Raw genomic sequence first — 83,950 nt, 5'->3', positions numbered from 1 at the left:
CATCCAGCACTACATCCACAAGATTAGCAGAATTGATCTCCAAATCATTTAAAAAATTGGTCCTTTCATCAAATTCTGCGAGCCCTTCTTTACGCTGAGTATATGGAGTGACGATTGTTTTAATCTTAGAAATTATATCCTGATTGGTCATTAGTTATTTTTTATATCGTTTAAAGATAGTGACCGCATTTACATCTCCAAAACCAAAACTGGCTTTTGCTACGATATTAATATCAGCATCTATTGTTTTCTTCGGAATACAGGAGTCGTCAATCAAAGCTGTTATATCTGTATGAAGATCTTCGCAGTTTATATTTCCGAATACATATTGATTTTTAATCTGAAGTATACTTGCAACACTTTCAATTGAACCAGAAGCACTCAAACAGTGTCCGGTCATTCCTTTAAGAGAATTAATCTTCGGAAAATTTTCTCCTGAAAGTCCGAGTGCAGAAGTCCAGTTCTTGATTTCTGTAGCGTCTCTGGTAGTAGCTGTGAGATGACCATTGATATAGTCTATATCTTCAGCCTCAATTCTAGAAAAACTGATTGCATTCTTTATACATCTTTGCACTGCTTTACTATTCGCTGCGGTCATACTTCCACCAGCTCTCTGACCGCCACTATTTATAGCTCCACCAAGAACTTCCGCATAAATATTAGCCCCCCTTTTCAAAGCAGAATCTAATGATTCAAGCAGCAAAGCTCCTGCCCCACTACCCGCCACAAAGCCCGAAGCAGTTGCGCTCATAGGTCTGGAAGCTTTTTCTGGATTATCGTTGTACTTACCCGGAAGAATCCTCATCGCGTCAAATCCTCCCCAAACATAAGGGCCATCATCGCCGCAACTTCCAACCAGCATTCTTTCAGCCTTTCCTGAGATTATCCGGTCGTACCCCATGATGATCGCTTCACTTCCTGTAGTACATGCAGAAGAATTTGTGGTTACCTGGTTACCGCAACCAAGCATTCCGCCCAAATAAGCGCTGATACCGCTGGCCATTGTCTGGATCACACTAGTGCTTCCCAATCTTCTGGTTTTTCCGGCATCAATAAGATGAATTGCTTCTCTAAATTTATCTACCCCCAGGATTCCTGTACCAAAAACGATCCCTGAATTCCAGTCAGGTTCCTCTTCCGAAGAAATTGGAAGCATAGCATCTTTCCAGGCATCTACGCCAGCCATCACTCCATAAATGAGTCCGCTGCTATTTAAACCTTTTTGTTGGAGTGGATTGAAATACTTGTTTATCATCTCCTGAGTAACCGGTGGCTTCCCTCCTATCTGGCAGCTGAAATTAAGATCTTTTAAGTCTTGGTAGAATTTAATTCCGCTAGCGCCATTCCTCAAAGCCTGGTCAAATTGATCAATACCTATTGCATTTGGCGCGGCAACCCCCAATCCAGTAATTACAACTCTTTTACTCATGATCCAGATTTTAAGATCATTCCCGAAATTTCACCCCGGCATAAGATATTATCCTGAGTATCTGTCATGATCACCACGCACTTTAATTTATTAAATCTAAAATATTGTTTTTCAGACTTAACAAATACTTTTTCGCCGGGATAAACAGGTTTTATAAAATCTACGTTCGAAGATGTCATTGCAATTCTAGGGGTTCCCAAAGCAGCAGCCTCCTTACTCAACAAGTAGATTCCAAGGGATACCACACCAATTTGTGCCATACATTCAGCCAGGATCGCTCCTGGAGTTACGGGAATTTCCTTAAAATGTCCACGATAAAAATCATGTGATTTATCAAAAAAGTAATTGCCCTCAATGGCATTCTCGCTTATAGAGGTTATTTCGTCTACAAATAGAAAAGGTGCTGAATAAGGTAATTTGGAAACTATATCTATGCTTTTCAAGGACTGGGAATTTACATTAAATGCTCACCGCCGTTAACAGGAATAATACTGCCGGTGATCCAGGAAGCTTCATCTTTACTCAGTAAATAGACCACGTTTGCGACATCATCCGGAACCGTCAATCTTTTGAATGGATTGTGTTTTAAAGCATGTTCCCTTAGCGTTTGATTGCCCGGAATCATTTGGAAAGATCTAGTAACCGTTATACCCGCCTGAATACAATTTGCGCGGACACCTTTTTCCGCAAATTCAAGAGCAATACCTCTGGTTAAGGATTCTAGGGTTACTTTTGCTGCTGAAACTGCAGCATAATTTTTCCATGCCTTTTTGTTTCCTTCACTGGTAAAAGCAATCACACGTGCATCTTTCGCGAAAAGGTCATTTTTATATAGTTCCTGAGTCCAGTCATACAAGCTTAGTGCCATGGCATCTATGGTCAATTGAAAATCAATATTGCTTAGAGTTTGTTCTTCTCCTAACATTGGCTTCAAATTCCCTTTTGCGATACTATGTAGAAGGAGTCTAACCTTACCATGCTTGCCAAGAGATTTCTTGATATTTAGAACGAGTTCATTCCTATTCTCCTTCTGAATTGCATCTGTATTAAAACTACGAAATTCCACACCGGTTTTGCGTATACTTTCAAAGGCGTCTTCGATATCTTCAATATCAGATCTTCGGTCGCGGTGAATTATGATAATATTCATTCCGTGGTTTGCAAGCTTCTTTGCGCTGGCATACCCAAGACCACTGCTACCTCCAAGTATGACCGCCCAATAATCTGTATTTCTGAAGTCTTTTACCATTCTATCAAAATTCGTTGAGCAGAAAAACCAGGTCCAAAACTTAACATCAAACCCTGCTCGCCCTTAGCAATATCTTTATCCAGAAATCTTTCCAGAACATAAAGTACCGTGGCGCTGCTCATATTTCCGAATAATTTCAATACTTCGCGAGTATCGTCAATATTCTTACCTAAGTTACCAAAAAGTTCAGAAACTGTCTGCACTATTTTTTTTCCACCTGGATGAAATATTAAATGATCCACTTTTTCTATAGAAGACCCATGTTTTTTGAGAAAAGGATGAACTATTTGCGGGAAATGCTGAGAAATAGTTTCAGGGACTGCCGGATCAAGAATCATTTGCAGACCTTCATTCTTGAGATCAAAGCCCATCATTTGCGTCGCATCATAGAAATGGTACATTTCTTCTCCAATAATCCTTGGGCTATCCAGACCTTCTTCTGAAGAAAGTAATACACAAGCCGCTCCATCCCCGAAAATTGCGGCACTAACCATATTCGCCATACTTAGATCTGAAAGTTGAAAAGTGGCTGTAGGACTTTCAACCGCAATAACTGCGGCACGTTTTCCGGGATTAGATTTCAAAAAATTGTGAGCATATATCATCCCGGAGATACCTGCCGCACAACCCATTTCGGTAACTGGCAAACGAGTAATATCCTGTTTCAATTTTAATTCATTGATCAAATAAGCATCCAGAGAAGGAATCATGATCCCGGTACAACTTACGGTTATAATATAATCGATACTTTGAGAATCCCAGTTTGCAGCAGCCAGCGATTTTTTCAAAACCTGGCTACCCAGCTTCTTGACCTCTCTAACATAAATACTATTTTTATCCTCGAATGAAGTCATAGTAAAGACTTCCTCAGGATCCATGATCGAATAGCGCCTATCTACGGCTGCTCCTTCAAAAATCTTGACAATCTTTCTACGGAATCTGTTATCCTGATCACCAAGCCAATCTTCTACCAGGGGAATGATATCCCTGGTTTCCCGAAAATATTCCGGTAATTGCTTTTCAACATTGACTATATGTACACCCATTATTCTATTTATTAATGATCCATAGATATCTGAAAGCCCATTTCCACTGAATCGAGTAGGTATCAACTTTAATGGTATTCATATATTTATTAATATCATGTTCCTTAAATCCTCTTAAAATTGAAATTAGACCATCTTTCCTGGCAATTTCATTGTTCACAAATACCGCGCAGAACATTTGAAACAATCTGTAAGCTAATGCTGAACGTTGCAGGTCATTGATGATCACTGCTATATTAGACTGATCGTAGAACTGATGCAAAATTTCCGGAATCTGGGAATCCTTGAAATGATGCAATGTGAGCGTACACATGACCACGTCAAATTTTGAGCTGCGAAATTCTGAGCTAAAAATATTCTGAGTTACAAAATCTAATTCAGGATAATCTGTGGATAAGTATTGTGCTATATCGATGGCAAATGCATTCGCATCTACACCTGTCAATTTTAGTTTCAACTTCTCCATTCTGCCCCAATCTGCTATTTTTCGAAGCATCGCGCCATTACCACAACCCACATCTACGATTGAGATTTCTGTATTTTTATCAAGATCCAGTTGCTTCAGACCAGCAATACTAATTTGATTACCTCCCAGCCAAGAATTGACCTTTTCAAGATCCTCCAGAGTAATTCTCAATTCTTCACCTCTAAAGTCAAAATCGTCCATGATCTCCGGCTCAAGAGATCTTTTTGTTGTATCTATTTCAGACATGCATTTCTTTTCCGTGGGTTAGTTTAATGATCTTCGGAAGTAATCCGGGTACTTTTTGAACAAAACTTTGAGAGAAATTGCTCAGTTTTTGGTGCATTAGTACCTTCTGAAGTATCCTGCCAGTTTTCATTCTTATTCTAAAATTATTTTTCCAGGAATAAGCGTAATTTGATTCTATGCTTTCACGATTCTTAGGATTAAGTTTAAACTCTAATAAGGCTTCCGAAGCCATCTTAGCGCTACGTATGGCCATTGCCATTCCATTACCAGATAATGGATGAATTAAACCTGCAGCGTCCCCGATCATAATAATATGATCCTCGAACAATTCCTTATTATCAAATGAAATTTGTGCGATACTCAAGGGTTTTTCGAAGACCATTACTGAATTCTGAAAAAAATCCTTTAAATACGGATTGCGGCTAAGAACCTTGTTCTCATATGATTTAATGTTACCATATTTCTGGAATGATTCATAAGTAGCCAGATAACAAACATTCACGGTACCAAGATCGGTTTTTGATAGTCCGCAATATCCTCCCTGAAAGTTATGCAATGTAACCAGATCATCAGGAAAATCCTGATTCTCGTAATGCGCTTTAACAGCCATCCAAGCAGATTTTTTATTTATAAAAGATCGCCTCAGGCGCTTATCAAGATTGGACCTCTTGCCATATGCACCTAACACAAATTTGGCTTCGAGAGTCTGACCATCCTTGCAATTAACTAAAAAAATGTCCCCAAAAGATTTACAATTTTCAGCAGTAGTCTGGATAATTTCACCTCCCGCGTCTAAAAATTTCTGATATAATAAATGATCTAGAGTGTATCTGCTTATACCCATTCCTCCAAGATCTAGTTTACATTCCAGCATATTACCCTTCTGGGTGCTAAATTGCATTCTTGAAAGTTCTGGGAGGTGAACACTCCCTAGATCAAGCCCGAGAAATTCTAAGTATGGTTTTACTTCATTAGATAAGTACTCTCCACATACCTTTTGTCCTGGATATGAGTCTTTCTCAATCAAACAAACATTCGCGCCAGAATTCACGAGATGTATCCCCGCAACAAGTCCCGCAAGTCCCCCTCCCAGTATAATAACATCTCTTGAATTCATTCTTTGAATGTACTTATTAATCACAAAAAATCCCGGTATAAACCGGGATCTTTCAGAAATTATTTAAAAATACAATCTTAGTTACCTTCCTGCTGCTCGGCCTGTTCTTTAGCCTCTTCCTTTAATTCATCATTAGCAACTATAGCAAGTTCAACTCTTCTATTCTTTGCTCTTCCATCAGCAGTAGAATTATCATACTTTGGTTGAGTCTCACCATACCATTTGGTAGTAAATCTTCCTTTCTCAATTCCGTTATCTACAAGGAATCCAGTAACTGCTTGTGCTCTGTTTTTAGATAGAGTAAGGTTATAACTATCACTACCTGTATTATCGGTATGACCTTCAACAAGTACATTTGTTTGAGGATATTCTTTAAAAATACCAGCAAGCTTATTCAATGCTTCTTGAGATTTCGCGTTGATGTTATATTTCTCGGTGTCAAAATAAACTCCACTATTCTCATCAAAAGTAACGTTGATCCCTTCACCAACTCTTTCAACTTCAGCTCCAGGAATCTCGTTCTCGATCTTCTTAGCCTGTTCATCCATTCTGTTACCAATAATGGCTCCGGCAGCTCCACCAACTACACCACCAATGATAGATCCAAGAGCAGAGTTCCCATCTCCAGTGTTATTTCCTATAACTCCACCAATTACGGCTCCACCTGCAGTACCTATCACGGCACCTTTTTGTTTATTGTTTGCGTTCTGTACTGCATCACATCCAAATAAAAGTGTGGATGCGAAAAGTATTACGAACATTCTATTAATCACTGTTTTCATAGCTTTCTGTATAATTATTGTTTAGTAAAATTCATTTCAATTGTAAACGGTGAGCCATCAAGACTCACTGTTTGTGACCAGGTCATATTAGTATCAGTTAAACTTTGTAAGTTCAGTCTGAATCCTTCATTTCCCGTTGTAGATTTATAATCTTCATTAGTAGGCTTCAGAAGAAAATCATATATACCCTGAGGGGTATTCTCTTCATCGATAGACCAGATAAACTGGTTTGTTTGCCCGTCACAACCTGTTCCTGAAACTGTATAAGTTCCTCGGTTATTATTGGATACAAAATCCCAGTTGCTGTTTTCAAAACAGGAAGCCTGAGCTTCGTTGAAGAGAGTAACGTTAAACTGACCGGGATTGTTTGGATAGGTTACACTTGTTAGTGTCCACTGACCATCAAAGCTCTTTCTAGCCTCTTTGGCAACTTTACTCGTTCCTCCACAGGAAGCAAGCAGTCCAATTGTTGCAAGTAAAATAAATATCTTTTTCATGTAGAATTTGATTTAAAAGTAAAAATCCAATGTGACAAGGATTGTTCCGAAGCACATTGGATTTATAATGTTATTGTTCGATTATCTTCTGAATAAACGACTTAGTAATGAGATTACCAGAAGTACAAGGAAGATATAGAAAATGATCTTCGCGATATCTGCTGCACCGTCTGCAATTCCTCCAAAACCGAAGATTGCGGCAACGATTGCAATAATCAGAAAAATGACGATTAAACGTACCATAATGTATAGATTTATTGATTAGTTGAATCTAAATTACAGCAGTAGTTAGGCGTCAACAAAAGATTATTAATTATTTAACAGAGAATGTGTTAACTAATCTTAATTATCTCAGTTTAATGATAAAAGCTTGCTAATAATTCAATAATTCCTGCAATTTTGATTTAAAGCGATCCTTTGGTAAGTATTGATTTTCCAGCTCTTTTGCGAACGGGATTGGTGTTTCCAGAGAACCCACTCTATACACTGGGGCATCAAGACTCTCAAAGCATTCTTCAGAGATCATGGCAGCAATTTCTGAAGCAAAACTACCCGTTAGTGAATCTTCTGTTAGCACGATCGCCTTTCCTGTTTTCGTAACAGATTTACAAATTGCTTCCTGGTCAAGCGGTTGTAAACTTCGAAGATCAAGCAGATCTGCAGAATCTATTTTCAATTCATCCAGTATTTTCATGGCCCAATGCACCCCTGCACCATAAGTAATGATAGTAACATTGCTACCCTCTCTTATCAAGGAGGCTTTTCCAAATTCTGTAGTGTAATATCCTTCTGGAACTTCCTGCCTGATACTTCGATAAAGCGCCTTGTGCTCGAAATATAATATGGGATTAGGATCATTAAATGCGGTATTTAACAAACCTTTCGCATCTGCCGGAAATGCAGGATAAATGACTTTTAATCCGGGAATTTTTGTAAACCAGGCTTCGTTTGTCTGGCTATGGAATGGTCCTGCACCTACACTGCCGCCACAAGGCATTCTAATGACCACATCGGCATTCTGGTTCCAGCGATAGTTCACTTTAGCAAGGTAATTCACGATTGGATTGAATCCTGAACTTACAAAATCACTAAATTGCATTTCAACCATAGCTTTCATGCCCTTAATGGATAGACCCATGGCTGCACCCACTATTGCCGACTCACATATTGGCGTATTGCGAATTCTTTCCTTACCATATTTATTAAGTAAACCATCAGTAATCTTAAAAACACCACCGTAATCTGCAATATCCTGTCCCATAAGTACCAGATCGGGATGACGTTCCATAGATCCTGAAACAGATTCAGCAATGGCATCTATAAATCTCAACTCTGAAGTTGTAGATCCAGGCTTAACTTCTTCAAAATTATAATTAGCATACACGTCATTCAATTCAGTGTCCAGATTGGCGGAGACGATTGCTTCAGAATTAGCGATATCGAGATGCTCGTTGATCTCCAGTAAAATTTTTTCTTTCATTTCTGAAATCTGGTCATGGGATATAACTTTATGTTCCAGAAGGTAATTTTCAAAATTGATCACAGGATCTTTTGCCTGCCACTCATCCATTAATTCCTGCGGAACATATTTGGTACCACTGGCTTCCTCATGTCCTCTCATTCTGAAAGTCTTGAATTCCACAAGAACCGGCCTTGGTTCAACCCTCATTCTTTCAGCTATTTCTAAAATTTTCTCATAAACTTCGAGAATGTTGTTACCATCAATTATATGCGCTTCCATCCCGTAGCCAGCACCGCGATCTGCAAGGTCCTTACATCTATACTGTTCTGTAGTTGGAGTTGAGAGTCCGTAACCATTATTCTCGATACAGAACAAAACAGGTAGATCCCAAACAGACGCTATATTCAAAGCTTCATGAAAATCACCTTCGCTGGTACCCCCTTCACCTGTAAACACTGCAGTTACAGATCCTTCATTTTTGAGTTTGCTAGCAAGTGCAATACCATCTGCCACTCCAAGCTGTGGTCCAAGATGAGAGATCATTCCTACTATATTAAATTCCTGTGTACCAAAATGAAAACTCCGATCTCTACCCTTAGTAAAACCAGAGGCTTTCCCCTGCCATTGAGCGAATAAGCGCTTTAATGGAATTTCCCGGGTAGTAAAAACACCGAGATTTCGATGCATAGGTAAAATATACTCATGCTTATATAAAGCTCTGGTAACTCCTACAGAGATCGCCTCCTGCCCAATTCCACTAAACCATTTACTAATTTTACCCTGACGCAGCAAGATCAACATTTTTTCTTCGATCATTCTGGGTTTTAAAATGGCATAATACAGATCTTGCAATGTCTCGGTATCATGAATACTGGATTTGTATTGTATGGTGGTTTGGGAAGTATCTACGGAAGACATAAATTATAATTTGTTCGATAAATGTAAGTAAAATTATAAAGTTGAATGGAGTCTAAAAATCCATGAATTACTTAATTTTACTTAACTTTGTTTGTTACCTAAAATTTTAAAAGCGCTATATGGCAATGAATAATATTCCCAGTGTAGATCTCGCCGATTTTCTTTCGGAAGATCCTAAAAGAAAAGAAAAGTTCGTCAACGAGATTGGTAAAGCTTATGAAGAAATAGGTTTTGTAGCTCTTAAAAATCATTTTTTAAGTGATAATCTGGTTGATAATCTTTACAAAGAAGTAAAATCTTTTTTCGACTTACCGGTTGAAACTAAGAAGAACTATGAGATTGAAGGGCTGGCTGGACAAAGAGGTTACATTTCCTTCGGAAAGGAGCATGCCAAAGGTAAAAAAGAAGGAGATCTAAAGGAGTTCTGGCATTTTGGACAGGAGCCTTCAGAAGATGCGAAACTGTCTGAAGAATATCCTGAAAATGTACAGGTTGAAGAATTACCAGATTTTAATGAAACTGGGATGGAAGCATATAGAATGCTGGAAAAAACTGGTATTTACGTGCTTCGTGCACTTGCTTTATATATTGGATTAGAAGAGCATTATTTTGATCATTGGGCAAGTAATGGAAACAGTATTTTAAGACCAATACATTACCCACCAATCACGGAAGAGCCAAAGGGAGCTGTTAGAGCTGGAGCTCACGGTGACATCAATTTAATTACTCTATTGATGGGAGCATCTACTGGTGGTCTGCAAGTCCTTCGGAAAGATGGTGAATGGATCGATGCCGTTCCACAGGAAGATGAACTAGTGATCAATGTTGGGGATATGCTGGAAAGACATACCAATAACAAACTTCGTTCTACTATTCACCGGGTTACGAATCCGCCAAAAGATCAATGGGGAAAACCTAGATATTCCATTCCTTTCTTTATGCACCCACGAAGTGATATGAGACTAGACTGTCTTGAAGAATGTATCGATGAAGATAACCCAAAACAATATGAAGATATTACTGCAGGAGAATTTTTGCATCAGCGACTTGTAGAGATAGGTCTCTTAAAAAAATAGATAATGGCGAAAAAGAAATTAGGTCTGGAAGATCTGGGAGGTTTCGTATTTTCGACCAATGATGAATTTGATGAAACATCATATACCAACGGAGATTCCCAGGAAGAACTCGCTCCAGAGGATCAGAAATTAGAAGCACATTTCAGTAATAAAGGTAGAGGCGGTAAAACGGTGACTATCATCAAAAATTATCAGGGTCCTGAAGAAGAACTCATCAAGCTCGGGAAATTGCTGAAGAAAAAATGTGGCGTTGGCGGTAGTACCAAGGATGGAGAAATCATCATCCAGGGTGACGATCGTGAAAAAATAATGCAGATCCTGCAAAAAGAAGGATATCAGGTTAAACGTGTTGGAGGTTAATTTCAGCACGTTTTTTATATCTCAAATATGAGCGAAAAGACTTTACATATAGTGAACGGTGATGGTTTAGCCGAACAAATGCAGGAGCTAAACTTACCGGGTGAATTGATCATATGGCGTGAACTTTTATGTGAAGGTCCTACAACAAGGAAGCTTAATGACAAATTCTTCAAAATGCGCAAGAAATTCCTGTTGAAGGCATACGATATCTCTGCGGAAAATTATGAAGAACGTTTTATTTCTGAAGTTGAAAGACTGAAAGCTATGGATGACTATGATAAGGTCTATCTGTGGTTCGAGTATGATCTTTTTTGCCATATTAATATGCTTGCCGCCATTCAGGTTCTTGCGAACAAGAGAATGGATATGCCCGTTTATCTTGTGTGTAGCAAAAAACTCAAAGGTGAGAAGGAGTTTCAACCCTTATGCCAGCTATCAATTTCAGAATTGAAGAACCATTATGAAAACAGCATTGTATTAACTTCTGAAGATATTGGAGTTGCATTGTTGATTTGGGAACTTTATTGTGGTGATGATCCTTTGAAATTAAAAGCACAAATCAAGACCAAGTCCAATTTTGAATATTTATCGAGCTGTATTAGAGCACATATTGAAAGGTTTCCAAATAGTAAGACAGGGATCAACTCGCTTGAGAGAAACATTTTAAAGCTTATAGAATCAAGAGAGATTACCAGTAGAAATCACCTGCTGGGATATGCTCTTCAGCATCAGGGCTATTATGGATATAGCGATAGCCAGATGCAAAGAAAACTGGACAGGCTCTCCCTGTTCTTTTCTGAAAACGAAAATAAAATACAACTTACTGAAAAAGGAATTCAGGTATTAAATGGAAAAAAGAACTTCTATCGTGAACTTTTAAATGAACAGGTTTATGGTGGAGTTCGAAAATTCGATTTCCTTTATGATCCTGAATTGAACAGATTATTAAAACTATAGAATGAGTTTAAAAGCTTCAGAATTGATCCTCAACGAGGACGGTTCCATATATCACCTTGGTTTACTACCACATGAAATCGCAGATACAGTGATCACCGTTGGTGACCCGGCGAGGGTAGAAAGAATTAGTGCTTATTTCGATAAGATCGAGATCACTAGAATGAAACGTGAGTTCTGCACCCATACTGGTCTTCTGGATGGAAAAAGAATCACCGTGATGTCTACAGGAATGGGAACCGATAATATTGATATCGCTTTAACCGAACTGGATGCACTGGCCAATATCGACCTGCAAAAAAAAGAAGTTAAGAACGATCTTAAAGCTTTGGACATTATTAGAATTGGTACCACCGGTTCTATTAGAGAAGATGTCGCATTAGATTCATTTCTGGTAAGTGAACTTGCTATGGGCTTTGATGGTCTTATGCATTTCTATGAAAGTGATAGTTTTCTACAAGCTGCTTATGCTGAAGAATTTGTTAAACAAACGAACTGGTCTTCTAAAAAAGCTTATCCCTACGTAGTCGAGGGAAGTGGCCGCCTCATAGAGAAATTCTCATCCAAGGATACTGTCAAAGGTTTTACTGCCACGAATATTGGTTTTTACGGTCCACAGGGAAGAGTACTTCGCAACTCCATTCCTGAAGCAGATATGAATCAAAATATTGCCGCCTTCAGTTTTAATGGAAGGTCTATTACCAATCTTGAAATGGAAACTTCAGGAATATACGGGATGTCGAAACTACTGGGCCATCATGCAGTTTCTATGAATGCGGTATTAGCGAACAGAGCTACCGGAGAATTTTCAGCAGATCCTAAAAAACTTGTAGATAATCTTATTAAATACTGTCTGGAAAGGATTGTTTCCTAAGTAGCTTATTTAACAATATATTAAAAGCTCTGCAGGGCTTACTTTGTATTTTTGGTTAAACAAAATAATGTCCATGCCGCAACCTAATGAAAACCGTTTTAGACACCGAGATCTAAACTGGTTGAGTTTTAACGAAAGGGTTCTACAAGAGGCTGCAGATAAGATAAATCCTCTTTACGAAAGGATGAAATTCCTGGCAATTTTTTCTTCCAATCTGGATGAGTATTTCCGCGTACGTGTTTCTCAACTCCGCCAAATGAAAAGGGTGAAGAAAAGTATCAGGAAAAAACTAGCCCTCAAACCTTCAAGGATCACTAAACAGATCATAGAAGAAGTTAAAAAGCAACAGAATCAGTTTGGAGATATCTATAAAAAACAGATCATCCCGGAACTTGCGGCGAACAACATATTTTTACTGGAGGCAGATCATTATAATCATAAGCAGAAGGCCTTTGCTGAAGATTATTTTCGAAAGAACATTCAGCAACATTTAGATCCAATGCTTATCAATCTGGATGAAGAGAATGAATTGTTTTTGAAGAATTCTATCCTCTATTTCCTGGTTACTTTTAAAGATGAAAATAAATTAGCCATTGTCAATTTACCGGTAGAAGAATGTGGCCGATTCGTGACCTTTAATGATGAAGCAGAAAAACATCAAATTACTTATTTAGATGAAATTCTAAGACATCAATTGTTTAAAATTTTTCCTGAAAGTGATATTACAGGAATTTATGAAATTAAATTATCCAGAGATGCTGAACTGTATATCGACGATATATATGAAGGCGTACTGGCAGAAAAGATCTATGAATCTTTAAAGCAAAGAACAGATGGGCAGCCTACAAGATTACTTTATGATGCAAGTATGCCAGATCCTGTCCATAGAAAAATCAGGAAACTTCTGAAATTAGGGAAAATCGATATGATGCCTGGAGGCAAATATCATAACTTTAAAGACTTTTTTACTTTCCCTGATCCAAGTGGCAATAAGGATCTTCATTTTAAAAAGCTTCCTCCACTACCCCATAAAACTTTGGAAAAAAGTGATGATTACTTTAAATCCATATTAGAGAAAGATCAGGCGCTGCACTTTCCTTTTATGTCTTTTGATTATGTTGAGAAATTTGTAGAACAGGCCGCTGCAGATGATCAGGTTACTGATATTAGCATTTCTCTTTATCGCGTAGCCGATGAGTCCAAACTGACCAATTCCCTCATGCAAGCTCTGGAGAATGGTAAGAATGTTACTGTTTTTGTTGAAGCCAAAGCGAGATTTGATGAGGAAAACAATATTAGCTGGGGAAGGAAATTTGAAGAAAAAGGCGCTCATGTGATCTATTCTTTTCCGAAGGTGAAAGTGCATTCCAAGATCATGCTGGTAAAAAGGCAGGAGAATGATGAAACTGTACGATATGCTTATATTGGAACCGGAAATTTCAATGCAGAGACTTCTGAAATTTATTGCGATCATGCAATTTTTACAGCAAACAAACTGATCACTAAAGAACTCGATCGCTTGTTCAAGGTGCTGGAAGGTGAACTGATCATCCCGAGAGAAAAGAACCTTTTGATCTCTCCATTTTCTACCAGACAGGAATTCACCAAGTTGATCTACAACGAGATCGAAAATGCCAGAGATGGTAAGAAAGCTAAAATTACCGCCAAGATGAACAGCCTCGAAGATGAGGAAATGATCGAGTTGCTGTATCGGGCAAGCGAAGCGGGTGTGGAGATTAGAATGCTGATACGCGGTTTTACCTGTCTAATTCCAGGAGTTAAAGGCATGAGTGAAAATATTTATATTACGAGTGTAGTTGATCGTTTTCTGGAACATGGTAGAATCTATCTTTTTGAAAACGGGGGTGATGAAAAAATGTTCTATGGGAGTGCAGACTGGATGAGTCGTAATCTTGATCGCAGGATTGAAGTCATCTCTCCAGTGCTGGATGAAGATATTTTTAACGAATTCAAGGACATACTGAATATTCAGTTAAAGGATAATGTGAAAGCTCGTATTCAGGATAAGGAAGAAACGAATACCTACGTTCAGAAGGATGATGATGAAAAAACAGTGCGTTCGCAATATGCGATATATGATTATCTAAAAGAAAAGCATTCAAATGACTAAGATCAAAGTTGGAGGTGTACCGGAGCATTTTAATTTACCCTGGCATCGTTGTATCGAGAAGAACAATTTCGCAGAAGCAGGATTGGATCTGGAATGGAAGGAAGTTCCGGAAGGAACGGGAGCTATGTGTAATTTACTTCGTACAGAGGAAATAGACGTAGCCGTTATACTAACAGAAGGTATAAGTCGCGACATCATAAATGGAAATCAAAGCAAGATCATTCAGAATTATATTGGAAGTCCGCTTATTTGGGGAATTCATGTGGATAGCAAATCTTCCTTTAAAAATATCAACGATCTAAAGGGTACAAAGGCTGCGATTAGCCGTGAAGGAAGTGGTTCACATCTAATGGCCTATGTGAATGCTGAACATGTTGGATGGAATACAGATTCACTCAAGTTCGAAATCGTTCACAATCTGGAGGGTGCTATTGAGGCATTAAAAAAGGATGAAGCACAATACTTTATGTGGGAACATTTCACAACTAAACCTCTTGTAGATAATAATACCTTCAGACTTATTGCCGACTGCCCTACTCCATGGCCATGTTTTGTTATAGCAGCTTCTAAAAAGGCAATCGAGAAAAAACCTGATGAACTTCTAAAAATGCTAGATGTTCTGAATACTGAAACAAGTGATTTTAAAATTCAGAAAAATATAGATGTTGAACTGGCAGAGAGATATGGTCAAAAACTAGAAGATATCAGAAAATGGCTTGATCTTACCCATTGGAGTCAGCAGCAAATTGTCGAGCAGGATCTAACTGAAGTTCAGGATTATTTAAAAAGACTTAAACTTATTTCCGAAAAAGTAGATAATAAGGAATTAATTCATAATTTCAGAGCTATATAATCTACTTCTACAAATGAAATTTTTACTTACCTGCTTGCTTTTAGCAGCTACATCTCTGGGTTTTAGCCAGACCAACGACAGTATTTCCAATGCAAATTCAAGGAAATTAGGAAAACAGGAATTAAGTCTGAATGCTTTTAATCTTGTAGCTTTCGGTATTGTGGATATTACCTATGAACGCATAATATCTGAAAATTCTACCTGGGCGATCGAAGCTTTTTACCATCCAAGTAAAGATGATTATTTTAATGATGCTTATTACAAAGAGCTCTCTCTAACTGGTAAATACAAGCATTTCTTTAGTTCGAAATATGCCCGTGGCTTTTACGTTCATGGTTTCGGAATGTTATCCAACGGTGAATATGAAGATGGGTATTACTACGACGCAGGCATTGATGAGTATATTTATGACAATTATGACTATACCGACTTTGCCATAGGATTCGGTCTGGGTGGAAAATTTGTATCTAAGGGAGGCTTTTTATTAGACCTAAGCGGTGGTATTGGAAGAAATTTATTCAGTGACCAATCTCCAACTATCGTTGGTCAGTTTATGGTCAACCTGGGTTATAGATTCTAATTATAATTATTGAGTACACTTACCAGTTAATTGGATTTTTACCTTTTGATTGTAAATACTCATTGGCTTTGCTAAAATGTTTGTTTCCAAACCAGTATCCTCTGTTCGCGCTCAAAGGTGATGGATGACCACTGGTTAGAATTAGATGCTTCGAACTATCGATTAGCTTGGATTTTTTCTTGGCAAAACCACCCCAAAGCATAAAAACAACATTTTCTTTTCTTTGGGATATGAGCCTGATCACTTCATCTGTAAAAATTTCCCAGCCTTTATTTTGGTGGGAACCGGCCTGATGAGCTCTCACGCTTAAGGTTGCATTCAATAAAAGTACACCTTGATCTGCCCATCTTTCGAGATTTCCGCTGGAAGGCGCAGGCATATTCAAATCAGTCTCGATCTCTTTAAAAATATTGATTAGCGAAGGAGGAATCTGGACATTATCACGAACAGAAAAACACAAACCATTCGCCTGCCCTGCTCCATGATATGGATCCTGACCCAGGATAACTACTCTGGTATTATCGAAAGTCGAATGATCAAAAGCAGCGAAAATCTCACTGCCTGGAGGAAAACATTTATGCTCGGTATATTCCTTTTTTACATATTGGATTAAATTTTTAAAATAATCCTTTTCAAATTCAGCATTCAGAACTTTTTTCCAGCTTTGATCTATTCTTACGTTCATGAGAATTGAGTAACTTTGTAGAACCTCAAATGTAGGGAAAAATTGATATGATAAAAATTAGTTCCAGGAGTCTTGATGATTTGGAATTTCCGGTAGTATGCGCACAGGTTAGCGAACTATGCATTACAGGACAGGGAAAAGATAAGGCTCTTAAGATCCAACCATACCCGAGTTTTCAGAAGACCGTTTTTGGACTCGATCAAACCAACGAATTTATTAAGTCCAAAACCCAGGATGAAGCGATCCCGAATCACGGATTCGATAGTATTCAGCCTGAGCTTCAATTACTGGCTATAGAAGAGTCGGTTCTGGAAATTGGAGGTTTCAAAAAGATTTCTTCATTGAATGAAACGGTGAACAATCATCTGAAATTCTTCAGAAAAAACAAGCATCTCTATCCCGCTTTGTCTGAAACTGTTTCGCATCTGGAATATGACCTAAGTCTTGTAGAAAGGGTCAATTCGGTTATTGATAGGTTTGGAGAAATGAAAGATGATGCTTCCACCTATTTACAACAGTTGCGAAGATCGATCAATGCTGTAAAGGGGCAGATAAATTCAAGTTTTAATTCAGCCTTAACTACTTACAACGGTTATGGCTATCTTGACGAGATCAAAGAAAGTGTTGTGGAAAATGTGCGGGTACTCGCTGTAAAATCTATGTATCGCCGTAAGGTAAAAGGTGGAATTATGGGGAATTCCAAAACCGGCAGTATTGTTTATATTCAGCCGGAAGCTACTCATCGATACACCCGGGAACTTAACAATTTAGAATACGAGGAAAAGGAAGAGATTAAGCGTATTTTGAAAGAACTTACAGAATTCACCAGACCCTATCGTGAAGTTCTGGTAGAGCACCAGGATCTTCTAAGTGAAATGGATGTGATCTCTGCGAAGGCCAAGTACGCATATAAGATCGAGGGAATCTTACCAAAGATCACTAAGGATAGAGAATTATTTCTGAAGGATGCCTACCACCCTCTATTACTTCTGAATAATAAGAAAAAGAACGAAAAGACATATCCACAGAGCATTGAACTAGGCGCCGATAACCGAATAATGGTTATTTCAGGTCCGAATGCGGGTGGTAAAAGTATCACTCTTAAGACGGTTGGACTCTTACAGGTAATGCTCCAGAGCGGAATGCTTATCCCGGTTCATGAGTATAGTAGAATGTGCCTGTTCTCCAAAGTTCTTACCGATATAGGTGATAATCAATCTATAGAAAATCACCTTAGTACGTATAGCTACCGACTTAAAAACATGAATTACTTTCTGCGGAAATGTGATGACAAAACATTGTTTCTAATTGACGAATTTGGTACGGGAAGTGACCCAGAACTTGGTGGTGCTTTAGCTGAAACATTTCTGGAGGTTTTTTATGAAAAAGGATCCTTCGGAATACTTACAACACATTACGCTAACCTGAAGAAACTGGCCAATGAATTGCCAGAGATGAGCAATGCGAATATGATGTTCGATAGTCAAACGCTAGAACCAATCTATAAACTTCAGGTTGGAGAAGCAGGAAGCTCCTTTACCTTTGAAGTTGCCCAGAAAAACGGAATTCCATATAGCCTGATTAATCGTTCCAAAAAGAAGGTTGAGCGTGGTAAGATTAGATTTGATCGAAGTATAGCCAACCTTCAGAAGGAGCGTTCTAACCTTAGAAAAACAACCGACAGTCTTAAGACCAAAGAAGAAAAGGCCGCAGCAGAAAAAGAAAAACTGGAAGAAACGAATTCGAGAATTCAGCAGAAATTGGAAAGCTATCAGGAACTGTACGATACCAATCAGCGGATGATCTATCTTGGTCAGAAGGTCAATGATCTAAGTGAAAAATACTTCAGCAATAAGAAAAAGAAAGAGCTTATTGGAGAATTTATAAAGCTAGTGGAAATAGAAAATTCCAAACGAAAAAAAGAAAGCGCCAAGAAACTTAAAGCCAAGAAAAACAAAGAAGAACAGTTGAAAAAGGAGGTTCAGAAAAAAATTGAACCAATTCGGGAAAAGAAAAAGGAAGAGAAGAAAAAAGAAACGCAATTAAAAAAGCAGGAAGCCAATAAATCAAAAGCTAAATTAAAGATTGGTGATCGTGTTCGGCTTGAGGATGGAAAAGCGGTTGGAACGATCGATAAGATAGAAAAAGACAAAGCTCTTGTGAATTATGGTATTTTCACCACTTCGGTAGGAATGGCTCAATTGGAACTCGTACAATCTGCTAAAAAGAAATAGTAATGGAAAATACTTCCAAACATAAGATCATACTGTTTGATGGCGTTTGTAACCTTTGCAATAACGCGGTACAGTTCATAATTAAACATGACCGCAAGGATACATTTAGGTTCGCATCCCTGCAAAGTGAAACCGGGAAAAGGCTCATTGAAGAAAGAGGCTTTGATCCTGAAGACCTGGATTCTATCATGCTTATTGAACCGGGTGTGGCTTATTATAGGAAATCTACTGCAGCCCTGGAAATCTCAAGAGACCTTGATGGAGGATATTCTTTATTGAAAAACTTCTTGTTTCTACCTGAGGGTTTGAGAGATAGCATATACGATTTAGTGGCCAGCAATCGATATAAGTGGTTCGGGAAGAAGGATAACTGTATGATCCCTACTCCCGAACTAAAATCTAAATTTCTGGATTAAACGGTCTCCTCATTTTCAGGATGATAATCATCATCCCAGTCTTTCACATTTGGTGGCCCCATCATATCTACAGATTTCGCTACCAATAACGATACGGCAGCATCTCCGGTTACGTTAACCGTAGTTCTACACATATCCAACGGTCTGTCCACTGCAAATATTAAAGCCAGTCCTGCTTCAGGAATTCCAGCTTGTGCAAGTACAATTACCAGCATTACCATTCCGGCTCCCGGCACTGCCGCTGAGCCAATGGATGCCAATGTAGCTGTTGCGATGATTCCCAATTGGGCGCCTAGTGATAGGTCCATCCCGAATGCCTGTGCGATAAATACGGCGGCGACCGCCTGGTAAAGACTCGTACCATCCATATTGATTGTAGCACCAATTGGAAGCACGAAACTAGTAACCTCCTTATTTACACCCATGTGTTCTTCTACCCTTTCCATCGTAACAGGAAGCGTGGCAGCACTGGAACTTGTAGAGAAAGCAAGTAATTGAGCAGGCCCGATTCCGTTAAGGAAAAATGATGGTGTATTCTTCGTAAAGATCCATACCAGTAAAATATATACTCCTATCATAAGAGCTAAACCTAGCAGTACAGTGAGTGCATACATAGCCAGAGCCGCAAAGAGATCTGCACTTGGTGATTCTACAACAAGTGCTGCCAGTAAAGCAAATACACCATATGGTGCAGTTAGCATGATAAGGTCGATCATTTTTAAAATGACTTCATTAAAGCCATCAAAGAAATCCTTAACTGGTTTCGCTGTTTTTTCAGGAATAAGGATGAGTCCCAGTCCAAAGAATATGGCGAAAAATATAACCTGAAGCATGTTCCCGTTATCGCTGGCCGCACCAAAAATATTACTTGGCACTAAATCTTCCAGAGCTTGTAAAGGTCCCGCATCTTTTTGCTTTTGGGCATCTGTGATTCTAACCGAAGCATCCCCTTCATAGCTGGCAATTAGATCACTACGCGTTTCTTCAGAAATCGCTTTACCAGGCGCAATAAGGTTTACCATGAGCAATCCTATGGAAACTGCGATCACGGTTGTAATTACATAGGTCGCAATGGTTCTGGTTCCCATCTTGGACAACTTTGAAATATCTTTAAGATCGGAGATCCCCTTGATAAGCGAGGCAAGAATCAATGGCACTGCAATTAACTTAAGTGCATTGATAAATATGTTCCCGAAAGGTTTGATCCAATCCCCTGTAAATTCTGGTCCCCAACTAAAATTAGTCATGATAAGTCCAAAAATGACACCAGCGGCCATTCCTAAAAGTATCTGCCAGTGCAACGCGAGTTTTTTCATATACCTAATGTTCTGCTATTAAATTTTTGATGATTTATTCTGAAGAAAATAGTCGGCCATAACAATTGCGGCCATGGCTTCTACGATGGGCACTGCTCTGGGCACAACACATGGATCATGCCTTCCTTTCCCTTGCATATCCACCTGCTCTCCTTTGGAATTGATCGTTTGTTGCTTTTGCATTAATGTTGCAACAGGTTTAAAAGCTACTCTGAAGTAAATATCCATCCCATTGCTAATTCCTCCCTGGATACCGCCACTTAAATTAGTCTTCGTAGAACCATCCTGGTTGAACTGGTCGTTGTGTTCGCTACCTTTCATGGTAGTTCCGGCAAAACCGCTGCCGTATTCAAAACCCTTTACAGCGTTGATGGAAAGCATCGCTTTACCAAGTTCAGCATGTAATTTATCAAAAACAGGTTCACCCAGACCTTTAGGGACATTCCGGATAACACAATCAACGATTCCACCAACGGTATCACCGCTCGAGCGAATTTCCTTGATGTAAGTCTCCATTTCTTTAGCCTTGGCAGGATCTGGACAACGCACTGGATTTTTTTCAACTTCTGAAAAGTCCAGTTCCTGATATTTTTTATTTAGTTCAATATGACCTACAGTAGAAACATAGGCATTAAATTGAAGAGAACTTAATAGCTGTTTGGCAATACTGCCTGCAACAACCCTACATGCCGTCTCTCTGGCCGAAGATCTTCCACCGCCACGGTAATCGCGAACACCATACTTTTCGTCATAGGTATAGTCGGCATGAGAAGGCCTGTAAGTATCTTTTATATGAGAATAATCCTTAGATTTTTGATTCGCATTTTTAATTATGAATCCAATAGGTGTACCGGTTGACTGGCCTTCGAAAATTCCTGACAGAAATTCTACAGTGTCAGGCTCCTTACGCTGAGTCACGATTGCAGATTGCCCGGGACGTCTTCTATCCAGGTCTTGCTGTATCTTCTCGAGATCTATCTTAACTCCTGCAGGACATCCATCAATCACACCACCAATAGCGACACCATGAGATTCACCAAACGTAGTTAATCTGAAAAGTGTGCCTATAGAATTTCCTGCCATTTATTCGATTTTGAACAAATGTAATTTTTTAAGAACATATTTGAAAGTGGAATCCTATATATTCCCAATGCAGGCAAAGGCTAATGTTTAATTTAGAATTATATTACTTAATTCATGAATTTCTAGGATCTTGCAGACTTTCCGTCTTTATCTCTCGCAAGAACTTCAGACACTCTGTTTAAAAGAGTCTCCATATCGAATGGCTTTGGGATAAATTCAACGGCACCTACAGATTTACAAAGGTCACCTACATTGTGCAATGCAGACATCATAATGATTGGTACATGAGCGACTTCTTCGTCTGCTTTTAGTTCTGCACACACATCTGTTCCATCTACACCAGATATAAGTTTATCCAGAAGTATTAGTTCTATATCATGCTGCAAGATATTCTCTTTAGTAAGCTTAGGTTGCTGAGATACAGTCACTTTATGATCTGAAAATTCGAGTATATCTTTAAGCATTAATCCTATAGTTTGATCGTCATCTACGATTAAGATTCTAGCCATTTTTCAATTATTTTAGGGGTAATATAAAAGTAAATTCTGAACCTTTACCAGGTTCACTTTTCACAACAATCTTTCCTTGATGTTTTTCTATAATCTCATTTGATAGATACAGTCCTATTCCGAAGCCTTCATAAGTTTCATCTTTATTTCCAGAGACTCTGTAGAAACGTTTAAAAATTTGTTGTTGTTCCTGCAAAGCAATACCAATTCCATAATCTTTAACACTTACCGCTGCTTGATTTTCATCAGTCTTAAAAATCCTTATGGATACTTTCTTAGCGTCTGGAGAATATTTTACAGCATTCGTAATAAGATTAGTTATAACCTGCCCAATTCTCTCTCGATCAGCATTTACAGATATTTGGTCCACGTGATTAATATCAATTTGCATTTCGCGATATGAAAAAGAAAGATCTTCAACTACCGTTTCGATCTGTTCATTTAATTGAAAATCGCTGAGCTCCAGAATTAGTTCATTTTGTTCAATTCGACTTAAATCGAGCATTTCAGATATTAACCGGATAAGTCTTTCGATCTGGCTTTCTATTCTATGTAAATATGGTTTAACAGGAATATTCTTAGAATCTGTCTCTACATTCTCAGGCAATATAGATTGTAGCAATTGTATGTAGCCTTTAATGGAAGTAACGGGAGTCTTGAGTTCATGGCTTACCAGCTTTAGAAAACTTTCCTTTCGCTTCTCATCATCTTTTAATTTCTGAATTTCAGTACTGGAGGTTAGCCATGAGTAAATTTTACCGTCTACATCCTTTAAAGGATTGCTACGACAGAGATGCCACAAGTAATCGCCTTTTTTATTCAGAAGCCTAATTTCAGTCTCTAAAGGCTCACCATTACTCAAATGTTGCGCTACTTCCTTGGAAACTCTTTCTTTATCTTCGGGATGAATAATATCCAACCACGGTCTTTCCAAAAATTCATTCAAGTTTAGTCCAACATAATCTAACCAACTCTGATTGTAAAATTTGACCTTAGAATCCAGTCCAGCTATACTAATTTTATGAGGCATAAAATTAACGAGCTGTCTAAAATCAGACTCACTTTTTTTGATTTGTTCATTCAGTAATGCCTGTTTAGTTACATCACTCGAGATATTTGCCACGCCAATAATATTACCTTTACTATCTCTTTGTGGTTGATATAGGATATCAAAATATCTTTCTTCTATAACTCCGTCAATATTTAAGGTTATAGGTTTTTCAACGGCATGAAAAGGTTCACCGGTAGAATAAACCCGGTTTAATAAATCCACCAAACCTTGGTCTTCAATCTCTGGTAAGATCTCCACAATAGGTTTCCCAATTACTTCTTTTCCCTTCCCCCATACTTTAACAATAGCATCGTTGGCCATATCTACCACATGATCTGGTCCATGAAATATCGCTATCAAACTTGTTGTAGAATAAAATAAATCACGGAATTGCTGCTGGCTCTTCTTTAAATTATTCTGAGCTATTTTTCTTTTGGTTATATTTTCAATACTTAGTAATATAAAATTACTATCAGTCCCGGATAACTGTATTTCACTAGCATTTAGAAGCAAGTGCTTTTCTGTACCACCATTGCCTTCTACCTGCATCTCGAAATTTGTCATTTTGCTATTTGAAGGTAAAATTGTTTCCAGTACAGTTTTGAGCTGCGGAATATCCCACTGAGCAGCCTTTACTTCATAAATTAAAGTATCCTGAACTTCTTCAGAAGATATTTTGAATGTCTTAAGAAAGTATTTATTTGCAAATACAACTTTAAGCTTATCATCAAGGATTACCAGAGGATGATGAATGTTATCTATAACCGATTCCTTTAAATCAAATATATTATTAGATAGAGATCTATTAGTTTTTGCTTCAAACTTAATATTTGCAGTCTCTAATTCATCTATTTTCTCATTGGCCCGTTGTAAGTCTTCTTCGAGTTGCTTAATTCGCATTTCTTTATCCATTGACATACCGTATTCGAAGCTCTTATTAGTTTTAATTTAGAGGGCTAAATTTAATGTTTTGAAAGTCCTGGAATTACAATTAATAAAGCATTAACAAAACTTTGCGTCTTTAGGCAAGCGCCTTGTATAAAATACTTACCGGGTGTTGTGCTATTCTTCCAGTGCCATCTTTAATTTGGTGTCTACAGCTGGTTCCGTTGGCAGATATGATCGTGCTTTCATTACTCTTTCGAATAGCCGGAAATAAAGAATTCTCCCCTATTCGCATACTGATCTCGTAATGTTCTTTTTCATAACCGAAAGATCCAGCCATACCACAACATCCTGATGGAATGATGGTTACTTTATAGTTTTCGGGAATATTAAGAATATCAAAAGTTCGGGAGGTATTGGATAAGGCTTTTTGGTGACAGTGTCCATGAATTTTAATAACTGCTGCCTGATTTGTGAATTGTTCCTTTCTAATATTACCTACTGCAAGCTCCTGTTTCAGAAATTCTTCAATAATAAAGCAATTCTCAGAAAGCTCATTAGCAGATTTCTTATCATCTGCCAGTCGTAGGTACTCATCTCTAAAGCTTAAGATCGCAGAAGGTTCCACTCCAAGCAATGGAGTTTCCTTATTTATTAAGGGATTAAATATTCTTATATTCTCATTGGCCAGATTCTTTGCTTCAGCCAGAAAACCTTTGGAAAGGTAACTCCTTCCGCTTTCAGGATGGTCAATCATTATCACCTGGTAGCCTAACCGACTTAATAATTTGAGCGCATCAATACCAACTTCTACATCGAGATAATTTGTAAATTCATCATTAAATAGATAAACAGTTCTAACAGGATCCTGAACTTTGAGCTTCTCTTTATTAGTCAGATAATACTTTTTGAGCGTAGTCTTTCCAATTGCTGGAAGTTCTCTTTCTACCGCTACCCCAAGTAATTCTTTTGCTATTCTGGAAGTAAATTTGTTCTGCATTACAAATCGCGATAGACCAGGAACTTTAGATGCCATAGCGTTTTGCTTCGTGATACCCGCAAAAGTTCGATCCCTTAAGCTAGGTTTGTTCGATTTGTAATATTGAAATTGAAATTCAGCTTTAAGAGCTGCCATATCCACATTGGACGGACATTCACTTTTACATCCTTTACAGCTAATACATAGATCCAACACTTCCTTCAGTTCTGGATGATCAAACCTGTTCTCCCTATCTGAATTTGTAAGAAATTCCCTTAAAGCATTTGCACGAGCCCTGGTGGTATCTTTTTCATCTCTGGTCGCCCTGTAACTTGGACACATGGTTCCTCCGGCTTCTACCGACTTTCGGCAATCACCACTCCCGTTACATTTTTCGGCCAGTTTAAGGACACCTTCAGCATCAGAAAAATCCATGATGGTTTCGATCTCGGGTTCTTTACGATCTGGAACATATCTAAGAGAAGTATCCATAGCAGGTGCATCCACGATCTTACCTTTATTAAAGATATTATCTGGATCGAAAGCAAACTTTAGATCCTTCAGCAGAGAATACACTTTTTCACCATACATAAGTTCAATAAATTCTGCCCTTAACCTTCCATCGCCATGTTCTCCACTAAGAGAACCTTTATATTTTTTAACCAGTTTCGCTACATCCAGCGTAATACTTCGGAATAAACCAACGTCTTCAGATTTTTTCAGATTCAGAATAGGACGTAAGTGAATCTCTCCGGCACCAGCATGGGCATAATAAACGGCTTGCTGATCATAATTTTTCATGATCTGTGTAAACTCCGCAATATAATCTGCCAGTACCGGGATGGCAACAGCTGTATCTTCAATACATGCAACAGCTTTGCGGTCGCCCTTCATATTACCCAATAGTCCCAATCCAGCTTTCCGAAGATCCAGAGCAAGGTCAATTTGATCACCATAAAGAACGGGAAAAGCATAACCAAGATTGGAACTTTTAAGTGTACCCATCAAAGCTTCCAGATGCTTCTCAAGTGCTTCCTGTGTTTCTGCGCGTAACTCAAGCATCAGGATAGCCTCAGGATCATCTTCTATAAAGAATCTATTCTCACGATATTTTAAATTATCACTGGTGCAGTCGAGAATGATCTTATCCATCATCTCACAGGTAAATAGCGAATGCTCCATAGCTGGAACTACCGCTTGCATACAGACATCTATAGAACGAAAATGCACTGCTATCATCGCCTTTTCTGAAGGAGGTAGAATATCCAGCTTTAGCGTTATTTCAGTAATAAAAGCCAGGGTTCCTTCACTACCTGCAATAAGGTCGCAGATATTCAGTTTTCTTTCTGAATGCGAGAATATTTCAGTATGCAACAACTCATCCAGGGCATAGCCTGTATTTCGCCTATGCAGTTCCATAGGAGGGAAATTGCTATTGATCGCTTCTTTGTTTTCTTCTGAATTAAGTATATCCTGGATCTTACGATAAATATCACCCTCCAGTCCCTTGATCTTTAATTTTTTCTGAAATTCAATTTTTGTAAGATCTCTAAACTCAACTTCACTTCCATCACTTAACAGTGCTTTGATTGATTTGATCCTATCCCGGGTTGTACCATACCTGATTGAAGTTGTTCCACTGGAATTGTTGCCTACCATCCCTCCTATCATACAGCGGTTAGAAGTCGAAGTATTAGGCCCAAAGAAAAGACCATGCTTATAGAGTTTACGGTTGAGATCATCCCGAATCACTCCAGGTTGAAGAGTTACTGTCTTCCTTTCGGGGTCGATATTTATAATATCTGTAAAATGACGCGACACATCTACTACTATCCCATTACCAGTGCATTGCCCAGCCAATGAAGTTCCAGCAGTCCTCGGGATCAAAGTAATTTTATTTTCCCTGGCGAATCTTATAAGTCTAATAAGATCTTGCTTCGACTTTGGTATGCTTACAGCTAGTGGAATTTCTCGATAAACAGAAGCATCGGTCGCGTAAATAGTTTTCCAGAGCTCATCATGGTATAGCTCTCCTTCTAAATCTTTGGCAAGTTGCAGCAGGGAATTCTTCATTTTCATACTCAAATTTAGGAAGTTTCAGTTTACCTACTTAACAGAATCTTAATTAATATTAACAATACATTTACTAGCCTGGACGTTCTCATATTGGTAAACGGCATAAATTTGCGAGGATGAATTTAAAACAATCAAACATGAAAAAAGTAGTTCTATTTGCAGCTTTTATTTTTGGAGCTGTATTTTTGAATGAGGCCAATGCACAGCAGATATCTCAAAACGCACTTGGTTTAAGAGTAGGTGATGGTGGAGGATTTGGCGCCGAGGTTTCATATCAGAGAGCAACAAGTGAGAACAACAGGTTAGAGTTCGATCTTGGATGGAGAAATGACAGCAATTACGATGCTATCAAGCTTGTTGGATTGTACCAATGGGTATGGAACATTGACGGAGGTTTTAACTGGTACGCAGGTGCTGGTGCGGGACTTGGTAATTACGATGACAACCGTAGAGGTGATATAGATCGTAATGATGGTGTTTTTGCTTTGCTGGCTGGTAACGTAGGGATCGAATATAATTTTGATTTCCCGCTATTGTTATCATTAGATTTCAGACCTGAAATTGGATTTTCAGACTATGATGATCACGATGATTTCACACCAGATATCGCTTTAGGTATTAGATATCAATTCTAATTGAGTAGAAGATAAAAAGAAAATAGGAGCCAATTGGCTCCTTTTTTTATGCTTTAATCAGTGCTTTCTTATACAGCTCTTCGTACCTGGGAACGATCATATTTATATCAAAATCCCTTGCTGTTTCTCCAGCCTGCCTTTTAAACTTCCGTAGAACTTCTTCTGTTTCTAAAATTGAAATAGCACTGTTAGCCATTGCAGATACATCACCTACGTCATGAAGATAACCTGAGAAATCATCTTTATTCACTTCTGGCAAACCTCCAGTGTTAGAGGATATTACAGGGACAGAGTGAACCATTGCTTCAAGTGCAGCCAATCCAAAACTCTCAGTTTCAGAAGGTAGAAGGAACAGATCTGAAAAGCACAGGATCTTATCAATTTCATTACTTTGCCCCAGGAATAATACTTTGTCTCTCATGCCCAGATCGCGAACCAGTTTTTCCGCTGTTTCTCTTTCCGGACCTTCACCTACCATCATTAAACGGGCACTAACAGATTTCTGAATTTCAAAGAAAATCTTCACGACATCATCAACCCTTTTCACTTTCCGAAAGTTACTTACATGTGTGATAATTTTTTCATCAGATTGCGCCATCAATTCTCTCTGGCAGTCTGTAAATGTTTTCTTCTGAAATTTAGATACATCAATAAAGTTAGGAATAACTTCAATATCTGTCTTGACGTCAAAGTGCCTTAGGGTGTCGTCTTTTAAGCTTTCTGAAACAGAAGTAACATAATCACTTTTATTGATACTGAAGGTTACAGCAGGCTTATAAAATGGATGATTTCCAACCAGGGTGATATCTGTTCCATGCAAAGTCGTCACCATAGGGATTTCGATTCCTTCTTCAGCCAGCATCTTTTTAGCCATATAACCAGCATAGGCATGAGGGATCGCGTAATGAACATGAAGAAGTTCTATGCCGTAGTTTTTTATAACATTTACCAGTTTACTACTTAAAGCAAGCTCATAGGGTTGGTAATGAAATAACGGATATTCCGGAACGTTCACTTCATGAAACCTGATATGACTGGAAATTGTCTCCAACCTTACCGGCTGTTTATAGGTAACAAAATGAACTTCATGACCACGTCTGGATAGCGCTAAGCCTAACTCGGTGGCTACTACTCCGCTACCACCAAAAGTAGGATAACAAACAATTGCAATTTTCATTAATTAAAAATCTATAGATTCGTAAATCACTTTCTGGATCTCAGACCGGATATCTTCCCTGATGAGTTTCCTGTTCGTTGAATCAGGAAAAGTTCTGTTTGATAAAAATACATAAACTATCTCTTCTTCAGGATCGGCCCAGGCGAATGTTCCTGTGAATCCGCTATGTCCAAAGCTTTTCATAGACAAGCAGTTACAGGTTGGCCCTGAAGATCCAAGCTGTGGTTTGTCGAAACCTACGCCTCGTCTTACATTCTGTTCACAATAATAGCAGGTATTATATTTCTCAACAGTTTCTTCACGTAAATATTTCTTCCCGCCATAAGAACCACCATTTAAATAGGTTTGCATTAATTTAGCGACATCATTTGCAGTACTAAACAAACCTGCGTGGCCTCCAATTCCACCTTGCATCGCAGCACCCTGGTCATGAACATATCCACGAACAACCTGCCTTCTCCATAATTGATCATTCTCAGTAGGCGCTATTTGCAGGCTATCAAACCTAGTTTTGGGTAAATACCCAGTGTAATTAGCACCCAGAGATTTATAAAAATGTTCCTGTGTAATATTTTGAAGCGAAGAGTCGTAGTAGCTCTCCAGGTAATATTTTAATAGATAATATGGTAGATCACTATATTTATAAGACCTCGTTTTCTCAAGATCGCTAAGTCTGATCGTATTAATAATAGTGTCACCAATATCTTTTCTTATAAACATATTGTCTGCAACCTGAGTATTGTAAGTTTCAGAAGGTAAAGTGTTATAATAATTGGCAGAAAGCCCCTTAGTTTCAGAATCAAGGGTAGAAATATAAAAAGGGATCCAGGCTTGCAATCGAGCATAATGCATCAACATATCCTGCAATTTGATATTGGATTTATTCGAACCTTTTAAAGAAGGAAGTAATTCCCCAAGCGTGGTATCAAAATCAAGAACTTCTTTCTCATCCAATTCCATGACCAGCGGTAAAGTTGCCAGGATCTTGGTAAGAGATGCCAGATCGTAAACCGTAGTATCGGTCACAGGCAACTCTTCTTCATAAGTTTGATAACCAAAATTCTTCTGGTATATCACTTTTCCCTGCCGGGCAACGAGTATCTGTGCTCCCGGGGTCATTTTTTCTGAAATAGCATAATTAATAATACTATCAATCTTCTGAAGTTTATGGGAATTCATTCCAACGCTTTCCGGAGTTCCATAAGCTAAGCGACCAACATTTTTGGTGTTAAAACCGGTTCCTGCTGGAAATTCATTCTGGATGCTAACCGGAAGACGACCTTTCGCCTGAGCTGCTCCAAAAATTATCTGACCCACCTTTTTCTGAGCCAGGGGATGATTCTGGTAACCAATTAGGATCCCTTCAATATTTGTAAAGCTTTTTACATCGAGTAGTGCGTAAGGTCTAGCGAATAGTGCCAGGATCGTTTTATTTTTACGGGCAATCTCATGTAACCATACCAATTCGTTATTTGAAAATTTATAGGAAGCCCACGGACTGCTATTCGATTTGTGGAAACCAATGATCACACGATCATATTCTTCCAGTTTGTCAAGTAGCGAGGCCAACTTATCTGCCTGAACCCAATCTACTTTCGCATATTTCTTTAGCTGCTGAAGAAAAACACTACCATCGTCATCCCCAAAATTCACATAGGCAATCTTCTCTTCTGAAAGATCTCTAACCGGAACTACAGCCTTATTGTTTTTGATCAGCGTTGCAGCGTTTTCATAGAGCTCTTCCAGTAAAGCTTCGTCACGTGAAGTATATAATTCTTCTATCAGGAAATTTGTACTAACCGGTTTAAATTCATGAAGACCAGCTTTATACTTAGCGTATAATATTTTCTTTACTGAAAGTGCCAATCGGTTTTCACTAATAGTACCATCATTTACTGCATCCATGATACTTTGAGAAGCTCTGCTAACGTCTTCACTCATTAAGAGGATATCGTTCCCCGCACGAAAGGCATCAAGATCCACTTCTCCTGGTTCCATATTTCTCGAAACACCTTTCATGTCAAGTGCATCAGTAAAAATAAGACCATTAAAGCCAAGCTCTTTCTTCAATATATCTGTGATAATATCTTTTGATAATGAGGCAGGTTTACCATCTGTAGGCTCTAGGTCAGGTACATTAAGATGTGCTACCATGATACTACTAAGCCCTTCAGGAATTAATTTTTTATAAGGATAAAGTTCTACACGTTCGATCCTTTCCGCAGAGAAATTGATCGTTGGCAACGTCTTATGCGAATCTGAGTCTGTATCGCCATGACCTGGAAAATGTTTTGCGCTACTGAGCGCTCCCTCTCGGTGCATACCACGCATAAACGCAAGAGATTTTTCAGTGACATTAAATTTATCTTCTCCAAACGACCTGTTTCCTATAATTGGATTGTCTGGGTTGGTATTAATATCCACTACAGGAGCAAAGTTAAAGTGCACCCCCAATCTCCTGGTTTGTTTCGAAATAGCCGCACCAGCTTCCTCAACCAGTTGATTATCCTGTATAGCACCAAGAGTCATATTCCATGGCAAGGCAAAAGTGCTGTCAAGTCGCATGGCAAGCCCCCATTCGGCATCCATACCAATTAGCAATGGAACTTTAGACATCTTCTGAAACTCATTGGTCAACTGAGCCTGTTTAACCGGACCTCCTTTGGAAAAAATAAGTCCGCCAATATGATTTTCAGCAATAAGCTTACGAATAGTATCGGCTTCGTTATCATTTTTAGACCAGATACTTGCCATGAATAGCTGCCCCACTCTTTCCTTAAGATTCATAGAGTCATACGTACTATCCACCCAATGCTTTTGAGCAGCATGATCTTTGGTGAACAATGGGTTTTTTACCTGGGAGAAAGCACTAAGACTGCAAAACAAAAAGAGTAAAAGTGGTAATTTGAGGGACAGGGTTCTCAATTTCATTATTTCATGAAGCGTTTATGCCAGCTCTCAGAAGCAGGTACTTCCCATTCTGTTAGATATTCGGCTTTTGTATTAACGAGATTATTGAATACGATCGTATTCATGGACACCGCTTTATCCTTAGCCATTTTTCTAAAATCGGTAAGTGTTTTATAAGCAACGAATTCTCCCTGTTTATAGGATACATTCATTTTATCGAGAAGATCCACATTGTAATCTTTCTCCAGTTGTTGAATAAATTGCACGGAAGAATCGATGGAACAACCTGTTGCAGCATTCAATTTCTGATCCAGGGCTATTGTAATAAATCTTTTGTACTTGATATCGTAGGAAGCCCTAAGATCTCCTCCGTGTGCCGTCCATCTTTCAATGAACTGGTCTAATCTTGATGAGATCTCCTGTAATTCATCTTCTGTAAAAGATCTATTTGCCTGATAAATCCAAACTCTTGAATCTTCTGAAAGGCTATCAAATGGTACTAACATAGGCTAAATTTGTGTTCACACAAATCTAATTGATTTAGCCTTGGAGTCAAATAGAGACTGGTCTTTTAACTTTTAGAATTTAAAGTTCGTCTGCGCTGGCGATCATTTCAGCAACATCCATAACTTCGATACTATCTTCCTTTTCCTTGTTTTTAACCCCATCTGTCATCATGGTATTGCAGAATGGACAACCAGCGGCAATAATTTCAGGTTTCACTTCCATAGCCTGTTCAGTACGTTCGATGTTCACATCCTTGTTTCCTGGTTCAGGTTCCTTGAACATTTGTCCTCCTCCGGCTCCACAGCATAAGCCATTCTTCTTACACTTACGCATTTCAACAAGCTCAACTTCAAGCTTCCGCAGAAGATCACGAGGAGCTTCATATTCATTGTTCGCGCGACCTAAATAACATGGATCATGGAAAGTAATTCTTTTTCCTTTGAATTTTCCTCCTTCAACTTTTAGACGACCTTCATTCAAAAGATCTTTTAAAAATTGAGTGTGGTGCATTACCTCGTAATTTCCACCAAGAGCTGGATATTCATTTTTGATGGTATTGAAACAGTGAGGACAGGCAGTAACCACCTTTTTAATCTCATAACCATTCAACACCTCAATATTTGTAGCAGCCTGCATTTGGAAAAGAAATTCGTTTCCAGCTCTTTTTGCAGGATCCCCGGTACAGCTTTCCTCGGTTCCTAAAACAGCAAAGTCCACTCCAGCCTTATGCAAAAGTTTTACGAATGCCTTAGTGATTTTTTTAGCACGATCATCGAAACTTCCCGAACAACCAACCCAGAACAGAACTTCAGGCTTTTTGCCTTCTGCCATATATTCTGCCATTGTAGGTACTTTGAGTGCTTCTGCCATATTATCGATCTTTATATAATTCTAATGTATTAATTTTCTTTGGCCCAGTTCAAACGGTCCATCTGGTTGTAAGGCCATGGTGCACCATTGTTTTCAATATTTGTCATCGCTATGGATAACTCATTAGGAGCGGCACTTTGCTCCATTACCAGGTATCTTCTCATATCCAGAATAATGGATAATGGATCGATCCCCACAGGACAGGCCTCTACACATGCATTACAGGTAGTACACGCCCATAATTCTTCTCTAAGAATATAGTCATCCAGTAATTGCTTACCGTCATCTTCAAATTTCCCGTTCTTGGTAATATTCTCACCTACTTCCTCGAGCCTGTCACGAGTGTCCATCATGATCTTTCTTGGAGAAAGTTTTTTCCCGGTTTGGTTCGCAGGACATTCAGAAGTACATCTTCCACACTCTGTGCAGGTATAGGAATTCAGCAATTGAACCTGGTTAAGATCAAAGACATCTGAAGCTCCAAATTTTTCCGGCTCTCCTTCATCCTCGCCTTCCGCAGGAGCTGCAAAAGGATCGGCATTTGGATCCATCATCAGCGCTACTTCCTTCTGAACTGCCTCCAGGTTATCAAATTTCCCCTGAAGACTAAGTTTTGAAAAATATACGTTAGGAAACGCTAGTAGAATATGTAAATGTTTTGAGTAGTATAAATAATTAAGAAAGAATAGAATTCCAAGAATATGCAACCACCAGGCGGCTCTTTCAATGATGATAAGAGTCGCGTTGCTCATTCCGTCGAAAATAGGAAGTAAAAACTGACTTATTGGAAAGCTACCCATTATACCTGCTTCTGAAGCATAATGATCTGCTCCATTCATTTGCAGTTGATAGTCTGTAGCATTCATGATAAGAAATAATGCCATTAGCACCATTTCAAAATACAGGATGTAATTTGCATCATTCTTAGGCCAGCCTTTCAATTCACGACCAAGGAAACGGTAGATGTTTAGTGCGTTTCTACGTATCCAGAAGATCACTACTCCAACAAAAACCAGGAAAGCTAAAATTTCGAAACTTGCGATGAGGACATCATAAGTGCCACCTAGAAAAGAAAAGATTCTATGAGTACCAAAAATTCCGTCGATAACGATTTCGAGAACTTCTATGTTTATAATAATAAAGCCCACGTAAACGATAATATGTAGAAAACCGGAAACCGGTCTTTTTACCATTTTACTCTGCCCTAATGCTATTCTGGCCATTTTGGCAAATCTTTCTCCACCATTATCTGTTCGATCGATTTGCCGACCTAATTTGATATTTCTAATAAGTCTTTTGATATTTCTGGCGAAAAAGCCAACGCCCACTAAAAGAGCGATCACAAATAGGATTTGCGAAACAATTTGCATGATAGATTTATTTTAAGGAATCTTCCGGTTCTTCATATTCTCCAGCTTTCTTACCGAAAACTGAGAAATGAACGTAGCGCTTTGGATTAAGTTTGATATCCTGTAGGAGTTGTTCTAGCTGTTTGGTTGCCTGATCCAGGTTATTATAGACAGCATCATCATTGATCAATTTTCCTGCGGTTCCTTCCTTGCTGTTCAGTTTATTCGAGATTCCTTCAAAATCTGCAATTACCTTTTCAAGATCTGAGGTGATCTTGCCAATATTCATAGTGGATAAAGTGTCTGAAAACTTATTGAAGTTCGTAGACATCTCATCAAGATTCGTAAACGTTCGATCGATCTTAGAACTATTTCCCTTTACTATACCCTGAAGCTCATCTGCAGTTACTCTAAATGATGATACGGTAGCATCAAGATTTCTAAAAGTACCGCGAATATTGTTACTGGTAGAGTCATCTAAAATTTCTGTGATGGCCGTTAACATTGAATCTGCACTGGTGATTGTATTCTCCAGTTTATTCTGTAAAGGAGTCAGTTTATCATTCACAAGCTCCATGATCCCTTCTTCTTTATCACCCTCGAGTGTATCTCCAGACTGAGCCCATTCAGATTTCTGATCATAATTTGGAACAATAGCTAAAGATTTCCCACCTATGATACTTCCACCATAAATGTTCACCTTACTATTCTTCGAAAACTTGAAATCATTTTTTACAGTAAAACTTACAACAAGTCTTCCTGAATTATCTTTGAACTCTATGCTGCTTACCTGACCAACTTTAAGACCGTTGATAGTAACTTCAGAAGATGGTGAGAGTCCTTCTACATCATCGTATTCAGCATAAAAAATTCGATTCTGGGCGAGGAGATTTTCTCCCTTGAGAAAACTATAACCAAATAATAAAATAACTATCGCTACGATAGCTAGAACGGCAGTTTTTACCTCTCTGGAATATTTCAAAAGCAATTTTTTAAGTGAATACGCACAAATTTAGAAATAAAAATAGAAAAGCACTTCTATTTTAGCTTTGATTTTAACGCATCATTAAGCGTTATTTTTTGCTCATTTCTGAAGGCTACGATATAACTATCTGTGTATCCACTTTTTACTGCTTCATTATGCATTCTCTGAATCTTGAGATAATCTGAAGTTGCTCCATAATAATACTTGTAAAGTTTACCTTCTTTCTCCCTGCTTACACCCTTAATTCCTTTGAAGTTGTAAGGTTTTGTATCCAGCTTTTTTGAGCCGGCCGCAAGCTGCACTCTGAATAGTACATCTTGAAAAACCTGGGATTCCGGTAAAACTCCCTTATCCACAGTTTCATTAGATTGATTTGCAGCTACTTGCTCAAGTGTATTTAAATTAATTGTTTTACTGTAATTTAGAATAGCATTGGTAATTGCACGGGCCATATCATCCTTCCCTCTAGAACTATTAAGATAAGGTCCCTCCTGGTTATTTGTAAGGAAACCAGTCTCCACAAGCACGCTCGGCATGTAGGTTTGATGCAGCACAATTAGTCCCATTTGCTTCACTCCTCTATTCTTTCTCTTTAGTGTATTGGTAAATTGTTTCTGAACAAGATCTGCAAGCAAAATACTTTGATCCAAATATTCTTCCTGCATGATCGTAAGCCCAATAGTAGATTCAGGTGAATTAGGATCATACCCGGCATAAGTAACTTCATAGTTATCTTCGAGGTAGATCACCGAGTTTTCTTTTTTCGCCACTTCAAAATTGGTCTCATTCCTGTTAAGTCCAAGCACGAAAGTTTCGGTTCCTGAAGCCTGGGAATTATGTGAATTACAATGTACAGATACAAAAAGATCTGCATTCGCTTCATTGGCAATTCTACCTCTTTCGAAGAGTTCTACAAATACATCAGACTTTCTGGTATACACTACCTTTATATTCTTATATTTTTCAAGCTCGGCACCAATCTTCAGGATGATGCTCAAAGCAATATCCTTTTCCTTGTAACCATTCCCCATGTTACCGGGATCTTTTCCGCCATGACCAGCATCGAGAACTACTACAAATTCATCCAGATTTGGAGGGATTTCAGCAGAAAAAGTTGCCATTGATGTAACAAAGAAAAGGCTTGTGAATACGAAAAGATTAAGTAAGTTCGTTCTCATAGAAAGCTAACGCTTGTGTGGGGTGAATATTTTATTGCTATTTTTCCTGCAGTCTCAAAACTCAGCTAAAAAAATATATGTAATTTTGGATTTGCAAAAAGCAAGCCAATCCGTACAAAAATAGCACTTAAAGCATTGCAAACAAATATCCCCAATACACTTTCTTGCTTAGTTTTCACGCTATTTATGACCTCACTTTTGCATGCTCAGGAGATTGGAAATAACTCGATCCCTGTTGAAAGTCAAAAGGATAGCGTTGCTCCCGCAGTTAGTCCTGAACAGATCACCCAGGACCTGCAGGTTACCGATACCATTAAGCAGGATTCAGTCAAAAAACCCCAGTTTATTACCGATGTTGTGGATTATAGCGCCAAAGATTACATGCGCTTAAGCCCAAAAGAAAATAAGATCTACCTGTATAACGAGGCAAAGATCGTCTATGGTGATATGACCATAGAGGCAGGACTCATCGTTATCGATAACAATAAGAATGAGTTTTTCGCCTATGGAATTGAGGATTCCCTGGGAGAATATATACAAAAACCTATTTTCACCCAGGCAAATAGAAAAGTAGAGCCAGATTCACTTCGGTTCAATTTCGATACTGAAAGAGCATTGGTTTACAATTCCCGAACCCAGGAAGCCGACTTTAATGTAAAAGGGATGGTGACCAAACGGGAAAATGATTCGGTTTATTTCATGAAAAATGTTCGGTTTACCACTTCTCAGGATGTGGATAACCCGGAGTATTTCTTCTATGCGAGGAAGATCAAGTTCGTACCTGAGAAGAAGATCGTGACCGGACTCGTGAATATGTATATCGCAGATGTTCCTACTCCTCTAGGACTTCCATTTGGGTATTTCCCGTTAACAGATGAGGAAACTTCAGGTTTTATCATTCCGTCGTTTGGAGATTCCCAGTATGGTTATAACCTCCAGAATGGTGGTTATTATTTTGCTATTAGTGATTATGTGGATCTACTGGCTTTAGGTAGTTATTATACGAACGGCTCTTACACTCTGGAATTTTCATCCAATTACGCAAACAGGTATAAGTATCGTGGAAATGCAAGAGTAAGGTTTGAAAAGTTATTCACGAGTGAAAGAGGCTTCCCGGATTTTGCTGAAAGATCCAGCTATAACATCCAGTGGTCTCATAGCCAGGATCCAAAAGCCAGTCCTAATTCCAGGTTTTCAGCTTCAGTAAACTTGGGGAGCAGCGAGTATTATGCCGAATCCATTAATCAGGCAAACACAGGGAATTACCTGAATAACGAACTAAACTCTTCGGTTTCATACAGTAAGACATTTCCTGGTGAACCTCAGGTGAATTTGAGTCTGGCCGCGCGTCACTCCCAAAATACCAGAACTAATTCGGTGAATCTTAGTTTGCCAACTTTACAATTAAGTATGTCTCGTATCTATCCTCTGGCTCCGGCTACAGGTAGTAAAAAAGGCTTTATTGAGAACATTAACCTTCAGTATAACTTACGGGCAGAGAACCAGATCAATACTGCAGACTCCCTTTTTCTGACTCCGCAAATGTTTGATGATGCAAGGCTGGGCGCACAACATAGTATTCCGCTAAATACGAACTTTAAGCTATTTAAATATTTAAGTGTTTCCACAGGTACCAGCTATGAAGAAACCTGGGTTTCCAGAACTTTTGAAAGGTCTTACGATCCTGTGCTGGATGATGTCGTGATAGACACAATTAAAGGTTTTGACTCTTATCGTACTTACAACTTCAATACTAGCCTTGGAACTACGCTATATGGTAGGAAAACCTTCGGAAAGGATAAAAAAATACAGGCGATTCGCCATGTCATGAGACCTTCAGTAAGTTATAATATCAATCCAGGTTTTGACAGGTTTTATGATCAGTATATCCAGGAATCTGAAGATGAAAATGGAGAGATCATTGAAGAACTCGTAGATTATTCCAGGTTTGACGGAACTTTATATGGAGCACCAGGAAGAAATTTTTCCAGTTCATTAGGCTTCAGCTTAAGTAACACTATTGAAGCCAAGGTTAGATCGAAGGATAGTACTGCTATAGAACCAGAAAAGATCACTTTACTAAATAACTTTAGTATAGGAACAAGTTATAATCTTGCTGGAGATTCTTTGCGCCTGTCCCCTATTTCACTTCGAGGTTCCATTCCGGTAATCAAAAATAAGCTGGACATTAACTTTGGAGGAAATTTAGATATATACGCTCTGGATAACAATAATCGCAGGATCGATAAGCTGAATATTGAGAACGGCGGAAGCTTATTTCGACTTACCGCGGGAACAGTGAACTTTGGCTATTCCTTTTCCAACAAGGATTTTGAAGGCGTTGAAGAGGAAGAAACCGATGATATGGACAATGAAACCTATAGAAATGGTGGACGTCCTGATGATCTCTTCGGAACAGGAATGGGCGAAGATGGCCGTCTTTTCGATGAAGATCCTTTCGAAGGTGATGAAGAAGAGAATGAAAATGGATGGTACAATTATAATATTCCATGGGATGTACGTGTAGCTTATGCTATGAATTACACAAATTCGGCCAGGCAGAATACTGTTTCTGCTCATTCATTAATGTTTAATGGAAATATAGAGATCGCACCAAAATGGAAAATTGGAGCCAGCACCGGTTACGACCTTGTAAATAGCGGTGTCACTCCTACTCAATTACGTTTTCAACGTGATCTAGATAGCTGGTTGATGAGTTTTAGCTGGGTTCCTTTTGGGCCTAGAAAGTCATGGAACTTCCTGATCAGGATCAAGGCGAGCGTATTAAGTGATATTAAATATGAAAAGCGACGGGATCGCGATAGAACCTTATAAAATAAACAGTTATGAAAAAGATCATCAAAACCAACAGTGCTCCAGCACCCATAGGACCTTACAACCAGGCAATTTTCGCTGGAGACACTTTATATATAAGCGGACAGATTGCGATAGATCCGGCCACCGGTGATCTAAAAACTGAAGATCTTGAAGCTGAAACAACACTGGTATTGGAAAATCTGAAGGCTATTCTAACTGAAGCTGGTTTGACCCTTGATCATGTAGTCAAAACTTCAATTTTTATTAGTGACATGAATAATTTCGGAAAGATCAATGAAGTCTACGCTAAATATTTCGCTTCAGAAAATGCTCCGGCAAGAGAAACTGTGGAAGTTGCAAATCTTCCAAAGTTTGTAAATGTTGAAATTAGCGCGATCGCGGTTAAATCCTAATTACAGGCCTCTAATTAAAAGTCTGGCAGTTGCAGGATTTGTCGCTAAGGGAACATTATGAACATCACATAATCGCATGAGCATAAAAATATCTGGTTCGTGAGGATGTTTATCCAGTGGATCTCTAAAGAAAATGACCATGTCGACCTGCTTTTCAGCAATTCTGGCAGCGATCTGAGCATCTCCACCCAAAGGACCAGAGAGTAACTTTTCTACTTTATAACCTGCAGCTTCGGTCTTAGCACCAGTAGTTCCGGTGGCGATGATCTTGATTTCCTTCGAATTTAGAACTTCGTTAAACTGATTCAGAAACTGAACCATTTCAGGTTTCTTCCCGTCATGGGCAATGATCGCTATAGTCTTCATTAAGTTGAGAGTATTTCAGAAATACGTAAAAGGTCTTTATTAATATTATGCTTTCCTTTTAATGCCTGGTCCAGGCTACAGCTTTCAATTTCATTATTCATCATTCCCACCATCAGGTCACGCTTTCCGTCTAACAGAAGCTCGACAGCTTTGACACTTAGCCTACTCGCCAAAACCCTGTCAAAACAGGAAGGCCTTCCTCCTCTTTGAATATGTCCTAAAACAGTTACCCGAGCATCGTAAAATGGCAGATTCTCTTTCACATATTCTGCGAGTTCGAAAACATTCTTTCCTATTTTATCACCTTCAGAAACCACTACGATACTGGAAGTTTTTCCAGCTCTTCGGCTACGTTCCAGAGAATCCAGTAGTCGATCCAAACCAAGATCTTCTTCAGGAATCAAAATCTCTTCAGCACCAGCGCCAATGCCGGTATTCAATGCTATAAAACCTGCATCCCTACCCATTACTTCTACAAAAAATAGTCGGTTATGGGAACTTGCCGTATCACGTATCTTATCAATAGCTTCGATAACTGTATTCAATGCCGTATCGTAACCAATGGTATAATGAGTTCCAAAAATGTCGTTATCGATAGTTCCAGGCACACCAATTACTGGAAAATTATGCTCCTTGCTAAAAACCTGACCTCCGGTAAATGTTCCATCACCTCCAATAAGGATCATGGCGTCTACTCCTTCTTTTTTGAGGTTGGCAGCAGCCTTAGCCCGTCCTTCTTTGGTCATGAATTCCTTGGATCTGGCCGACTGTAATATCGTTCCACCCTGGTTGATGGTATTTCGCACACTACGCGCAGTTAATGGAGTACTATCTCCCGCGATCATTCCCTGGAAACCACGATAGTATCCAACACAATCAACATGATAATATGCGCAGGTTCTTACAACCGCTCTAATTGCAGCGTTCATTCCAGGAGAATCACCACCGGAAGTCATCACCCCAATCTTTTTCAATTTCTTACTCATTGATAATTTTCTTAATAGATTAAAACTACAAACTAAATCTTAGGATGCCAATCAAAAGAACTCCCAGATTTTATTTATTTCTGAAGTTTGAGCTTTATTCATTTTCTTCTTCAGATTTAAAATTCATAAAATCTGGTGAAGGTGACGGTGTTGCAGGATCTTTTTCTTCTTCGGAATCATCAAAACCTTCAATAGTAGTGCTTGCGATCTTCCTGATCAACTCCTTAAAGGTATCAAAGTCTACATTATAAGATAGGCCGACTCCTTGTGTAAAACCTATTTTCTCACCAATAAACTGAATGTTATTTTCGCGGTTAAACACCGAAGCTCTTAAACTACCATCTGCATTTAAGAGAAAATCAATTTCCAGATCTCCAATTATCACAGACTCGGTTACTCCTCCAATTGGAACACCAACCTGACCATTGATCAACACTCGATCGGAGATCTGTGTGGACAACGTCAAACCAAACCTATCCACGGTTTGCTGATCTGGAGTCCGGTCGCCCTGTACATAATTGACGCCTACCTGGAATTTACCATCATCATCAGCAAAAATATCGTTTACGATACTGGAAGCTCTTTCGGCAAGTGTCCCATAAATTGCAGCGCCACGTAATCCAAACTCACTGTAAAATGTACCTTGAGTAACCAGAAACAATGCCTGTAACTCGGTAGTAGCCCTATCATCTATTCGATACTGTAATTCAGATTTCACGGTTGAACTAGCACTTGGAAAGTCTATCGCGAAACCAATTTCTGGCTGTGCAATTTCTCCCTGTAAATTAATAACTACATCAACAGGAATCTTTCGATTGACCGATGGGTTTTCCAGTAAAACGGCAGGATTCGCGTTCAATGAGTACACGGCACTTACATCCAGTTGGGCATCCATAGGATCTCCATCCCAGTTAATACTTCCGCCAGATTCTACAGTGAATACCTTTTGAACGAGTCCGGCGTATTTAAAGTTATAGACTCCTTCATAAACAATGAAATCTCCCCACATGTTAAATTTTCCATTGGTATTTATCTCCAATAGTAAGTTCCCGGAACCTCTGCCACGCAATGTACTTCCGCTGGTCTGGTCTACGACAACTTCAACTTCAGCATCATTGGTAATATCAAGATCAAAAACCAATTCGAGACCTTTAACTTCGGGAATTTCAATTTCTTCTCCAGCAAGACGCGCTGCTTTTTCTTCCGGACTTAAAAATCTTATAAAAGAATTATCTCCCACAGATTCAGTATCGCTTAGAGGAATTTTAAAAACTGTACCTCTCTCGGTAGCTGCATTCACTTCAATCACCAATTCATCTGTAGGTCCCATGATCGAAGCTTCACCATCAATAAATGCGGTTCCATAATAGAGTGCGTCTTCATCGGCTTCAGTATCCAGGACAAGGATCCGGTCTGAAACCAGCGTTAGATCCAGAAACCATTCAGAAAAATTACGATGAGATATTAGACCATCCAATGTTCCTTTCGTTTTGAATTTGGTGTCTACAATATCAATGTTATCAAATACAAATTGCTGCTGGGTAAGATCTATCTCTGCATTTTCCTGAAAATTTAGATCTACATTCAAATAAGGGATTCGTAATCCAGCTTCAGCTAAAGATAAAGATCCGGAGAAATCGGGATTTTTGTAATTTCCGGTAACGAAAGCTCTTCCTGTGGCAAATCCTCTAATATCTGTAACAACATCTGCTCCCAAAGGCGTAAATACACCCATATTCAGGCGATTCATGTTCACTTCCAGATCGATCCTTGGTTCGCTGCCATTCACATTAATATCTCCTATTGCAGATAATGATTCGATGCCTTCCTTCTCAAGTTGAGCGTAAACCGTGTAAGTGCTAAGATCCTGGTTCCCACTTACGTCAAGAGCCAGATTACCCATCACAAGATCGTTCACCTGAAACTGGTCAATTCTTAAGTTTGAAACCGGGAAATAAGCACCATCTTCCTGGAGCAGTTCGAGATCGCCGTTAAGAATCCCGGCAAGGTCGAGACTATCTATTTCTGGAGTGATCTTTCCAATATCCACCTCACTAAACTTCATTTTAAAGTTTTTATAGGTGCTGTCCCGCATATTTCCGCTAAGTCGAATTTGTTCATTCTTATGACTCATGACTAGCGAATCGATCTGCAAATCACGGAAACTATTATCAAAAACTATTTTATTACTACGATCACTATTTTCATTCAGGTACCAAACTTTTTCTTTGAATTTAAAATCTGATTTCTGTATCCCAACCACAGATTTACTGTTCTCGTTTATCGTATGAAATAAATTCAGATTGAATTCATCAGAATTATTCTTTCCTCCTTTAAATTCTGAACGAATGAATAAGGTGTCGCGCTGAGTCACATTTATAAAACTGAATTCTGAAAATTTATAAAGATCGGTAGAAACGCTATCGGCTTCAAAGAAGGTATTGTAAATTGGATTCGTATTGTCAACCTGAAGGTTAATGTCTTCCGCCATATTCTGAAAGAAATCGATTCTTGGAGATCTGAAGGTTAATTTAAATTCAGATTCATCAGACTCCACCCGACCTCGAATAAATGTATTAGGAGCCAGTTCAATTTCAGGATAAAAAACATCGACGATCTGGTTATAGATATCAAAATCGAACTCCATATACTGGTTCGTCGTGATAGTTTTTGGTTTGTAGTTCGTGTAAATACTACCTATGGAATTTTCTATTAGCGCACCAACTTCGTTCACTTTAAAAACTCCGCTCACCTCTCCATTAATAACATCTGGAGAATTGATCGTAATAGTTCGAACTGGTCCATCAAATGTAGAAGCTATATTAAGATCATCGAAATAATAAAGATCGTTCTGGTTTTTATAAGAAGTATTAAGAAGCAGGATATCTCCAAATGCGTTGTCAACATTAGTTCCCTGCATATTCATAATCACATCACCCTTGAAGACTGAAACCGTGTCTCTATTCACAAAATTGAGCGCGTGGAGGTCGGCATATCCTACGGAAGCTTCAAAATCATACACATTGGTTTCTTCTGAAACATCTGCCAGACCATTAAATTCCATTTCCAGATTAGGATCATTCGACTTAAAATAACCATTAAAAAGTGGATTCCGAAGATTCCCCATAATCTGGATATTGGAATAAGCATAATTATTAAATTCCAGTTTAGCAATGGTTCCTTTTAACTGCGTGTTCAGATTTTCCTGGTCCAGACCTTTCCCGTCAAAGTCGATATCAAAACTCGCTTTCCCTAATTGGGTATTGCCTATTAAACGACCAAGGTTAAAGTTCTTAAAGACCAGTTTGCCTTTGTAACTTGAAGCAGCAGAATTATTAAAATTATTGAGTTCAAAATCTGCGTCTGCAGATCCCAGTTGTGTAGCTATAATTACATCTGCATCCAGAAATCCATTCGTAACCACCGTATTTCCTTTGATATTCACATTACCAAAATCCCGAAGAGTTTCAGGCAATTGGCCCTGAAGTGCTCCCGGCAGGAAGTTGATCATATCATAGTAGTTGGTATTAAAATCTGAAAAACTACCATCTAGTTTAAAGGAATTCGGCTCATCTGAAAAAGATCCAACAACCTGAAAATCCCCATAAATCTCTGTTCTATCAAGACCCTGAAGTCGGAACCCATCTAAGCGAAAATCATTTAAAGTACCAGTAAGTTCTGTCTGAAACTTTACGAGTTGATTCTCTCCAAACCCATCATAAAATGTAATTAGATCATTGGAGTTCAAAATGCTTTCCCGAAACTTCGCTTCTACCTGCACTAGATTCTCAAAATCTGAAAAATCAGATAGGTCATACTCAAAAGAAAGATCGGCATTGACCATGGATCCCGGAGTTTGCAGGATCATATTTTGCAGACTCATTCGGTTTGGATCGTAGTGAAATAGTGTAGAAAGCTGATCTATCTGAATCCCGCGATGTTCGTAGCCCCGAAGCATTCCAATATCAATATCTATATTGGAATTAAAGATCCTTAGCTCGTTTGCATAAATATTAAGATCATCAACGACCAGAACATCAGAGCGGTCAAGGTTTTCGTCGATGAAACTATAGCGACTGTTGGTGATCTGCACATCTTCCGCAGTAAGATGAAAATCCTTAGGATCTCCCGTTGGTTCCTTTTGAAGTTTTTGAATAAGTACACCCAGATTATCTCTGTCTTCACCTTTATACCTGCGCATATGGATATTCAGGCCATCAATTCTTGTATCCCCCAGTTCTGGAGCGTTACTCATAAGCTTCGAATAACTTAGAATAGAAGAACTGATCTCTTTCGCAGTAAATAGCGTATCCTCATGATGATCTTCCACGTAGATATCATTCAAGAGTATATCCCCAAAATAACTAATAGAAACACGACCAATTTCTATAGTAACATCACTTTTTTCCTGAAGAGAATTGGTGAGTTTGCGTGCTACTGAAGTCTGAACTGCAGGAATGGAAAACACGATCAATAAAATAATGAATAACAAAACAAGTGCAACCACTGTTTTCGTTAGTATTTTCCAGAATTTTTTGATACGTTTTTATGTTTTAACTTTGCGACTAATTTACAATATCTATTCCCAAATAAATCTAATGGCTGATCATTTAATAAACATTCTCGCTATAGAATCTTCCTGTGATGATACGGCGGCTGCCGTACTCTCCAACGGTAAAATTCTTTCTAATATTGTTGCAACTCAGGAAGTACACAAACAATATGGTGGAGTTGTTCCAGAACTTGCATCACGAGCGCATCAACAGAATATAGTTCCAGTGATCCACCAGGCTTTGGAAATGGCAAATATCGACAAAAAAGATCTCTCTGCAATTGCATTTACAAGAGGTCCGGGACTTATGGGTTCTTTGCTCGTTGGAACCTCCTTTGCCAAGTCACTCGCAATGGGTCTGGAAATTCCTTTGATCGAGGTCAACCATATGCAGGCTCATATTCTGGCACATTTTATTGAAGAGGAAGGATTCGACAAACCTGAGTTTCCATTTCTGGCTATGACCATAAGCGGTGGACATACCCAAATCGTGAAGGTTTCAGATTATTTTGACATGGAAGTTATTGGCGAAACCCTGGACGATGCAGTAGGTGAAGCTTTCGATAAAAGCGCAAAAATTTTGGGACTACCCTATCCAGGAGGCCCGTTAATAGATAAGTACGCCAGGGAAGGCGACCCAAAAGCTTTTCAATTTACGAAGCCGAAAGTTGATGACCTGAACTTCAGTTTTAGCGGTTTTAAGACAGCCGTTTTATATTTTATTCAGAAGAAAACAAAAGAAGATCCTGAATTTGTTGAAAAGAATCTAAAAGATATCTGCGCCTCTATTCAATATACGATCATAGGTATTTTAATGGATAAAATGAAAAAGGCAGTTAAAAAGACCGGTATCATTCAAGTGGCCATTGGTGGCGGAGTTTCTGCAAATAGTGGAATACGCCAGGCTTTAGTTGATGCTGAAAAAAAATGGGGCTGGAAATGTTTTATTCCGAAGTTTGAGTACACCACAGATAATGCTGCAATGATCGGTATCGCAGGATACCACAAATACTTACAAAAAGATTTTGCCGATTTTTCGGTAACCGCGCAATCGAGATATAAAATTTAATATGCAGTTATTCTACAATCCAAATATTTCAGAATACGATAAACAGGTGATTTTTCAAAAGGATGAAAGCAGGCATATTGTAAAAGTTTTACGAAAAACCGAAGGTGATGAGTTAAGTATCACTAATGGAACTGGGATGCTATTCAAGGCTCAGATCATCCAAGCTGATGTAAAGCAATGTATCGCCAGTATTAGTTCTTTTGAAAGTCAGCCAGCACCATCCTATTATTTACATATGATCGTTGCACCTACAAAGATGAACGATCGCTATGAGTGGTTTCTGGAAAAAGCGATGGAGATTGGTGTGCACGAAATTACGCCGGTTATTTGTGATCATAGTGAACGTAAAACCGTAAAGGTGGAACGTTATCAACGAGTGCTATTGAGCGCTATGAAACAATCATTGCACATGCATTTCCCGAAATTGAACGATGCTATAAGTTTTTCTGAATTGATGCAGACAACATTGCCAGGCTTGAAATTAATTGCTCACTGTGAGGATGATGAAAAGAAACCCTATCTTCAAAATAAACTGAAGGCCAATAGTACCATTAATATTTTGATTGGACCCGAAGGAGATTTTAGTTCTAACGAGATTAAAACCGCAATGGATGAAAACTGGCAGCAAATAAGTCTTGGAGAAAGCAGGTTACGCACTGAAACTGCAGCGATTGCCGCATGTCACACAGTCGCACTCATCAATCAAAATTCATGAAAAAGTTCGTATTTGGAATTCTCTTTTTAATGCTGGTATCGTTTGAGGTAAATGCACAGGAAATTGCTGTTCTAAAATATAATGGTGGTGGAGATTGGTACGCGAATCCAACTGCCCTACCCAATCTTATCAAATTTTGCAATACGAATTTACAAACTTCCCTTAACGAAAAACCGGAAACTGTAGAGCCTGGAAGTAGTGATATATTTCAATTTCCGTTTGTACATATGACCGGACATGGAAATGTGATATTTAGCGAAGCTGAAAAAGAAAACCTCAGGCAATACTTATTGAGTGGCGGATTCCTGCATATCGATGACAATTATGGAATGGATGAGTATATCCGGCCATTATTAAAGGAATTATTTCCCGAACAAAGTCTTCAGGAGATCCCCGTGGATCACGAAATCTTCAGGAACCAGTATAAATTTCCCAACGGACTTCCAAAAATCCATGAACATGATGCGCAAAGACCTCAGGCTATGGGAATCTTTGAGAACGGGAGATTACTGATTTTATACACCGTAGAAAGTGATCTTGGTGATGGTTGGGAAAGTCGGGAAGTTCATAATGACCCGGAAGAGATTCGTCTAAAAGCTCTGCAAATGGGGGCAAACATCATCAAATACGCATTCGAAAACTAATTATGCAACTTACTCACGACAATACCAATTTTGAGAACAGACAATTTCCAGTTATTTTGCTGCTAGATAATATCACCAGTGAAGCGAACATAGGCAGTATCTTTCGTCTTGCCGATGCATTTGGTGTTGAAAAGCTTATTTTTCATGGAACACCACCGAATCTGAACAGTAACCGATTAAAAAGAACAGCCAGGAATACCCATACCACGGTAGATTTTCAAGTTTACGAAGATGCAACCCAGGTTATTAATGATCTTAAGAGCAGTGGATATAAAATGACCGCGGTCGAGATCACTTCAGAAAGTAAGCCTATCTCAGACTTTCATCTTGAGGCAAAAAAAATACTTTTAGTAGCCGGGAACGAGAGACATGGAATTTCCGAAGAAATTTTAAAGAGCTGTGATAATGCATACCATATCGAGATGTTTGGAAAGAACAGCAGCATGAATGTCGCCCAATCGCTGGGAATTGCTTTGTATGAAATTACAAAAGTTCTACGCAGTTAAGTTAGAAATAATATATTTACGCTGTGAAAGCAAAAGAATTCGCGAACGGTATATTACGAGCAGTGGGTATCATGATTGGTATTCTGCTGGCACTCTATTTTCTATGGGAAATCCAATCGGTAATCGTTTATATTGCCATTGCTGGAATCATAGCCCTAGTTGGTCGACCTGTCGTGATCTTTCTTCGGAATAAGCTGAAACTACCCAACCAGATAGCGGTAATCACCGTTTTATTGCTGGTCCTATCCATATTTGTAGGTATTATTTTCGTTTTTGTTCCGATCATTATTGAACAAAGCAAATATTTGGGTCAAATCGATATTGAAGCTTTCAAAAGCGACCTGAATGATTTGAACGATCAGGTAAACAATTATCTAGGAGTCAACGAATTGAACTTAATTGAAGGGCTGAAAAGAAGTGAATTTGTTAGAAACTTCGATGTTGGTCTAATTCCGCAATTCTTAAATAATGTCTTCGGAATATTGGGTACAACCATGATCGCTGTATTTTCGATTATTTTCATTTCCTTTTTCTTCCTGAAAGATTCCAAGTTAATGCTGAATAGCATCCTCGTGTTCGCCAATCATGGAGAAGAAAAGAAATTTCAAAGAGTTTTTAATAAGATCAAGGTTTTACTAAGCCGGTATTTTGTGGGATTAACAATGCAAATTGCAGTATTGTTCTTCCTCTACTCCATTTTACTTAGTGTCTTTGAGATCAATAATCCAATTGCCATCGCTTTTATTTGCGCGTTCCTGAATCTTGTTCCATACCTGGGACCACTGTTAGCAGGTATTTTAATGGCTTTGTTCGTAATCTCCAGTTTTCTTGGAGCAGATTTTAGTAGTATCATTCTTCCAAGATTGATCTACGTGATGATGGGTTATGCAATTTGTCAGCTAATTGACAACTTTATTTCACAGCCCATGATATTTGGTGCAAGCGTGAAATCCCATCCACTTGAGATATTCCTCATCATCCTGATAGCCGGACTTATGTTTGGGATTGCAGGAATGGTAGTCGCAGTTCCTTTTTATACAGCGCTTAAGGTGATCGCTAAAGAATCTTTGAGTGAATACAAGATCGTGAAACGACTAACCAGAGACCTGTAATTAGATGCTTCAAAAGGCGCTTTTAGAGGAAGAAGTTCAACGTTTTATAAAGGAAAATCAAAAAAAAGATCTGCCTGCTCTCATTTTAAAAGGTAGCCCTTTCAGCCATATTAAAATTCAGGATATTGCAACGCAGATAAAAGGCATGCGCATTGCAGAGAAGAAATTTCCACTTTTTTTTAATAATCCGCGAATACTTTACCCTCCTAAGCTTAATCTGGAACAAACATCCTCACAGATCACTGCGGAATATAAATCAGGATTAGTAAAGGGTTCTTTAGGGGCCGATCTCACCGGAGGTTTAGGTATAGATACTTACTTCCTGGCTAAGAAATTCGACAGTTTTCAATATTACGAATTGAATAAAGAGCTGTTTGAAATTGCTGCGCATAATTTCAAAGAACTGGAAGCTTCTAATATTAGAATACATCATGGAGATAGCCTTGATATACTAAAGCAAACCGACCCGAAATTTGACTGGATCTATGCAGATCCTGCAAGACGTGATGAACATGGCGGTAAAGTCTACCATTTATCAGATTGTACACCAGATGTTCCTGAAGAACTCGATTTCCTACTTGCAAAGTCTGATCATATTCTTCTAAAAACTTCACCTATTCTCGATATCACAGCTGGACTGCGTGAACTGCATTCTGTTAAAGAAATTCATATCATAGCGGTTAACAATGAAGTAAAGGAGCTGCTTTGGCTAATTGAAAAAAACTGGAGGTCTGATTTAAAAGTGACAACCATCAATTTCCAGGGAAAAAAATTGCAAAAATTTAGTTTTGATACAGAAGTAAAAACCTTGAATGCGGTTCTTTCAAAACCTTTAAACTATCTCTACGAACCGAATGCCGCGATCATGAAAAGCGGATTATTCACGGAAGTCAGCACCACATTTGGAGTTCCAAAACTGCATGAGCATTCTCATATTTATACTTCAGAAGCACTGGTTAAAGAATTTCCAGGAAGAATCTTCCATATAACTGATATTAAGAGCTATAAAGACAAGAACTTAAAGAAGATATTGAAGAATAAAAAAGCAAATGTTACTACCAGGAATTTCCCAGATTCAGTAGAAAATATTCGGAAAAAATACAAAATTCAGGATGGAGGAAATGATTATATCTTCTTCACTACAAACCTGGAAAATGAGAAAACTGTAATTTTTTGTAGAAAGGCTAACTTAGCGTAGATCGTAAAAGATTTTTGGCTTCCTACTACTGGCCGGAAATTTGAGTTGCTGAAGAGTTTTAGAATCTTCGAAGCTAATCTCTGGCAGTACGTTTAAGAATGCTTTTAAATGCTCCTTCAGGCTTTCAATTTCCCTGAAACTTTCCGGAATTAAAATTTTAAGTTGGTCACCCCCAATTTCATTCAGAGAAACTTCAATGATGAAATTTTCGAGTTCGTTAAACCTATTTAATATTTCGATGATATGCTGTGGATAAAGACTGGTGCCTTTTAATTTTATTTTCTGCTGCTTCCTGCCAATTACTGGTCCTAATCGTCTTCCTTTTCTGCCACAATTACAAGGAGTATCGGTATAAGTCAGTATATCGCCTGTGGCAAAACGAATAAGCGGCATACTTTGTACATTTAATGGAGTAACTACGAGCTCTCCTATTTCACCATCAGCAACATGCTTGCCGTCCTGATCAAGAATTTCAGTATAAATAAGATCTTCCTGGACATGATTGCCCTGATGCTGGTTACATTCCGTAAAAGCAGTAGCCATCTCTGTTGAAGCATAAGTCGAAAATAACTCTATATCCCATAAGGAAGAAATTCTCTGTCCCAGGCTATTTAACTCAAAATTGGAAGTTCGCAAAGGTTCGCCAATACAAATCGCAGACTGAATTGATGAGTTTCGATAATCAATCTGGTTTTCTTCAGCATATTGAATGAGTTTCAGAAGAAAGGAAGGGACAGCAATAATGTATTTTGGTTTGAATCTGAAAATGCTTTCCCACTGCAATCCCGGCAAACCACCTCCGGTTCTAATCGCTCCAGCACCTAATTTTCTAAGACCAAGGAAATAAGCCATTCCTGCCATGAATCTTCGATCGAGGGTTGTGGTGATCAAAACTTTATCATGCTTTGTGATCCCGGCAAGTTTGAAAGAACGTGACTCATTCTCAGCGAGCCTCTCAAGATCATATTCGTTTAAATAGAAAGAAACAGGCTCACCAAGAGTCCCGCTGGTGGTAACATGATCTATGATATCTTGCTGTGGAATGGAAATGAAATCCTCATTATATTGCTGCAGCTGTTCTTTGGTAGTTATGGGTAATTTTGAAAACTCCTCATAACTAATGATGTTATCGACCTGGATAGAATTTTGCTGCAAAACATCCTGATAGAATTTTGATGTTCTAAATGTATAGCTCAGCTGTTGCTGAATTTTCTGCCACTGTGTTTTTTGATCTGACTCCTGCACTTCAAATTAAATTTTTCTGGTCGATTTCCTGATCATCTTCTCAACCTGCTTTAAATCAGGAATGGTTGTAATCTCTCTTTTTCTGGCTTGCTTGAAATGGATCAATGCACTTTTATAATGCTTATTCTCATAATAGATTCTGCCTGCTAAATACCAAGCCTCCCAGAAATCGGGATTAAGTTTTACAAGTTGCCTGGCTTTATCCTCATCTAAAGATTTTGCGCTATTCAATGCTCCTTTAACTTTACTTTCAAGTACTCTAAAGGCTTCGTAATCCTGATATTCCTGAGTTTGAAGGAAACTACTAGCCGGGATATTGAATTCCTTCGTTGAAACTGAACTCGACTTAATGCCCTGACCATAATCTGAGAAAACCTGATTTAGGTCATAATGTATAAATTCTCCCATCTGGTAGGGATTTGAACTTACCCAAACCTTCCTTTCCGCCGGTTTAAAAACGATTCCGTGATGCGCTAAGAGCTGGTTAATTGCTTTTTCATTACCCATTCCAATGGAATGCTCGTCCAGACCCTGCCGATCTCTAAGGATCTCAACCGCCTTAAGTGGATTCAATTTATCTTCCTCTTCAAGCAATTGCTGCATGCGGTCGTACCGGTATTGAGTGTGACTTTCCTCACGGGTTAGCTTATTATTTCTATCACTCGAATATGCTTCGCTTTGAAAATGATTGCTACAAACTAGTTGATCACCATTCTCCACTTCGTATACTCCAAAATTACCAGGGGACACTTCTATCAAAACCGTTCTTTTTTCATCTCCGCTTCCAATCATGATCGATTCTGAAACAAACACTTCACGTTTTTTCGCAATCGCAATTGCCTCTTCAATTGATCCGGCATATTGCAAAATTTCCCGTGCCAACAGACTAATGGGAGTTTTGGCAACCAGTGGCACTCTGGATTTCCCGGCATTGATAGTCACAGTGATTCCCTGCATGTTCATACCACTTAATGCCCCTATCATCCCGCCCCAGGTGTACATCATAAATCTGTGACCTTTTTTCGGCGCTACGAATGCGGCGATCTTTTGTTCTCCAAAATCATCACCTGCATAAAAATCAAAATTCCGACCTATTAATAATTCTCCATCGCTGGTTTTTTCGTCCCAGGCTGCAAAACTTGTACATCCCACCAACATTAGGTCCTGTAAAGCATGTCCAATATCATGAGCTCCATGAAAATATAACATGCGAATATAAGCAGGTGCGAAATCATCATACTTTTCCAGGCCGAACCTTGAAACCCCATAGATCTCCTGTTTATATTCTTCAGAAACATAGAGGTACAGTTTCCGGTTGAACCAACTAACAAATGTTTTCAGGAAGCCTCTATAATCTTCTGAAGGTACCATTTCTTCCAGCTTAGACATAAATGCTGTTTCCTGGTGGTGTATAAGCTCCCGTCCCAGACTTCCATGAGCAACTCCCCTTTCCAGGGCATTACCTTCGAGATACATTTCCCATACGCCAAGATCGTTCTGGTAGAGCTGGTTATTCCCCAAAGTGTATAGACTATCTGAATGTTTTATTCTTGTGGTATCAATTTGTTCAAAACCGCTAAGATCTGGCTTGTGATCCATGGACTTTTTAATTCCGCAGGAATTGAAAACAAATAAAATGAGGATATGTAGAATAAACTTCTTCATCTAAGTCAGTTTTCGGTAGATTAAAATATCATTCTGTCGATAGGTAAGTTCAAAATTTTGATCAAGCAACCAGCGAGTTTTCATTTTTGTATCCAGAAATATCATTAAATCGGCACTTTTAGAAAGATTTTTGATTAGTGCAGCATCGTGAGTATCTCCATGAATAATATAATTACGAAGCAAGGGAAGTTCCTGAGCACTTTCAAGAATATAAATTTTATCATCTCTTAATCTATAGGCATTCTTTGCCGCTACTCTTTTCGATTCTTCGAATTCCAGGCTATACACTTCAGTTTGAGGATACTTGATCTTGATAAATAAAGGTAAAATTCCTATTCCCGAATTCAGAACTAGGAGATCATCTACTTCAGCAAGATAACGTGATATCTTTAAGAACTTTTCTCTTTGTTGCCTGAATTCAGCTTTAGCTTCGGAATAAGTTGATTGATAGCGGTAATGCTTCAGAATTGCATCTTTATGATAAAGTTTTTCAGAAACAGCGTTTTTATTATTTCTTCTGAAGGATAATGATCCATATTGCTGAAAGATCAATTTTCTGAATAAACTGCGCTGAAGTATGAAACTTACTGAAACCGCTGTAAGCACTCCAATAATTGAAACGATCGAAATGGATTTCAAAGCAGGATGTTTAGCGAAAATCAGAGCCCCTATTCCCAGCAATGTTGTGATAACCGACAGAATGATGGATGCCTGATAGGTTTTTAATTCAGATCTACCAGTTTCATATTCTTTGAGACATGAGTTAGTAATAAAAATGCTGTAATCAAGCCCAAGCCCAAAGATAAAACTCGAAATAATGATATTTAGAATGTTGAATTCTATCCTGAAAAAATACATGATTCCCAAGGCACAGATCCAGGTGATCGCGATTGGTAGCAAGGTGATCACACTTAGAAGCAAGTTCTGATAAAATAACAGCAGCACCAGGAAAACTGCCACTATTGAAGCGAGAATAAGGATATTAAAGTGGGCTTTAAGATCTCCTAAAAAGTTCTGATTGATCGCCTTTCTGTCCAGTGCTACCACTCCTGGAACATTTTCGAAATAGCTAATAAATCTTTCAACCTTATCTTCAGGTAAATTAACGCTGCTCGAAACCGTTGAAATTTCTGGATTATTGGATACAAAATCCTGCATATAAAGTGAGCCGGCCAACTCATAATCTTTGAGACCTATACTTGAATAATTTTTAACCAGCACTTCATCGAAATTGCTAAAACTATTCGATTTAAATCCAAAGATTTTTGAAGTCTTTTGAATATTGTTCTTTACCGAATCCTGTTTTTCAGCCGTCCAGAAGCTGTTCCATTTGTCGATACGGGATTCCTGGGTTTCGGTAGAAAGCACTACTCCTCCTATACTACTGAAGTTTTCAATATCACCTTCATTTTCGAACTTTTTGAGATCCTGGTATAACTGATTATTCCTATACAAAGCTTCATCCAGCGAGTTTCCGTAAGCCACCAGTAAGATCGTTTTCCCGGATCTACCAGCAAGTCCTTCCAGCTCTAATTCTATCTTTTTAATATGTTCCGGCTGATAGTTTAGTTCTGATAGGTCTTCATTAAATTCCACTTTGCTGAAGAAGAAAAGAGACACTACAAATAATCCTGATAGCAAGTACACCAAAGGTTTAATTCTGGAATAATCCAGGCTTGAAACTCTATCCAGAATCGTTGTTTTTGCGTAAATATTCCCTGGTGTATATAGAAAAGGAATAAGCACAAGGGCGAAGAAGGAAGAGAATAACACGCTTAAACTTGCAAATAACCCCAGATCACGCAAAGCTTCACTTTTCACAAAAACCAGACACATAAATGCGATCGCTGTGGTGAGACTACTCATAATGACTGGCTTCGTAATATCCTTATACAGCTTTTCGATATTTGAACTATATCGAAGATGCGTTAAAATATGCAAGGAATAATCCAGCGTAATACCCAGAAGGATTGCACCAATTCCCAGGCTTATAGCCGAAACGGATACCTGTGAAATATAAAGAATGGCTACCGCAGTTATTCCAGCAAAAATACTGGGCACAAATAACAAAATTGGGACATAGAACTTCCTGTAATAAACCACCAGTAGAAAGAGCAATACCGCAACCGCAATTATTACAGTAGTTCGAACATCCTGCTTTATTTGTTCCGCATTGGCTACCGAGTAACGGAGTCCGCCAAAATAGTCTCCTGTTATAGTATTATAGCGAGCATCCAGCGATGCGATCTTAGCTTCCAGTTTCGCTGTAAACTGTTTATTACTGTTCGATTCTGATGCAGGATAGACGGGATCTATAAAGAACAGAATATTCTTTTGATCCTTTGTCATGATATAGTTCTGATATAGCACATACTGGTCTCCAACCTGCAATTCCTGCAAACGTGCCAAACCAAGTCTTGTAATACTAAGAGGATCTGAGAGAAAATAATTTTTAGTCACAAATCCAGTGGGTGATATTAATTGCTTGTAACCAGATTCGATACTTGCAGCTATACTGTCTGCATCAATCTTTTGATCAATGATTACGTAATCCTGTTCATTTAAGAAGATGGGTAGATTGGACTGAACAAAATTATAGATTTGTTTGATGTCCTGTTCCGGAATTTTTCCTTTGACACCAGTAACATATTCTGAAAGCTCTGAGTTTAAGAACTCAGATATTTCGTTGGCATATGCCACCAGGCTATCCCGATCTGTATTTTCTTCAGCCTTCACCCTAAAGATGATCTTATCTGAAAACTTCGATTCTTCCAGTATGGTTTTCACTAGATCCTGATCATTTCCAGACGGCACTAGTTTGGTTATATCCTCTTCCAACTTAATGCCTGTAGCAAGAAAGGACATAAGGCCGAGATACAGAACTGCAATGATCAACGCCTGGCATTTATGCCGATTCAAAAATTCATGAATTTTCAGAAAGAATCTAGACATTAATTATTCGCTGGTTGTTTGGGTTTCAGAAAGCAAAACAGACAGTAAAACATGATCCACGTAAGTGCTGCACTAATAATTGCCAGGACTATGCTACCAATTAAATACTGAGTTAAACCTATGAAAAGATCTTTTCCCGAATCAAAGTTCTCGAGATTCAATTGCCAGTCAAATCCATTACCTATAAAAAAGTTTCCGAGCTGATAACTCAAATATAAAATTATAGGAATAAAAGGCGGTATACTTATATTGCTAAATAAAAAGGCTATAGCCTTATTTAATTTCAATAATGCTGCTAATGTAAAGACCAGTAAGGTATGCAAACCCCAAAACGGTGAAATCCCAACAAAAATGCCTAAAGCGATGGCAGCTGCTTTTCTTTGAGGAGAATCCTGATCTCTAATAATATCTTCTCTAAAAAATCTGCTGATCCCCTTTTGCTTGAATTCACGATATTTATTCCTTGGATGGATGTAAAAGAAACTGATCAATACAAAGTATATGTATAAAAAGACGATACGTACAATATCCCAGAATGGACGAAAGTGAGTTACCCGCTCTCCTGGATCGTAGTGAACCCTTATAGGTATATTTTTTACTTCCACTTTTTTCCATGCCGACTTCACCAATACCTCGATCTCTAATTCAAATTTCCAGGTGATCAGTCTTAAAGAATTAATAAGCCGAACAGGATAAAGTCTGTAACCGCTTTGAGTATCTTTTAATTCCTGGGCGGTTACTACCAAATACCAGAAACTGGAAAATCTATTGCCTTTGCTACTTTGCCCCGGGATCCCTGCCTGCGACATATTTCGATCGCCCACCAGTAGTAGTTCAGGATCACCAGTTTTCCTGTTTTCGAGTTCTACCAGGAACTTCTCCAGATCTGCAGGATAATGCTGTCCATCTGAATCTATCGTGATCGCATACTCGTAAGCTTTATCCCCAGCCCTCCTAAAACCTGTTTTTAAGGCAACACCTTTACCTCTGTTAGTATCATGCGATACAATATCCAGGAATTCAAAATCCTTTAAAATCTCATTGGTGGTATCTGTCGATCCATCGTTAATAACGATGATATTGCGGGTATAAGTAACTAATTCGGTAAGAAAAGCACGAAGCGAATGATCATTGTTGTAAGTAGGAACAATAACACCGCAACTTAGTGCATCAAAACGTTCTTGAAGAATAGGCAGTGTACCCAAATTGTTGGCTTTAATGCAAAAATATCATTTAAATAAAGAGTAATTGCCTATGCCAGGACAAATTTATATCACATCGTAAAGCGCGTTGATCCTAGTAATAATCCCAGTTTCACTTTTCGCGATGCCTTTAAGCTCGTAGTAAGTTCCCTGCTTTTCTAATTTTGATTCCAGAATGAGTTCATCATTATCTGTAGGATCAAAAACTGCAGTAAATTTTACATTGCTTGCTCTCTTAAGACTAAGCTTTTTTTCTGAAATTCTTTCTGCCTCCTCCTTAAATAATTGCATGAGCACAACTCCCGGGGTTACCGGTCTTCCAGGAAAATGTCCATTGTAAAGTTCATGTCCGGCATTGACCTTCAGGCTTGTTCGAATGGTATCATTGTCTTTTTCAGACTTGTAAACAGTATAAAAATCTTTCAAAATTTCTTATTTATGATCGAATACCGAAGCAGGTATGTTCTGATTGGTCTTAAAATTACTCATTTTAATCTCGGTATAATCGCCTGAAGGTTCTATAAGCTTCACTTTTTCAATATATTTTTCAGCATTAAAGAATATCCTTATCTCAGAGAACATTTCAGCTAAATTCTCATCCTTTGGAGTAACCGTAGCTTTTACAAATTTTCCCTCCCTGGCAAAGTCTGTTCTAAACAATTCATCCATTTCCAGAATGCGACCATTAAAGCTTCCTGCAACAAGTTCTCCCATTTTTTCGAAAAGTTCGCTGTCTCCAGTATTCATTTTCCTGGTTTTACCATCCTCAATGATATACAAACTCGAATCTTTGAACAGCAACTCATAATCGTAAGGAGAAGTATAAGACCATTTAAGTTTGCCAGGAGAAGCATACCAAATATGACCATCACTTTCTACGCTCTTTTCCATGGTTTTCATAAACTTCAGCTGCTTGAAATCTGCCTGGAGATTTTCAATGTTCTTCGCTTTAGTGGACTCTTTGAAAGCTGTAGCTTCCGAAGTAGAAAAGGTCGCATTCTGAGCGAAGAGCTGGCAACTAAAAAGTATAAAAATGAATTTAAGAATACGCATCGATATCAAGTAAGTGATCTGGCCTGATAGCCGTTAAATTTTTCTGTTTCAAAAATACCAATAACTGTTCCAAGACTTTAGCGCTCTGAGGGATATTATCGTGTAAAAGTATCAAATCCCCGGCTTTTAGATCTTTTGTAATTCGTTGAAATATCTTATCTGGCGAGCTGGTGATCGCGTCATAAGACCGTACACTCCATCCTACAGTAATGTGACCGGTAGCCGTAATTGCCCTGGAAACCTTGGGATTGATTACTCCAAATGGTGGCCGGAATAAATTCGTTTTTAAACCAGCTACTTCAGTCGCAATATGATCACATTGCTGAATTTCAGAAATGATCGCGCGAGTTGAGAGAAAACCGAATTTTCGTGAATGTGAAAAGGTATGATTACCCACCACATGACCTCTTTTTATGATTTCCCGGTAGATTTCAGGATGTTCCGCTATATTTTTCCCTATGCAAAAGAACAATGCCTTAACCTCGAATTCATCCAGAATATCCAGAATCTTTAAAGTATTTGGGTGCGGACCATCATCAAAGCTTAGTCCTATTCCCTCCCTTCCCATTGCGGAATGTATCGAATTCTGAAAAAAATTAAGGCGAATATTTGTAGACAGTATAAGGATAGTGCTTACATATATGACCGCCACCAGCAGAATGAACCATCCAGACCAGTACCCATTTAGAGCACCCAGAACGCTTCCTAGCAGTATAAAGCTGAAGATGATTCGAAGTATTTTATATTTCAAGACTTTCCAGTAAGATGAATCCGTGATTTCTACCAAGATATTGGTTATAGACCAAAATTCGGTTGAAAGTTGAAACCGACTTTGAATTTAGCCTGAATTTCTTCGGAATTTCTTGATGCTGAAGGATAGAAATCCCTAGTGCAAAACCAATTGCTGAAATAGAATTGTTATCTCCGGTCTGGGATTTATAGGCAAGCTGTGTAACATTTCTAAAAAGACCTTGCTGCAGATTATGATAATAAACATCAAACCTGTTGTCTCCATTGTTCCCGAGAACAATTGCGTCTATATTCTCTGATGTTAGCTCATTCTCTTTTAGAAAATCAATAACTTTTTCTTCAATTTCAGAAGGCTGAAAATCATTCAGAATTTTAACTGCGCTGCAGGTTGCCAGTGAAGCTAAACTTTTAACTTTGGAAATACTGAAGAAAGCAGAACTTTCAGAAATAATGGTTCCCGAAGTATTGGCATCTAGTAGATCTATATTCAAAACTTCCTCTTCTTTAATTTGACCATCAAGCTTTTGAAAACCTGTAAATTTCTCTGAAGTTTCATCTACGGCGCCGACTATCAAATTCTGAATTTCAGGATCGATCTCGAACTGCATTTGCGCATCAAAAAGACAGCTCTCAAAGCTTACTGAATTTTGAGTGTAGGTCATATTATAACCCGTGCATTTCAGAAAAAGTGCGATCTGTCCGCTAACCGTATTGTGGGTAGATTGAATAAAAGAAGTTGGTGTCAACAACTGCTCCTCACTTTGCTCTATTTGTTGCATGAACTTTTCGGTATCCTGCATACAACCCTGTCCTGTACCAACGAGGATCGCATCAGGACTTTCAATACCAGACCTGGAAAGAGCTTGCACTGCATTGAAGATCCCCATTTTCACTGCTTTAGACATTCTTCGCAGCATCATGGGCTTGATCAATTCCTTATAATTACGCGCACTTGCTCTCAAGATATTTCCCTGCAGTTCCAGCACGTCTTCGGAAGTCAGGAAATCTTCCGGCTGTGCTGTAATGGTGGAAACACTGTTAATGTAAAAGCTACGCATGTTTACTGAAGATTAACGAGGTGCAGTTGCCACCGAACCCGAAAGAATTCGACATTACGTGATCAAGTTTGCGGTGTTTCTTTTGAATAACCGGAATCAAACCATTTTCCATCACATCCTGAAAATTAAGGTTGGCAAAAACCTGCTGATTCTGTAACGATAATATAGAATAAATAGCCTCTACTGCGCCGGCCGCTCCTAAAGTGTGTCCAGTAAATGCTTTAGTAGAGCTGAAGTCAGGAACTTGAGCCTGTGCAAAATTCCGCTCCAAAGCATTGGTTTCGGCGAGATCATTATTAAGTGTTCCGGTACCGTGAGCATTAATATAATCGATCTGGGAGGAATTTAATTCTGCCGACCTTAACGCAGCGGTCATTGCTTTGTACGCGCCTTCCCCGTTTTCTGAAGAGGCAGTTTGGTGAAATGCATCGTTTGCGTTGCCCGCACCAGAGACTTTCGCAAGGACATTATGTTCATGACTGGTACCTTCAGCTTCCAGAACCAAATACGCCGCTGCTTCTCCGAGATTGAGTCCATTTCTGTTGATATCGAATGGTCTGGCTGGTTTTTCTGATAAAATTCGAAGAGAATTAAATCCATTGAGAGTGAATTTTGTGAGACAATCACTTCCTCCCACGATCACTTTATTGAATCTACCGGACTGAATCAACCTTGCCCCGTTCATGATGGCATTTGCAGAGGAAGAACAGGCAGTACTGATCGTTGTAACATGTTCTTTAATCCCAAAATATTCCGCGATCTTTTGCGTGGTATAACCGGGATGTTGCGCTTGTATAAAAGCTCTTAAAGCAAGACTTTCGTCAAATTGTTCAAAATATTCCTCTGTTTTATCGATTCCTCCCACACTGGTTCCAGATACAAAAGCTGTATGTTCTGGGTCAGGTACCAGATCTGTATTTGTAAATATTTCAGTAATTGCTTTGATTCCGAGTAAGGAAGCACGGGTGATCCCGGAGTTGGCAGAAAGCTTTAATTCTTCCAGTAATTCAGCATTGGAAAGTTTGATCTCGCCAACAGGAAATTGATGTTTTGTTGTTAGAATATCGGGTTTGGATAATCCGTGAACATCATTTTGCAAAGCATGAAGATTAGCCGTTACGCTCGAACCAATGGCAGAAACCATGCCCATCCCGGTTACGACTACAGTTTTCATAAATTACTTCGTACGATGTTTCTCGATAAAACCTGCCATGGTATTTACTGAAGCAAATATCTCTTTTCCCTGGTTGGGATCGGTCAGCTTAATTCCATAATCCTTTTCAAGCAATACTATTAATTCCAGGGCGTCAATGCTATCAAGTCCCAGTCCATCACCAAACAGGGCTTCGTCATTTTCGATATCTGCAGGCTCCATGTCCTCCAGATTAAGTTGTTCTATAATACTTTCCTTTAGCTCGGTATGTAGGTCACTCATGTGTAGTAGCGTAGATTTTCGGCAACTGTCCCCGTTGAGATTGCAGATCTTCAAGACCGGTGACATGCCACAAAAATACATCATATTCATTATTGTGCAAGTTTAGCCAACCACAAAGCACATTTTTACATGCTAAATTCTTAAGATGTATTTCAGCATAATCCAGGATTAGTTCCGGATCGAAATTTTCTGTGATAAAAAATGCATTTTCAGACTGAATTGAATGTCTGATACTTATTTCGCCCAGCACGATATTGGGCAATGTATATACAAAGACAGAAGGCGAAGCGAAATTCTGCATACTTTCCTGAAAACGAAGATCTGTGTCCAGGCTTGAACTGGAATTTGAGAATATCAAACCGGTATTTTTCTCCAATTGGATCTTTTCTGAAAGTAATTCTACAGCGATGAAGCCTGCTTTGCTAAGTCCATCCATTTTGAAGAACTTGGAATAATTAATTCCGAAAAACTTATACGCCTGACTCATGAATTTAGCGGACTCTAACTTATCTTCTGATTTAAACAATAAACCTTCAGATGATGTGATCCTATTGTCCTTTATCTTGATGAACTTAATTGATTGATCTTCAGACATGAGCTTTCGTTTTTCCGAAAAGCATGGCAATATTACAGCCTCCAAAACCTGATGCTGTTTTTAGTGCCATATTAATTTCTTTCTGAGAAGCTTCCGTAGTAATATTTAAGGAGGTAGAAACACCTGAGCTTTCGAAATTCTTCGAAATGATCAATTCGTTTTTAAGTAAGCTTTGTTTAAGCATAATGGATTCGATCAAGGCTGAAGCGCCTAAGGTATGCCCGAAATAGCCTTTTAAGCTATGCAATGGAATATCGTTGAGATTGGATCTATCAAATGCTATAGCTTCCATTTCATCATTATAGATGGTCGCCGTTCCATGAGCTGAAATTGCGTCAATTTCTTCGGAAGTGATACCAGTAAAATGTTCTAATCTGGAAATTGCCTGGTACAAACCTTCACCATCCCTGCTAGGGCCGGAAATATGATTTGCATCATTGGTAGTAACAGCATGAATAAATTCCACATTTTGTTCCTGTGAAGTTTGCCCATCAATAAATACTGCGGCAGCCGCTTCACCAAGACTAATTCCATTTCGTTCGGCATCAAAAGGTTTGCATGCCTTCGCACTCATCGCCTGGAATGATTGAAAACCAGATAATACAAATTCTGAAACCAGATCGCCTGCTGCTACTATAGCATTATAAAACTTCCCTGACTTGATAAAATCTGCGGCTGTTTTGATAGCAAGACCTCCAGAAATACATGCATTTGATACCACGATGGGCTTATTTTTAAATCCGAAAAAGTCGGCAACTACCTGTGCCATTTTCCAGAGTTCAACCCGCTCTTTAGCAAATTTATTAGAGTTTAAAAGATCGATATTTCCCTTGGTCGTGGCAATTACCAGCCCTGTACTCAAAGAGTCTACCCTTGCCTCTTTATCGACTACATCCTTTATAGCAAGAATCAGCATCGTTTCCAGCTTCGTGTAATCCTCACAATTACCTATCAGGGAAAAACTGCGATCAATGATTTCTTCATCCAGCAACCCTGCATAATAACCAGCTGGATACTTTGACGTAGGCTTCTGAAGTTTTAAAGCTGAATTTTGCAATCTCAATTCCCGTAGATTGGCCATAGTGCCAAAACCCAACGGAGAAATTATGCTATCAGATTTTAAATAAACTTGCTGCATTTTACAAGTTGATTTTTGATTTCCAGGCTTGATAGAACTCAGGGTTTATAAGCGAAAGTTCATTATTTTGATCTAAAAAAACCTGTACGGTTCTCCCCGTACAGATCAATTCTTCATTCTTAAAGATCTTATAGGTAAAGATCATTTTTGCTGAAGCAGCATTTTCAAAACTTGTTTCAACCGTAAACTTATCGCCATAAGCCAGAGGTTTTTTATGCTCACAACTTGAGGATACTATAGGTGTTGCGTACCCATTGCTTTCAGCATCGAGATAAGATATACCATGAGTATGGCAGAAATCCTCCCGACCTTCCTCAAAATATTTAAGATAGTTCCCATGCCAGACGATTCTTAAAGGATCGCATTCATGAAACTTTACTTTCAGCTTTGTGGTATGAGTTAATGTTGTGGACATTAATCAACAGTTACCGTTTTCATCTCAGACATGGCGATCACCTCTCCCCTGTCATTTTCGGTTCGGGCAGAGACCGAGGTCACGTTCATGATCTCATGCAAAATTTCCACATAGGTGGTAATACTCTCTCCAACCAAAGGCTGCCCAAGAATTTCAACAGTTTTGATCACACCTATAAAACCTGTTTTTGGCTTCGTATTGCCGCTAAGAGAACCCTGATATCCACGATGTAAGGACATACTTTGAGCCATATGTTCAATAAGACCACTCTCAGATAATTTGCCATGATCGAGCATGAGACTGTCTTCAGGGACCGTAAATCCAGTTACACCAGTAAGATCTGTATATTCAAATAAAGTGTCCACGAATACAAAAGGTTTCTTTTGAGGAATGAGATTAGAAATTTCCTCTGCTGAACGGATTGGATGATGTAATAAGTTTTCTGCCATAGCTAACTGAAATCGTTCCAGTAATCATAATAATTATACCATTGGTGAGGATATGTTCTCACCATTCTTTCCAGATCGTCAAGATAAGATTTTAAAATTTCTTTTGTCGTGTAGCTGTTAGCTTTATAAGGGCGTGCAAAAAAATGATAGTGAAAATTCTTTTCTCGCATTAGATGTACGAACAAAACTGGAATTTTATTTCTGGCGGCAAGTTTGAAAGGACCTTCAGGAAATTTAACCCTTTCCCCCAGAAAATTAGCTTCTAAAGTACGTGACTGCTCCATAAACCTATCTGCCGCAAAAACTAGTAGTTCATTATGATCCAGAGCTTTTTTCATCGCGAAAACATGACTTAGATCATCCTTCATCACGATCACTTTCACTTCGGTATCTCCAGTGACAGATTGCAGGTATTGCTTGATTTGTTTGTGTTCAAAGTCGGTTACCACAAGGTTTACAACTGCATCTGCATGTCGTTCCTCAAAGAAATGCTTGGCAAGATTAAAATTGCCAATATGTGCGGTAAGCAGGATCCCGCCTTTCTTCTGCTTCAGCAATGCTTCTATATATTCAACGCCATCGAATTCAAAAGTAAATTTGTTCTTTAATCCATTAGTGATCGCAATCCTGTCGAGTTGTATTCTTCCGAAGGTAAAATAACTACGATATACATTAAATGCTGAGCTCAATGGAGAATAACCTAGTCTTTTTCTGAAGAGATAATAGGTGCTGCGGGTCGAAGAAAAAGAGAAAATGATAAAATAAGCGGCAACGAAAAGGAGTACAAAATAGGCAGCGATCAGTCCGAAGCTTTTAATGATCTTTACATAGATCCTGAAGCCAAGTAAAGTTCCCCGGGATTTCCCTTTCCAAGTTGCCATGATTAAGAGTAGAGTCCGCCATTAATATTGATCACCTCGCCGGTGATATATGAAGATCTATCAGATGCCAGAAAACTTACCAGATTTGCCACCTCTTCCGGATCTCCAAATCGATTCAAAGGAATTAGTTCTTTATATTTTTCAGCATCAAAATCTGCGGTCATTTCAGTATTAATAAATCCGGGAGCAACGGCATTCACCGTTACTTTCCTTTTTCCAATTTCCTGTGCAAGTGCTTTGGTAGCTGCAATAACAGCTCCTTTTGCTGCTGAATAATTTACTTGTCCCGCGTTTCCCTTTAAACCTGAGAGCGAAACCATATTAATGATCCTTCCGCTTCTAGCTCTCAACATATCCTTCAGAACGCTCTGGGTCACATGATAAAATCCCTGCAAACTAGTATCTAAAACCGAATTCCAGCTATTCTCAGACATAAAAATAAAAAGTCCGTCGTCGCTAATACCGGCATTGTTTACCAGAACGTCGATAGTTGAATCCTTATTTTCAGATTTCCACTTACTAATCTTCTCTGAAACTTCAGAAGCATTGGCAACATCAAATTTCAGAAGTTCACAGATAATATTCAATGATTCAACTTCCCGTTTGACCGCTTGAGCCGACTCCTCATTAGACCTGTAATTCAATAGAATATTGAGTTTATGATCTTTAGCCAATGCTAGACAAATCGCTTTTCCAATTCCGCGTGAACCGCCGGTTACCAAAGCAAATCTTTTCTTAGTCATAAGCCTGATGAGTTTTGAGATATATTTTCAAATTCTGAATGTCTTTATAGAGAACTCTGTCTTCTTTTATCTGCGGAAAAATCTTTTTAAGATCCTTGATTTTCAAGGTAGTCGCTGAAGATAGACGATTATCATATTGAAGTATGTAAAGTGCCTGAAGGATCGTTGCCATTTCAGTTGCTAAAACCTCGTAACAGTTGTCGATCACCTTACGGGTCATCATCGCAGAATTTGCTCCCATACTTACAATGTCCTGATTATCATTATTATTGGGTATGCTATGAACGTACATGGAGTTGGAAAGCATTTGATTTTCAGCAGTAGTCGAAACCGCTGGAAACTGTGCACCCTGCATTCCGAAATTCAAACCTAATTTTGAAGCATTGACAAAAGCCGGTAAAATGTCATTAAGTTTTGGATTCAGTAAATAGTTGATCTGCCTTTCCGCAAGCATGGATGTTTTGGTCATTACCAGCCTAAGTTTATCCATTTCCAGAGAAATATAATCTCCGTGGAAATTACCGCCATGGTAAACCTGCTCAGTCTTTACGTCGATAATAGGATTATCATTGGCAGAATTCACCTCTTCCAGTAAAATTTTGGTCGTTTGTGAAAGAGTATCCATCACAGGTCCAAGAACTTGTGGAACGCATCTTAAACTATAATATTCCTGAACTTTTTCTTTGAACATTTCCGTGTTGGCATGATCGGTATTATAAAGTTCTTCCTTTCTGGATCTGGTGAGACCGGAGTCCTTCAAGTGATTTCGCATAAGTTCAGCGATTTGCTGCTGACCCTTATGAAGTTTTGCCCGATTTAACTCTTCGGCAAGGTGGTCATCATAAGCCTTTACAATTTCATTGATCACAGAAGAACAAAAAACCGACCAGTCCAGCAATCGCTTTGCGTGAACAATATTAACAAGGCCAAGCCCGGTCATCGCAGAAGTTCCATTCATGATTGCCAGCCCTTCTCTAATGGTGATCTTCGCTGGACGAATATTCTTTTGTCTGAAGACTTCTTCAGTATCTCTGCGTTTACCTTCGTAGAAAACTTCACCTTCTCCAATAAGAACCAGAGCTAGATGTGCTAATTGCACCAGATCACCTGAAGCTCCTACTCCACCATGTTCAAAGATCAAAGGTGTGATTTCTAAATTGATCAATTGAATTAAAACTTCAGCAACAGAAATATCGATGCCAGATTTACCTAAGCTAAGAGTATTCAGTCTGGCTAACATTAGCGCCCGTACGTCTACTTCTGAAAGTATGGCACCTGCACCTGTAGCATGACTTCTTATAAGATTTAGTTGAAGGTTGATAGAATCTTCTTCTGCAACCCGGTACTGCGCCATAGGTCCAAAACCTGTATTTACTCCGTAGATGATTTTATTTCGCGAAAATTTCTCAAGAAATTGATGACTTTGGATAATCCTGTCTCTGGCTTCAACACCTAATTCTACCCTTGTTCTCTGAAAAACAACTTGTTGAAATTCTGAAAGTGTAAGTTCCTTCTCCAGGTTGATCATAAGTAGCTGCTTGAATTCAGGATTGTGTATAGTTTTCGCTCTGGACAAATGTAATATTTTTAGCGGGAAAGCGGGATATAGCATGAACCGGGTAATAAATTATAAGTATTGATAATTTCATAAATGTCAACTTAACTTTTCCAGAATTTTATCAAAGTATTGCTGAAGTTATTAAACAGTTAGCATTGGAAAGTCGGCTATTAAAATCAATTTCAATAAGATACATTAGTCCAATAGATCTGCCACTGGCATGATTGATTGCTTATATCTCACGAAAGCTCTGCCTTAACTGGCAGAGCTTTTTATTTAGGTGAATTCAACTGAAGCATATTTTCCATTAGCTTTGTATCGTTAGATTATGGTTAAAAAAGAATATGACGTTGTAATTATTGGTGCGGGACCGGCTGGTATGGTTGCAGCAGGTTACCTGGAGAAAACCGGTGTATCTGTATTGGTGCTGGAAAAGCAATTTTTCCCAAGGTTTGCCATTGGGGAAAGTTTGATCCCCCGCTGTATGGATAATTTCGCTGAAGCCGGATTACTCGAAGACCTGCAGAAACAAAATTACCAGAAAAAGACGGGCGCACGTTTCGTTAAGAATGGGAAAGTCGTTGAATTCGATTTCAGTAAAAAGTTTGGGGAAGGCTGGAACTGGACCTGGCAGGTTCCCAGAGCCGACTTTGATCATAAACTTGCAGAAAGCATACAGAAAAGAGGAGTACTGATTAATTTTGGAGCTGAAGTGGTTTCTGCCAGATGGGAGAACAAGCTTTGGAATATTGAATCTAAAGACCCAAATGCCGTTCTAAGTCGTATCACTTCCAGATTTATAATTGATGCCAGTGGAAATGGCCGGGTCTTAGCCGGAATGCTTAAACTGGAAGCTCCCGCCAAGATCTATGATCATTCCTCCATATTCACTCACATTAAGGACGAAGACCGACCTCAAGGTAAAGAAGGAGCACAAATTAGTTTTGAGATCATTAACCGTGGTGCCTGGTTCTGGTATATTCCTTTCTCCAACGGGACTACTAGCTTGGGGTTTGTAGGAGAAAACGACTGGTTCCATACATTTTCTGGCTCTAAGAATGAGATATTTAAGCAAATGTTGGATCAGTGCGACTTTTACAAAGATCGATTTTCAAAGCAGGAATATTTGTTTGAGCCTGTAAAACTATCTGGTATATCCAAGAATGTTCAGCTTTTACATGGTGAAGGTTTTGCGCTTGCTGGAAATTCAGCAGAATTTTTAGATCCGGTTTTTTCTTCCGGGGTTGCATTCGCGACTGAAAGCGGATTATTAAGTGCAAAACTGGTGGCCAGGCAATTGTCTGGAGAAGTTATAGATTGGAATAAAGAATATACTGAACATATACAAAAGGCTATTAATGTATTCGCCACCTACGTAAAAGAATGGTATACAGGAAGATTACAGGATATATTTTTCACTGAGAATGCCAGTGAAAATATTAAAATGCAAATTTGTTCTGTACTTGCAGGATATGTCTGGGATAATAAAAACCCTTTTGTTCGAAATCATGATAAGGCTATTAGAAACTTGCACAACTTTTTATATCCAGAAAAGTTTCAATAATTTTTTTTCACGCCTATTTAATTGAAGTCAAGTAGTTTAAGGAAAGTTGCTCGATTTTACCTTAAATTTTCTTCCAAAAAGATAAAAAAGGTTTGGTTGGTACGTAAGTAAAACTTAGATTTGCAACCGCAAAATTACTTGCGAAGTTCTTAAATAAACGGAGAGTTGCCAGAGTGGTTAATGGAGCAGTTTGCTAAACTGTCGACGAGCAATTGTCGCATGAGTTCGAATCTCATACTCTCCGCTAGATTTTTAGTCTGTGGTTCTTTTATTCTCTTTTCGACCGGAAAATTGGAATAAATTTCCTCCGCTTCCCGGATATCTTACAGGATAGTTTGGAACGGAAAAGACTAAAAACATAATTCACTTTTCGGGGTGTAGCGTAGCCCGGTTATCGCGCCTGCTTTGGGAGCAGGAGGCCGCAGGTTCGAATCCTGCCACCCCGACCAAAGCCTGTTGATCTTTTGATTGACAGGCTTTTTTCATTTTATTTCATCAAAGAAATTTTACTGAAAAAAATAATAATCTGACCACTTATCTAGTTGATTAGTACAACATCAAAAAAGCCATTTCGAATAAATGAAATGGCTTACTGCTAAAACAAATTAAACATCACTACTGCCAGCCACCACCAAGATTTCGGTACATGGCTACACGAGCCATTAATTGATTCTTTCGGGTATCTACCAGTTCCATTTTAGATTCCAGGGCTTCTCTTTGCGTAAGCAGGACTTCTAAATAATCTGCACGAGCAGATCTAAATAGTTTATTAGTGAGTTCTATAGACCTGGTAAGTGCTGCCACCTGCTCTTCCTTCAGCACGTAACTCTGTCTTAGGTTCTCCAGGTTAGAAAGTTGATTCTGCACTTCCATATAAGCGTTCAAGATGGTCTTCTCATACTCGAAAACTGCCTGTAACTGCCGGTCGTTCGCCGAATTATATTCAGCTTTGATGGCGTTACGGTTAATAAGCGGTGCAACCATATCTCCAGCCAGGGAATACAACAAAGACTCTGGAGTAGAAGTCAAAAATTTGGTGTTGAATGACTCTAAACCTACTCCAGCCCTGATCGTAAACGAAGGATAGAAATTAGCTTTCGCAGCCTTCGTGTCTAACCTGGCAGCTGAAAGTTCAAATTCTGCCTGCCTGATATCGGCTCTGTTTTCCAGCAATTGAGAAGGAACTCCGGTATACATAGTATCCAGTTTTCTTTCTACAAAATCTGCTGATTCCCGGTGAATTGGCTGCGGCATTCTTCCTATCAGGAAATTAATCCTGTTCTCGGTTTCTACGATCTCCTGTCTTACGGCGAATTTCTCACTTCTGTTCTTTAAAACTTCAGCTTCAAAACGTTGCACCCCAAGCTCGGTAGCCCTGGCTGCCTGCTTCTGAATTCGTATGGTTTTGAGAGCATTCGTTTGTAATTCCAGGTTTTGCTCTATGATTGCTAACTCGTTATCTAAAGCCTGAAGCTCATAGAAAGATTCGGCAACCTCAGAAATTAGGTTCGTGACCATAAAATTCTTTCCCTCTACGGAAGAAAGATATTCCATAACCGCGGCTTTTTTGGAATTGCGCAGTTTCTTCCACACATCCAGTTCCCAGGAGGCAAATGCACTCACCAAATAATTTGGCAGAGGCTCCGGAAATTCCTCTCCGGGCCTAATATCTGTAGTCGCATCATTAGCGCCCTGGCTAGTGTACCTGCCAACTTTTTCTACTTCAGCTGCTGCCTGAATATTTAAAGAAGGAAGGTATTCGCCTTTTCTTGCCCCTATCTCGTTCCTGGCCACAGACACTCTTTGCAGCATAATATTAAGTTCCTGGTTATTTACCAGGGCGGTATCTATTAAACTAACGAGGTTCGGGTCTGCAAAAAATTGCTTCCATTCCATGACGGCGGTATTCAACGTATCTTGAATAACATTTTCCTGATAACTTTCCGGGAGGCTTTTATTTTCCTCGCGAATTTCCCTGGAGGGAACGCAACTATATAGCATAGAAACTGCCAATACCAGTATTATCCAGGATCTATTCCTTTTGATCGTGAAGATCTTTCTATTGTTCATCTTCTTTTCTTTTCATTAATTTTTTCAATTGTCTGTTCATCTTTTTCAGCCTGTTGCGAACACTTCCTTCGCCTTCATTATTTCTTATGAATTCTTCTGAAATAGATTCACTTTCTTCATCTTTGATCAAACTTCGACCTTCAGCCATTTTTCCGAAGATGAAATAAAGCCCCGGAATAATTATTACTCCGAAGAGCGTTCCAATGAACATACCGCCCATGGCAGAACCTCCAATGGTTCTATTCCCGATGGCTCCCGCTCCGGTAGCGATCACTAACGGAATAAGACCGGCAATGAACGCGAACGATGTCATTAAAATTGGCCTGAAACGCATTTTAGCACCTTCAATGGCCGCATCCAGCACGGTTGCTCCTTCCCTATGTTTGAGAACGGCAAATTCCACGATCAATACAGCATTCTTTCCTAGAAGACCAATAAGCATGATCATCCCGATCTGGGCATACACATCATTAGAAAGTCCCATTAGTTTCAGCATTAAAAATGAGCCAAAAACTCCAACCGGTAGCGAGAGCAATACCGCGAACGGTAAAAGAAAGCTTTCATATTGTGCCGCCAGCACGAAATACACAAAAATCAGGACGATCCCGAATACATATAGCGCATCGTTCCCACGGCTGGCTTCATCGTAAGAAAGTCCCTCCCAGGCAATATCGTAACCACGCGGAAGTTTTTCTGCAGCTACCTCACGTATCGCCTCAATGGCATCTGCACTGGTATATCCCTTGGCAGGTAACCCACGAATAGCAGCAGAGTTATAAAGGTTATAACGTGTGATCTCATTTGGTCCCAGTTTTTTCTCCAGTTTCATAAAAGCAGAATAGGGAACCATTTCACCTTCGTCATTCTTAACATATAGTTCTTCGAGATCTGAAGGCAACGCACGATATTCTGGAGCGGCCTGGGTATATACTTTAAAGAACCTACCGTATTTGATGAATCCCTGTTCGTAAGTACTCCCAATAAGAATGTTCAGGTTTTCCATGGCTTTCCCAATAGAGACCCCTTTTTGCATGGCCGCTTTGTTATTGATCTGCAATTCATATTGCGGATAATTGGCCGCAAAAAATGTAAATAATCCGCTTAGCTCTTCTCGCTCTCCCAGCGCTTCAAGAAACTGGTTATTGATCCTTTCAAACTCCTGATAATCTGTAGAGTTCGTTTTATCGAGCAATCTCAGAGAAAAACCTCCCGAAGAACCAAATCCTGGCACTGCGGGCGGTTCAAAATATTCTATCACCGCACCCAGATCTTTAGTTTCCTCTTCCAGTTCTTCCATGATCTCATGTACCGAGTGATCGCGTTCCGACCATGGTTTAAGGTTGATCAAACAGGTACCGGCATTAGAACCACGACCTTCGGTCATGATCTCGTACCCGGCAAGCGAAGAAACAGATTCCACACCTTCTATCTCTTCAGAAATCTTCATTAGTTTATGAGCTACCTCGTTAGTACGTTCCAGCGTGGAACCCGGTGGAGTCTGAACGATCGCGTAGATCATCCCCTGGTCTTCATTCGGAATAAAACCAGAAGGAAGTATATTATTGGTTACCAGTATTCCCGCACAGAAGGCTAAAAGCACTCCGAAGGTAAGAACCCTTCTATTCACCACGTATTTTAGGAAACCTACATATCTTCCGGTAAGTTTTTCGAATCCGTGGTTAAACCAGTTTATAAACCTGTTGATAGGTGATTTTTTTCGAGGTTTTCCATGGTTATTCTTCAGCAACATCGCACAGAGAACCGGCGTGAGGGTAAGCGCTACTACTGCAGAAATTACAATAGCTCCGGCCATAGTGATCGAGAATTGCCTGTAGAATACCCCTACCGGTCCAGACATGAACGAGATCGGGATAAATACCGAAACCATAACCATGGTGATGGCCAGAATGGCTCCTCCTATTTCTCCAAGAGCCTCAGAAGCGGCCTTGTAAGGAGTGAGGTTCTTTTCTTCCATTTTTAAGTGAACCGCTTCCACTACTACAATGGCATCATCTACCACAATCCCAATCGCCAATACCAATGCAAAGAGCGTAATGAGGTTAATGGATAGGCCGAACATTTGCATGACGAAGAATGCCCCAATAAGAGATACCGGAACGGCAATAATAGGAATTAATGTAGATCTCCAATCTCCCAAAAACAGGAATACCACGATCGCAACGAGTATAAAGGCATCTCTTAGCGTGTGTAATACCTGTTCTATCGAAGCATCAAGGAAATTGGAAACATCATAACTTATTTCGTAATCTACTCCAGGTGGCAGGTCTTGCTTTAACTCTTTCAGCTTCTCCTTTACGTCTTTAATCACATCGCTCCCATTACTTCCTAAAGTCTGTTTGAGTACAATCGAAGCAGAAGGCTTACCGTCCAGGTTTGAATAAATATCGAAGAATTCGCTTCCCAGTTCTACATTGGCCACATCGCCCAGGCGAACCGTTTGACCTTCTTTATTAGAAGTTAGAATGATTTCTTCATAATCTTCGGGCTCACTGAAACGATCCCTATAGGTAAGCACATATTCCAGGGCCTGGGCTTTTATCCCCGAACTCTGACCAATTCTACCGGGACGAGCAAGAATACTTTGCTCTTCCATGGCTTCCAGGACCTCTTCTGCTGAAATATTATATGCTCTCATTCGGTCAGGTTTCAACCAAACCCGCATGGCATATTTTCTACTTCCCAGAATTTGTGCATTCGCTATCCCTTCGATCCTTTGGATCTCCGGAACTATTCTGGTATATGCATAATTATATAGAAATTTCTCATCTGTATCCTTTTCTGTACTATACAGGTTCACATACATTAGCATACTCGGCTGAACCGGAGTAATGATCACTCCTTCTCGCTGTACCAGTTCTGGCAGCAAAGGCAACACCTGGTCTACCCGGGTCTTCACCCTTACAACGGCATCGTTGGGATCTACTCCCGGTTCAAAAATAATTCTCAGGGTTCCTTCTCCCGCACTGGTTGCATCAGAAGCGATATAGCGCATATCCTGGACCCCGTTGATAGCGGTTTCCAATGGTATGAGCGTTGATTTTACGAGTACATCTGCACTAGACCCCGGGTAAGCGATAAAGATATTTACGGTAGTAGGCGCAATTTGAGGAAATTGCGAGATAGGCAATTGCTTAATGGCCAGACCACCCACAAATAATATCATTACCGAGATCACAATAGCGAGTACTGGTCTCTTTATAAATTTTCTAAACATTTCTTTGAGGTTTTAGCAATTATTCCGCGTACATATCCAGGCCAGAGATCACTTTTTCAGGATCTACCAGATCATACTTGATCTTTTCGCCGTTTTTAACCAGGCGTATCCCTTCCAGAAGGATTTTATCTTTGGGACCGAGTCCGCTTTTGACCACGAATAAATGCTGAATTTCAGATCCTATTTTGATCTCCTTTTGCCGTAGGACATTGTTTTCATCAATCACGAAAACATATTTTTTATCCAATACTTCGAAGGTTGCTTTTTGAGGAATTAACAGGGCATGCTGCAATGGAATTTTCATAAGAATGTTTCCAGTTTCCCCGTGTCTTAAAATGCCATCAGGATTAGGAAAATTTGCTCGAAAGGCGATATTACCGGTTTCATTATTAAATTCTCCTTCTATAGTTTCCACGATTCCGGGTTGATTAAAGATTTTATTATTTGCCAATAGAAGTTCAACATGTTGTTCTTTGTCTTTATCTGCACCCATTATATAATCCAGGTATTCAGATTCCTGAACGTTGAAGTAAACCCACATTTCGCTATTGTCTGATAGCGTTGTAAGAAGTTCACCTTCTTCAAGCATACTTCCCTCACGCACATGTAAATGGTCCATAATTCCATCGAAAGGTGCTTTAATAGACGTGAAATTTAAGTGCGTTTGAGCTAAATTAACTTCAGCCTTGGCCTTATCATGATTCGCTTTGGCAAGTGCAAGCTCATTTGGTGAGACTACATCGCTATCTGAAAGTAATTTGGTATTATCATATTCTATAGAGGCTGCTTCAGCCTCAGCTTTAGATTTTTGCAATTCTGCCTGGTAAATGTTTGGCATAATCTGGAACATTTTCTGTCCTTTATGTACATAGTCTCCCTCATCAACAGATATGTCTTGTAGATATCCTTTTTCCATAGCTCTGAGTTCGATATGCCGGATAGAATGGATCTGAGCCAGGTATTCTTTAGTAATTGAGGTGTCTTTAAGCACAGGCGTAGTAACCTGGTAGGTTCTTGCCTCGTGTTTTTCTTCTTTGTGAGAATCGCAGCCAATAGCAAACAGCATGGCTATAAGACCAATGAAAATTGGAATTTTCTTCATAATTAAATGAATTTTATAAATGAAATTGAAATTTGGGAGGCCGCTCAAGAGAAATTGAGACGCACCAGATTTGCCTTCAAAAGATCTTTGAAAACAAGATTTTACATGCTAGTGCATGTATAAGAAGTTGATTTAAATTCGAAAAGTCTCGAACTGAATGTAGCGTTTAGAGAGAACCGTTCGGGAGTCATCATTCTCACTTATGAGAGACAAAAGCTTATTTTTGAGATAGCACTCCCAGGTAAATATCAAAAATAGAAATGCAAATACATTTCCTGAAAGCAGGTTCAGGTTATTTCTGCTTTCTTTGTTTAAAACTTCAGATTCCTCACTTTCAGTAAGCTCAATAAATCTTTTTTGTGAAGCTGAATTAGCTCCTGGAGATGATTTAAAAAACTCTTGCTTTGCCGTAAAATTCTCAGACAGGTTAGAGGAGATCTCACCAAAAGAATCTAATGCACCCGGATAAAGTGATTTTGCCTGAATAAGTGCAAAAACACTAAACAGCAGTAAAACTACAGACAGGAAATATTTATGAAATGCATTTTTCATTCGGAACGCAAAAGTATTCTCGAAAACTATTACCCACAAAAAAGAAATGTTAAATTGAACTCCAGAATTGTAAAATGAATATGAACTACTTGTTCATTGACATTCAGAAAATGCTATAAAAAAAGCCCGCTGAATTAGCAGGCTTCTGTTATATCTAATATCGCTACTATCTAAGACTGGCTATAGTAATAGATGGATATTTCGCTTTTATGAGCATGTAAACTCCATATCCAACTAGACCTATTGCTACGATACCTAGTGCAATAGACCCAAATTCTGCCTGTATATAACTAAATGCATCGGTTTGAGTTTTAACATTGCTACCGCTGGAAAGTCCGGACTTCAACGTTAAATAAGCCATAAGCCCCAATACTAATCCTCTGGCAGTATGTCCAAATTTACCGGCATTAATAAGCAACTTCTGTTCTTTTTGATCCATTCCTGCTTCTTCCACTTCTTCACGAAATTTTCCAGAATAAGCCCGATACAAGTCATAGATAGCCTTTATCGCCATACCCATACCAATAATAATGGCAATGGTGTCACCATTAGATCCAGACATAATGCCACCCATCATTCCGCCAGAACCACCTGAACTACTGCTACCAAAAGCTAATTTGAAAGAATAATAAGCCAAACCACCGTAGATGAGTCCGCTAATAAAATACCCTATCCGCTTTCCATAACCCTTTAGATTATCTTCAAATTCTCCTGGGTTATAAAATACCTGATACAATCTCCAGAATACATATCCAAGAAGTCCAATTCCCATAATTACAAGTAAAACCTGTCCATATGACTGTTGTGCTAGATATTGCAATGCACCTTTACTCCCAGATTTTTGTCCACCCTGACCAAACGCAGCCATTGCTGTTAAAACTCCAATTAGGCAATAAACTGCACCTTTCGCAGCCATTCCAAACCGCGCAAAATTCTTTTTCTTACTACTCATTATATTTAATTTGATTGGTTAATCATTTTTAAAGTTATCGGAAATTGAACGTATGACTAAACAAACCCTCAAACTTTAGGCTAATTTTAGCTTAATTCAACCTGAGGACTTGAGCCTTCGTCATTAAAGTTCTGAAATCAGCCTTTTTCAATAAACTTTCGGTGGTCTTTCAACCATTTATCTAATTTGAAAGATTCAGCTTGTGTAGCCTCTTTATTTGTGTTCTCATTTATCCATTGATTGGATTCAGTTTGCTTCACGAATATTTTGTCATAACTATACAAAGTCGTCCCAAATACCTTTACATATTTGACACTTTTGATCTTATAACAATTCTCTTCTTTGGAAATATTAACCAGGTTCATCGTCCTTAATAAATTTGCTTTAACTGATTCGAAAACTAAAGAGCAAAATTAGGGTACAAGTAGTATCCTTTAGCCTAAGGCTTTGTTAGGATTAACTTAGCTCACGATTTAGACTAAACTTCGAAACAAATCCGGTATCCTCTTAATATTACTGAATACATAATATTTTTAACCTTCTGAAAGATTTGAATGCTATTTAGCTGAAGATGTAGTAATTGACTATAAATGTTAATTCTTAAATATTTCTTAATTTATTCTATTTCTCTTTATAACTTTACGTTTAAACCGAACAAAAAAATCCCCACCCTATGAAAAGATTGAACTGTTTGTTAGTAATTTTTTTTATGTTTTTTATCGTATCCTGCGACACAGACAATGATGACATGGAATTGTTAGAAACTGAAATAATTGCTTTAAATGAGATCTTACTGGATTCTGAATGGCGAATTACCAGTTTTACTGAAAATGGTCAGAATAAGACCGATGATCTTGAAAATTATACATTTATATTCCAAAGTTCGAATGAACTGGTTGCAGATTCTAACTTGGGATCTTTTAATGGAACCTGGAGAGTTTCCGATGATAACGGGACAGAATTTGACCCATCCAATGATCTTGATTTCATGATCTTTTTCACTCCTAATGGAAAACTGGGAGATCTCACGAATGCTTATGATGTTATCTCGGCTGATGGATCTGAGATCAACTTAAAGCTGGAGGAAAATGCTGAAGGAAATTCCGGATACCTATCTTTTGCCAGGAATTAATTAGCTCCTTAAAGTTTAGGGTTGCCCCAATAATTTCTAAATTGCCGGGAAAATCATAATATGAGTAATTATAATGCAGCAGACTCCAGGTATGATACTATGGATTATCGAAGATGTGGTAAAAGTGGTTTAAAGTTGCCTTTACTTTCCTTGGGTCTCTGGCATAATTTCGGAGATCATGATGACCAGGACAATGCGCGGGAGATTCTCCAGACCGCATTCGATAATGGAATAACGCATTTTGATCTGGCCAACAATTATGGCCCGCCATACGGTTCTGCCGAAAGTAACTTCGGAAAGTTCTTTAAGCAGGATTTCAAGCAATATAGAGATGAGCTCATCATATCTTCCAAAGCCGGATGGGATATGTGGCCCGGACCTTATGGAAATTTTGGTTCCAGAAAGTACCTGATCGCGAGTTTGGATCAATCCCTGCAAAGAATGGGTCTTGATTATGTAGATATCTTTTATCATCACAGACCAGACCCGGAAACACCTCTAGAAGAAACAATGGGCGCTCTGGACCAAATCGTAAGAGATGGAAAAGCTTTGTATGTTGGTATTTCACAATATAATGCTGAAGAAACGGCCAAAGCTGCCAAGATTCTGAAGGATCTGAAAACACCTTTTATAATTCACCAGCCCCGTTACAACATGATCGATCGCTGGGTTGAAAATGGACTAATGGATACACTGGAGGAAAACGGACTTGGAAGTATCGTTTTTTCTCCTCTTGAACAAGGCATTCTAACTGGTAAATATCTTAAAGGGATTCCGAAGGATTCGCGAGCTGCTACAGAGGGTAGTTATCTGGATAAAGCACAAATTACAGATGAAGTGGTTTCACAAATTCAGCAGCTGAACGAGTTAGCTGAAAAACGTGAACAAAGTCTTGCGCAAATGGCCGTAGCATGGCTATTAAAAGATCAAAGAGTAACGTCTGTCTTAGTTGGGGTAAGCAGAAAATCTCAGTTAGAAGACAACCTGAAAGCTATCAGGAACATTCATTTTAGCTCAGAAGAACTTAAGAAAATAGACAATATTCTCAATTTCTAATTTTTCAGAACTTCTGGAATCTATTTTATATAGACTTCCAGAAGTTCTGTGTTTTCAGCAGAAATCTCCACCTCATTTGTGTTTGCTGGAATTAATACCGATTCTCCCGCATTAATCTCTTCGGAATTGGAACCAATTTTAATTTGAGCTTCGCCTGAAACACACATATAAATGACAAAAGAATCCAGGTTGGAAAGTTTCTTTTTGAGTTTGCCTTTCACCGGAAGATAGTTTGTAGTGAAGTACTCACAGCTGGCAATTTCTGAAGAATGATTCTCTACATGATCAAATTCAAGCTTATAATCATCTTTCTTCTCAAAGTCTATAGCATCCAGCGCAAGTTCTGTGTGTAGTTCGCGGCTATTGCCCTCGCTATCTACTCGATCCCAATCATATATTCTATAGGTAATATCTGAAGTTTGCTGAATTTCAGCAAGCAGGATTCCTCCTCCTATCGCATGAACCTTCCCGGTATTTATGAATACCGAATCCCCTTTATTTACTTCTTCAAAATTTAAAATATCAAGAATCTTCTTGTTTTCGAGGTAATCTACGTATTCTTCTTTATTGGTTGTTTTATTAAAACCAATATTCAATTTAGAACCTTTATCGGCTTGCATCACATACCACATTTCAGTTTTACCGAATGAGTCATGTCTTTCCTTAGCCAATGCATCATTAGGATGTAATTGAACTGAAAGATCTGTCTTTGCATCAATAAACTTAATAAGCAGCGGAAAATCATCTCCAAACCTTTTATAGATCTCCTCCCCCATTAGATCTGCTTTATACTTCTTAATAAGATCTGTTAGTTTCTGTCCTTTTTCTGAACCATTACTAACTTCAGAAATAAAGTCTTTTACTCCGGAAATCTCCCAGCTCTCCCCGACGTTTTCCTTATCGGTCGTTTTATTCAAAATATCACGAAGCTTATTCCCGCCCCATATTTTTTCCTGAAGTATTGGTCTGAATTTAATTGGATAATCAACCATGTCTGAATTATTTAAAATTTGTCAATTTTATAAAGATCTCTGTATAAACGTTCCTTGTGTTTATTACCAACAGGATTCATATCGATCTCTTCGATCTTTTCAATAGTATACCCTTCAAAAGTTTCGATCACTTCTTCTTTTTCCTCTTCCGTAGCCAACAGCAAAAAGTGAGATTCTTCAGGTCTTTTATAATTTTCACCATCATACAGAATTTCTATTGGCTGACCATATTCCCAAATCATTTCCGGAGTAAAACCCCGAAACTCATATACTTTAACGTCCATTCGTTCCCTGTAAACATCGACAATGGAAATACTTTGATATGATGGATTCTTTTCAATTTTCGAAGCTATAGGCAAACCAAAGAATATAACACTAATAATAAACCATACCGTAAGATAAAAAACTGGTTTGATCTTTCTATTCTTTAAGTACCATAAAATCATAAGTCCTATGGTGAACAGGAGAATAGAGATCGTAATATACCAGCCCAGGAAATTCTGAACCCGATCCCCAAAATATAGATACCCTGCGAGTGGAAATGAGATTCCGATCAACGCAATAAGTCCGAAATTGAAATATACAATCCAAGATTCTTTCTTCGGAAGGATATCGAACCTGCGAAATAAGTACTCTATATAGAATGCTGTATTCAATGCCATTGGGAGCATCACAGGTAGTAAATACCTGGACTTCTTCTCGGGAATAATGGATAAAAGCACTACTGCACAAAGAGTCCAGATGAGGGTAAACTTATAAGCTTTCTTATCAAAAACTTTATTCTTAAGATAGGGATATAAAAGAGCTACGAAACTCGGAATAGTCCAGATACCACTCTGGACAACAAAGCTCCAATAATAATAAAACGGTCTTACGTTATAATCCAGCCAGCGACCGGTTTCTTTATCTGTGATTTTAGAAACCGCATTGGTGTCCAGAAGATATACATAGATGGCCCAGGAAGCACTAATTATTAGTGCAATACTAACTGTTAGCAATACTGGTTTCCAGTAATGTTTGAAACTTTTATAGCGATATACGAATCCAAAAGAGATCAAAAATGGCAATAGCAGCGCATACATGGATACCGGACCTTTACTTAGAAAAGAGCATCCAATAAAGATTCCGCTTAAAACAGCGTTTTTCATGGAATTTCCTGTATCCTGAAAGATCTGGAACAGAAAGTATATAGCCATGATCATCCAGCCATGAGTATGAATGTCCCACTGGCCATCCCTTCCTGAAAAGAGTATATAGAAACTGGTAGCGCCTATAAGTCCGCTAATGAACGCATACTTACTATTATTAGTGAATTTGAGGCCAAGTCTATAAAGAAAGATACTTACGATGCTGCCCATGACAGCGGCTGGTAACCTAGCTGCGATCAGGTTCTTCATTCCAAATAACATCATGGATACCGCAGTTAGCCACGTAGGTAAAGGCGGTTTCTCGTAGCGTGGTTCATTATTAAGGGTTGTAAAGATCCAGTGATCAAGATTGATCATTTCCCGAGCGGTAGCAAAATTTCTTGCTTCCATGATATTTACAAAGATGGCATCGAGATTCACAAAGAATATTGCGAAGCAAACAAATAGTAAAAGCAGAAAGTAATTATCCTTTAACTTCATTCTTCTGAATATAGATATTTCTAAGATACATAATAACACCAAAACTATGACCTGCTAGTAACACAGGGTCTTCTCTAAGGATCGCATAATAGATGATCAACGACGATCCAAGTAAGCTCAGGATCCAGAAACCAAGTGGTAAGGAGGAAGATTTTCTTCTTTCAGAATAAGCCCATTGATAAATAAATCTAAGGGTGAAAATAAGTTGTCCTGCAGTCCCGACGACCAGTAACCACATAGGAATATCCACATTTCTAAATAAAGCTGCAGCGTCATACTGATTGTTGTTAAACCCATAGATCACCACGAACAAAGGAAATATCCAGAGAAAAACCCTTACATACCTATTTATTTTTTTCCAGTCGCCCTGCAACTGCAAATTCCTGATGTATATAAAATAAGTAAGCGTTTGCCCCAGCATAATGGCAAAATCGTCCCGTAGGTATCCATAAATAAATAATAAAAAAGATGCGAGCAAGCTAATATGCCAGAAGAATTGAGGTGTAACCACCCGTTTATTCTTTTCTGAAAGCAGCCATTGTGCGATCATCCTCCCTGAAAAAAGCAGTTGAGCGATAAAGCCCAGAAGATAAATTATCCAATCGTTCATACTTCTGTGTATCGCGATTTCAGGAAATTATTTGAGTTGGTGTGCAATGGTAAATTGTAGTTTGATGAATGTTCTGGAATATTTCTGGTCGATACCACAAATGTAAAATAATATTCGAATTATAGTTTTTTTACCTCTTACCGATTTTTTCTCATACTTCAACTAAAAGTGCCAGTAGCTCAGATTTAAATTAAATTATCAAATTATATTTGAATACCCAATCTATTAGAATACATCTGCTTTGGCTAACCAAATAACTAGTGGTATGCTACAGCAAGAACATTATATCCAAAGTACCGATGAAGAAATATCTCATATCGAGTCTGTAAAGGATTCTATTGAAGAGCTTCGCGATTCGGGAAATTTTTTCAGTGTTTCACTTCAAACACTCGAATTAATCAGAAGGTTTAATCATTTATACATACAGGTTTTTGAAAAAATGGATAAAAATCCAAGCTTACTGCATCAATTAGTAGTGGCTGCAGTTGGTCTGGAAAAAAAATTGATCAGAGAAAGCTAAATTTCTAAAACCGTATCTATACTGAAAATCAAAAACTTCCGATTGGGAGTTTTTATTTTTTTAAACTTACCTGAACTTTTCCCAAAAAAAGCATTGTTTAATTTATAAAGTGGTTTATATTTGCAACCGCAAATC

The 83,950-nt window shown here is 38.7% G+C and carries 74 protein-coding genes and 2 tRNA genes; 24 read left to right on the top strand and 52 right to left on the bottom strand.

The genetic code is table 11. From position 1 onward, the window contains the following. Positions 1 to 154 precede the first annotated feature (154 nt). The 10 genes from ACNKXS_RS11655 to ACNKXS_RS11610 form a co-directional block, all read right to left on the bottom strand. Positions 155 to 1,429, bottom strand: a complete 1,275-nt coding sequence (locus ACNKXS_RS11655) for a beta-ketoacyl-[acyl-carrier-protein] synthase family protein (RefSeq protein WP_417920993.1) — start codon at positions 1,427 to 1,429, stop codon at positions 155 to 157. Then, on the bottom strand, positions 1,426 to 1,872 hold the full coding sequence (locus ACNKXS_RS11650) for a 3-hydroxyacyl-ACP dehydratase FabZ family protein (RefSeq protein ID WP_417920992.1): 447 nt from the start codon (positions 1,870 to 1,872) through the stop codon (positions 1,426 to 1,428). Before ACNKXS_RS11650 ends, ACNKXS_RS11655 begins: the two co-directional genes overlap by 4 nt. Before the next feature lie 11 nt (positions 1,873 to 1,883). Beyond that, positions 1,884 to 2,678 (bottom strand): SDR family oxidoreductase, encoded by a 795-nt coding sequence (locus ACNKXS_RS11645; RefSeq protein WP_417920991.1) that lies wholly within the window; start codon positions 2,676 to 2,678, stop codon positions 1,884 to 1,886. Beyond that, complete coding sequence (locus ACNKXS_RS11640) at positions 2,672 to 3,724, bottom strand: type III polyketide synthase (protein WP_417920990.1); 1,053 nt, start codon at positions 3,722 to 3,724, stop codon at positions 2,672 to 2,674. The genes ACNKXS_RS11645 and ACNKXS_RS11640 overlap by 7 nt, the downstream gene beginning before the upstream one ends. Positions 3,725 to 3,728: 4 nt before the next feature. Further along, complete coding sequence (locus ACNKXS_RS11635; RefSeq protein WP_417920989.1) at positions 3,729 to 4,436, bottom strand: methyltransferase domain-containing protein; 708 nt, start codon at positions 4,434 to 4,436, stop codon at positions 3,729 to 3,731. Beyond that, positions 4,429 to 5,553 (bottom strand): NAD(P)/FAD-dependent oxidoreductase, encoded by a 1,125-nt coding sequence (locus ACNKXS_RS11630; protein ID WP_417920988.1) that lies wholly within the window; start codon positions 5,551 to 5,553, stop codon positions 4,429 to 4,431. The genes ACNKXS_RS11635 and ACNKXS_RS11630 overlap by 8 nt, the downstream gene beginning before the upstream one ends. A 77-nt stretch (positions 5,554 to 5,630) precedes the next feature. Further along, positions 5,631 to 6,335: a YiaD family glycine zipper/OmpA-like lipoprotein gene (locus ACNKXS_RS11625; protein WP_417920987.1), complete on the bottom strand. Its 705-nt coding sequence runs from the start codon at positions 6,333 to 6,335 to the stop codon at positions 5,631 to 5,633. Between the two features lie 14 nt (positions 6,336 to 6,349). After that, positions 6,350 to 6,832, bottom strand: a complete 483-nt coding sequence (locus ACNKXS_RS11620; protein WP_417920986.1) for a lipocalin — start codon at positions 6,830 to 6,832, stop codon at positions 6,350 to 6,352. Positions 6,833 to 6,913: 81 nt separating this feature from the next. After that, entirely contained in the window at positions 6,914 to 7,075 is a 162-nt protein-coding gene (locus tag ACNKXS_RS11615) for a DUF1328 domain-containing protein (protein WP_026916217.1), read from the bottom strand. Positions 7,076 to 7,205: 130 nt separating this feature from the next. After that, the gene (locus ACNKXS_RS11610; protein ID WP_417920985.1) at positions 7,206 to 9,212 is read right to left on the bottom strand and encodes an alpha-ketoacid dehydrogenase subunit alpha/beta; all 2,007 of its coding nucleotides are present in this window, start codon (positions 9,210 to 9,212) and stop codon (positions 7,206 to 7,208) included. A 125-nt stretch (positions 9,213 to 9,337) separates the two neighbouring features. Between ACNKXS_RS11610 and ACNKXS_RS11605 the strand changes: the two genes are divergently transcribed. The 7 genes from ACNKXS_RS11605 (at position 9,338) to ACNKXS_RS11575 (ending at position 16,040) form a co-directional block, all read left to right on the top strand. Continuing rightward, entirely contained in the window at positions 9,338 to 10,288 is a 951-nt protein-coding gene (locus ACNKXS_RS11605) for an isopenicillin N synthase family dioxygenase (protein WP_417921252.1), read from the top strand. 3 nt (positions 10,289 to 10,291) lie between these two features. After that, positions 10,292 to 10,648 carry a translation initiation factor gene (locus ACNKXS_RS11600; protein ID WP_417920984.1) on the top strand — a complete coding sequence of 119 codons (357 nt, stop codon included), beginning with the start codon at positions 10,292 to 10,294 and terminating at the stop codon, positions 10,646 to 10,648. 27 nt (positions 10,649 to 10,675) lie between these two features. Next, positions 10,676 to 11,605, top strand: a complete 930-nt coding sequence (locus ACNKXS_RS11595) for a DUF1835 domain-containing protein (RefSeq protein WP_417920983.1) — start codon at positions 10,676 to 10,678, stop codon at positions 11,603 to 11,605. A 1-nt stretch (position 11,606) separates the two neighbouring features. Beyond that, positions 11,607 to 12,476 carry a nucleoside phosphorylase gene (locus tag ACNKXS_RS11590; RefSeq protein ID WP_417920982.1) on the top strand — a complete coding sequence of 290 codons (870 nt, stop codon included), beginning with the start codon at positions 11,607 to 11,609 and terminating at the stop codon, positions 12,474 to 12,476. A 73-nt stretch (positions 12,477 to 12,549) separates the two neighbouring features. After that, on the top strand, positions 12,550 to 14,607 hold the full coding sequence (gene ppk1, locus ACNKXS_RS11585; protein WP_417920981.1) for a polyphosphate kinase 1: 2,058 nt from the start codon (positions 12,550 to 12,552) through the stop codon (positions 14,605 to 14,607). Continuing rightward, entirely contained in the window at positions 14,600 to 15,460 is an 861-nt protein-coding gene (locus tag ACNKXS_RS11580) for a substrate-binding domain-containing protein (protein WP_417920980.1), read from the top strand. The genes ppk1 and ACNKXS_RS11580 overlap by 8 nt, the downstream gene beginning before the upstream one ends. Positions 15,461 to 15,473: 13 nt before the next feature. Continuing rightward, complete coding sequence (locus ACNKXS_RS11575) at positions 15,474 to 16,040, top strand: hypothetical protein (RefSeq protein WP_417920979.1); 567 nt, start codon at positions 15,474 to 15,476, stop codon at positions 16,038 to 16,040. A 19-nt stretch (positions 16,041 to 16,059) separates the two neighbouring features. On the opposite strand, the gene ACNKXS_RS11570 is transcribed toward ACNKXS_RS11575, so the two are convergent. Then, on the bottom strand, positions 16,060 to 16,725 hold the full coding sequence (locus ACNKXS_RS11570) for a uracil-DNA glycosylase (RefSeq protein ID WP_417920978.1): 666 nt from the start codon (positions 16,723 to 16,725) through the stop codon (positions 16,060 to 16,062). Between the two features lie 47 nt (positions 16,726 to 16,772). Between ACNKXS_RS11570 and ACNKXS_RS11565 the strand changes: the two genes are divergently transcribed. Both ACNKXS_RS11565 and ACNKXS_RS11560 read left to right on the top strand, forming a co-directional pair. Continuing rightward, on the top strand, positions 16,773 to 18,959 hold the full coding sequence (locus ACNKXS_RS11565; protein ID WP_417920977.1) for an endonuclease MutS2: 2,187 nt from the start codon (positions 16,773 to 16,775) through the stop codon (positions 18,957 to 18,959). 2 nt (positions 18,960 to 18,961) lie between these two features. After that, positions 18,962 to 19,375 (top strand): thiol-disulfide oxidoreductase DCC family protein, encoded by a 414-nt coding sequence (locus ACNKXS_RS11560; RefSeq protein ID WP_417920976.1) that lies wholly within the window; start codon positions 18,962 to 18,964, stop codon positions 19,373 to 19,375. On the opposite strand, the gene ACNKXS_RS11555 is transcribed toward ACNKXS_RS11560, so the two are convergent. The 5 genes from ACNKXS_RS11555 to ACNKXS_RS11535 form a co-directional block, all read right to left on the bottom strand. Further along, on the bottom strand, positions 19,372 to 20,691 hold the full coding sequence (locus ACNKXS_RS11555) for a dicarboxylate/amino acid:cation symporter (RefSeq protein ID WP_417920975.1): 1,320 nt from the start codon (positions 20,689 to 20,691) through the stop codon (positions 19,372 to 19,374). The two genes, ACNKXS_RS11560 and ACNKXS_RS11555, sit on opposite strands and share 4 nt — an antisense overlap. An 18-nt stretch (positions 20,692 to 20,709) precedes the next feature. After that, positions 20,710 to 21,774: a chorismate synthase gene (gene aroC, locus ACNKXS_RS11550; RefSeq protein WP_417920974.1), complete on the bottom strand. Its 1,065-nt coding sequence runs from the start codon at positions 21,772 to 21,774 to the stop codon at positions 20,710 to 20,712. Between the two features lie 122 nt (positions 21,775 to 21,896). Then, positions 21,897 to 22,283, bottom strand: a complete 387-nt coding sequence (locus ACNKXS_RS11545) for a response regulator (protein ID WP_417920973.1) — start codon at positions 22,281 to 22,283, stop codon at positions 21,897 to 21,899. A 7-nt stretch (positions 22,284 to 22,290) separates the two neighbouring features. Continuing rightward, positions 22,291 to 24,246 (bottom strand): ATP-binding protein, encoded by a 1,956-nt coding sequence (locus ACNKXS_RS11540; protein ID WP_417920972.1) that lies wholly within the window; start codon positions 24,244 to 24,246, stop codon positions 22,291 to 22,293. 109 nt (positions 24,247 to 24,355) lie between these two features. Further along, positions 24,356 to 27,271 (bottom strand): FAD-binding and (Fe-S)-binding domain-containing protein, encoded by a 2,916-nt coding sequence (locus ACNKXS_RS11535; RefSeq protein WP_417921251.1) that lies wholly within the window; start codon positions 27,269 to 27,271, stop codon positions 24,356 to 24,358. 140 nt (positions 27,272 to 27,411) lie between these two features. Between ACNKXS_RS11535 and ACNKXS_RS11530 the strand changes: the two genes are divergently transcribed. Further along, positions 27,412 to 27,909 (top strand): hypothetical protein, encoded by a 498-nt coding sequence (locus ACNKXS_RS11530; protein WP_417920971.1) that lies wholly within the window; start codon positions 27,412 to 27,414, stop codon positions 27,907 to 27,909. Between the two features lie 46 nt (positions 27,910 to 27,955). On the opposite strand, the gene bshA is transcribed toward ACNKXS_RS11530, so the two are convergent. The 7 genes from bshA to ACNKXS_RS11495 all read right to left on the bottom strand — a co-directional run bounded on the left by bshA (position 27,956) and on the right by ACNKXS_RS11495 (position 36,885). Further along, complete coding sequence (gene bshA / locus ACNKXS_RS11525) at positions 27,956 to 29,086, bottom strand: N-acetyl-alpha-D-glucosaminyl L-malate synthase BshA (protein WP_417920970.1); 1,131 nt, start codon at positions 29,084 to 29,086, stop codon at positions 27,956 to 27,958. A 3-nt stretch (positions 29,087 to 29,089) separates the two neighbouring features. Next, positions 29,090 to 32,017 carry a glycoside hydrolase family 3 N-terminal domain-containing protein gene (locus ACNKXS_RS11520; RefSeq protein WP_417920969.1) on the bottom strand — a complete coding sequence of 976 codons (2,928 nt, stop codon included), beginning with the start codon at positions 32,015 to 32,017 and terminating at the stop codon, positions 29,090 to 29,092. Continuing rightward, a complete protein-coding gene (locus ACNKXS_RS11515; protein ID WP_417920968.1) occupies positions 32,017 to 32,502 on the bottom strand; it encodes an ABC transporter ATPase in 486 nt (161 codons plus the stop codon). Before ACNKXS_RS11515 ends, ACNKXS_RS11520 begins: the two co-directional genes overlap by 1 nt. A 79-nt stretch (positions 32,503 to 32,581) precedes the next feature. Continuing rightward, the gene (locus ACNKXS_RS11510; protein ID WP_141877711.1) at positions 32,582 to 33,373 is read right to left on the bottom strand and encodes a (Fe-S)-binding protein; all 792 of its coding nucleotides are present in this window, start codon (positions 33,371 to 33,373) and stop codon (positions 32,582 to 32,584) included. A gap of 29 nt (positions 33,374 to 33,402) precedes the next feature. After that, a complete protein-coding gene (locus ACNKXS_RS11505) occupies positions 33,403 to 34,743 on the bottom strand; it encodes a 4Fe-4S dicluster domain-containing protein (protein ID WP_417920967.1) in 1,341 nt (446 codons plus the stop codon). Between the two features lie 7 nt (positions 34,744 to 34,750). After that, positions 34,751 to 35,704 (bottom strand): MlaD family protein, encoded by a 954-nt coding sequence (locus tag ACNKXS_RS11500; protein ID WP_417920966.1) that lies wholly within the window; start codon positions 35,702 to 35,704, stop codon positions 34,751 to 34,753. A gap of 56 nt (positions 35,705 to 35,760) precedes the next feature. Further along, entirely contained in the window at positions 35,761 to 36,885 is a 1,125-nt protein-coding gene (locus tag ACNKXS_RS11495; protein ID WP_417920965.1) for an N-acetylmuramoyl-L-alanine amidase family protein, read from the bottom strand. Positions 36,886 to 37,071: 186 nt separating this feature from the next. On the opposite strand from ACNKXS_RS11495, the gene ACNKXS_RS11490 reads away from it, so the two are divergent. Then, positions 37,072 to 39,720, top strand: coding sequence for a putative LPS assembly protein LptD (locus ACNKXS_RS11490; protein ID WP_417920964.1), 2,649 nt, complete (start codon positions 37,072 to 37,074; stop codon positions 39,718 to 39,720). A gap of 11 nt (positions 39,721 to 39,731) precedes the next feature. Further along, entirely contained in the window at positions 39,732 to 40,115 is a 384-nt protein-coding gene (locus ACNKXS_RS11485) for a RidA family protein (RefSeq protein WP_417920963.1), read from the top strand. On the opposite strand, the gene ACNKXS_RS11480 is transcribed toward ACNKXS_RS11485, so the two are convergent. The 3 genes from ACNKXS_RS11480 to ACNKXS_RS11470 form a co-directional block, all read right to left on the bottom strand. Beyond that, positions 40,116 to 40,481: a methylglyoxal synthase gene (locus ACNKXS_RS11480; protein ID WP_141877705.1), complete on the bottom strand. Its 366-nt coding sequence runs from the start codon at positions 40,479 to 40,481 to the stop codon at positions 40,116 to 40,118. After that, on the bottom strand, positions 40,481 to 41,467 hold the full coding sequence (gene pfkA, locus ACNKXS_RS11475; RefSeq protein WP_299155564.1) for a 6-phosphofructokinase: 987 nt from the start codon (positions 41,465 to 41,467) through the stop codon (positions 40,481 to 40,483). Before pfkA ends, ACNKXS_RS11480 begins: the two co-directional genes overlap by 1 nt. A gap of 94 nt (positions 41,468 to 41,561) precedes the next feature. Continuing rightward, positions 41,562 to 45,974 (bottom strand): translocation/assembly module TamB domain-containing protein, encoded by a 4,413-nt coding sequence (locus ACNKXS_RS11470; protein WP_417920962.1) that lies wholly within the window; start codon positions 45,972 to 45,974, stop codon positions 41,562 to 41,564. Between the two features lie 91 nt (positions 45,975 to 46,065). Between ACNKXS_RS11470 and tsaD the strand changes: the two genes are divergently transcribed. Genes tsaD through ACNKXS_RS11440 form a run of 6 tightly spaced genes read left to right on the top strand, consistent with a single transcriptional unit; the run spans position 46,066 to position 51,263 of the window. Then, the gene (gene tsaD, locus ACNKXS_RS11465; protein ID WP_417920961.1) at positions 46,066 to 47,088 is read left to right on the top strand and encodes a tRNA (adenosine(37)-N6)-threonylcarbamoyltransferase complex transferase subunit TsaD; all 1,023 of its coding nucleotides are present in this window, start codon (positions 46,066 to 46,068) and stop codon (positions 47,086 to 47,088) included. A gap of 1 nt (position 47,089) precedes the next feature. Then, positions 47,090 to 47,803 (top strand): 16S rRNA (uracil(1498)-N(3))-methyltransferase, encoded by a 714-nt coding sequence (locus ACNKXS_RS11460; RefSeq protein ID WP_417920960.1) that lies wholly within the window; start codon positions 47,090 to 47,092, stop codon positions 47,801 to 47,803. Further along, a complete protein-coding gene (locus ACNKXS_RS11455) occupies positions 47,800 to 48,447 on the top strand; it encodes a DUF4159 domain-containing protein (protein ID WP_417920959.1) in 648 nt (215 codons plus the stop codon). Before ACNKXS_RS11460 ends, ACNKXS_RS11455 begins: the two co-directional genes overlap by 4 nt. A gap of 2 nt (positions 48,448 to 48,449) precedes the next feature. Then, the gene (locus tag ACNKXS_RS11450) at positions 48,450 to 48,953 is read left to right on the top strand and encodes a TrmH family RNA methyltransferase (RefSeq protein ID WP_417920958.1); all 504 of its coding nucleotides are present in this window, start codon (positions 48,450 to 48,452) and stop codon (positions 48,951 to 48,953) included. Positions 48,954 to 48,976: 23 nt separating this feature from the next. Next, complete coding sequence (locus ACNKXS_RS11445) at positions 48,977 to 50,065, top strand: AI-2E family transporter (RefSeq protein ID WP_417920957.1); 1,089 nt, start codon at positions 48,977 to 48,979, stop codon at positions 50,063 to 50,065. A gap of 4 nt (positions 50,066 to 50,069) precedes the next feature. Next, entirely contained in the window at positions 50,070 to 51,263 is a 1,194-nt protein-coding gene (locus tag ACNKXS_RS11440) for a class I SAM-dependent methyltransferase (protein ID WP_417920956.1), read from the top strand. Here the strand turns inward: ACNKXS_RS11440 and flxY are convergent. From flxY to flxA, 17 genes are all read right to left on the bottom strand, one after another. Beyond that, the gene (gene flxY / locus ACNKXS_RS11435) at positions 51,255 to 52,508 is read right to left on the bottom strand and encodes a flexirubin biosynthesis putative acyl-CoA ligase FlxY (RefSeq protein ID WP_417920955.1); all 1,254 of its coding nucleotides are present in this window, start codon (positions 52,506 to 52,508) and stop codon (positions 51,255 to 51,257) included. The two genes, ACNKXS_RS11440 and flxY, sit on opposite strands and share 9 nt — an antisense overlap. 6 nt (positions 52,509 to 52,514) lie before the next feature. After that, on the bottom strand, positions 52,515 to 54,173 hold the full coding sequence (locus tag ACNKXS_RS11430) for a C45 family autoproteolytic acyltransferase/hydolase (RefSeq protein WP_417920954.1): 1,659 nt from the start codon (positions 54,171 to 54,173) through the stop codon (positions 52,515 to 52,517). Beyond that, positions 54,174 to 57,092 (bottom strand): MMPL family transporter, encoded by a 2,919-nt coding sequence (locus tag ACNKXS_RS11425; RefSeq protein ID WP_417920953.1) that lies wholly within the window; start codon positions 57,090 to 57,092, stop codon positions 54,174 to 54,176. Between the two features lie 32 nt (positions 57,093 to 57,124). After that, positions 57,125 to 58,330, bottom strand: coding sequence for a DUF2062 domain-containing protein (locus ACNKXS_RS11420; protein WP_417920952.1), 1,206 nt, complete (start codon positions 58,328 to 58,330; stop codon positions 57,125 to 57,127). A gap of 63 nt (positions 58,331 to 58,393) precedes the next feature. Further along, on the bottom strand, positions 58,394 to 58,753 hold the full coding sequence (locus ACNKXS_RS11415; protein WP_417920951.1) for an ApeI family dehydratase: 360 nt from the start codon (positions 58,751 to 58,753) through the stop codon (positions 58,394 to 58,396). Between the two features lie 6 nt (positions 58,754 to 58,759). Continuing rightward, complete coding sequence (gene lolA2 / locus ACNKXS_RS11410) at positions 58,760 to 59,380, bottom strand: flexirubin biosynthesis/transport protein LolA2 (protein WP_417920950.1); 621 nt, start codon at positions 59,378 to 59,380, stop codon at positions 58,760 to 58,762. After that, positions 59,367 to 60,131: a polysaccharide deacetylase family protein gene (locus ACNKXS_RS11405; protein ID WP_417920949.1), complete on the bottom strand. Its 765-nt coding sequence runs from the start codon at positions 60,129 to 60,131 to the stop codon at positions 59,367 to 59,369. Before ACNKXS_RS11405 ends, lolA2 begins: the two co-directional genes overlap by 14 nt. Next, positions 60,121 to 61,188 carry a beta-ketoacyl synthase chain length factor gene (locus tag ACNKXS_RS11400; protein ID WP_417920948.1) on the bottom strand — a complete coding sequence of 356 codons (1,068 nt, stop codon included), beginning with the start codon at positions 61,186 to 61,188 and terminating at the stop codon, positions 60,121 to 60,123. Before ACNKXS_RS11400 ends, ACNKXS_RS11405 begins: the two co-directional genes overlap by 11 nt. Continuing rightward, complete coding sequence (locus ACNKXS_RS11395; RefSeq protein ID WP_417920947.1) at positions 61,181 to 62,362, bottom strand: beta-ketoacyl-[acyl-carrier-protein] synthase family protein; 1,182 nt, start codon at positions 62,360 to 62,362, stop codon at positions 61,181 to 61,183. The genes ACNKXS_RS11400 and ACNKXS_RS11395 overlap by 8 nt, the downstream gene beginning before the upstream one ends. A gap of 3 nt (positions 62,363 to 62,365) precedes the next feature. Further along, entirely contained in the window at positions 62,366 to 62,623 is a 258-nt protein-coding gene (locus ACNKXS_RS11390; protein ID WP_417920946.1) for a phosphopantetheine-binding protein, read from the bottom strand. Further along, positions 62,616 to 63,218 (bottom strand): 3-oxoacyl-ACP synthase, encoded by a 603-nt coding sequence (locus ACNKXS_RS11385; protein WP_417920945.1) that lies wholly within the window; start codon positions 63,216 to 63,218, stop codon positions 62,616 to 62,618. Before ACNKXS_RS11385 ends, ACNKXS_RS11390 begins: the two co-directional genes overlap by 8 nt. Continuing rightward, positions 63,211 to 64,356, bottom strand: coding sequence for a beta-ketoacyl synthase N-terminal-like domain-containing protein (locus tag ACNKXS_RS11380; protein WP_417920944.1), 1,146 nt, complete (start codon positions 64,354 to 64,356; stop codon positions 63,211 to 63,213). Before ACNKXS_RS11380 ends, ACNKXS_RS11385 begins: the two co-directional genes overlap by 8 nt. Position 64,357: 1 nt before the next feature. Next, a complete protein-coding gene (locus tag ACNKXS_RS11375; protein WP_417920943.1) occupies positions 64,358 to 64,771 on the bottom strand; it encodes an acyl-CoA thioesterase in 414 nt (137 codons plus the stop codon). After that, positions 64,771 to 65,220: a hotdog family protein gene (locus ACNKXS_RS11370; protein WP_405198655.1), complete on the bottom strand. Its 450-nt coding sequence runs from the start codon at positions 65,218 to 65,220 to the stop codon at positions 64,771 to 64,773. The genes ACNKXS_RS11375 and ACNKXS_RS11370 overlap by 1 nt, the downstream gene beginning before the upstream one ends. Before the next feature lie 2 nt (positions 65,221 to 65,222). Beyond that, entirely contained in the window at positions 65,223 to 66,101 is an 879-nt protein-coding gene (locus tag ACNKXS_RS11365) for an LpxL/LpxP family acyltransferase (protein ID WP_405198654.1), read from the bottom strand. Positions 66,102 to 66,103: 2 nt separating this feature from the next. Further along, entirely contained in the window at positions 66,104 to 66,844 is a 741-nt protein-coding gene (gene flxB / locus ACNKXS_RS11360) for a flexirubin biosynthesis SDR family reductase FlxB (protein WP_405198653.1), read from the bottom strand. After that, the gene (gene flxA, locus ACNKXS_RS11355; RefSeq protein ID WP_417921250.1) at positions 66,837 to 68,372 is read right to left on the bottom strand and encodes a flexirubin biosynthesis tyrosine ammonia-lyase FlxA; all 1,536 of its coding nucleotides are present in this window, start codon (positions 68,370 to 68,372) and stop codon (positions 66,837 to 66,839) included. Before flxA ends, flxB begins: the two co-directional genes overlap by 8 nt. Before the next feature lie 358 nt (positions 68,373 to 68,730). Between flxA and ACNKXS_RS11350 the strand changes: the two genes are divergently transcribed. The 3 genes from ACNKXS_RS11350 (at position 68,731) to ACNKXS_RS11340 (ending at position 70,415) form a co-directional block, all read left to right on the top strand. Next, entirely contained in the window at positions 68,731 to 69,966 is a 1,236-nt protein-coding gene (locus tag ACNKXS_RS11350; RefSeq protein ID WP_417920942.1) for an NAD(P)/FAD-dependent oxidoreductase, read from the top strand. Positions 69,967 to 70,125: 159 nt separating this feature from the next. Continuing rightward, positions 70,126 to 70,210, top strand: a tRNA-Ser gene (locus tag ACNKXS_RS11345). A 127-nt stretch (positions 70,211 to 70,337) separates the two neighbouring features. After that, positions 70,338 to 70,415, top strand: a tRNA-Pro gene (locus ACNKXS_RS11340). Positions 70,416 to 70,581: 166 nt separating this feature from the next. On the opposite strand, the gene ACNKXS_RS11335 is transcribed toward ACNKXS_RS11340, so the two are convergent. From ACNKXS_RS11335 to ACNKXS_RS11310, 6 genes are all read right to left on the bottom strand, one after another. Then, positions 70,582 to 72,036: a TolC family protein gene (locus ACNKXS_RS11335; RefSeq protein WP_417920941.1), complete on the bottom strand. Its 1,455-nt coding sequence runs from the start codon at positions 72,034 to 72,036 to the stop codon at positions 70,582 to 70,584. Further along, a complete protein-coding gene (locus ACNKXS_RS11330; protein ID WP_417920940.1) occupies positions 72,026 to 75,271 on the bottom strand; it encodes an efflux RND transporter permease subunit in 3,246 nt (1,081 codons plus the stop codon). The genes ACNKXS_RS11335 and ACNKXS_RS11330 overlap by 11 nt, the downstream gene beginning before the upstream one ends. Before the next feature lie 19 nt (positions 75,272 to 75,290). Beyond that, positions 75,291 to 76,373: an efflux RND transporter periplasmic adaptor subunit gene (locus tag ACNKXS_RS11325; protein WP_417920939.1), complete on the bottom strand. Its 1,083-nt coding sequence runs from the start codon at positions 76,371 to 76,373 to the stop codon at positions 75,291 to 75,293. Between the two features lie 132 nt (positions 76,374 to 76,505). Next, on the bottom strand, positions 76,506 to 76,925 hold the full coding sequence (locus ACNKXS_RS11320) for a hypothetical protein (RefSeq protein WP_417920938.1): 420 nt from the start codon (positions 76,923 to 76,925) through the stop codon (positions 76,506 to 76,508). A 166-nt stretch (positions 76,926 to 77,091) separates the two neighbouring features. Then, positions 77,092 to 77,877 (bottom strand): DUF1206 domain-containing protein, encoded by a 786-nt coding sequence (locus ACNKXS_RS11315; protein WP_417920937.1) that lies wholly within the window; start codon positions 77,875 to 77,877, stop codon positions 77,092 to 77,094. 137 nt (positions 77,878 to 78,014) lie between these two features. After that, positions 78,015 to 78,242 carry a hypothetical protein gene (locus ACNKXS_RS11310; RefSeq protein WP_417920936.1) on the bottom strand — a complete coding sequence of 76 codons (228 nt, stop codon included), beginning with the start codon at positions 78,240 to 78,242 and terminating at the stop codon, positions 78,015 to 78,017. A gap of 344 nt (positions 78,243 to 78,586) precedes the next feature. Here ACNKXS_RS11310 and ACNKXS_RS11305 point away from each other — a divergent pair, with 344 nt between their 5' ends. Next, on the top strand, positions 78,587 to 79,009 hold the full coding sequence (locus tag ACNKXS_RS11305) for a hypothetical protein (RefSeq protein ID WP_417920935.1): 423 nt from the start codon (positions 78,587 to 78,589) through the stop codon (positions 79,007 to 79,009). 60 nt (positions 79,010 to 79,069) lie between these two features. Further along, complete coding sequence (mgrA, locus tag ACNKXS_RS11300) at positions 79,070 to 80,065, top strand: L-glyceraldehyde 3-phosphate reductase (protein WP_417920934.1); 996 nt, start codon at positions 79,070 to 79,072, stop codon at positions 80,063 to 80,065. A 20-nt stretch (positions 80,066 to 80,085) separates the two neighbouring features. Here mgrA and ACNKXS_RS11295 read toward each other — a convergent pair whose 3' ends face one another. Genes ACNKXS_RS11295 through ACNKXS_RS11285 form a run of 3 tightly spaced genes read right to left on the bottom strand, consistent with a single transcriptional unit; the run spans position 80,086 to position 83,295 of the window. Further along, on the bottom strand, positions 80,086 to 81,057 hold the full coding sequence (locus tag ACNKXS_RS11295) for a type I phosphomannose isomerase catalytic subunit (RefSeq protein WP_417920933.1): 972 nt from the start codon (positions 81,055 to 81,057) through the stop codon (positions 80,086 to 80,088). An 11-nt stretch (positions 81,058 to 81,068) separates the two neighbouring features. Beyond that, positions 81,069 to 82,685, bottom strand: a complete 1,617-nt coding sequence (locus tag ACNKXS_RS11290) for an ArnT family glycosyltransferase (protein WP_417920932.1) — start codon at positions 82,683 to 82,685, stop codon at positions 81,069 to 81,071. Continuing rightward, entirely contained in the window at positions 82,669 to 83,295 is a 627-nt protein-coding gene (locus ACNKXS_RS11285; protein WP_417920931.1) for a lipid-A-disaccharide synthase N-terminal domain-containing protein, read from the bottom strand. Before ACNKXS_RS11285 ends, ACNKXS_RS11290 begins: the two co-directional genes overlap by 17 nt. A gap of 241 nt (positions 83,296 to 83,536) precedes the next feature. Between ACNKXS_RS11285 and ACNKXS_RS11280 the strand changes: the two genes are divergently transcribed. Beyond that, positions 83,537 to 83,815 carry a hypothetical protein gene (locus tag ACNKXS_RS11280; protein ID WP_417920930.1) on the top strand — a complete coding sequence of 93 codons (279 nt, stop codon included), beginning with the start codon at positions 83,537 to 83,539 and terminating at the stop codon, positions 83,813 to 83,815. Positions 83,816 to 83,950 lie beyond the last annotated feature (135 nt).

Origin of the sequence: Christiangramia marina (assembly GCF_048285865.1) — a bacterium.
Taxonomy (GTDB): domain Bacteria; phylum Bacteroidota; class Bacteroidia; order Flavobacteriales; family Flavobacteriaceae; genus Christiangramia; species Christiangramia marina.
The sequence above is the reverse complement of the archived record's forward strand: the minus strand, read 5'-3'. Positions and strand labels throughout refer to the sequence as shown.

Bases quoted from the DNA above. Each gene is read 5' to 3' on its own strand.
- ACNKXS_RS11655 (WP_417920993.1), bottom strand. From the start codon at position 1,429: ATGAGTAAAAGAGTTGTAATTACTGGATTGGGGGTTGCCGCGCCAAAT.
- ACNKXS_RS11645 (WP_417920991.1), bottom strand. From the start codon at position 2,678: ATGGTAAAAGACTTCAGAAATACAGATTATTGGGCGGTCATACTTGGA.
- ACNKXS_RS11640 (WP_417920990.1), bottom strand. From the start codon at position 3,724: ATGGGTGTACATATAGTCAATGTTGAAAAGCAATTACCGGAATATTTT.
- ACNKXS_RS11635 (WP_417920989.1), bottom strand. From the start codon at position 4,436: ATGTCTGAAATAGATACAACAAAAAGATCTCTTGAGCCGGAGATCATG.
- ACNKXS_RS11630 (WP_417920988.1), bottom strand. From the start codon at position 5,553: ATGAATTCAAGAGATGTTATTATACTGGGAGGGGGACTTGCGGGACTT.
- ACNKXS_RS11625 (WP_417920987.1), bottom strand. From the start codon at position 6,335: ATGAAAACAGTGATTAATAGAATGTTCGTAATACTTTTCGCATCCACA.
- ACNKXS_RS11620 (WP_417920986.1), bottom strand. From the start codon at position 6,832: ATGAAAAAGATATTTATTTTACTTGCAACAATTGGACTGCTTGCTTCC.
- ACNKXS_RS11615 (WP_026916217.1), bottom strand. From the start codon at position 7,075: ATGGTACGTTTAATCGTCATTTTTCTGATTATTGCAATCGTTGCCGCA.
- ACNKXS_RS11610 (WP_417920985.1), bottom strand. From the start codon at position 9,212: ATGTCTTCCGTAGATACTTCCCAAACCACCATACAATACAAATCCAGT.
- ACNKXS_RS11605 (WP_417921252.1), top strand. From the start codon at position 9,338: ATGAATAATATTCCCAGTGTAGATCTCGCCGATTTTCTTTCGGAAGAT.
- ACNKXS_RS11600 (WP_417920984.1), top strand. From the start codon at position 10,292: ATGGCGAAAAAGAAATTAGGTCTGGAAGATCTGGGAGGTTTCGTATTT.
- ACNKXS_RS11595 (WP_417920983.1), top strand. From the start codon at position 10,676: ATGAGCGAAAAGACTTTACATATAGTGAACGGTGATGGTTTAGCCGAA.
- ACNKXS_RS11590 (WP_417920982.1), top strand. From the start codon at position 11,607: ATGAGTTTAAAAGCTTCAGAATTGATCCTCAACGAGGACGGTTCCATA.
- ppk1 (WP_417920981.1), top strand. From the start codon at position 12,550: ATGCCGCAACCTAATGAAAACCGTTTTAGACACCGAGATCTAAACTGG.
- ACNKXS_RS11580 (WP_417920980.1), top strand. From the start codon at position 14,600: ATGACTAAGATCAAAGTTGGAGGTGTACCGGAGCATTTTAATTTACCC.
- ACNKXS_RS11575 (WP_417920979.1), top strand. From the start codon at position 15,474: ATGAAATTTTTACTTACCTGCTTGCTTTTAGCAGCTACATCTCTGGGT.
- ACNKXS_RS11570 (WP_417920978.1), bottom strand. From the start codon at position 16,725: ATGAACGTAAGAATAGATCAAAGCTGGAAAAAAGTTCTGAATGCTGAA.
- ACNKXS_RS11565 (WP_417920977.1), top strand. From the start codon at position 16,773: ATGATAAAAATTAGTTCCAGGAGTCTTGATGATTTGGAATTTCCGGTA.
- ACNKXS_RS11560 (WP_417920976.1), top strand. From the start codon at position 18,962: ATGGAAAATACTTCCAAACATAAGATCATACTGTTTGATGGCGTTTGT.
- ACNKXS_RS11555 (WP_417920975.1), bottom strand. From the start codon at position 20,691: ATGAAAAAACTCGCGTTGCACTGGCAGATACTTTTAGGAATGGCCGCT.
- aroC (WP_417920974.1), bottom strand. From the start codon at position 21,774: ATGGCAGGAAATTCTATAGGCACACTTTTCAGATTAACTACGTTTGGT.
- ACNKXS_RS11545 (WP_417920973.1), bottom strand. From the start codon at position 22,283: ATGGCTAGAATCTTAATCGTAGATGACGATCAAACTATAGGATTAATG.
- ACNKXS_RS11540 (WP_417920972.1), bottom strand. From the start codon at position 24,246: ATGGATAAAGAAATGCGAATTAAGCAACTCGAAGAAGACTTACAACGG.
- ACNKXS_RS11535 (WP_417921251.1), bottom strand. From the start codon at position 27,271: ATGAAGAATTCCCTGCTGCAACTTGCCAAAGATTTAGAAGGAGAGCTA.
- ACNKXS_RS11530 (WP_417920971.1), top strand. From the start codon at position 27,412: ATGAAAAAAGTAGTTCTATTTGCAGCTTTTATTTTTGGAGCTGTATTT.
- bshA (WP_417920970.1), bottom strand. From the start codon at position 29,086: ATGAAAATTGCAATTGTTTGTTATCCTACTTTTGGTGGTAGCGGAGTA.
- ACNKXS_RS11520 (WP_417920969.1), bottom strand. From the start codon at position 32,017: ATGAAATTGAGAACCCTGTCCCTCAAATTACCACTTTTACTCTTTTTG.
- ACNKXS_RS11515 (WP_417920968.1), bottom strand. From the start codon at position 32,502: ATGTTAGTACCATTTGATAGCCTTTCAGAAGATTCAAGAGTTTGGATT.
- ACNKXS_RS11510 (WP_141877711.1), bottom strand. From the start codon at position 33,373: ATGGCAGAAGCACTCAAAGTACCTACAATGGCAGAATATATGGCAGAA.
- ACNKXS_RS11505 (WP_417920967.1), bottom strand. From the start codon at position 34,743: ATGCAAATTGTTTCGCAAATCCTATTTGTGATCGCTCTTTTAGTGGGC.
- ACNKXS_RS11495 (WP_417920965.1), bottom strand. From the start codon at position 36,885: ATGAGAACGAACTTACTTAATCTTTTCGTATTCACAAGCCTTTTCTTT.
- ACNKXS_RS11490 (WP_417920964.1), top strand. From the start codon at position 37,072: ATGACCTCACTTTTGCATGCTCAGGAGATTGGAAATAACTCGATCCCT.
- ACNKXS_RS11485 (WP_417920963.1), top strand. From the start codon at position 39,732: ATGAAAAAGATCATCAAAACCAACAGTGCTCCAGCACCCATAGGACCT.
- ACNKXS_RS11480 (WP_141877705.1), bottom strand. From the start codon at position 40,481: ATGAAGACTATAGCGATCATTGCCCATGACGGGAAGAAACCTGAAATG.
- pfkA (WP_299155564.1), bottom strand. From the start codon at position 41,467: ATGAGTAAGAAATTGAAAAAGATTGGGGTGATGACTTCCGGTGGTGAT.
- tsaD (WP_417920961.1), top strand. From the start codon at position 46,066: ATGGCTGATCATTTAATAAACATTCTCGCTATAGAATCTTCCTGTGAT.
- ACNKXS_RS11460 (WP_417920960.1), top strand. From the start codon at position 47,090: ATGCAGTTATTCTACAATCCAAATATTTCAGAATACGATAAACAGGTG.
- ACNKXS_RS11455 (WP_417920959.1), top strand. From the start codon at position 47,800: ATGAAAAAGTTCGTATTTGGAATTCTCTTTTTAATGCTGGTATCGTTT.
- ACNKXS_RS11450 (WP_417920958.1), top strand. From the start codon at position 48,450: ATGCAACTTACTCACGACAATACCAATTTTGAGAACAGACAATTTCCA.
- ACNKXS_RS11440 (WP_417920956.1), top strand. From the start codon at position 50,070: ATGCTTCAAAAGGCGCTTTTAGAGGAAGAAGTTCAACGTTTTATAAAG.
- ACNKXS_RS11430 (WP_417920954.1), bottom strand. From the start codon at position 54,173: ATGAAGAAGTTTATTCTACATATCCTCATTTTATTTGTTTTCAATTCC.
- lolA2 (WP_417920950.1), bottom strand. From the start codon at position 59,380: ATGCGTATTCTTAAATTCATTTTTATACTTTTTAGTTGCCAGCTCTTC.
- ACNKXS_RS11400 (WP_417920948.1), bottom strand. From the start codon at position 61,188: ATGCGTAGCTTTTACATTAACAGTGTTTCCACCATTACAGCACAGCCG.
- ACNKXS_RS11395 (WP_417920947.1), bottom strand. From the start codon at position 62,362: ATGAAAACTGTAGTCGTAACCGGGATGGGCATGGTTTCTGCCATTGGT.
- ACNKXS_RS11390 (WP_417920946.1), bottom strand. From the start codon at position 62,623: ATGAGTGACCTACATACCGAGCTAAAGGAAAGTATTATAGAACAACTT.
- ACNKXS_RS11385 (WP_417920945.1), bottom strand. From the start codon at position 63,218: ATGTCTGAAGATCAATCAATTAAGTTCATCAAGATAAAGGACAATAGG.
- ACNKXS_RS11380 (WP_417920944.1), bottom strand. From the start codon at position 64,356: ATGCAGCAAGTTTATTTAAAATCTGATAGCATAATTTCTCCGTTGGGT.
- ACNKXS_RS11375 (WP_417920943.1), bottom strand. From the start codon at position 64,771: ATGTCCACAACATTAACTCATACCACAAAGCTGAAAGTAAAGTTTCAT.
- ACNKXS_RS11370 (WP_405198655.1), bottom strand. From the start codon at position 65,220: ATGGCAGAAAACTTATTACATCATCCAATCCGTTCAGCAGAGGAAATT.
- ACNKXS_RS11365 (WP_405198654.1), bottom strand. From the start codon at position 66,101: ATGGCAACTTGGAAAGGGAAATCCCGGGGAACTTTACTTGGCTTCAGG.
- flxB (WP_405198653.1), bottom strand. From the start codon at position 66,844: ATGACTAAGAAAAGATTTGCTTTGGTAACCGGCGGTTCACGCGGAATT.
- flxA (WP_417921250.1), bottom strand. From the start codon at position 68,372: ATGATCAACCTGGAGAAGGAACTTACACTTTCAGAATTTCAACAAGTT.
- ACNKXS_RS11350 (WP_417920942.1), top strand. From the start codon at position 68,731: ATGGTTAAAAAAGAATATGACGTTGTAATTATTGGTGCGGGACCGGCT.
- ACNKXS_RS11335 (WP_417920941.1), bottom strand. From the start codon at position 72,036: ATGAACAATAGAAAGATCTTCACGATCAAAAGGAATAGATCCTGGATA.
- ACNKXS_RS11330 (WP_417920940.1), bottom strand. From the start codon at position 75,271: ATGTTTAGAAAATTTATAAAGAGACCAGTACTCGCTATTGTGATCTCG.
- ACNKXS_RS11325 (WP_417920939.1), bottom strand. From the start codon at position 76,373: ATGAAGAAAATTCCAATTTTCATTGGTCTTATAGCCATGCTGTTTGCT.
- ACNKXS_RS11320 (WP_417920938.1), bottom strand. From the start codon at position 76,925: ATGAAAAATGCATTTCATAAATATTTCCTGTCTGTAGTTTTACTGCTG.
- ACNKXS_RS11315 (WP_417920937.1), bottom strand. From the start codon at position 77,877: ATGAGTAGTAAGAAAAAGAATTTTGCGCGGTTTGGAATGGCTGCGAAA.
- ACNKXS_RS11310 (WP_417920936.1), bottom strand. From the start codon at position 78,242: ATGAACCTGGTTAATATTTCCAAAGAAGAGAATTGTTATAAGATCAAA.
- ACNKXS_RS11305 (WP_417920935.1), top strand. From the start codon at position 78,587: ATGTTTTTTATCGTATCCTGCGACACAGACAATGATGACATGGAATTG.
- mgrA (WP_417920934.1), top strand. From the start codon at position 79,070: ATGAGTAATTATAATGCAGCAGACTCCAGGTATGATACTATGGATTAT.
- ACNKXS_RS11295 (WP_417920933.1), bottom strand. From the start codon at position 81,057: ATGGTTGATTATCCAATTAAATTCAGACCAATACTTCAGGAAAAAATA.
- ACNKXS_RS11290 (WP_417920932.1), bottom strand. From the start codon at position 82,685: ATGAAGTTAAAGGATAATTACTTTCTGCTTTTACTATTTGTTTGCTTC.
- ACNKXS_RS11285 (WP_417920931.1), bottom strand. From the start codon at position 83,295: ATGAACGATTGGATAATTTATCTTCTGGGCTTTATCGCTCAACTGCTT.